The organism is Zobellia russellii (assembly GCF_018728565.1).
Classification (GTDB): domain Bacteria; phylum Bacteroidota; class Bacteroidia; order Flavobacteriales; family Flavobacteriaceae; genus Zobellia; species Zobellia russellii.
The window spans coordinates 57,672-173,014 of the sequence record NZ_JACSOI010000005.1; the positions used below are offsets into that span (position 1 = coordinate 57,672).

Here is a 115,343-nt window from a genome sequence, read left to right on the forward strand (position 1 = left end):
TTAGATATTGGAATGAACCGTTTGGAGGTAGATAAAAAAGGGCATAACGATTTCTGGTACAGCAGTAGGATACTGGACCAAGGAGACCTTTCTACCTATTACGGATATGAAACTTTAGACGCTACAGGGCACACCATAGTTCAAGGTAAAGTATACCCTAAATTATTGAGTTCTATAGAAGCTTTGGGAAGCTTGGATATACGCGCTCTTTTAAAATCCGGTTATGCCTATGTACGGGTCGAAAATATACCTACAACAAAATTGGCATCTCCTTTTCCTATCCATATGATTGGTAAGAGGTATGAGGTGCCTGATTTTTCAATAGAAGTAGGGCTAAACCCAACCTTTCTTCTTAAAAAGGATGGGATCTTTACGCATGCCGTTATAAATGGTTTTCTTATCGACTTGAATAGCGATAAAAAAACGGATTTTAAAAATGCAATGATTTACCGCTAAGGGTGTTTTGGCTAGCTTTTAATAGCCAAACCGCGTAGCCATTTCGGACATTTCCGAAGCGTGTATAGCAATTCTAAAGTACATTGTAATTGCCATTGTTGCAATTAATGCAAATAACGAAAGGGTCAAGGCCTGGTACCATTTAGGCATTCCGTTTAAAGCGGTGTTTTGAATAATAACTGTTAATACATCCATGTGTTCTAATTTTGCCATTTAGCATAGCACGTGTTCTTAGGATGTAGGTATTCATTTTCGAATATGGGGTACTCGTTGTTCTTTAGACAACGAAGTAGCCAAAAACCCTACTTAATATTATTTTAATTCGTCAAACGGCACAAAAAAAGGGAGAACGGTATGTTCTCCCTTTTTTAACCATCAAGTTTATTAACTTAGGTTTATTTTCTGTTAAAGCGATTCTGCATCTAAAAGAGCAAAGAACTTGTTTAAGTTAGGAATGATAACAATTTTAGTACGTCTGTTGATTGCTCTGTTTTCTCTTGTATCATTATCTACTAAAGGCAAGTAGCTACTTCTACCGGCAGCAATCATTTTAGTTGGATCTACCTTGTATTTGTTCTGAAGGATATCTACAACGCTAGTAGCACGCTTTACACTCAAATCCCAGTTGTTACGGAACATTTCAGTGCTAATGGTTTTAGAATCTGTGTGACCTTCTACCATAACTTCCATACTTGGTTCAGAATTGATTACTTGAGCCAATTTTTCAAGAATCTTGTTGGCCTTACTGCTTACACGATAGCTACCGCTATTAAAAAGAAGTTTATCCGAGATGTTTATCATAACAACAGTCTTGTCTATGTTCACATCTACATCATCTTCATCATCAGAGATAGATTTCTTTAGGTTGTAAGAAATAGCCAAGTTCATTGAATCTTGCAACGTTTTAGCTTCGGCCAATTTAGAAGGGTCAACTTTTGCAAGTGTGGCTCTCATTTTAGCTTTGGTGTTGTTGCTCATTACGGCAACATCATCAACAGAAGTCATTTGGCTATCGTTAATTTCCTTTAAGGAATTGATTTTAGAATTATATTCTACAACGCGAGCTTCTATCTTGGCCATTTTACCTTCAAGTTCTTCTTTCTCAACTTGAGTCTTCGTTAATGCGCTCTGCGTTTCTGATAAATTATTCTCAAGAGCTACATATTTCTTCTTAGAAACACAAGATGCCATTAACGTAACGGCAAGCGTACTTAGGATAATCGATTTTTTCATTTTAAATGTTTTGTTATAATATTGATTACTAGTAATACGAAGCAGGGCTATAATTAGATGTTAAAGCCTATTAACATTTTTCGATTATCTGTTATAGAAACAGGTTGAATAGCAGCGTAATTATTTGATATTGAGATGCCACAGTTTTAATATGGCCATAAAAAAAGACACCTAATTTAGGTGTCTTTTTTTTATATTTTGATAAGAACCAAAGTCTTATTCACAGCCTCCGGTAAAGCCGTCAGCATTAAATTTCGTCTGAACGGCACCTTGCAAGCTTCCTTTTTTAACTTGAATAGCCAAGTTATTGTCACCACCTCTTTTTGGGCTACAGTACTCAAAAAGGTAAAAACTACTTGCTCTTTCGGAAACCAAATCGGATATCTTATTAAAAGTATCTTCCAATTCTTCCTTATTTGCCGCAAACTCACTAGAGGTTTTTCCAATAGCGGTTAACGCTTCCGTATCTATTTCAGCTCCTAAACCAATAGTGAAAAAAGAAATATTTGGATCCGCCGTATCAACCTTTTTCTGAGCGGCTTCTTTAGAGTAGCGTGAAGCTTGGTCTCTACCATCCGTAAATATAACTACGGATGCAGCCCCAATTTTATCTCCCTTTGTACTTTCGCTCAGTAAATCTGAGGCTATATCGGTAGATTTAATAACAGCTCCGTAAAGGTCTGTAGAAACATCACCGCTTATATCTTTATTGAGTCCGGCAATAGCTTCGGTCAATTCAGATTTTTCAGAAGTTAGAGGGTTAAGTTCGTGCAGGACATCTTCACCATCAAACCAATAGATAGCCATTTTGTACGATTCCTGAGTAGTGGCCGGCATTACCGTGTTAACAAAGCTGGTACTAGCACTTTTCAATTCTTCCAAACTACCGCTTAAAACACTATTACTTAAATCTAGTATTAACAAGGTGTTGCTAGAAAATATTTGCTCGTTAGGTGAAATTCTGGCATTGGACTCCGAAGTTGAAATAGTATTAAAACACTCATCATTTCGGCCTTGCTCATAAATAGTAAACTGGTCTGCGGTCAATCCTGATACCGGTGTACCGTCACTATTGGAAACTTTAAAGAAAACAGAAACTTTTCCAGGGTCTTTAGTAAATTGATCTTGTATGGAAAGTATTAGGTCATTTTCCCCAAGGTCAAGACATTTGTCAACTGGCTGTCCTTTTCCGAGTCCATCGCCTGTATTCAAGGCATAATTTACGTCATCATCGGCATTTCCACAGGAAACGAACAATACAATTGAGAATAAAAATAAAATACGATTTAAGGAGGAATTCATTTTCAAGGTTTTTACGTTCAACCATCACAACGCAAATTTTCAATTAAAAGTATGATGACGGAAAAAAAAGATGTTAAAGAATGTTAATGACAAGCTTTGGTATGGATTTTCGGAACCGGTCAAAACTATTTTTGGATATCCTTTGTTGAATTGAATAGAAAATGAAATTCTGGCAAGAACGTAAAAAATCAACATAAAACTCTGTAAATGTTAGAGGTAAGATGATTTATATGTGTGTCTTAATTGTGTTAGTGAGAACTTTATACACTACCGGTAAGGGGATTTTGAAAAATTCGTGTTGAAATAGTGCTAGTTAAAGCTAAAGAAATTGTTAAAATACGATTGAAAGATTAAAATTTTAATACCTTGTAAAGGTTAAAGTCAGAAACTTAATTAAAAGAAAATATATGCCAACCTATCAACTCACGGTAAACGGAAAGTCCCAAACGGTAGAAGCAAGTGAAGATACCCCATTATTGTGGGTGTTACGCGACCATTTAAATATGGTAGGCACAAAATTTGGTTGTGGAATTGCTCAATGCGGTGCATGCACGGTTCATGTAGAGGGTAACGCTACTAGAAGCTGTTCTTTACCTGTAGCCTCGGCAGAAGGAATGTCAATCACCACAATAGAAGGTTTGTCCGAAGATGGTTCGCATCCCGTACAACAAGCATGGAAAGAAGTAGACGTGCCACAGTGTGGTTACTGCCAAGCCGGTCAAATGATGACGGCTTCTGCTTTTCTGGCAAAAAATTCAAATCCGACCGAAGAGGAAATAAAAGATGCAATGAACGGTAACATTTGTAGATGTGCCGCATATAACCGTATCAAGAAAGCGGTTGGTGTTGCTGCCGAAAAAATGGCCTAAAAATTCTATTATGCTTTTGAATTGAACAAAAGCCGCAATTCTATAACAAACTGCTCATGTCACAATCATCCATACAATTTAGTCGAAGAAATTTTTTACGAACGTCGTCGTTGGCGAGTGGTGGCCTTTTAATAGGCTTCAACCTTTTTACAGCCTGTAAGTCAGATGTAAAACCTCCAGTGGATCTGGCAGATTTAAATTACAATGATTTTAACGCCTTTATAAAAATAGCCAAAAACGGTGCGGTAACTATTTTTTCGCCCAACCCGGAAATTGGACAGGGTGTAAAAACTTCCATGCCTATGATCATAGCCGAGGAACTAGATGTTTCTTGGGATAAGGTATATGTGCAACAAGGGGCCTTGGACACAAAGAACTATACAAGACAAATTGCAGGCGGTAGCCAGTCTATTCGTTTTGGATGGGATGCCTTGCGCCAAACAGGGGCTACGGCCAAGCAAATGTTGGTGAATGCCGCTGCGGCACGTTGGAACGTAGATGCATCGGAACTTTCCGTAAGCGAAGGAATAATTACGAACAAAGCAGGCGAGACCTTAAGTTACGGTGATGTTGTAGATGAAGCCGCTGTTTTGGAAGTGCCTGAAAACGTTACTCTAAAAGAACCTAAGGATTATAAGATCATAGGTACGGATAGGCGTAATGTAGATATTGATAAAATTGTTACGGGTCAACCATTATTTGGTATTGATTATAAGGAAGAAGGAATGCTTTATGCTTCCGTTCTTAGACCTCCCGCTTTTGGGCAAGAATTAGTCTCTTTTGATGCTACAGAGGCTAAAGCGCTTCCGGGAGTAATAGATGTTATTCAGATTGGAGACAAAGCAAAAGCCTTATTAGGTGGAGAAAAAGTAAACTGGACGGCCCAACTTAGTGGGTCAGGTAAAGTTGTGGTTTTGGCAAAAACTACTTGGGACGCTTTTAAAGGTAAAAAAGCGATTAAAGCTACTTGGAAAGAAGCTACTCCTTTGGAGAGCAATGAATTTCATGATGAAAAATTAAATGCCCTTTTAGATGGTAAGGAATTTGTTACCATGCGTAAGGATGGAGATGTTGATAAGGCATTTGCGCAAGCGGATAAAGTTTTGGAACGCACTTATGAATCGCCTTTCTTGCCTCATAACTGTATGGAGCCAATGAACTTTTTTGCCAACGTAACCGATGAAAAAATTCATTTGGTAGGTCCTGTGCAAACTCCAGAAGATGCGGCCAATACCGTAGCAGAACTTTTAGGACGTGATGTAGAGGACATTCACTTGGAAATGACCCGAATGGGAGGTGGTTTCGGTAGAAGGCTCTATGGCGATTTTGTATATGAAGCTGCAGAAATTAGTAATGCTGTAAGAAAACCAATTAAAATGGTTTCTTCACGAGAAGATGATATGTCTACCGGTGTTTACAGACCGGCCATTAAATATAGGATTAAAGCCGCTATTAAAGATGGGCAATTAACCGGTTATCAATTGAAAGAAGCGGCCATTAATGTGAACATGTATGGTCTAATTCCTAATTTCTTTCCAGCAGGTGCCGTAGAGAACTATCAGGTAGATGTAGCCAATTATAAAAGTAATATTACCACTGGGGCATGGCGTGCACCATATACAAACTTCCTAGCATATGCGGAGCAAAGTTTCTTTGATGAACTTGCCGAAGAAATGGAAGTTGATAAAATTAAGATGCGTTTAGACCTTTTGGAAAAGGTAAAAGGTACGGAAGATGAACGAATTCAATATTCGCCGGAGCGCATGCAAAATATTATAAAAATGGCCGTTGATAAATCCGGTTGGGGAAAACAGCCTAAAGGAACTTACCAAGGGTTTGTGGCATACTATTGCCATAATACGCACGTTGCGGAAGTTGCCGATGTTCAGATTGAAAATGGTCTACCGGTAGTTAAAAAAGTAACCTGTGTTGTAGATTGCGGAATTGTAATCAACCCAATGGGAGCATTAAACCAAATTGAAGGTGGTATTGTTGACGGTATAGGACATAGTATGTACGGCAGTTTTGGATTTGAAAACGGACAGCCTACGGCCAACAACTACGATAAATACCGTTTGGGACGTATGAAAGAAGCTGCTGTGGTAGAAACACATTTGGTGCAAAATGAACTTTCTCCAACAGGGTTGGGAGAGCCAACGCTGCCGCCAGCAGGTGGGGCCGTGGCCAATGCGCTAAAAGTAGCAACGGGCAAAAGGGTATACAAGCAACCTTTTATCCAAGACGCAGAATTGTGGAAGGTAAAAGAAGAAGAGATATTGGGCTAGAAAATAGACCATGATAAAAAATCATTTTCTTTAATCCGATTACGGTTTATATGACGCATGAACTAAAAAACATAGTTAGGGCTTATAAAGCCGCTAAAAAAAAGAAGCAAAAGACCGTCCTCGCGACGGTCGTTGCTTTAGAGGGCTCTTCGTACCGTAGGCCTGGGGTGCGTATGCTCATTCGAGAAGACGGAAAAAGAGTTGGGGCCGTAAGTGGTGGTTGTGTAGAAAAAGAAATTGTTAGGCAGGCAGAAACAGTTTTTAAGGACGATACGCCAAAAATGATGATTTATGATGGGCGCTATCGCTTGGGTTGCGAAGGTATATTGTATATTTTAATAGAACCGTTTGTTCCAGAGGTTGATTTTCTCAATGCTTTTGATTTCATTTTAGAAAGTAGAAAACAGTTTAAAATAATTTCGTCCTATACAAAGGAAGAAGGAAGTTATGCGGACCTGAGTTCGTTTTTGGTGTTTAACGGAGAAAAAATTGGATTTAGGGCTACTGCGCTTTTGAATGCTGATAGAATGGTATTTGAACAAGACATTAAGCCTTGTTTCAAATTGGTTATTATTGGTGCTGAACACGATGCGGTTCAACTATGTTCCTATGCTTCGCTAACGGGTTGGGAAGTAACGGTTGTAGCTTCGGCGGCAGAGGAAAAAAGTATAACGGACTTTCCCGGAGCCAACATATTTATTACCGAAGAGCCTGAAACTTTATCCGTTCCTGATATAGATAAACAAACGGCAATTATCTTAATGACACATAGTTATGTTCGTGACTTAAAGTATTTGTTAGCTATCAAAGAATCGGCTCCTGTGTACTTGGGCTTATTGGGTCCCGCAAAGCGAAGGGAGAAGTTATTGAATGAATTCATGGATCATTGCCCTGAAGTTTCGGACACATTTTTTGATATGATCCATGGTCCAGCCGGTTTGGATATTGGAGCGGAAACCGCTCAGGAAATCGCATTGGCAATTTTATCGGAAATACTTTCGGTTACAAGAAATAAGGAGCCTATTATGCTCAAGAACAAATTGGGAAGTATACATACTTAATGAAGAAGACCCCTGACCACATTGCTATTCTAATTTTGGCCGCAGGAGCTTCTTCGCGAATGGGTAGGCCAAAACAATTGTTGCCTTGGGAAAACACGTCGTTATTGGAACATGCGATCCGGACAGCAAAAGCCTCAAATGGTACGGAAGTGATGACGGTTTTAGGAGCCAATGCCCGCATGATACAATCTCATCTAGAAGAAGGGGAGCGTTGTATAGAAAATCCCTTGTGGCAATCCGGTTTGGGTAGTTCCATTGCTTGTGGTGTAAGAGAGTTGCTGCAATCGAGAAACACTATTTCAGGAGTACTCATAATGTTGGCGGATCAGCCTTTAATTAATTTTGAGTATTTAAACTCGTTGATCGAAGCATCGTCCGATAACCAAAATAGAATAATTGCTACGGCTTATAAGAATAGGGCGGGAGTACCCGCTCTTTTCCCCAGAAGCTATTTTGACGAGCTTTTAAAGCTGGATAAGGATTTTGGGGCAAAACAGCTGCTGGAGCGGGAAGAAATTATAACAATTTCCGCAGGTGACTGTGTAGTGGATATTGACACGGCAGAAGATTATGAACAACTAAAACAGAGGAATGAACCTGAAACTTAATATTGCGTTTTTAGTATTGGTCAGTGGTGGCCTAGCGGCTCAAGAAATGAGTTTTGAGGAATACAACCCAAAGTCTACGTTGGTTGTTCCCGGTCATGAGATAAAGCGGGCCAAGTATCCCTTTATTGATATTCATAGTCACCAGAGAAATATGAGTGCGCAAAGTCTTAAAAACTTGGTTGCCGATATGGATGCCCTAAACGAAGGAGTCATGGTGAACCTAAGTGGCGGTTCCGGTAATGAACTTGCAAAAAGTGTAGACAATATTGCGGAGAATTACCCCAATAGGTTTGTTGTTTTTGCCAATGTAGATTTTGATGGCGCCGGAAAACCTGGTTGGACAGAAAGAACGGTGGCACAATTGGAAGCTGATATTGAAAAAGGTGCCAGAGGTTTAAAAGTTTTTAAAAGTTTGGGCCTTCGGAATCTAGATAGTGATGGAAAACGCCTAGCCGTAGACGATGCCCGTTTAGACCCTATTTGGGCAAAATGTGGGGAACTAGGTGTGCCGGTGTTGATTCATTCCGCAGATCCAAAATCATTTTGGGATGATATGAATTCTGATAATGAACGTTGGTTGGAGCTGAAAACACACTCACGCCGTAAGCGTTCCGATACAGACCCAGCGCCGTGGCAACAGATAATTGATGAACAGCACCGTATGTTCAAAAAACATCCCAAAACAAAATTCATAAACGCCCATATGGGTTGGTATGCCAACGATTTACAGCAATTAGGAAAGTTTTTAGACGAAATTCCCAATATGTACGTAGGTATAGCGGCCGTCATTGCAGAGTTAGGGCGTCAGCCGCAAAATGCGCGAGCGTTTTTCATCAAGTATCAAGACCGCATTTTATTCGGAAAGGATAGCTGGAAACCGGAAGAATTTCCAACCTATTTTAGGGTCTTGGAAACAAATGATGAATACTTTCCTTATTATAAAAAGTATCACGCGTTTTGGGCAATGTACGGTTTAAACTTACCGGATGAAGTTCTTAAGAAAGTCTATTATAAGAATGCGCTTAGTTTGGTCCCTGGATTAGATAAAAGCTTGTTTCCGGTTGACTAATCGGCTTTACAACATCCGTAGAAAATCTTAACGCTTATTTTTTGCGAATACGTTAAAATCGAACGAAATTAAAACCCTAAACCCTAAACCCTAAACCCTAAACCCTAAACCTATGTGCTCAAAGACCCACTGCTTTATAATTCCGCCTTATTTACTTGAAAAATTGGCAAAACACGGTAATACCAGTTGTAAAAGAGCTTTAAATGATTCGGCTAGAATTGTTGATCGCAGACGAAGCAGTCTAAACAATCTTTTGTTACGGAACGAAGCGGAAGGTAATGGAGAGCGTTTTATCTATGATTCTAAAAATCAGTTCGAGCAAAGGTTGGAGTTGGTGCGAAAAGAGGGGCAAGATGATGTAGAGGATGAAAGTGTGAATAAGGCATATGAGACCTCGGGTTTTGTTCGTGATTATTTTAGAGAGACTTTTGGTCTTAATTCCATTGATGGAAACGGTTTGGATATTATTTCTAATGTGCATTATGGCGAAGCATATAATAACGCCTACTGGGATGGAGATGAAATGACGTATGGTGACGGCGATGGTAAAGAATTCACTGATTTTGCCAGTGCCATAGATGTTGTAGCCCATGAGTTGGTACATGGCGTAACCCAGTTTTTCGCCAACTTGGAATATCAAAGTCAACCTGGGGCGCTCAACGAGCATTTTTCGGATGTTTTTGGTACGGTCATCAAGCAAAAGTTTCTAAAACAGGATATTTCCGAAGCGGATTGGCTTATTGGAGATAGTGTGGTAACGGAGGCATTTCCCGGGGTGGCCATTCGTTCTATGAAAGCTCCCGGTACGGCCAATGATTTTGATACACAGCCAGACCACATGGATAATTATTACAACGGAGCAGGGGATAACCAAGGGGTGCACATCAATTCAGGTATACCCAATAAAGCTTTTTATCTCTGTTGTTTGGAAATTGGCATTGATGATTGTGCATTAATTTGGTTCGAAACATTAAAATCACTCTGGCGTACGGCAGATTTTAATGATATGGTAGAAACATTGGTAAGTACCGCACAGAAGCTGGTGTCGGAAAATAGAGTTGCTGAAGCCGCTGTTGAGGCGGTAAGTACGAGTTTTTCGCAAGTAGGTCTAACCCCAATTGTTGTCTAATGAAATATCATATAAACATAGAAGGCGGATTTACGGGAATTCCCAGACAGTTTGAAGGTGAAATAGACTTGGATAAAGCCAAGGAAGAAGAAATGCTGAATGCCCTTGCGGAAAAGCAAGAAAAAAATAGTCAAATACGGGACGGTTTTACGTATACCGTAAAGCTTATGGATAATAACGGAGTTTATGAATCTCAGTTTAATGAGTCCAATCTTCCGAGTACCATCCGCACTTTTATTACGGATATTCAAAAAGGAAACAACTGAACTGCAAGTTCACTGAAATATAAAATGACGAAACCTAAACTGCTTATTTTTGACATAAACGAGACACTTTTAAACATGAAGCCCTTGGAGGAAGCTATAAACACGGCTTTGGCTTCTCAGCATGCTTTTTCAATATGGTTCAGGACCTTGTTGCATTATTCCTTGGTGGAGACCCTAACGGGTAATTATGAAGATTTTAGTGCTGTTGGAAAAGCAACGTTACAAATGACTATGAAAAAGTTCGGTAAAAACCTTTCATATGCTCAAATAGATAGCATTTTAGGGAATATAAAAAAATTGCCTGCGCATGATGATGTAAAAGAAGGTCTAAACCTCTTAAAGGAAGCAAATATAAAGTTGGTAGCGCTTTCTAATGGAAATGAAAAGGTTTTGAACGAGCAATTGGAGTTTGCTGGTTTGGCATCTTATTTTGATGCTATTATGTCGGTAGATGTCGTGGCGCGTTATAAACCTGAAGGCTCATCATATAATGCAGTTCTGGCAAAAATGAGTGAATCGGCAGAAAACACTATGATGGTGGCAGCCCACGGATGGGATATTTTGGGCGCTAAACGGGCCGGTTTACGAACAGCCTTTGTTGCACGCGAAAATCACGCCATTTATCCGTTAAAGGGGATGCCTGAGATAGAGGGCAAAACTATTCTAGAGATTGCCCGTGTAATTACAGAAAATTAAAGCTTTGCTAGACTTTCTTTTTCGTCTAGATTGCCATAATCTTGAAAAATACCACAAGAATATTCCTTCTTGATCAAAGATTTTTCTTCTTGTTTTTTCTTTCTGGCCAAAACTTCTATTTGAGGTGATAAGTAACCCATGTTTTCTATTTTTAAGGTATCGTTAAAACGTCTTCAGTTTAAAATTGTTGTCTTTCTTTTCGATTTTTAGTCGAATTACAAGTCAAATGTAAATCGGTATTTTAAAAGGGGATATCATTTTACAAAAACTTTGTGATTTGATAATTGAACCCTTGAAAATGAACAGTATAAAGGTATGCAACGATTTGTGTGATATCGCATAGAATACTGATTCAAAAACACAAGAATGGCTTAAAAAAAGAAGTGATTTAAGAATATTGTTGAAGAATCTATAAAACTACAAGTTGCTTTTCTATGTAACTTTTAACGAGCATTAAATTCATTTTTAAAACCAATGCTGCCGAAGGGATATTGTCATCTTCAATGGCGGAGATTATGGCATCATGTTGATCGTTGGAGTTGTAATGAAAAGAATCATTGGACATAAAAGCTCTCTCATAGAAAAACACACGGGTTTTGAGGTCTTTTAGAATCTGTTGAAAAACGGGATTTTTGTAATTGGAAGTTAGTAACCGGTGAAATTCCATATACGCATTAACACGTTCCAGTGCATCTACCGCATTGGCAATGGCGTCTCTTTGTTTTTTGAGTTTATTAATGGCACTTTCGTTAAACGTAGATTCCTCCAGGGCAAGAACTTCTAAATGGGCCACAAGCTCATATAGGTTTTTGGCCTCTTCCGGATTTACGGCGGCAATTACAAAACCACGGTTGGGAATGGCCCGCACAATATGGGACTGCTGTAACTGAGTTAGTGCTTCACGAATAGGGGTAACGCTCACGTTTAACTTACGGGATAAGGCGGCAAGGTTAATACCTTGTCCGGGTTGTAAATCTCCCTTTTGCATTTGTCGTAAAAGGTGTTCCCGTACTTTATCGCGTAATATGATACTCATTCCCATATCGTAAATATAGTTATCGTATACGATTTTACAATGTTTTTTTAAGTGAACTGATTTCAGGTTTGTTGTTCATTGAACTTGGAATAGTGTATTTGGTCTTAAAATGCCCCTGAACTATAATAAAATACAGGAATACCCGTTCTGAGAGCAAAACCTATAAATTTGATTATGAGCTATTTGTTTAAAAATGTTAGACCTTATGCACTAGTGGTAGCCACTAGTCTTTTGGCGTTCAGTTGTAGTGATGATGCCAACGAAATTCTAGATAACGAGCAAGATCAGAAAATTGATCAGACCGAAATTAAGACCGTTCTTGAAACGGATGAAATGTCCAGTTCGGCTGATATGATCGTTCAGGACTTATTCAGTAATAGAGAGTCCGGTAAATCTGCCAAGGATGCTTCATGCTATGAAGCGGAATATTCCGATACAGGTTTTACGGTAAGTTTTGACAATTGTTCCGTAGAGGGCAATGACGAAGTCTTAAACGGTTCATTAAGTGTGTTATATGGTTCGGATAACGATTCATACGCCTATTCCGTAACGTATAATGATTTGATGGTGGGCGGAATTGGTTTAGATGGAACCAGGGCCTTTGCCATAAGCCAAGGAGAAGATGATTCTCTTGTTTTTGATGTAACTGTTGATATGACGTTAACGCTTGAGGACGATAAAAAGATTTACGAAAAAGGAACCAAATCTTTTGCTTTTGTTTTTGGTGAAGAAAAGAACATGCTTACTATTGATGGTGATTGGATTCTAAAATCAGACAATGACACCTATACTATTGGTATTACCTCAGATTTAGAAGCTGAATTTACGTGCGATTATATAGGAAAGGGTACTATGGATTTAGATAAAAATGGTTTAGCTGTTTCTGTTGATTTTGGAGATGGCACTTGTGATGATACCGCTACACTTATATACCCAGATAGTACAGTTGAAACTATTTCTTTAAAATAGAATTAACACCGATAAAACAAAAAGCCCTTATCCAAACGGATAAGGGCTTTTTTGATTTTTAATCGCTAAATATTTATAAGGTTTTTAAATATTCAATTAAAGCGGTACGCTGTGTATCGCTAAGGTTATCTCCAAAAGTATGCCCGCCATTACCGTAACCTTTTATGGTGGTATCATAGGTTTCTTTGTCCACTTTAGATGTTTCTTCTGTGTAGTTCCATCCTAGGTTCTCTTTGTCATAATCGGTACTGCTGTAGCTTCGGCTCCAATATTTAGGACGTTTAGAGCTGTTCAACACTTCGGCAATAGTTGCTACAGAACCGTTGTGGAAGTAAGGGGCAGTTGCCCAAACGCCATCTAAGGGAGGAGCAATATATCCGCCTTCAGCGTTAAATTCCAATCCATTTGCGCCTGTACCGAACCATCCTGCATTGAACCAATCCAGGAAATAATCGTTTAGTTCCGATGGTTCCGTGTAAAGTTTTGATAATTCAGGGTCGGTTCCTATTGTGGAAAGGGCAACCAAAAGGTTGGGATACGTTTCGTTATCGCCATAAGAACCATGACATTTTACACAATTTTCTTCAAAAACCGGTTTCCCTTGTGCGGCTAGGTTAGCATCAATTTCAAAAGGATAGTCAGGAGCTTCAATGCTGTAAATGTAAGCTAGAACATCAGGCATTTTTGGGTCTAGTTCCTCCGCTTTGGCTTTGTCGTCCAATGTAAGCAGGCTAGAGCCAATAAATGATTTGCAAAAATCTTTACGTCCTATTGCGTGGTAGAACATAGCATTTTTCTTTTTCAACAACCACCAAGCCGGAACATCTGTAGGAATGACTTCGTCCGGCACACCAACATTGGGTTCGTCTGTCCACTCCAAAGTATTTTTATCTCTGTACGCTGCTAAAACACGGGTAATCTTATCGGCGGGATTGGCTCCTCTGGTTTCGGTGAGTGTCTTTGGACCAATAGCTTCTATACTTTTTCTGAATTGATCAAAAGCCTCCCATTCATCACTATCTTTTCCACCGTACAAAAATGAAATACCTGTACTTACTAAATCCATATTCACGGCCCTGTTGATAGTAAAATCCGCCGCATGGCTACCTAATCCTAGCACAAATTCATTGTTTATAAAACCGGCATGGCAAGACATACAGTTAGGAGATACTATTCTAACGCCGTTGGCCGCATCTACGGCCGTGTATTCATAGCCAATATTGGCGTTATCTCCACTACGGTTCAAAACATTGCTATTGTCAGCTCCAAAACCCTGTAAAAAAGCTTCGTAAGGTACGCCAGAGCTCATGTAGTTTCCTGAAATTAAAAACTCATAACCAATTGTGGCATCGCCGGTTCGCTGTGCAGATGCAGGAATAGCATCAACTTCTATTATGGGTTCGGGTTGTGGTTCCGAGTTTGGATCAGGAGTTGGATTAGGGTTTTCTTGATCGGGTACGGGTTCATATTCATTGCTGTCACTAGAACAGGCATACCCAGTTATCAATAGAACCATTAGAGCAAGGATGTTGATAGGTCTTTTCAAAATATAAAGTTTTATTCGCTTGAAACAGAAGGATATAATGCCGTTGAAAGATACTAATATATGCCGTTAATGTATGTTTTAACTCGTGAAGGACAAAAATAATAGATAAACCGAAAACTAGGAGGCTTAGAACCGACCTAGGTAATAATTTGCAATTTAATTTTCCGAATTCCCTCTTGCTATCGCTCCAAAGCCATGATTTGTTATCGGGTAAACGAAAAGAAATGCAAAAGCAGACTTTTTTCTTGTGTAAAAATTATACACAAGTATTTGTTAATGAACTGATTAAATCCACTTTTTTGAAGTAATTCGGATGGTTTGTCTTCTTTAATTTCTTAACATGGGAATCAGAATAAAATAAAAATAAATCCGTACCTTATCAACCTAATTTTAAAACAAGAAAAATACCGAATGGCTAAATCGCAGCAAACTTACAACAAGACTGAAAAAGAGAAAAAACGTCTAAAGAGACGAGAGGAAAAACAGAAGAAAAAAGACGCACGTAAAGCTGCTGCAAAAGAAGGTGGAGAAGGAATCCCTTTCGCCTATGTTGACCATAACGGTAACCTTGTAGATACCCCGCCAGATCCATCCCAGAAAGTTCAGGTAGATGCCGAAGACATTGTTTTAGGTATTCCTAAAAAAGAAGAAGGAGATGAAGAAGAATTTGACCCAGTACGTAACGGTAAGGTGTCGTATTTTGACTTCTCAAAAGGATTCGGTTTTATCATTGATTCCGAAAATCAAGAAAAGTATTTTGTTCACGTAAGTGGTCTTATTGATGAAATCAATGAGAACGATAAAGTATCTTATGAACTTGAAAAAGGGATGAAAGGCATGAACGCGGTACGAGTAAAGAAAATATAACTTTTTTCTCCTTCCTAGTTGTCGTAACGTATTCTAATTAAGCAAAACCTTAGGGGTTTGTTTTCTATAACTATGAAAAAGTTCCTAACTCTTTTTTTAGTAGTACTTACTACCTTTTGGTCTTGTGCCCCTACGGCAAAAAGCCTGTTTAATGGTAAAGACTTGAGCGGTTGGCATATAGATGTGCCTGCAATGGACAGTACGGATGCAAGAAACCCTTTTATTGTAAGAGATGGCATGTTGGTAAGCTTAGGCACGCCGGCAGGCCATATCATTACGGACAAAACTTACGAAGATTTTAGATTGGAAGTTGAATACCGTTTTGCCGGTGAACCCGGTAATTGTGGTGTTCTTGTATTTGCCTCTACGCCACGCTCACTTTACAAAATGTTTCCCAAATCTATAGAGGTGCAGATGATGCATGAAAATGCAGGTGATTTTTGGTGTATTGTTGAAGATATTACGGTAGACGATATGCTGGAACGCCGTGGGCCCAAAGCGGAATGGGGCATTACAGAAGGCAAAAAACGTAGGATTCTTAACCTTACTGATGGTTCTGAAAAACCGGTAGGTGAGTGGAACCGTATGACCATAGAGTGCCTGAAAAATGAAATTAAAGTTTGGGTGAACGGAGATTTGGTCAACCATGGTTACAACGCTACGGCCCAAACAGGACGGATTGCATTGCAGGCCGAGGGCTCCGAAGTAGAGTTCCGCAAAGTAGAACTACTACCTATTACCCAATTAACGGAGTAAATTTTAGGTTACTCAATCTTCCAAATTCAATACAACGGGCAAATCGGGAAAGTCTACCACATCAGAAGGATTCATTCCTTTAAGTGTGACGGCTCCTATACGCACCCGAACCAAGCGCAAGGTAGGAAACCCCACTAGGGCCGTCATTTTGCGTACTTGTCTAAACTTACCTTCCGTTAAGGTTACGGAAAGCCATGAATTAGGTCTATGGGTACCCACGCGGAGCAAATGGTGCGGTTCCGGAAAATCCGGTTCTTCGGTAATCAGTTTAGCTTGGCAGGGTTTGGTCAAATACTTTTTGCCTTCAATACCTATTTCTACCCCTTTTTGTAATTTTTCAATGGCTTCGGGGGTAATGAGGCCGTCCAATTGGGCGTAATATTCTTTTTCTATTCCGGAACGGTTAACGGTATCACTCAGTTTTCCATCGGTAGTCATTAAAAGGAGTCCCTCGGATTTTAAATCCAATCGGCCTATGGCCATAACCGCATCATCAAAAGGATATAGTTCGCTTATAAAACGTTTAGATCGTTTTTCCTTTTTATTGTTGGAATCCATTTGGCTAATAAAACCAAAGGGCTTGTACATTTTAAAATGTTGGTGGGTCATTCAAAACAAGATTATGGTATAAAGGTAATGAAGACTTAGGGTTAAAACCTAGGCCGGTTGTGCTTCTGGGTTAAAAATGAATTATTCTGCATCAAGCCGCAGCACCCTTGCTGCTTACCTTTGTATTAACTAAAAAAATGATGAAATGGAAAATGTATTAGTAGCGGGTGCCAATGGTACCACAGGAAAAAAAATAGTAACACTTTTAAATCAATCCCAATATTTCACTCCAATTGCCATGGTTCGTAAAGAATCCCAAAAGGAGCAATTTGAGAAAGAGAACATTACTACGGTTATGGGCGATTTGGAAGAAGATATATCGCATACGGTAAAGAATATAGACAAGGTAATCTTTGCTGCCGGTTCTGGCGGAAAGAAGGTCAAGGAAGTAGACCAAGAAGGTGCCAAGAGAATGGTAGACGCTGCAAAATCCGGTAATTTAAAGAAGTTTGTTATGTTAAGCTCTATGGGCGCGGACAATCCGGAACAGGCAAGTGACCTTCAGGAATATTTAAAAGCAAAGCATAATGCAGATGTCTATTTAAAAGATAGTAAGCTTACGTATGCCATTGTGCGCCCCGGTTCATTAACGAATGATAAGGGGACGGGAAAGATAAAAGCGGCCTCTAGTTTGGAGAAATCAGGTTCTATTAGTAGGGCCGATGTTGCGCAGACCTTGGTTCGCGCATTGCATGATGATGCCGTTAAAAATACCACTTTTGAGATTTTAGAAGGAGATACTTTAATAGGTGAGGCCATAGATTCGGTTTCATAAATTATAGATATTTTCGTTCGTACCAAAAGATTGTAATATCTTAGGGTTTGCTTTTAGGCAGACCCTTTTTTTTTGTCCAATTTAGAAATTACAGTTAGGAAGTATGCGCAGAAGAGATTTTATAAAACAGAGTAGTATGGCTTCGGCTGCAACCTTACTTCCGGTTACCGGTATTTCTTTAGGAAATCCATCAAAATATAAAATGGGATTGCAGTTGTTCACTATTCGCGATGCCATGAAAGCGGACCCACTGGGCAGTCTTAAAAAGGCCCGGGCCATGGGCTATGAAGATTTGGAAATCTATGGGTTTGACCCCGAGACCATTGGTTATTACGGCTATGAGGCAAAGGAATTCAAACTTATTTTAGACGATTTAAACCTTACCACCACTAGTGGGCATTATGATTTTTCGTCCTATTTCAATAAGCCAAAAGATGAACTTAGACGCTATTTGGATGCCTGTATCCAAGGGGCGCATATCTTGAACAAGCCCTATATTACTTGGCCTTGGCTGGCACCTGAATTTAGAACCATTGAAAATTTTAAGGTACTGAGCGAAAAACTAAATTGGATGGCCGAACAGGTAAATTCCGCGGGACTCGGCTTTGCCTATCACAACCATGATTTTGAGTTTACGGACCACAATGGGCAAACCGGTTATGATATCATCTTAAAAGAAACCAATCCGCAATTGGTAAAACTGCAGATGGATATGTATTGGGTAATGCATTCCTCTAAAAAGACCCCTCAAGAATGGATTGCAGAGCAGCCCGGACGTTACGTAATGTGGCATATAAAGGATATGGACAAGCTCACTAGAGATTATACGGAGCTGGGCAATGGCTCCATAGATTATGTGGACATGCTTTCTAAAATAGATACGGATGCCCTAGAATATTACTATATAGAACAAGGAAGTAATTTTGCAAAAGACTCCATGACCAGTATAGCGGACAGTGCAAAATTTTTCAAGAAAAACTTAAAACAATACCTCTAATAACACAAAAACAAACACATGAAAAACTATTCCCTTAAAGCTATTTTGCTTGCCGCTGCGCTTGTAGGTTTTACGGCCTGTAACGAGAAAAAACAAAAGGCCCAAGAAAAAGAGCCCATGGTAACTTATGATGAACCGGAATCCAAACTGCCCATAGATCGTCTGAAATTACCGGACGGGTTTAAGATTGAGGTGTATGCAGATAGTGTTGATGGCGCGCGCTCTATGGCCATGGGAGATGACGGTACTTTGTTCGTAGGTACCAGGAACGAAAAAAAAATATATGCCATTCAGGACCGTGATAGGGATTTTAAGGCAGATAGGGTAATTGAGTTGGATACCACTTTGGAATCCCCTAACGGAATTGCCTATAGGAACGGGTCGCTTTATGTGGCAGATGTAAGTACTTTGTACCGTTACGATAATATTGAAGCTAATCTGAACAGTGTTCCCGAACGAAAGGTTATTTATGATGATTATCCGGAAGCGTTTCACCATGGTTGGAAATACATTGCTTTTGGTCCGGACGATAAATTGTATGTACCAGTAGGAGCACCTTGTAATATTTGTGATTCTACCGTAGTGGACAAACGTTTTGCCTCTATTACCCGTATGGATCCTGACGGAAGCAACCGTGAGATTTATGCGCATGGTGTACGGAATACGGTTGGTTTTACGTGGCACCCGGAAACCAAGGAAATGTACTTTACGGATAACGGTAGGGATATGATGGGCGATGATATTCCCCCATGTGAGTTGAACCGTGTTACGGAAGCCGGTCAGCATTTTGGATATCCGTTTTGTCATGGCGGAACCATTAAAGATCCTGAATTTGGAGACCAACGCCCTTGCTCGGATTTTGTGGCGCCCGTACAGAATTTAGGTGCCCACGTGGCTCCGTTGGGGGTAAAGTTTTATACCGGAGATATGTTTCCTGAGAAGTACAAGCAGTACGCTTTTATAGCGGAACATGGCTCTTGGAACCGTTCCAAAAAGTCCGGGTACCGTATTTCTTTGGTAAAGCTTGAAAACAATGAGGCGGTAGCTTATGAAACCTTTTTAGAAGGTTGGCTGGATGAAGAAAGTCAAGAAGCATTTGGTAGACCAGTAGACGTACTGTTCCTAAAAGATGGCTCTTTATTGATTTCCGATGATTTTGGTGATGCTATTTATAGAGTGAGTTATGATGATGGAAGTAGCCAAGTGGCGAGTGTGGAGTAGGGAAATTACGAGATAGTGGCTGCACTAATTCGTTACTTTATAAAGCTTAAGAAAATACATCGTTTGTATTCCGAAAATTGGATATAACGATGTATTTTGCATTGTAGCCTTTAATAAAAATAAAATGGTAGAGTTAGTCTCGGTTATAATAATCTTAATAGTTACTATTTATTTCATTAGAAAAGTCAAGTCGGGTAAGGCTTCAAACTCTTCAAGAAATACTGTGAATAAAAAGAAAAATTCGACAGAAAAAGTTAACCATATTAGAACGGCAGGAGATAAGACCCTTTACAAGAAAAAAGGAATTAAAACATTTGATTTAAAAGGTATGTTTTATCAAAATTTAGATTTTAAAAGTCATACTGGAGAATTTGTGGGATTTGCCAAATGTGAAAATAATTCACACGATAAACATGCTGTTAGTATTTTTAATCAGGAAAATAAGTTGCTCGGTTACGCGCCTAAGGGAAATAGAAGATTGAATAACTCCCTTGTAGAATGGAATAATGGGAAAGTCCTCGTTTGGGGTGAAATTTCTTATGATGATTATGATAATAAGTGGTATGGAGTTGTATATATTCCAGTGGGGTTAACATCAAGTCAATTAGAAAAACTTGAAAAGGTTTTAAATCTTAAAATTGAAAATCAAGCTCAAATTAGAAAAAAAGAAAAGTCAACTATTAAGTATTTTGAAATTTTAGACAGACATAGAGAAATAGCAAAACTATTAGTTTCTTTAAATAATCCATCTGAGATCAATTATTTCTTTCCCAAGAATCTTATTCCTTCTATTTCAAGTCATTTAGAAAAAGAGAAGAATTGGGAAGAATTATTAGAATTGGAGCAACATCAAGATTTAATCGAAGCATTAAATGAAAAGTACAGAGAAAAGACTCTAAATCGAATTGAATTAGCAAAAAAAATGTTGAAGAAGATGTAGTCAATCGCCTTGTAAAACCCAACTATCATAAACATCACACTCGCACTAAGATTGATTAAATTCATTTAATCTCAAACCCATTTTTCAACCCATATAAACCCAACCAAAAATGAAACAAAACACCACTCATATTCTTATTCTAATTATGCTTTTTGTTTCGCTAACGGCTTTTGCAAAAGACTCGGTTTTTTCGGAATATGAGGTAAAAGAGTTTGTGTTTCAGGGGCGTGATGCCAAGGTGGTATTTCCCAAGAAAGCAAATGCTAATGGCTACTGGATTTGGCGTGCCCGTTTTTGGGGTGCTGAACCACAAGTAGATAAAGCCCTTCTGGAAAAAGGGTTTCATGTGGTTTACGTAGATGTGGCGCATTTATTCGGGAATGAACGGGCCGTACAGCTCTGGAACGATTTTTATGCCTATTGCATTTCAGAATATAACTTGAACAAAAAAGTGGTGTTGGAAGGTTTGAGCCGTGGCGGACTCATCATATACAATTGGGCGGCACAAAACACGGACAAGGTTTTTACCATCTATGCCGATGCCCCGGTGTGTGATATTAAAAGTTGGCCAGGAGGTCTGTACAGCGGAGAAGGAAGTCCCAAAGATTGGGAATGTTGCTTGGCGGCCCATGGGCTGGACTCGGTTTCCGTAAAAAGTTTTGAAGGCATTCCCATCCATACAGGTGTAAAGGTGGCAGAAGCCGGTATTCCTGTTCTACACGTATATGGAGCTGTAGATGTGGTGGTTCCTTTTGAGGAAAACACGGCATTGCTCAAAGAAAAATTTGAAGCTGCCGGAGGCACCATAAAGCTTATCCGAAAAGAGGGGGTAGGTCATCATCCGCACAGCTTGGAAAATCCCGGACCTATAGTAGATTTCATACTTGATAGTGTAGATTATAAGGAATAGTTAAAACACAAATTTCCATTAAACCATTACGTACGTCATTAGTCCAATTGGAATCAATCCGTTGATTCCAGCATAGGAGCATCATTTGGATTTTTCATTAGGTTGTGATATACAAAAGTCATGGCCGTTTATTAAAAAATAATTATAATTCGCATAAAATATACCCCATGGGAATAGTTGAGACCCTCATAAAAAAAGTACTGGAAAAAGGAACGATTACCTATAAAGAGCAATTATCGGAATCCGTTTATAAAGTCAGGATTAAAAGTGCCCATATTAGGAATGTAAATTTTAAACCAGGCTATTTTGTTCGTTTGGGGGTTGGTATAGGTCAAGAAGATTCGTCCATAAAGGACAAAGTAAGGAGCTATAGCGTTTGGGATATAAATCGCGAAAATGAGACCATAGACCTAGCCATCGCTACCCATAGTGGTGGAATAGGGGCGAATTGGGTCAAAAACTGCCAAACGGATACCAGGGTACATTTTAAATGGAAAAAAGGGAATTTTCTGTTGGATGACCAAGCGGATAGTTATCTCATGATCGGAGACTTATCGGCCTTGTCCCACCTTTATATGATCAAACGCAATTTATCCGCAGAGAAACAGATAGAAAGCATTATTTACAGTCAAGATATGACCGAACTCTTTGCGGACGTAGACGGTAAAACACCTTTTAATTTCTACGAAATGGAGCAAAACCCATATGAAGAAATACAACTAAAGCTGGAAGAATTACTGGCTAAGTTAAAAGGTACAAAGATGGTCTATATTGCTGGGGATAGTAGACTTTGTTTAGCCCTGAACCAGTATTTTAGAAAGCAACTTAATTGGAGCACCAAACAAATTAAGACCAAACCTTTTTGGAACCCGGAAAAAAAAGGGCTGGAATAGACTTCTTTTGATGCATAGAAGACAGAGCCGTTTTGCTTTGGGTATCACATTTACCACCCATTACCTTCTTTTACCTTTATTCGGGCAAGTGTAAATTACATCTTTGCTTGTCAAAAACAGCATATCCAGATGAGTGAAATTCCACCGAAAAAGAAAACTTCAAAAATTAGAATCTACGTAGATCTGTTCTTCTTCGCGCTAATGATTTTGGTACTCGTACCGCAGACCACGGGAATTCCAATTCACGAATGGGGTAGCTTTGTAATTATTTTACCGTTCTTTCTGCACCTTATCATCAATTGGAACTGGATAACAACAAACTCAAAAAAGTTTTTTAAGAAAGCGCCTAATAAGACTCGTTTTGACTATGTTCTAAATTGGACGTTGTACCTGTTTATGATTGTGCTAACGATTTCGGGAATCGCCATATCGGAGTCGGTTTTACCACTTTTTGGAATGCATCCTCAACCAGATAATTTTTGGACTAAAATCCATGACGTGAGTGCTGCGCTCTTCATGCTTATTTTTGGAATTCACATTGCCCTGCACTGGCGCTGGATAGTAGGGGCCTTTAGTAAACTCAAGTTTAAGGCAGATGTACATCACCTGACCTACGTGGGCACTATCCTTGCCAATAGGTCCCGCCAGCTGATGTTTCTGTTGGGTTTGAGTATAATACTGTCTATCTTGATTTATTTTGTAGAATATAGTTCTTGGGCCGAAGGCTTTAGGGAAGGTGTGCAAATCTCTACAGGCGAAGAACCCAAGAAACTAGGAAAAAGTTGGATGCGATACGTGTTGCCTTTTGTTAAGGTAGCCGTTCTTACTGCAGTCCCGGCTCTGATTACCGGAGGTATTGTTCGGATTAAAAAGAAACTAAAGTAAAACTAGGGGGAGTAGTGGCATTAACTACAGTCGTTACAAACCCCGGTAAGTACACAATTTACACTTTGCACATCATAGCCTTGGTCCAGTGCAAAGTTTACGGGAACGGGCAAACATTCTATAGTCTCGCATTGGGTGCACCTAAAATGAAAGTGGTGCAATGGTTTCTCCTTTTCATCGCACTTTATACAAAGGGCAAAATACTGCTTGCCATCATCTGCTACCACCTTATGCAGGACTCCATCATCACAAAAGCGGTTCAATACCCGGTAAATGGTAGCCCGGTCAATGTCCATGTCTATTTTTTGCTCAATGGCATTTTGGCTCATGGCTTTGGTGGTAGAGCTTAAAACAGAAAGTACCGCTTCCTTGGTAGGTGTATTTCGTCTTTTCATGAAAAAAGCATTTTTAAAATTAAATGCAACTGTGTTGCAATAATACAAAAATCTGCTATATTTGCAAAGTATACTAATGCGACAAATTCGCATTAAAAAATAATGTTATGACTACAGATACAAATTTTGATGTAATAATAGTAGGTGGAAGTTACGCAGGACTCTCGGCGGCAATGGCTTTGGGGCGCTCCTTACGAAACGTACTTATTATAGATGGCGGTAAGCCCTGTAACAGGCAAACGCCACATTCCCATAATTTTATAACCCTTGATGGGGAAAAACCAAGTGCTATAACTGAAAAGGCCAAGTCTCAGGTGTTAGCCTATGAGACGGTTACTTTTGTTAATGATATTGCCGTAACGGGAAATACATTGGGTGAAAATTTTCAGATTATAACGCAATCAGAAAAAATATATACAGGAAAGAAAGTGATTTTTGCTACTGGAATTCATGATGTAATGCCCAATATAAAAGGCTTTTCTAGCTGTTGGGGAATCTCGGTCGTTCATTGTCCGTATTGCCACGGATATGAAATAAGAAATAAAAAAACAGGTTTGATGGCCAATGGAGATAGGGCAATGCACTTGGCGTCCTTGGTTCATAATCTTACGAATGACCTCACGGTTTTAACCAATGGACCAGCCGATTTTAATGAGGAACAGCTGTTGAAGCTCCAAAAGAATAACATACGCATTATTGAAAAAGAGATATCCGAGATCGAACATGAAAATGGGTATATTAAAAATGTGATTTTTAAGGATGGAAGTAAAGAAGGTTTTGATGCTACTTATGCGAGTCTACCCTTTACACAACATTCGGATATACCGGCTCATTTAGGATGTGAGTTGAACGAACAAGGTTATATAGAGGTGGATGCCATGCAAAAAACCACAGTTCCCGGATTGTTTGCGTGTGGGGACAATACCACTCGCTTACGGTCTGTAGCATCGGCCGTTGCAGAAGGTAATAAGGCAGGTGCAATAGTGAATATGGAGCTGGCCCATGAAGAATTCTAAAACAAATACAACCCGTTAAAATGGCTGAATTTTGGGAAGATAATTTTGTGAACAAACAGGAAATGTGGGGCTTAAGGCCTGCAAAATCCGCTTTGTTGGCCAGAGACCTTTTTGTTGGGCAATCTGCCAAAAATATCCTTGCTCCAGGTGTTGGTTATGGCCGAAATGCACAACTTTTTGTAGAGCAAGGTATGCAGGTTACCGGCATTGAAATATCCAAAACCGCTATAGAACTAGCCAAAAAACATTACGGCAATACTATGAGTTTTCATTGCGGTTCAGTAGGAGATATGCCATTTGACGACGTGAAGTACGACGGAATTTTTTGTTACGCCCTCATCCATTTATTGGATGTTAAGGAACGCGCCAAGCTTATTCAGGATTGTTATAATCAATTGACGGAAAATGGGACTATGGTGTTTACGGCCATAACAAAAGACGCCACTAATTTTGGAAAGGGAAAATTAATTGGTCAGGACCGATACGAATTTCACCAAGGCGTACAATTATTTTATTATGATAAGGCATCTGTACAAACGGAGTTTGAAAAGTATGGACTCTTTAAAATTACAGAGGTAGAGGAGAGCCAACCTATGTATTTCATAGAATGTAAAAAAACGGCTGTTTAGTCCAACTTTATAAGTAAACTATAAGAGCTTACCGGTTTTTCCGGTAAGCTCTTTTGTTAGATTGGAATATATATGCCTACGGGGCTTCAAAACTTAACTGCTGCGTAATAAATTACAATTAGTAGCCTGAGATTTATGAGATGTTCAACAGTTTATACCTCTTGAAGTTGCGTGACTTCATTTAAAAAAGTGTTGTATTTCTCCAGTTCTAAGGGTACGTTGGCATTTTTCTCCATATCGTGAAAGTGATGCGTAGCTAAGCGTTCTAAACCCGCAAAAGCATTCATTTTATGAAAACCGAACATAACCCCATCGTCAACACTTTTTTGCTCAAAAAATTCATTTTCCAAAGTAAAAGCAGCTTTAGGGGCATTCCAACTTGTGGTTAAAATGTATTTTTTTCCATGCATTAAACCTCCGGTTCCGTAATTGATATCCGGATTTTTACTGCTTCGGCCATCACTGGTATAGATACCGTTTTGATGTCCTCCCGTAAATACCACATCAATATATTGCTTAAAACCAAATGGCAATTGAAACCACCAAATAGGCGTGTGGTAAATAATCAAATCTGCCCATTTAAACTTTTCAACTTCTTCCAATGGGTCATAGGAATCACCCACTTGTGTAGTCTGTACGGCGGTATCATCTAACGCCTTAAAATAGGCAACCGTAGTTTCAAACAGGGACTCGTTGAACTTTCCTCCGGAATGCGCAAAAGGATGGCTTCCATTTATAATAAAAATATTTTTCATCTGTCTTTTTTTAAATTCAAGACAAAATTAAAGTCATTACATCTATTGTAAAAATAATACAAATCATACCTTTGTATCAATAAATTTATAGATATGGTGAATTTGGAATGGTACCGGACGTTTAAAGAGATATATGAAAACGGAACTTTAACTAACGCTTCCGTAGCGTTATATGCCTCGCAGCCTGGGGTAAGCGTCCACCTAAACGCCTTAGAGGCCTATGTGGGTAAAAAGCTATTTGAACGCACCTCAAGAAAAATGATTCCAACGGAAGAGGGCAAGTTTTTGTACGAATACATCATAGAATCCATTAACAAGCTAGAGATAGCGGAACAACATTTTAAAAAAACTACCCAAGAAAAAAATCCATCGTTACATGTTGGGATGTGTTCCGAAATGTTCCAACACAGTATTGAGCACGTAATTCCCAAATTAGAGTTTGATTTGGTTGCCAAGTTTGGAGCACATACGGATTTGATAAAGGATTTAAACAATGGATTATTGGATTTGGTAATTACACCAAGAAAACAAAGTGATAAAAAATCTCTAGTAGAATATACGGCTTTTTCAAAGGAGCGGATTATTTTAATTGCTGGAATCAAGACGGATACATCTAGGGTAGAAGCCCATATAAAGTCCCACAATTATGAGGAACTGGAAGAAGAACTTCAGCGGAATACATGGTATAGTGCGTCTAATGAAATGGAGCACTTTAGACGTTTCTGGTATGAAAACTTTAAAAAGCGCCCTAGTTTTAAACCCAATTATATTCTGCCCAATATTGGCTCTATTATTAGGTGTTTGAGTAACGAAAATGGATTGGCCTTAGTTCCTGATTTTTTATGCCATGAGGCTATTTCAAATAATGAAATCAAGCGTATTTGGGACGGAATAGTAAACACGGAAAACACCTTGTATTTTGCATCCCGAACCGATTTAAAGTACAAGAAAGAGTTGAAAGTGCTCCAAGGTATATTCAGAACTAAAATGAAAACTGAGGTAGACAAAGGGGTTTAAACCAGAGCTGATTAATTTTTAGAATTAAAAAAAGCTTACCGGCAAGACCGGTAAGCTTTTTTGGAAAATCGGGGGAACTACAATTAGTTTAAACTAGCCAAAAGTTTTTCGGCTACGAGTTCAGATGAAGCAGGATTCTGACCTGTAATCAGGTTGCCGTCTTGCAATGCGTAAGCTGCCCAATCTTCACCTTTAGAGTAGATACCTCCATTTTCTTTTAATGCATCTTCAACCAAGAACGGAACAACATCCGTAAGCTGAACAGCATCTTCTTCTGTATTTGTGAATCCGGTAACTTTTTTACCTTTTACCAAGAATTCACCGTCATTTCCTTTTACGCTTTTTAGAGCGGCGGGAGCGTGACATACAAAAGCGATAGGTTTTTTCTGCTCATTGAATTTTTCGATTAAAGCGATAGAATTGGCGTCATTTGCCAAATCCCATAACGGACCATGGCCACCGGGATAGAAAACCGCATCAAAATCATCGGCATTCATATCTGCCAATACTTTTGTGTTCTTGATTTTTTCCTGTGCTACCGGGTCTTTCTCAAAACGCTCTGTATCTGCAGTACTTGCGTCTGGAGTATTACTGCTCGGGTCAATGGGAGCAGCGCCACCTTTTGGTGTTGCCAAGGTAATATCTGCACCTTTGTCCAATAATGTATAGTATGGATTTGCAAATTCTTCTACCCAAAATCCAGTTTTTTTACCTGTATCTCCCAATTTATCGTGAGAGGTTAAAACGAATAATATTTTCATCTTTTAAATTTTTAAAGTTCTATTTATTAATATGTCATTTTTACGATCTTCTCGGCATCCTGTGGGGTTAACGCCTGGCGCTCGCCAAGACCTTTCCAGCCACGATCGGTAAAGCGTTGCGCAATTTTTTCACCTGTACCCTCATACTCGGAAGTATAATCGGATAGTTTGGTGTCAATGCCCAACTCCTTAAAGAAGGCTTCCGTTTTTTCAATAGCGGCATACGCCTTGTCATCTATACTACCTTCGGTAATATTCCAGACACGTTTGCCATATTGAGCCAATTTCTCCTTTTTAGATTCAAAGTTGTATTTGTAATGACTTGGCGCAACTACCGCCAAAGTTCTGGCATGATCAATTCCGTACATTGCGGTAAGCTCATGGCCCATCATGTGAACGGCCCAGTCACCCGGAACACCTTGTTGGATAAGTCCGTTTAGTGCCATGGTACAGCTCCACATAAAGTTGGACGCCGCCTCATAATTACTAGGGTCTTTAATTACTCTAGGAGCAATCTCAATAAGAGTCTGTAAAATACTTTCTGCAAAACGGTCTTGTAAAAGTCCGCCCGCCGGATACGTCATATATTGCTCAAGAACATGAGTAAAGGCATCAGTGATACCGTTTACTAACTGTCTTTCTGGAATAGAAGTAATTACCTGGGGATCCAATACCGAAAACTGTGGGAATAGGGCAGGACCTCCAAAAGCTAATTTTTCCTGGGTCTCTTTTCTGGAAATTACCGTTCCCGAATTCATCTCTGAACCAGTAGCCGGCAACGTCAAGACCGTTCCAAAAGGCATTCCTTTTTTAATAGGCTCTCTTTTCTTTACAAAGTCCCATGGCTCATCACCTTCATAAACCGCAGCGGCCGATAAAAACTTGGTTCCGTCAATAACCGAACCACCACCAACAGCTAGCAAATAGGTAATATTCTCTTCTTTGATCACCTTTAGAGCATTCATAAGAACTGCATATTCCGGGTTGGCAGGTATACCACCAAATTCAACCAAATCAGCATTGGATAATGCTTTTTTAACTTGGTCATAAATACCGTTCTTTTTGATACTTCCACCACCGTAAAGCAATAATACTTTGGCATCAGAAGGAATTTCTTCCGTTATTTTCTTAATCGTATCTTTTCCAAAAATAATTTTGGTAGGATTCTTAAATTCAAAATTTGTCATAGTTTCTTTTCTTTTTTTTACTTCGGTCATTATATTTTAACGACCATTTTTCCCTTGTTTTTTCCATCGAACAAATCGATAAAGGCTTGAGGGATATTTTCAAAACCTTCTACTATAGTTTCGCTATAGGTCAATTTACCTTCGGCCAACCAAGTTGATAGTTGTTGAAGCGCCTCAGGGTATTTTTCCTGATAATTGAAAACAATAAACCCTTGCATAAGTGCACTGTTCCTCACTAAAAAGGGTTGCACGCTTACACTCTTAGGTAGTTCTGTATTGTTGTATACCGATATAGCACCACAAATAACCATCCTTGCAAAATGATTTATATTGAATAACACCGCATCCGAAATAGGACCGCCCACGTTATCAAAATAAACATCTACTCCGTTTGGTGCTGCTTTGGCAATGGCCGCAGTCATATCTTCAGTAGTATTGTAATTGATGCCCTCATCAAAACCGAATTTAGATTTTAGCATCTCTACCTTCTCATCACTACCTGCAATACCAACAACATGAAGCCCCAGTATTTTACCAATTTGGCCTACCACACTACCTACGGCACCGGCCGCACCGGAAACCACTAAGGTTTCCCCTTTTTTAGGTTTCCCAATTTCGTTGAGTCCTAAATAGGCCGTTAAACCGGTCATTCCCAGAATACCCAAATAGGCACTCAACGGCGCTTTGTCCGCATCAACTATAGTAAGGCCTTCTCCATTGGAAACCTGTTGGGTTTTCCAATCCAGGGTGCCCGCAAGGTAATCTCCCTCCTTAAACTCGTTGTGCTTAGATGCTATAACTTTTGCTACAATACCTGAATGCACGGGTTTGTTCAATTCAAAAGGAGCCACATACGATTTGGCATCGTTCATTCTTCCTCTTAAATAAGGGTCTACTGAAACGTATGCTGTCTCCAAAAGCAACTCTCCGTCTTTGATTTCTAAAGAAGAGTCATCCTCTATAAATTCAAAATCTGAAACCGAAGGTTTCCCTTTAGGTCTATTTTTTAATAAAATAGTTTTCATAGTATTCTCTTTTTGTAATTAGTCCATTACGGTAACTAAATCTTCTGTGCTCTTTCTTACCTTGACCAAATTGGCCAGCCAATCTTCTTCCGTTTTTCTATAACCAATCGGCAGTAAAACACAACTACGCAATCCTTTTGCCCTAAGACCAAGAATTTCATCTACGGCATCTGGGTCAAAACCTTCCATTGGCGTGGAGTCTACTCCTTCAAAAGCGGCAGCGGTAAGGGCTTCGGCAAATGCTATGTAGGCTTGTCTTGCGGCATGCTGGAAGTTCACTTCCGGGTCACGTTGTGGGTACATACCCAATAGTTGTTGTCTGTAATTTTCCCAACCCTCATTTTTAAAACCACGAATTTCATTGGTAAGGTCAAACATCTTATTGATGCGTTCCTCGGTATAATTATCCCAAGCAGCAAATATCAATAAGTGAGATGAATCTGTAATCACGGATTGGTTCCAAGCCACTGGCTTTATTTTTTCCTTTAACTCTTGATTGGTTACCACTATAATTTCAAAAGGTTGCAATCCACTAGAAGTAGGGGCAAGGCGGGCCGCTTCTAAAATACGGTCCACTTTTTCCTGTGGTACGGTTTCGCCGTTCATTGCTTTTGTAGCGTATCTCCAATTTAATTTATCAAGTAATTCCATTTGTATGCTGTGTTTAAAATGATTGTGTTTATATTTTTATACTGTTCCAGGCAGATTGATAGGCCTCTTCCAAGTGGTCTTCGTTCAGTTGAAAACGTCCTCTTTTTTGGGTAATCATCAAGAAGGATAAAGGATTGATGGAGTAGGCATACAAGATGTAATCCGATAACGGCTTAATCTTGCCTTCCTTCTTACCGCGCTCCCACAAATCCAACAGGGGTTGTAAGTGCCTAATCCCTTCTTCTCGACTTTGCTCGTCTATCATAGGCGTATTGTCGCACTGTGCCAAGAACATTGCTTCTTCGCATTCCTTTAGCTTAAAATCGGCAATACGTTTCCATATAACCTCAAAGCCTTCCTCAACCTCCATATTGGGGTCATAGGTAGCAAACGCGTAATCTGTAAAAGCTGCTTTTACCTCTATGTATACCTTGTTTACCAAATCCTGTTTGTTCTCAAAGTAGAGGTATATTGTAGCAGGCGATACATTGGCCATTTTAGCTATTTTGGACATTGGTGCGGCGTGAAAACCACTATTGTTCACCAATTCAATTGTAGCTTTGACCAGCGCATTTCTCTTAATTTGACTCTTTGTTAATTCTGCCATTGTTTCTAATTCTGGTACAAAGATAAGAATAAAAATGAACGTTCATTCTTTTTTAACAAAGGTTTAGTTTTTCAATGTCAATAGGGTGGGACTATCTAGGGATTACTTTAGTAGATTTGTATGCAGGCCGGTCTGGCCTAAGAAACTTTAAGGAGACAAACCATCCATTTAGTAAACATCAAGAATATGAGTGATAAGCAAGAATTGACCGTAGACCGTATTTTAACAGACCTAAAGCAGCCTACCATAGATTGGCAGCAAATATTGGAAAATGTAATTAGCGTTTTTGACTGTAGCACGGGAACCCTCCATTTCTTAGATCAAAAAACAGAACTATTACAATTACAAGCTCAGAAAGGCATTCCTCCATTTTTAATACCTAAACTATCTACAATCCCCATAGGCAAAGGAATGGCAGGTATTGCGGCAGAGCGTAAAGAAGCCGTAGAAATGTGTAATTTACAGACAGATGATTCCGGTGTTGCCCGTCCTGCTGCCAAAGAAACCAAAGTAGAGGGTTCCATTGCCGCGCCCATGTTACTTGACGGAAAATTATACGGTACCTTGGGCATAGCCAAACCGGTGCCCTATGATTTTACGGAAGACGAGCGCAATAGTTTGCTTAAAATTGGAGAAGCTATGAGCAAGGCCTTGGTAGGTTAGGTTTGTTCTTTTAGAGGGAAAATGTCAATCCCAACTTTAAGTTAGATGAACGGTCACTTTCGGTAGAGGTCGAAAAGCTGCTATACGAATAATTATATAAGGCAGAAATGCTTAAGTGTCCCGATAAGGGCATTTCTGCTTTAAGCTGACTTAATACGCGATGGTTGGCTATATAACGGTATAAGGGCTGAAAGTACAAGGTTCCCGTAAAGTCAAGTCCCGTTTTGGGAAAGGCGTAAGTGGCGGAAAGGTAGCTACTGTTCCGGTGATTGTTGAACTGTACCTCGGTATCTTTTTCAATTTCAATTTCGTACATGTAGGCATTACCAAAATAGACTTTGGCATTATCTTCCGAAACTAATTTTAAGCGTACACCAGCGCCCACCAAGCTCCTGTTGCGTATGGTGAGCAAAGTATTGTTCTGGTTTTGAATAAAAGCTTCCAACCTAAATAGGTCCGTTATTTTTTGATTGTACCTAACATGAAAGAAGTAAGAGTTTTGAAAATCTTCGTCCTTACTTCTAATAAGGTTATAGTTGCCTATGAAAAAGAATATTTTCTTAAGGTCTTTGGATTTTATCTGTGTGGTTAGATTGGAACCTACCTGAAGAATGTAAGCCCCATTATTGTCCGTATAGTTAAAAAGCAAATCGCTCTTTAAGGCAAAACGAACGGAATCTTTCTGCATTCGTTTAGATTCAATATTTACCAATTGGGCACTAGAACTATAAAAGAAAAGAAGGGCTATGCTTATGGGTAAAAGTTGTTTCATGCGGCAAGTGATTTTTTTTCAGCTGCAAAACTATCTAATTTCTATGTGATATAGGGAATTTAGGTGCTTTACAGATTAATTTCAAAGAAAAAAAATGGGTTTCCAGAGAAAAAAATTAAAGTAAAATCGTATTATTGGTATAAATCGGTTTGGAATTCCTTGTTTCTACGCTTGTCGTAATCCTTTGTGAAACCCAAGTTAGAGAAGCATAATGTTAAGTTTTGACTAGAGATACGTATGGAAATAGTAGGTGCATTACAGAAAGATATTGAAGATATCCAATCCATTAGCATTGTGCCCACTATTTTAGATGTGGTTTGCAGGGCTACAGGTATGGGCTTTGCGGCCATTGCCAGAGTAACCGATGAAACATGGGTAACTTGTGGGGTTTTAGATGCCATACCCTTTGGGCTTTCCGTAGGTGATGAACTTGAAATAGAAACTACTTTTTGTAAGCAGGTGCGTGAGAGCGATAAACTGGTAGTTATAGACCACGTGGAAAAGGATAAAGTATATCATAACCATCCTATACCTGCGCAGTATGGTTTTCAAAGCTATATTTCCGTACCTATTGTTAGAAAGAACGGCGAGTTTTTTGGGACACTTTGTGCACTGGATCCTAAACCGAACAAGGTGAACAACCCAGAAATTATAGCTATGTTCTCTATGTTTACGGAATTGATCGCTTTTCATCTAGATGCCCTAGAGACCATGCGTAGGCAAGATACTGCAATAAAGAAAAAGGATGTTGAACTTGCTACCTATGATTTTATTTCCAGTCATGATTTGCAAGAGCCGTTACGTAAAATCCAGATTCTAACGAGTACGTTAGAAAAGAAAGAAGAAAAGAATCTTTCGGAGAAAGGGAAAAAATATTTTAAGTCGATTAAAAAGGCGGCCACAAGAATGCGCAACATTCTTAATGACCTTTTAACGTATTCTGAGACGGAGTTTAAGCCTAAAAGTTTTAAGGAACTAGATTTAAATGTTCTTGTAAATCGGGCAAAAGCCAGGTTAAGTACACAGTTGGAAGAATCCAACGCTATTATTAATACCAATGATTTGTGCACGTTAAATATTGTTCCCATTCAAATGGAGCAACTCTTTTATAATCTCTTTGCCAACAGTTTGAGCTTTAGAAGTGATAAAAGACCGCTGCTGATCGAGGTGGATAGTAAGCAAGGTTTGGGCCAGTCTTTTGGTGTTCAAGGTCTAGAGGAAGCTAAAATGTATTGCGAAATCACAGTTAAGGATAATGGTATGGGTTTTGACCAGCAATACAGTGAGAAAATATTCGACATATTTCAACGTCTAAAAAGCAAGGAGAACGATAAATCTACAGGAATAGGACTCTCTATTGTAAGGCGTATTGTAGAAAACCACAATGGAAAAATTATAGCGATAGGCAAACCGGACCATTTTGCCATTTTTAAGATATACCTACCACTATAACTAATTGTTCGCTAAGCCATAGCGGGAGTGGCTACAGGTATTGAAAAAGCTAATTTTTCAATTTCATCCAACAATTCAATAAAATCTCTTTTAGAAGTTAACGGGTTCATAACGGAACATCGCAAAGTGCGTTCGCCATTAATTGTAGTCTGTACAATATAGAATTTTCCCGAAGCGATCAATTGCTTCCGTATTTCACCATTTAACCCGTTCAGTTCCGTGTTGTTTATTTTGTTACTTGGAATGTACCTGAAATTTACAATATTGGATTTCGGTTCGTGTACCAGTTCAAAATTGGGTTTTTCCGTAATAAGTTCCGATAAAACCTGTGCCGAATCATAGAGTCGATCTACATTTTTTTCAAAGATATCGTTACCGTACGTTTTCAGGAGTACATATACTTTTGCCGAAAGAAAAGGTTTGCTGCACTCAAAAGTACGTTTAGCGGAATTATACCATTCTTCGGTTTCGGGAGAATCCCACAAGTATTGTGCTCTTTGGGCAAAAGTCCTGTAAATTTTGTTTCCTTGTCTAAACAATAGGGCGGTGCTCAGTACCGGTGTCATCAACATTTTGTGAAAATCAATGACAACGGAGTCCGCTTTTTCTATTCCCTTGGTCAGTCCCTTATATTTTTCAGAAAACACGACCGCTCCACCGTGTGCGCCATCTACGTGTAACCAGATATTATTAGCTTCACTGAAAGTTGCCAGAGCTTCCAAATCGTCATAGGAACCGGTTGCGGTAGATCCGGCGCATCCTATTATACAGAAAACATGAAGTCCTTTTTTCTTTGCTTCTTCCAAGTATTGAGGGAGAAGGTCTGTCCGAATTTTAAAGTTCTCGTCTACAGGAATTTTTATGATTCCGCTATCGCCCAAACCTAAAATCCGTGCCGATCGATCAATACAATAATGCGCTTCATCGGAAACCATTACCGCTAATTTTTCATTATGGCCTTCTTCCCAAACGTTCTGTGGTGCTTTATCTTTTCTAGCGGCTAGTAAGGCGGTAAGGTTTCCCAAACTTCCCCCGGAAGTCATAAGGCCCGAAGCTAAATCTCCATAACCTATTTTCTTGGCCGTAAAATCTGTTACTACCCGCTCCATAGCATTTGAAACCGGTCCCATTTCATACACTCCCGTACTATTATTGATTAAATCCGTTACCAGTCCTGTTAAAGCGGTTATAGGTGCGGGCACAGCGGTCTGGTGCCCCATGTATTTAGGGTGCTGTGTTTGTTGAGACCTTTGGAGCAATGTGGTTAAAGTGGTTATGGGGTCGGAAGGTTGTTGAAGATCGTTCTCCCAGAACTGTAGCTCGTCTTCCGGAGCATTATTTGGATAGACCGTTTTGGTTTCCTGGCTTTGCAAATTTCCCAAGTGGTTGGCAAGGACATCGATCAGTTCTTTTCCTACCGCTCTAAATTTCTCCGCGTCATAAACATTTGTAAGACTTTGATCATTGGTCATTATGAATAGCTTTAAGGTTCAACATCATCCTTTATTCCACACAAAGCTAGATATCTTTACTTATAAATATAAATACTTAATTTTGATGAATTCATAACAAATATGTATTACTGAAATGGATTTACAACACATACGTAGCGCCGTACTGCTCTCCAAGAAGTTAAACTTTACTAAGACGGCAGAAGCGTTACATATTGTTCAGCCCGCCTTGAGCCGGAAAATAAAACAACTGGAAGAGGCTATTCAGGCGCCATTGTTCAAACGAAACAAACGGAACGTAGAGTTGACGAATGCGGGAAACTATTTTATTCCTGAAATGGAGAAGCTATTACTTCAGTATGAATTCATTTTAAAACGAACCCATCAAATTCACAATGGAGAGGTGGGGGAACTAAAGATAGGTTTTACCCATTCCGTAATGCAGTCCATTCTGCCGGAAATTCTCATTAGCATTCGGGAAAATCTACCGGGCATGAAGACTATATTGAAAGAGCTTAACAACCGTGACCAATATATACGTTTGCAATCCGGTGAATTGGATATTGGTTTTGCCACCAATCCCCTTGTCCCAACAGGGTTAAAGAGTAAAGTTTTGCATATAGATAATTATGCGGTATTGGTGCCCAAAGGTTTTGATATAGACCGGTTACAAAAGAAAGGGTTCTCGATGTTTGCCAAAGAACCTTTTATATTTCCTTCAAAAACAGATGGACCTAACTATGTGAACATTATTGAATCTATCTGCACCAATGCCGGCTTTATACCTAACGTGGTACATGAAACAGATTCTGTCAGTACTAGTATACGATTGATAGAGGCTGGTATGGGAGTTTCGTTGGAGCCAATTTCCTCGCTTCGCGGATTAAACCTGCCTATTGATTTTTATGAATTGGATGATACACCTCAGAAAGCACAATTAACTATGATTTGGAATCCGAAACTTGAAGTTGAACATCCAAAACTGTTCACACTTTTACATGATACCTCTAAAACTTCTTAAAAATTGTGGAGTTAAAAATCCTGGTTTACCATTCACTTTCCTTGCATTACTAGCATGTTTTTGGGAAAACTCTTCTCTGTGCTACCGTTCATTCGCCTAATATTAGAATCGTTATTGTTAAAATATTGACAAATTGTAATTTTTACAACACTTATTTGAATTTAAACTGCGGGATTAGGAATTAAAACTTTTTGTTACATTGATATCTTATCAGTTTTACTACAATTTTGTATAAAAAAAGGAAATAATGCCTAGTTTAATTAACGAATAGGCATTAAATACACAAATACCTCTCATTTTTATAGGTAACATAGCATAGCATACCGAAAAATATTGCATAAAACCTTTAAAAGTACAATTTTTCCTCATAAAAATTTCTACCTTAATAGGGTGGAACGAGGGGTGTAGTTTAGTGTCCTCTCTTCTCATCAAAAATTCGTTTAAAAGTTCTTTATCGGAATTGAGGTTACATATAGTATTTGAACCGACCCGATTAGAACTGTAATTCAGAATTTATCAGTGAGTAAAATTAATGGATATTAACCCCGCTAAAAATGAAACCATGGCATTTGTACTTTCAAGCATGATGGAATTGGGGAAAAGAGCCCCAGACTTTAAGTTGCGTGATACCGTATCAGGTAAGGTATTAACTTTGGACAAACTAAAATCTGATGTAGCTACAGTTATTTTTTTTATCTGTAACCACTGCAGCTATGTACATCACATAAACCCAAAACTTGTAGAGGTTGCCAATAAATATCAAGCCCAAGGGGTACAATTTATTGCAATAAGCAGTAATGATATAAAGCAATTTCCCCAAGATGCCCCTGTATTTATGGCACAAATGGCCAACTATCATAAATACCCGTTTCCTTACCTCTATGACGAATACCAAGATGCAGCAATAAGTTATGGAGCGGAATGCAATCTTGATTTATTTGTTTTTGATAGTGATTTGGCCTGTGTTTATACCGGCCGCTTTGATATGACCCGACCCAACATTCAACCAGCTACCGGAGCAGACCTTTCCGCTGCCTTGGATGCAATATTAGCTGGAGAGGAAGTAGACTCCAACCAATATCCGAGCATGGGTTCTAGTATTGCATGGAAACGAGGAGTGCCTAGAAAGAACTTAGAAATGTATTACTAAAACCACAAGTTTAAACTGTAGTGGTAGCGGAGCAATCGGTTCGTTTTAGCAACATATATTCTCCATTATTTTTAAACTGGCGTAAAGAAGTACCTGAGTAACGTTTGAAGGTTTTGGATAAATGGCTTACATCTGTAAAACCTAGGTCATCTGCTATCTGGGTAAGTGTGTAATCGGAATTCAACAAACGTATTTCTACAAGTTTCAATTTTCCTTTAATGATGTATTCCCGAAGCGACATATTTACTTGTTTCTTGAAAAATTCACTTACATAGGTAGGGGACATCATGAAAACCTCTGCCAAATTCCCAACTTTCAGTAATTCCGGTTGGTCTATATGTTCATTGATATAGGTTAGCATTTTATTTATGCGATCATCAGTATTGTTCTTTAGTATTTCATAAAAGTTGCCCGCCTTAATGTTTCTAACGAGGATTTCCATAATACATACCATTAGACCTTTAACCAAGGCGATGGATTCGTTTCTGTAGGTCATGGACTCCTGTAAAATCATGGTTGTCAAAATAGACAGGTGCTGCCTGTCCATCTCACTTTTAATAATATCGCCGGGTAATTGATTGTAATTACTAAGGATGTAAGAAGCTTCTTTAAACCATTCATTCCTTTCTTCCGAGTTTCGTTTTCCGCTTTTAAAAAAAGAGTCTGTAAACTTTAGAAATACAAATTTTGTAGGTTTTTCAATGGTAAAAGAATGACATCTTAATGGTGGAAGTAAAAAGATACTTCCCTTGCTGTAGCTGTGATGGTTATAGTTAATGCACTGTGTACCTTCACCATCTCTAATGAGAACTAGTTCAAAAAAATTATTCTTAACAGGCCGTTGTTTCCACTCTATTAATTCAATTTCTTGTATTTCAAAAGGTTTTTTTGCTTCTAGTATTTGCATAACATACGCTATCTACTTCAAAAATACAAAATTGTGCCCACACGGTCATTGACTTTAACTTAAATAACCTTTAAAAATACATATTGTTCAGGTTAAATCGAGTGAAAAACGGATTGTGGTATCACACTAGCTAACTTAGGTTTCATTTCCATGTATAATGAATACTTGTAAACTGAGCATTCAAAATGTATTTAGGCTAGGAAAAGTCCATGATTAAAGAGATGACCGTGACCTAAATAATTGAAGAAGTAATCTACTATTTTCTTCAGCTAATCTTGAATTTAGACAACGGAATTAAGGAAATTTTAAGGCTTTTGAGCTCCAAAACCTCGGTTTTTACCAACATCCCCTTTTATTATACTCTAAAATGAACGAGGTACACACTTAAATTTGCATCAACAAAACAACAGACATAAAATATATAAAATGAGCACACCTAACATTGCCAAAGAAGACATACTGAACGCTTTTAATTATAGACACGCTACTAAGGAATTTGATGCTAACAAAACCATTTCTGATGCGGATATGAAATTTATCTTAGAAACGGCACATTTATCGCCCAGTTCATTTGGTTTTGAACCTTGGCATTTTGTGGTGGTGCAAGATAAAGAGTTAAGAGAGCTTTTAAAACCTGTTGCTTGGGGCGCACCTTTAAAATTAGATACTGCCAGCCACTTTGTTTTAGGTTTGGCAATGAAAGCGCCTATGGTAAAGCATAATGCCCCTTATATAGAGCATATGATGAAAGAGGTAAAACAAATGCCTGCCGAAGTTATAGAAATGTATTCTAAATTTTACAGGGAATTTCAAGAGCGCGATTTTAATCTGGATACTGATAAAAAGTTATTCGATTGGTCTTCTAAGCAAACCTATATCGCATTGGGTAATATGATGACATCAGCGACATTAACAGGCATAGATTCTTGCCCAATTGAAGGATTTCATCAAGAAAAAGCAGAGGCTTTATTACAAGAGAAATTTGGAATTGATACCGATAAATACGGACTAGCTTTTATGGCCGCCTTTGGATATAGAAAAGCTGACCCAGAGTTTCCTAAATCTAGAAGAGATTTTGATGACATTGTAACTTGGAAGTAAGGACAAGTTCACTTAAAAATCACATTTATGAAAGCAATAGGATATAAAGAAAATCTTCCGGCAACAGATGTTAATTCGCTTCAAGACATAGAAGTAGTAACGCCTAGAGCAACTGGTAAAGATATTTTAGTTGAAGTAAAAGCCATTTCTGTAAACCCTGTAGATTATAAAATTAGAGCCAATAGACCAGCTTCAGATGGAGAATGGAGTGTTATTGGTTGGGATGCTACAGGTGTTGTTAAGGAAGTGGGAGAAGATGTATCTCTTTTTAAAGTAGGTGATGAAGTTTGGTATGCTGGTGATTTAAACCGGCAAGGTAGTAATGCCCAATATCAGTTGGTTGATGAACGTATTGTAGGTAAAAAACCTGCAAGTTTATCGTTTGCAGAAGCCGCTGCCTTACCATTAACCACCCTTACAGCTTACGAAATGCTGTTTCATAGACTAGAGGTTTCTAAAGATGAAGCCAACAAATCTATTTTGGTTATTGGTGCTGCTGGTGGCGTGGGTTCTATTTTGGTACAACTGGCTAAAAAGCTTACAAAATTGAATATTATTGGTACCGCTTCTAGAGAAGAAACAACTTCGTGGTTAAAAGAATTGGGTGCAGATACGGTAATTAATCACAGAAATAAGCTTAGTGATGAATTTGAAAAATACCACTTGCCAGCACCAGAGTATGTGGTGAGTTTAAATGCTACGGAACATCACGTAGATGAAATTGCTAAACTGATTAAACCACAAGGGAAATTCGGATTTATAGATGACCCAAAATCATTAAACGTGATGCCTTTTAAAGGTAAAGCGGTTTCTACACACATTGAGTTAATGTTTACGCGCTCTATGTTCCAGACCGATGATATGATAGAGCAACACAATATCTTAAACGAAGTTTCTGAGCTTATAGACAACGGAACAGTAAGAACCACATTGGGAGAAAACTTTGGAGCAATAAATGCTGAAAATCTTAGAAAAGCTCATGCTTTCTTAGAGACAGGAAAAGCAAAAGGTAAAATTGTTTTAGAAGGATTTTAGACTCTATGAGTCAAATAAATTAAGCAAAATGAAAAATATATTATCAATTTTAGCTGTAACGGCTGTATTTGCAAGTAACAAGATAACTGCACAAACACCAACAACAGACGACATTAAGTCTGTAAATGAAGTGGTAACCGCAGATAATGTAGAATGGGGCTGGTTAAACCCATTACGAGGCGATAAAAGTCCGGCTGCAGGAAAACTTTGGGGCAATAGAACTAAAAACGAACCAGCGGGATTTTTGGTGAAATTCAAAAAAGGATTTTCGTCACCACCACATATTCACAATATAACTTATAGAGGTGTAGTAATTAAGGGATTGTTACATAATGATGATGAAAATGCAGAAAAACAATGGCTACCAGCAGGTTCTTATTGGCAACAGCCAGCGGGAGAAGCGCATATTACCGCTGCTGACGGTGAAGAAAATTTAGCTTTTTTAGACATTCAAGAAGGTCCGTATTTGGTAAAACCAACATCAGAAGCTTTTGATAATGGCGAAAGACCTGTAAATGTTGATAAAACAAACTTGGTTTGGTTAAATGCTAACGACATCCAATGGGTTTCTGAAAAGAGCAATGTAGAAACCGCATTTTTATGGGGAAGTCACAAAGAAAATCAATTACGTGCCACGCTATTAAAATTGCCTGCAGGCTTCAACGGAAGCATAAAAAATTTGAGTCCAAACTTTAGAGCGGTTATAATTTCCGGAGGATTAACACATCAGTTTTCTAAAAAAAACGCTAAAGCTGATTTACAACCTGGCTCTTATTTTGGTGCAGAAGAGAATGCGATTTCTTTTATTTCAACAGAAAAGGAAACAGTGCTGTATATAAGAAGTAACGGTGATTTTGAAGTTAAATAATGATGAAAGGGATATACTTTTTACATCCCTAGGAGTATTGGGTTAAAATAGAATCAAAGCAAATTTATGAGTTACGTCCAATTCTAGGTCACACTCAAATTACTTTGAACGGGTTTTTATTATTTACGACGAATAAAGTGAATTGTTTATGGAAAGCCTGACGATATATTAGCAATAAGTTAATGAAGGTTTTACCTTTGCATGCTTTAGAAAAAGATATAATGAAAGAGCCCTTATTTGAAATACAGGAAAAGAAAACGGATAAAGAACTATATAGTTACCAGCAAGGTGCCATTAGTCGAATATTCGAAAAATTCGATAATGAAAGAGATGACTACCACTTATTGTATCAATTACCTACTGGAGGCGGAAAGACTGTTATTTTCTCGGAAATAGTCCGTCAATACCTTAAAAATCACTCAAAAAAGGTCTTGGTGATGACCCATCGTGTAGAACTTTGTAATCAGACCTCAAAAATGCTTACTAGTTTTGGGGTGATAAATAAAGTAGTCAACAGTAAGGCCAATCTAGACGACCAAGAACGTTATAACTGCTATGTGGCCATGGTGGAAACCTTAAATAATAGGCTTAATGATGGTATATTGGATATCTCTGATGTTGGTTTGGTCATTGTAGATGAGGCCCATTATAATTCCTTTACAAAACTGTTCAAGTTTTTTGAAAATTCTTTTGTTCTTGGGGTAACAGCAACACCTTTGAGTTCCAATAAGGACTTACCCATGAATAGCAATTACGATGAGTTAATTCCTGGGGAATCCATAGAAAACTTAATAGAAAACGACTTTTTGGCCAGGGCGGAAACTTTTCAGTATGATATGGGATTGACTTCTTTGGAAGTAGGTTCCAACGGGGATTACACGGTTAAATCTTCTGCGGACCTGTATACAAGTCCGTCTATGTTGAACAAACTGCTGGAAGCTTATACCAAGCATTCCAAAGGGAAAAAGACGTTGATATTCAACAATGGTATTGAAACTTCAATTCAGGTATATCATACTTTTAGAAATGCGGGATTGCCCATTATGCATTTGGATAATACTGCCACAAAAAAACAACGAAAACAAATTTTAAAATGGTTTCATGATACTCCGGATGCCATATTAACATCCGTAAGTATTCTAACCACTGGTTTTGATGAACCCACTATAGATACCATTATCCTTAACAGGGCCACAAAATCTTTAACATTGTATTACCAAATGATCGGTAGAGGTTCACGAGTATTGAACAACAAATCCAAATTTACCGTAATTGATCTTGGTAATAATATTTATCGTTTTGGCCCATGGGGTGCGGACTTAGATTGGGAGGCTATTTTTAAATCGCCTAATTTCTATATAGACCGTATTAAGGATGATGAGGAAATTGAAGGTAGTTTTAAACATGAGTTGGCAGATGACATTAAATCTGAATTTTCAAAATCCAAAGACACTTATTTAGATATTAAGGCTTTATATAAAGATGCCACCTTTTCGGGGCAATCTTCTAAAGTGGTACTGGAAAAATCCATCGAGCAACATGCTTACATCTGCATAGAAAACAGTGAGGATTTATACGACGCTCTTGCCCTAGCAAAATTACTTAAAGGAGATATAGATAATAGGATACAGGTATATAGCAAATGTATAAGTAAAAGCACCTATAATTTTATAAGCTGGCTAAAACTGGATTATCAGAAAAAGCTGAACACATATCTTCGGGAAAACTTTGATTCCGTTTTTGAACAAATTCATGGTCATCCGCCAGAAGATTAATTTAGTTTAAGATGAAATGTAAGTGGTAAGTATCAAGTTCTTTCGCTAAATTTATAGAACTCCATAAAAAGAAGTTAGTATGCGACAAAAATCTTGCGACCACATAAAAGCCATTTCCAAGATTAAAACTGCTACTGAGCGTGTTTGTGAGGAATGTATTAAGCTGGGCGATGGCTGGGTGCATTTGCGCACATGTCAAGAATGTGGTGTAACACTTTGTTGTGACGATTCTAAAAATAAACATGCTACGGCTCATTTTCAGGCAACCAAGCATCCGGTTATAAATTCGGCAGAACCTAATGAAAAATGGTTTTGGTGTTATCTTGATAATGCTTTTGCAACCTATTAAACCAAACCAATTATGATCGATCCAAAATTTCCTGAATTAACTAATTTTCAGGTAGAAAAACTTAAGAAGTACGGTGAAATAGAGTTCTATAAGGAGCCAACGGTCGTTTTGGATTTTGGAGACCGGCATTATGATTTTTTTGTGGTGCTTACTGGCGGAATCAGAATTATAGACCCTGATAAAAAAGATGAAAATATTGCCATTCATACCAGGCATCAATTCTCAGGTTCAAGTAGTATTCTCTCACATAGAGCCGTTGGGGTTTGCGGTGAAACCTTGGCAAATACCCAGCTTATAAGAATAAGTCCTGATAATCTAAAAAGTGCCATTGCCAAATTCAGTGATATTAGCGATGTACTTCTGAATGCATTTTTATTGCGTGAAGACGCGCTGAAAAACAACGTTCAGGGTATTAAACTCATTGGTTCTGAACACTCCAATGAAACCTACGCTATCCGTGATTTCATGGATAAGAATGATATTTGGTACAATTTTATTGATTCTGATAAGGAAGACGGATTGGTGCAGCTATTGGAAACTTTCAATTTAAAAGAATCTGACCTGCCTGTTTTAATCAATAGTCAGAATGAGATTTCCGTTCGCCCATCCATAGATGAAATTGGTACGTGTACCGGTGTTAGATTACAATTGGATGATGATATTTATGATGTTCTAGTGGTAGGTGCTGGTCCCGCTGGTTTGGCTGCTAGTGTTTATGGCGCTTCAGAGGGCTTAAAAGTGTTGACCATAGACAGTAATTCCCCTGGCGGACAAGCCGGTAAAAGTTCTAAAATTGAGAATTATCTAGGGTTTCCTACCGGAATTTCAGGACGTGACCTTGCCAATAATGGCTACATACAGGCACAAAAATTTGGTTGTACCATATCCGTGCCGCATAGGGTAGAGGGCATAGCGCGCAAAGATGGTTATTACGAAGTTAATTCTAACAACACATCTATATTAAAGGCTAAAACGGTCATTGCAGCAACAGGTGCGGCGTATAGAAGACTGCCTTTAGAAGGTATTGAAAAATTTGAAGGTTCCGGAGTGTACTACAGCGCCACTTCAATGCACGCCAATATGTGTAAAAACAGCGAAATAGGTATTGTGGGCGGCGGTAACTCCGCAGGTCAGGCGGCATTGTTTTTAGCAAACCATGCGCATAAAGTATATGTAATTATCAGAAACGAGGATATTGGCGCAAAAATGAGCGATTACCTTGTTCAGCGAATTTTCGCATGTGATAATATTGAAGTTTTAACAGGTAGTAATGTCGTTAAGGTTGACGGCGATACGTATTTGGAAAAGGTAGAAATCGAACAAAACGATGCTTTAGTAGAAAACAACATTAATTACCTATTTACTTTTGTTGGCGCAAAACCGTGTACGGAGTGGTTAGACAATATTATAGATACGGATGCTAAAGGCTTTGTACACACAGGGCTCACTATTTGCGATAATGCTTTAAATGGCGAATCGGTATTCAAACATAGAAAGCCTTACACTTTTGAAACCAGTTTACCCGGACTTTTTGCTGTTGGCGATGTACGTTCCGGGTCGGTTAAACGTGTAGCTTCGGCAGTAGGTGAAGGGTCTATTGTAGTTAGTGACATCCATAAATTTTTAGCGCTTGAAACCGAAGCAAAAATTATATAGTACTTTTAAGCCCTATGCCACGTACCATAATCGAAAATATTGTAATTCAAGAATACAAAGACCAAACCTTTTTTGAGTTTTGTAAGTATACTACCATCAGGTTTTTTGAGATTGTGTATTTTGAAAAGGGTAGCGGCACCATAAAGATTAATGGGAAAACGGTAAACTATTCGGCTAACAGCATCTTTGTTTTTGTACCAGATGATATTTATATCGTAAACCCAGAATCGGCAACTACCACCATTGCCATAAAATTCTTGAAAAGCTTTTTTAAGGGAGATGCACCACAAAATGCAAATCTTCCGGTGAACGATTGGTTTCGTAAAATTGAAGGGATTTTAAACAGTGAAAGTCATCAATTACGTGAAATGCGTTTTGAAACCGAATCGGATAAAATTCACTTGATTTCTTTAATTAAAATGGTGGCTGCAGAAAACGATAAAAAGAAATCATACGACCTGTTTATCATTCAAAATTCACTTTCTGTAATTCTTCACCTTATTGCCCGTAACATTCAGTTTTTAAATGCTGATATGAGTGCCAAAATAGTGGAGTCCTCCAAAATTCAGCAAATCATCAACTTTATTCACGCCAATATTTACAATCCGGAATTGCTGACCACCAAAAACTTGGCAGAAGAGTTTCATATGGCGGACAATTATATCAGTGAATATTTTAAAAAACATACTGATGTATCGCTAAAAAAGTACATTCTTAACTACAAATTAAAACTAGTAGAAACCCGATTAAAATATACGGATCTGCAGTTCTCAGAGATTGCAATGGAATTAGGCTTTACAGATTCTAGTCACCTTAACAAGACCTTCCAAAGTTATAAGGGGATGACTATTGGTGCTTATAAGGCAAGTATTTCCCAATAAATTACCATTTACCTCTTTTTTTACTAAAAGCCCTTTGTTTTTTACTTATCCAGAGCTTGAGTGCCTAGGTAACTTTGTACTGTATTAATAACAGAACAATAATTAACCAAAAACTCAATACTATGGAATACAAGAATTTTCAAACATTTACGGCAGAACAAAAAGGAGGAATTTTAACAGTGACTATCAATTTTGGTCCTGTAAACGTACAAGGGCAAGAAATGCTTGCAGATTTAAGCAGTCTTTGTTTATGATTAGAGTGCGATAAAAGCGTAAAAGTAGTTGTCTTTGAATCTTCAAATCCAGATTATTGGGTATGTCATTATGATACCAACTTACTTAGAGATATGTCTATGGAAGCGGTACCAAGAAACGAAGTACAGTTATTGGACTTACAAGCAATTTTAGAAAGATTAAGCAACGTACCACAAGCAACCATAGCTAAAATTGAAGGTTTTGCGCGTGGTGGCGGACACGAAATGGCGTTGGCACTGGATATGCGTTTTGCAGCAAGAGGTAAAGCCAAATTTATGCAAATGGAAGTAGGTATGGGCATTTTACCTTGTGGTGGTGGCGCTTCACGTATGGCAAGACAAACAGGTTTAGGTAAGGCATTGGAAATTATTTTAGGAGCCAGAGATTGGGATGCAGACGAAGCTGAAAAGTTCGGAACTATTAACAAAGCATTAGATGCAGATGAAATAGGACCTTATGTAGATGCTTTGGCAGAACGTATTTCTAAATTTCCGGCAGATTCTATTGCAGCTAGTAAACGTGCAGTATATGCGTCTATAGACTTACCAATTAAAGAGGCTTTAAAAGAAGAAGCCTACCAATTGTTTCAGGCTACAAGTAGAACACCTGCCATAAAAAGATTCACCTACGCAGATGAAAATGGCGCTCAGTTTGACCATAACAACCAAAAGAATTGGGAACAAATGGTGATGGATATTCAAGAAGTAAATTAAGGGCGCCGAGCGCCTTGCGCTACACACTTTACGCCAATCGCATATCGCAGTTTGCGTAGAGCGTGTTGCGCACAGCGAATAGCGAATAGCGAATAAAATAAAGTCTCTGTCTAAGGCTAGAGATATTTCCACAGATAAACAGATTAAAACAATAAAAAGAAGAAAGATTATGAAAGCAATGCTTATAAACAACTACGGAGAAAACGGAAATTTCGAAGTATCAGAAATTGAAAAACCAGCAGTAAAAGCAAATCACGTATTGGTAAAAATAGCGGCATCTAGTGTAAATACGATTGACACTATGATTAAGAATATGGGAACCGATTTACCATTATCACCAGCTACACCAGCCTTATTGGGAATGGATTTCTCAGGAATTGTAGAAGCTGTTGGAGATGGAGTAGAAGGTTTTAAAGTAGGCGATGAAGTATACGGTTGCGCTGGCGGATTAGCCGATTTACCAGGAACCTTAACGGAATATATTGTAGCGGATAGCAACCTTGTAGCGCACAAACCAAAAGGCTTAACAATGCGCGAAACTGCAGCTTTACCTTTGGTAGCTATTACAGCTTATGAAGGTTTAACAAGAGCAGGCGTAAAAGCAGGTCAGAAAGTATTGGTACACGGTGGTTCTGGTGGTGTTGGTCATTTAGCGGTGCAGTTGGCAAAGTATTTTGGAGCAGAAGTTTTTGCTACAGGTACTGGTGATAATCAAAAAGCTATTGTTGAAAAATTTGGTACAACCTTCATCGATTTTAAAACAGAAAAAGTAGCAGATTACACAGCAAAATATACCGATGGTGGTTTTGATGTGGTTTTTGATACGGTTGGTGGTGCAAACCTTACCAATTCTATTGAAGCTGTTGCCTTAAACGGACATATTTCTACTACGGTGTCGTTATGTGAGTTAGACTTAACGCCATTGCACTTTAAAGGAGCATCATTACACGTAGTATTTATGCTAATACCAATGTTGCACAATTTTAAAAGAGATGCACACGGAACTATTTTAGAGCGTTTAGCTGAAATTTCTAACGAAGGACATTTAACGCCAATAGTAGATCAAAACAAGTTCTCGTTAGAAGAAGTTGGTGATGCTTACGCACATTTACAAAGCGGAAAAGCTATTGGTAAAATAGTAGTTGAGAACTAAAAACAGTAGGGATTTGCAATGTATCCTTATGGTTGATTAATAGTGTTAAATGCCTCTTTTTAGAGGCATTTTTCATTTAAAACATAGCAAAACCTTGTTTTTTACTAAAACCACCATTTTTACTACCAAAGCAGAACAGCCGGTTGTGCGTAATTTTGTTATAGATAAAAAATACAATAGCAGTAGCTATACTAAAAACATATAATTATGAAAACAATAGAACATACAAATGCACTTGCGGAAGCTCGTGCTTTAGAAGTACCATCAAGAGAATTATCCTTAAGACGCGATCCATCTGTTTCACAATTTTGGAATGAAAACCGAAAATTGCTAGAAGCTGCTTGGACAGAATGGGAACTAGAAAACAAAGACGATTTACTAGTTCCTGACGAAACTTTGCTTGACCCACGTTTACGTAAAGCTATTAAGGACGCTTGGGAAAATCCAGAAAAAGAGTCTGCTGTTGCCGATTTATGGGATGAAGTTATACCAGGAGTTTATGTAGCACAGTTTTTTGATGTAGATCGCTTAGCGGATTTCCGCAACTATTTAGAAGCTGTGGCAAACTCAAGAGTACCAAAACGTGCGCCTTACGGTATACAGTTAAACCGATATGGAATGATGCTAGATCCTCGTTCTGAAGGGCATTTGGCAGCACCTAATTTTCAGGCTTTTTATAATGATATGATGGACCGTTTTATGCGTCCTATAGCGCGTTTGCTATTGGGAACCTATGGTTATGACAATCAGACTTTTGGATTTTCAATACAGTACAATCCAGATAAGGACAAGGATTTACACGCACATACCGATGCTTCTGCGGCTACCTTGAATATCAACATTAACTTACCGGATGAAAAGTTTACAGGATCTGAGGTCGATTTTTATGATAAGGCTTCAGGAAAAACGGTACAAGCTATTTTTGAGCCAGGAAAAGCCATCATCCATAGAGGTAATGTGCCACACGCAACACATCCAATTACAAGCGGACAACGTAGTAATTTAGTAGTTTGGTTGTATGGTGACCGTATGCAAATACCACGTGGTAGTACCAGTAGTTACGGGAATAGTAACAGTGACTCTATTAAAGATGTTGCCTTGGAAAGCGTTACCGCTCGCCAACGTTGGAGTTTACCTGATGGTCTTAAAGATACCGTTGCACCGTTTTAAAAGTCCATAAGAAACTGGCAGCATTTGTGCTGCCAGTTTTCATAAACTATATAATTATGTACACCAAACCTAAATATCCAATTGTAACTGTTCTAAAATGGACAAGAAGGTATATTTATATCTTTTTTATAACGGCATTAATTCCTGTTCTACTTTACGAAGTAGCCGGTTTTAAATGGCTTACATTGCCTTGGCAACCAATTGGACTAATTGGTATGGCATTAGCATTTATTACTGGTTTTAAAAACAATGCTTCCTACGATAGACAATGGGAAGCTAGAAAAATTTATGGCGGCATAGTAAATGCATCTCGTTGGTTTACAACAATGGTTAACGATTTTGTAACCAATAGTAATACCGATAAGCCTAAAACAGAAGCTGAACTATTTCAGATAAGAAAAACAATGGTTTTACGCCATGTTGCTTGGATGAGTTCCTTGAGACATGCCTTGCGCCAAAAAAAGAGTTGGGAAACGGCTAAAACAAATAAGTCTGATCAAGAGCATATGAAAAAAATAAAGGTTCTAGAATTTGAAAATTCGTTATCTGATGAGTTAGAAGGTTATTTGTCTTTGGATGAAAAAGCTAAGGTACTCACTAAAACAAACAAGCAAACTGCGGTTTTAAACCTTCAATCTAAACACATTAGACAATTGGTTTCATTAGGGTTAATTGATAATTTCAGACACGTAGAATTTCAAAATATAATTGGTGAGTTGTTCACCTTGCAAGGAAAAGCAGAACGAATTAAAAATTTCCCATATCCCAGACAGTTTGCTACTTTGAACTCCTATTTTGTTTGGATTTTCATTTTCATAATGCCTTTTGGTTTTATGCGCCAGTTTGATATAACTGCGCAATCTTTGGTAGCATCTGGTGTGCACAATGCGTTTTTTGGATTTATAGTCCAACATTTTGTGTGGTTATCTATTCCCTTTACCATTATTATTTCGTGGATATTTTTTTCTATGGAGCGTGTAGGAGATACTTCTGAAAATCCTTTTGAAGGAATGGGTAATGATGTGCCAATTTCCACTATTTCTAGAGCAATAGAAATTGATATTAGAGAAATGATTGATGATGACAAATATGAAATTCCTGATCCTTTACCTGAATATGCAAATACTCAAATGTAACAATTGAACTAGATTCTATACTTAAAATTAAAACTCAATAGATAAAGCTTATAAAATGAAACATATATTAATAACAGGAAGTACAGACGGCATAGGCAAATTACTAGCCTTGCGTTTGGCTAAAGAAGGGAACTTTGTTGCCATTCACGGTAGGAGTGATGCTAAATTAAGCGCTACTTTAAAAGAAATAAAACAGCAATCTAATAATGAAAATGTAATAGGCTTTTTAGCAGATTTTTCAGACTTAAATGCGGTTAAAAAAATGGCTGAAGAGGTTGCTAAAAAAATGCCAGTAATTGATGTTTTGGTTAACAATGCAGGTGTTTTAATGACGAATAGCAATAGTGGTACTACAGATATTCGGTTTGTGGTTAACTACTTTGCACCCTATGTATTAACAAATGGCATATTAGCAAACTTAAAAGCATCGGACGCACCAAAAGTTGTGAATTTAAGTTCTGCCGCGCAATCCACTATAAATGTACAAGCTTTAGAAGGCAAAACAGGTTTGGGTGCCAACGAAGCTTACGCACAAAGCAAACTGGCATTAACAATGTGGAGTTTTTATTTAGCGGAACAAGAACCATCAATCACGGTAGTGGCGGTAAATCCGGGTTCCTTATTAAATACCAAAATGGCTAAAGAAGCTTATGGGCAGCATTGGTCTCCTGCAGAAAAAGGAGTTGACATTCTGTACAATTTAAGTATGACAGATTTAGCAAAATCAGGTGAGTTTTTTGATAATGACCGTGGTGGATATAACAAAGCTCATGCGGAGGCTTATAACAACGTGAAAATTGAAGAGTTGATTAAACTTACGGATGCTATAGTTATGCATTAGAGTAGATTAAGCAGGGGTTATTTCTTTTAAAAAGAAAAATGGATGGATTTTTACATGTCATTTTCACCTAAATTCGCAAAATGAAAAAGATTTTGGTTTTGTTTTCGCATCCTAAGTTTGAAAAGTCTAGGGCAAACTCCATTTTGGTAGATAAGATTAAATACAAAGAAGGTGTAACATTTCATGACCTATACGAGAAATACCCTGATTTTAACGTAAATGTAGAGGCCGAAAAAGAGCTCATAAGTGAACATGATATTTTAATTTGGCACCATCCCTTTTATTGGTACAGTTGTCCTCCCTTAATGAAGCAATGGATAGATATGGTGCTGGAATTTGGTTGGGCTTATGGGCCTAGCGGTAAGGCATTGTACTCAAAAAAATGTTTAAACGTAATTACCACGGGAGGCTCCAGGGCATTGTACTGCGAACAAGGAACCAATAGTTTTTCGGTAAAAGAGTTTTTAAGGCCTTTTGAACAAACGGCAAATTTATGCGGTATGCAATACTTTCCGCCTTTTGCCGTAATGGGCACCCATAGAATTGAGGATAAGGAATTATACGATTATGCCCATAAGTATGATAAATTGATTGATTTGCTGCAAAGTGATATGTCCCTATCAGACGTAGGAAACTTTTCGTTTATCAATGATATTCCACAATTAAATCCGCAGATATGACAGGTAGTATACTTTTTGAAGCTATTGTATTCTTATTGGGAGCCATTATTTGCGTGTCTATTGCCAAACGTCTTGGACTAAGTTCAGTATTGGGGTACTTAATGGCAGGCGTATTAATAGGTCCCTACGTTTTAGGTTTTATAGGAAATGAAGGAGAAGACATTCTTCATTTTGCCGAGTTTGGTGTAGTTATGATGTTGTTTTTGATTGGTCTGGAAATAGAGCCTAAAAACTTCTGGAAAATGCGAAAGACCATTGTAGGCATGGGAAGTTTACAGGTTATGGGGACTATAATACTTTCTTATTCGCTATTTATTGTATTGGGCTTTGACTGGAAAGTCGCCTTAACTTTTTCAATGGCGGTGGCCTTGTCATCTACCGCAATTGCATTACAGACCATTAAAGAAAAAGGCCTGTTGAACACCACTTTTGGACAGTCTTCATTTTCCATTTTATTGTTTCAGGATATCATTGTCATTTTTATGTTGGGTGCTTTGCCCTTATTGGCAAACACGGAAAAAGCTCCTGTAGAGAATGGTGATACTCACGCTAATTTACTTCAGAATTTACCATTGGGATTGCAGACCTTGTCCATTTTGGTTTCGGTTTTTGCTATAGTTGTAGCAGGAAAATATCTAATAGTGCCTATGCTCCGTAAAGTGGCCAAAACCGGTGTTAGGGAATTATTGATTGCTGCAGCACTACTCATTGTTTTCGGAATTTCTTTTTTGATGGAGCTCGTTGGGTTAAGCCCTGCACTTGGAGCTTTTTTAGGTGGTGTAGTCTTGTCCAATAGTGAATTTAAGCATGAGCTGGAAAGTACTTTGGAGCCTTTTAAAAATTTACTCTTGGGTCTGTTCTTTATGGCCGTAGGAGCTTCAATAAATTTTATCGTAATAGCAAAGAGTCCGCTTACTATTGGCGGCATTTTACTGTCCGTAATCGTTATTAAAGCTTTGATTTTGTTTATCACCGGCGCGGCCTTTAAGTTGAAACTAAATCAGAAATTGCTGTTGACGTTTAGTTTGGCACAAATAGGGGAGTTTGCTTTTGTACTGTTGTCTTTTGCGTTTCAGTTAAATATTCTGGAGCAAAACCAAATGGATATTATGTTGGTGGTTACCGCCTTGACTATGACGGTTACACCCATTATTGGTATGGTGAACGAGCGAGTGCTTTTACCTCATTTTGGCACCAAAGAATCTATAAAAAGACCTATGGACCACATTGCAAAATCGCAAAAGATTATCTTGGTAGGTTTCGGTCATTTTGGAAGTACTATTGGGCGTTTTCTTAGGACACATGGTGTAGAGGCCACTATTTTGGACCATGATTCCAACCGGGTAGATTTTTTACGTAAAATGGGTTTTGATGTGCATTATGGTGATGCCACTCGTATGGATTTGCTCGAATCGGCAGGTATAGCCGAGGCTAATTTTCTTATTTGTGCTATGGATAACCCAGATGTGATAAAGACCTTGGCAAAAACGGTAAAAAGTAACTACCCAAAGGTTAAGGTTATGGTACGGGCCAAAAATAGGTATGCGGCCTATGAATTCCTGAACATGGAAATAGATCATATTTATAGGGAGTCTTTGGAAACTTCCTTAAAATTGGCCAGTGAAGTTCTTAGTCAAATGGGCTTTAGAAAATACACCTTACAGCGTCAAGCGCAGAATTTCATTAAGTATGATGAAGATAGTTTAAGACGATTGGCCAAAGAAACAAAGATAGGTGATGAGGACTATATCTTTAAGGCAAGGAAAGAGCTGGAACAACAAGAAAAACTACTGGAACAAGATTTAAAACGAGGCGTAGTAGAGTTTGATAATCATTGGGATAGTGAACAAATTAGAGCTATGCTCAGCGGTACGAATACTCTAAAATAGACTTGTTTTAGAATTGACACATCATATTTTTCAAGACTAAAGAAACTGATTTCGGCTACTCCAGGCAGACTCAATTAAAACAGTACTTATACTGTTAATCAGTGGTTTAGAATTTTTTGATTAGAAATTGTAGGGTTGCTTTATGAGCTTGTCAAGTTTTTATTGAGTGTTTTTTCATGGCGTGTAGGGTCTATACAATTACATTCGGTTTTGTATTAATGACTCAACATTCTCTTCTATGACCTTTCTCAAAAGCACAGTGATTTTATTCATCATTTTATGTATTTCTTGCAAAAGCGAAACAGCCTCAGAAGTAGATGAATTAAAAACAGAGGAGAAACTACCTAACGAGGAGGAATTAACACCTACAGAAGAAGAAGAAGAGGAGACTGAAGAACCCGTTTCTGAAAATATAGTATATGATTTTAGCGGACAGACACCACCGCACGCCCCAGAAGGAATGGAATGGAAGTTAGTATCTGAACTTTCGGATGAGTTTAACGATACCTTTGATGATACAAAATGGACGAAGTCTTTGTGGAACTATGGCGTACCGGTGAATATGGTTTCTGAAAACTCTGGTGTAAATGATGGAAATTTATGGATTAAGGCAACCTTGGCCGAAAATGAGAAACGTTGGTTTCAGTCTTCTCGTGTAATGTCCAAAACACGAATTAACTATCCCATGTACACGGTCAGCCGTATAAAAGGAGCACACATATCCGCATACAATACATTTTGGTTGAACAACGGTAATATCTCAAACCGAAACGAGATTGATGTGATTGAGAACAATTCCAACCCGTCATGCGATTGTCAACCTGATTTTCCGTGGCAAATGAACTCTCAATATTTTCACGTAATCGATGATGACACCAAGCGCAACAAAGGTAATTTTGATAATAGGGAACTCTCCAACGACAATCCGCTTAAAGGAATACAGTGGAATGAGGCCTACCACACTTTTGGTGTTTGGTGGAAGGACGAAACACACATTCAATTTTATTTGGACGGTGAACCAGCAGGGAATGTGGTTTCCGCACGCAATTTTACAAGGGAATTAAATATCATTTGGGACTTGTGGACCGTTGATGCAGATTGGCTAGGAGGACTGGCTAAAAAAGAGCATCTGCAGGATAGTACTATGAATACAATGAAAGTAGATTGGATACATACCTATCAACTGGTAGAAAAGGAATAAAACAATAATGTTGAGTTGTTAGTTTAGTAGGAGTAGGGCATGAACACTTGTTTTTGCCCTATTTTTTTATCTATAACCTAGTATTGCAGTTTGATGTGAGAAAGATTTTCTTGTATTGAGCAGTATAACTTGTCGTAGTTTCTATTTCAATTTTCAAACTAATGATGGTATTTATTAAATGCTATATAGAGCACTTATTAAGAGTGTGTTGCTAATTAGTGGCACATCACATTTTCAACCATCACATATAAGCTAAAATCAATTTTTATTGAATCATTGAGCCCTTTTCACCTTCCTTAACTTCACGAACAAGACTTTAAAGATGAACAGTCTTACTTAGAATTTTAAAGAAGGAAATATGAAAGAACAAAGTATTTTAAAACCTTATATTTTAGGCAATATAGAATTACCCAACCGTGTTGTAATGGCACCAATGACGCGTAGTAGGGCAAATAACAGTGAAAATGCACCTACAGAAGATTTGCATGTACCCTATTACACTCAAAGGGCTACTGCCGGACTCATAATAACAGAAGGCACCCAAGTGTCTAAGAAGGCAGTTGGTTATATTAATACACCCGGAATTTATTCAAAACCACAGGTAGAAGGGTGGAAGAAAGTGACACAATCTGTTCACGAGGCCGGTGGAATAATTTTTGCTCAACTTTGGCATGTAGGTAGAATTTCGCATCCTGATTTTCACAACGGTGAACTCCCTTGGGCACCGTCCGCAATCAATCCGGAAACAGAAGTGTTTACGCCCGAAGGCAGCAAAAAAACGGTTACTCCAAAGGCAATGACCCAGGAGGATATCAAAACCACTAAGAATGAATTCGTTCAAGCGGCCAAAAATGCTGTTGCCGCTGGTTTTGATGGTATTGAAATACATTCATCCAATGGTTATTTATTTCATCAATTTTTTAATGGAACCAGCAATATTAGAGAAGACGAGTATGGAGGTAGTATTGAAAATAGAGCCCGCTTTTTCTTTGAGGTTTTAGATGCTGTTAAAGAAGTAATTCCTGAGATAAAAATTGGGGTTCGGTTTAACCCATCGTTACATAACATTTTTGGAATGACAATGGATGAAGAAACCATTCCCACCTTTGATTATATTATTGAGAAGTTGGATAAGGAATATGACCTGGCCTATATCCATTTATCCGAACCTTTTAATGATGTGTCTGAAGTTGAGTTTGCCGAGCAACACATAGCTAAACGCTACAGGCCGAAATATGATGGAACCTTGATGATAAATAGTGGTTTTGACCAAGAGAAGGCCAATGCTGTTTTGGAAGAAGGAAATGCAGATTTGGTAGCGTTTGGGAAACTATTTATATCTAATCCCGATTTGGTAGGTCGCTTTCGGGAAAACGTAGAAATTTCAGAATGGGACAAAAATACTTTTTATACAACGGGAAAGAAGGGCTACACTGATTATGAAGCAAAAACGAGAGAACTAATCCCTAATCAATAGACCAGAAGATAGTTTAACCCTAAAATCTAAATTGAAAATGGAAACTTTAGTAAACGGATTTTCTACAATAAACCCAACAACGGGAGAGGAAATCAAGGAATATGAATATATGAGCAATGAAGAAGCTCAAAATGCAGTTGAAAAATGTCATAATGCATTTAAAGAATGGCGCTTAAAATCACTTGCTGAGCGTGCAGAAATAATAAAGGCCATTGGCGAAGAGCTGAAAAAAAATAAAGACAAGTTCGTCAAACTGATGACCCAGGAAATGGGTAAAGTCTTAAAACAAAGTGCTCAAGAAATAGATTTGTGCAGTGCTATTTGCGAATACACAGCAACCGAAGGTCAAGAACATCTAAAAGATGAAGAACGAGAATTGCCGAACGGGGGCAAGGGGATAATCTCCTATTCTCCAACCGGGGTAATTTACGGTATACAGCCATGGAATTTTCCGGCTTACCAAGCGGTACGTTATTCAATTGCCAATTTAATGGCGGGTAACGGGGTTCTTTTAAAACACTCCAGTGGTGTAACGGGATCAGCATTGCTACTGCAAGAAATTTACGAACGTGCGGGCTTGCCCAAGAATCTATTTACCGTTCTGCTTATAGAACATGACCAGTCCGATGCAATTATTGAAAATGAACTTGTTCGTGGCGTAACCCTAACCGGTAGCCCAGATGCAGGAAAAATAATTGCCAAAAAAGCAGGGGCCGCACTAAAAAAGACGGTACTTGAATTGGGTAGTAACGATGCGTATTTGGTTCTTGATGATGCAGATATTGAATTGGCTGCCAAAACCAGCGTAATGGGCAGGATTTATAATAACGGGGAAACTTGTGTAGCTGCTAAACGATTTGTTGTAGTTGAGAAGGTCTACGATGAGTTTCGTGATGCTTTTGTAAAAGCGATGAAAGAAGTTAAATTGGGAGACCCTACAAAAGAGGATTCGGATTTAGGGCCAATGGCGAGAGAAGATTTACGTGAAACTCTTCATGAGCAAGTTCAGAAGAGTGTAAAAAAAGGAGCAAAAGTTCTTATTGGCGGTGAGATGCCGGATACTGATGGATTCTTTTACCCTGCAACGATTCTAGAAAACTTGGAACCCGGACAGCCAGCTTATGATGACGAGCTTTTTGGGCCGGTCGCTTCACTGATTAAAGCAAAGGATAATGAAGATGCCATGCGTATAGCTAATGATAGTAGGTTTGGATTAGGAGGAGGAATTTTCTCCAAAAATGAAGACAAAGCGTTTGAATTAGCCAAGAAACATTTTGATACGGGAATGGTATTTATCAATTCATTTGGATTGGCCACGCCCAATATGCCTTTTGGTGGAGTGAAAAACTCTGGTTATGGTAGAGAGCACGGTGGGTTCGGAATTCGTGAATTTGTGAATGTCAAAGCTGTAATGAAAGTTAATATGTAAGTTGCTTAAAAACAGCGTTTTTTAAAACAAAAACAGGGTCAAGGGTATGTGGATTTTCCCATCTCTTAGCCCTGTTTTATGTACAATCATAGAGGGTTGCCCCTCAAACCTAAAGCAAACAAAAATAAAGCGAACGATGAATTCTCTTAAAACATTTAGTATATTGTTTTGGTTCTAAAGTCTTGGAATATAGTATTGTTCTGGATAATAGGAATAAAGAACAACCAAGACAGTACCCCCGTATGAGAAAAAATTGTATCCTCCTATTAGTATTTTTCACCTTAGGAAACCTATGTGCCCAAAAGGATAGCATCGTGCCACCACGCAAGAACAAATTACTGAAAAGGACAATTTTACCCCTCTCCTTACTTACAACAGGAATACTTTTATCCGATAGTGGTTTTGAAATATCATTGCATGAAACAGCTCAAGGTTGGGTGGGCAATGACTTTCGCACCCACTTGGATGATTATACACGGTATGCCCCAGTGGCCACGCTTGTCGTAGCCAATGTGGCTGGAGTAAAAGCACAACATCATTGGTTTGATCAAACAAAAAACTTAGCGGTCTCCATGATTCTAACGGATGTATTTACCAGGGCAATTAAAAATTCCGTTGTTAAGTATAGGCCCGATCGCTCTAATGATAACGCATTTCCCTCCGGTCATACATCCATTGCTTTTGCATCAGGTGCTGCAGTTTATGAAGAATATAAAGACACCAATGCCTATCTAGCTTACAGTGGCTTTGGTTTTGCGGCTGTAACGGGTGGCTTAAGGCTTTTCAACAACAAACACTATATTTCAGATATCCTTGCAGGCGCTGGTATAGGAATATTGGTAACAAGACTGGTTTATCATTTTGACTATTTGTTCAAGTGGAATCCGTTTATAAAATCTAAGAATATCTCCCTAATTCCCCGTTATTCGGATGGCTTCGTGGGGCTTTATTTTTCTAAGTCATTCTGATTTACTTTTTACATTAAAACCAATATCTCAGCTGCCTAAAGCTAAAGATTGGTTTTACAATTCTACTCGCTTAAATACTCCACTGTATAGTTTTAAGAATTCACTGAAAAGTATCTGTCATTCACAGATTCTTCAAAAAGGGTGCAATTCAAATAAGCACCTTTGTTTTATAGATTATAACTCAAAATACATTTACAATGAAAAAAATAAGCCTGTTGGTCCTGCTGGCAATGCATATTTCGTTTACAATTTCTTGCTCAGATGATGATGCCATAACTACTACGGAAGATGGTGTAGAGGTAACCGACGAATCTAACGAAGAAACGGAGGATGACGAAGTTTATGTGGAATCATATGCCGATAGTGATTTTGAAGCTTCGGATTGGACGGATGCCACACATAGCAAATCTGCCGATCCTAATTTTGATGTGGTTTTTGAAGATAACACCGTAAAGCGCTTAGACCTAATTATTACAGAAGATCGCTGGCAGAGTATGTTAGATGATATGACCACTCTATATGGAGAATTTGGTGGTACAGGTGGCAGACCGGGCCCTGGTGGACCAGGTGGTGGACTTGTAGAAACTGACGAAGACCCAATTTTTGTGCCTGGAGAAGTTCTTTTTGAAGATAAGGAATGGTACCGCGTAGGTCTACGTTTTAAAGGAAACTCTAGTTTGCAATCCAGTTGGTCCGCAGGAATATTAAAACTGTCCTTTAAGCTAGATTTTGATGAGTTTGAAGACGAGTACCCACAAATTGATAACCAGCGTTTTTACGGGTTTAAAAAATTGAGCCTGAAAAATAATTACAATGATAAATCTATGCTGCGCGAAAAAGTAGCTACGGATTTGTTTAGAGAAGCCGGTTTGGCCAGCTCACATGCCGCTATTTATGAAGTGTACGTAGACCATGGTAACGGCCCTGAATATTTTGGCGTGTATACATTGGTAGAAGAGGTAGACGATACGGTTATAGACACCCAATTTTCCGATAATGATGGTAATTTGTACAAACCTGATGGCGATGGTGCAAGCTTTGCGGATGGCTCTTTTTCTGAAGATGTATTCGTTAAGAAAACCAATGAGGACGAAGCTGACTTTTCTGATATAGAAAGCCTTTTTGCCGCTTTGCATGCAGATATCCGTACCACTGATCCTGATGCGTGGCGTACCCAACTAGAAACCGTTTTTGATACGGATACATTCTTGAATTACTTGGCGGTAAATACGGTCATCCAAAACTGGGACACCTATGGAAGAATGACACATAATTACTTTTTGTACAACAATCCCGATACAGAAAAACTGGCGTGGATTCCATGGGATAATAACGAAGCATTACAACGGGGCAATCAACAAGGTGCTTTGGCTTTAGATTTCTCGGATTTAAATGATACAGAGTGGCCGTTGATTGGATACATGTATGAAGATGCCACGTACAAGGCAAAATATGATAGCTATGTACAGGAGTTTGCCAATAACGTTTTTACAGTTAGCGCAATGCAAACCAAATACGCTGCCTATGCTTCATTAGTTGAGGCGTATGCTACGGCGGAAGTTGAGGGATATACGTTCTTGAATTCCAGTGCGGACTTCCAAGCGGCTATAAGTGAATTGAATAGCCATGTGTCCGAAAGGGCGGCGGCAGTAGATAATTATTTGAATTAGTGAGTTTTTATGACGTAAGATGATGTAGGGGTTAGTTTTGAGAGAAAATCCGGTTGCCGTTGGTAGCCGGATTTTTTGTATTTACGGCCATCAGAATCTAAACCGTATGGACAATAAAAACTGATTTGTTGGGGGAAGACTTGGTATGTTGGTTTTACCGGCTATTATGCCTACTTCCAGTACTTGTTTTTCCTTTATTCTGTAACCAATACCTAAATTCACATTTATTAAGGCACTCTCAATACCTCCGGTGCGTTGATCAATATCAAAGGTCTTCCCGGTACGTGCATAGAGATAGGTCTTCTCATTTACATCATATTTAAGAACTATAGCACCCGCAATTTGCTCGTGGGTGCCAAACTTGGCATAATTGCGTTCTAGGCCGGCACTGAATTTTTCGGATATCTGATAATCAAAATAACCAGTTTTAAAAACTTCTCCGTTTAAATTCAAGGGGGCCTCAAAACGGTAGTGAGATAAATTTTTTATGAGTAAAGAATCTAGCGAAATCTTTTCTTTGGGGACTATTTGACTATATGCGGTAAGCGGAAAATAGAAACAGAAAACCGAGAAAAGAAGATTCTTCATAAACAAAGGTTTTGGCTCATCTTATTTCAAATATAGGAATTGGACTACATTTAACTTAAGTAAGAACTGTTTTTTGGTAGAAGTTTAACAGTAGCTTGATTTCTAGAGTTACCCCAAAAATCCCGTCGATAAAAACAGCAGTTTCGTATAGTCAAATGGGTCAAACTTCTATTCCCTTTTCATGTGTGCGCCTATAGTTTCACATTTGAAGTGTAAATTAAAAACACGCATAAATGAAACTATATATAATCCTTGCAAGCTTTTTGTTCGCTCAAATTTCCTATGGACAAGTGGTACCCGAGCGTACAAGTGAAAAGATATGGTCCTTGGAAGACTGTATTACCTACGCCATTGAAAATAACATTACCGTAAAAGATGCCACGTTAAACAAGAATAGTTCTGAAGTAGATTATTACAAAGCAAAATCTGCCAGACTACCGGATTTGTACGGAAGTGCATCACAAGGTTTTTCAAGTGGTACTACTATTGACCCTATTACGAGTGATTATGTTTCCGATCAAATTCATAATACAAACTTGGGTATTAATAGTTCTATGACCTTATTTCAAGGCAATCAGTTGAGCAATCAAATTAAGCAGAATAAACTACTTCTAGAGCAAAGCACACTATTGGAGGAAGAAGCAAAGAACAGTATCGTTATCAGTATTTTGGAAACCTATTTGCAAACACTTTACAGTAAAGAGGGGATTGCCATAGCCCAGAATAACCTTGAAGCTTCTGAAAAGGAAGTGATTCGGGCAAAATCGCGATTAGATGCGGGATCCATCGCCTTAAGTGATTATACCGAAGCACAGAGTCAAGCTGCTACCAATAGGTATAATGTTATTTCGGCTAAAAATAATTATGCCCAGAACATTATCACCTTAAAACAGTTATTGGAATTATCACCTCTGGAACCCTTGGAAATTGAAACGTTGGATGAGAATATGGATTTGATTAACCTAGAGCTGAATAAGGAGGCAATTTATACCAATGCATTGGAATATTTACCGGAGGTTGAGGCCAGCAAAACCAACATTGCCATTACCGAGAAAGAGTTGGATATAGCCAAAGGAGGGTACTTGCCCACATTGTCCCTAATCGGTAGTCTTGGTTCTGGATATACAAGTATAAACGATAACACTTTTGGAGATCAATTAGATGTCAATTTCAATCAGAAATTAGGTCTCAGTTTAAGCATTCCTATTTTCAATAGGAACCAGACCAAAGCGGCCGTACAAACAGCCACTATAAATATTGAAAAAGCACAGTTGCAGAAACAAAGTATAGAAAAAGAGGTCATTAAAAAAGTGGAAACAGCTTATCAGAATGCGGTTTCTTCACAAGAGCAACTTGTTGCTGCACAAGCATCTCAAAACGCAGCGGAGCAATCCTATAATCTGGCACAAAAAAAATATGAATTGGGTGATTTAAGTACAACGGATTTGGTGATTAGCCAAAACACCTATACCAACGCTCAAGAGAATTACTTACAGGCTAAATACTTAAATATTCTTTACCATCAATTATTACAATTCTATCAAGGAAACGATATTAAACTTTAATCAAAATGAAAAATAAAAGAAACATCATTATTGGAGGTATAGCTATGGTTATACTGGCCATTGTTGCATTAGGTTTTATAAATGGCAATGATAAAGTTGCTATTGAAGCTAAGACCATTACCGCTAGAAAAGGAGATGTAACCACTATGGTTACGGCTACCGGAACTATAGAGCCTATTACCCAAGTGGAAGTGGGTACCCAGGTTTCCGGAGTTGTGGAAAAAATCTATGTGGATTATAACAGTGTGGTTACCGAAGGTCAGTTGATTGCGGAGCTTGACAAAACAAATCTTAAGGCAGCAACCGTTCAGGCACAAGCCGCCTATGATAATGCGGTAAGTCAAAGAGATTATATGAAAATCATCTACGAAAGACAGAAAACGCTATACGACAATCAGGTAATTAGCAAGTCGGATTTTGATGATGCGCTCTACAATTACCAAACGGCAAAGGGAACGGTAACACAGCGCATGTCAGATTTGCAGGAAGCAAAAACAAATTTGGGTTATGCTAATATTTACTCACCAATAGATGGGGTTGTACTTTCAAGGGATATTGATGAAGGGCAGACGGTTGCGGCCAGTTACAGCACACCAACCCTTTTTACTATAGCTCAAGATTTAAAAGAAATGCAAGTTGAAGCCGATGTAGATGAAGCAGATATAGGCGATGTAAAAGAAGGGCAACGGGTTAGTTTTACGGTAGATGCCTATCAAGGAAAAGTATTTGATGGAATCGTTACGCAAGTAAGGTTAGATCCAACCGTAACTTCCAACGTGGTAACCTACACGGTTGTTATAAAAGCAGATAACCCCGATTTAAAATTAAAGCCGGGTCTTACGGCCACGATCTCTATTTACACTTTGGAACTTAAGGATGTGTTATCTATTGAAGCTAAGGCAATTAATTTTAAGCCAACTCCACCTGAGATGATGGCCTATAACGAACAACAAGAATTGTCCGTTGATCCTTCCCAGCAAAAACCAATAGATTCGGAGGAAGATAAATCCATAGTTTGGGTTTATGAAGCCAATGGAGCTATCATACCCAAGGAGGTAACATTAGGTGCTAGTGATGGGGTAAACGTTCAAGTTGTAGACGGTATAGATGAGGGGAATAAAGTAGTGTATAGTTTAAAATCCGAATCTACTAAAACAGCGGTCGCTCAAGGAGGTACGGATGAGAGTCCATTTATGCCAAAACCACCAGGAGGTAGCAAGAAAAAATAAAAGCCATGAGTAAAGAAATTATAAAAATTGAGGATTTAAAACGAGAGTTTACCATGGGAACCGAAACGGTTCACGCGTTAAAGGGGATTTCGTTCGATATCAAAGAAGGCGAGTTCGTTACCATCATGGGGTCCAGCGGTTCGGGAAAAAGTACCCTATTGAATATTTTAGGGTGTTTGGATCAACCAACGGCAGGGAACTATGAAATAGATGGTGTAAAAGTTAAAAACCTTAGCAGAAATGAATTGGCCACTATACGAAATGAGAAAATAGGTTTTATTTTTCAATCGTATAATCTGTTGGCTAGAACATCGGCCATTGAGAATGTAGAATTACCATTATTATACAACAGTAAGGTATCTACGGAAGAACGTCGGGAACGCGCTATAAAGGCATTGGGAATGGTGGGTTTGGCAGAACGGTTGAACCATACGCCATCTCAACTTTCCGGTGGACAGCAACAGCGTGTGGCCATTGCTAGGTCTTTGGTTAATAATCCGGTGATGATATTAGCAGATGAGGCCACGGGAAACTTGGATACACGTACTTCTTATGAAATTATGTCTTTGTTTCAGGAATTGAATCAAAAAGGGATAACTATAACATTTGTGACGCACGAACCGGATATTGCCACATTTAGCAATAGAACTATTGTCTTAAAAGATGGTAACATCATACAAGACTATCAAAATCACAACATACTCTCCGCATCAGAAGAACTGGCAAAATTGCCCAAACAAGACGATTAATTATGAGACTATTAAATCTATTTAAAATCGCTTTTAAAGCTATTGTTCTTAATAAAACAAGAACCCTGCTTACCATGTTAGGAATTATCATTGGGGTAGCTTCGGTAATTGCTATGTTGGCAATTGGAGAAGGGTCCAAGGAAAGTATACGGGCTACCATATCAAATATGGGGTCCAATATGATTACCATAAGACCGGGTACTGATGACAGAGGTCCTGCAAGAGGTAGTGGAGGGGATGTGCAAACACTTACCCTAAAAAACTATGACGTAATAAAAGAGCAGGCATCTTTATTAAGTTACGTTACTCCGGTAGTGAACGGTGGAGGTCAGGTTATTAATGGGGCCAACAACTGGCCCAGTACAATTTACGGCGTAAACCCGGACTATTTGAATATAAAAGTGGTGGGCTTGCAAAGTGGGAGTATGTTTACGGATGCCGAGGTAAGATCAGCCTCTAAAGTTGTGGTTATAGGGCAAACGGTGGTTGACAATATATTTCCTGACGGACAAGAGCCCGTAGGGCAGATGATCAGGTTCAACAATATTCCTTTTAAAGTTATTGGTGTTTTAGAAGAAAAAGGCGAAAACACTTTTGGCCAAGATCAAGACGATGTGGTAATAGCTCCTTACACCACCGTACAAAAACGTATTTTGGCTATTGATTATTTAAATCAGATAGTGGCTTCTGCCATTAGTGAGGATGATGCCCCGGAAGCGGTAACACAAGTAACGGATATTTTACGTTCTGAGCACAAACTACTGGATTATGATGAAGATGATTTTACGGTTCGTTCTATGGAAGAATTAATTTCTACCTTTAGTTCTACGAGTGAAATGCTTACCATTCTTTTGGTGGCCGTAGCCGGAATTTCTTTGCTGATCGGGGGTATTGGAATAATGAATATTATGTATGTTTCCGTTAAAGAACGTACCAAGGAAATTGGTTTAAGAATGGCAGTTGGTGGCAAAGGTTCGGATATTTTAATGCAGTTTTTGATAGAGGCCATTTTAATTAGTATTACCGGTGGGGTACTAGGTGTAATCTTGGGACTGAGCGCAACCGTTTTTATTGAAAAGTTCTTACATTGGCCTACCAGTGTGGCACTATATTCCATAATTATATCATTTGTGGTATGTGCGGTTACCGGAATCTTTTTTGGATGGTACCCAGCTAGAAAAGCATCGGCATTGGACCCTATTACGGCATTACGCTATGAATAAAGCAGTTATGTATAAAAACAAAAAAATAATATTCTTTCAGCATATACTTATATGGCTTGTTCTGTTTAGCATGCCCTATATATTGTCATATGGCCAAGAATCGGATATCAATAGGCTCATAGCGCACTTTTTGATTCCAATGTTGTTCTATGCGGTTATTTTCTATCTCAATTTTTTCGTTCTTATAGATAGGTTTTTATTCCCAAAGAAAACCCTGAAGTTTATCCTTTTCAACATTGTGGCCATTGCCTTTTTTATGTTTTTGAAAGAACAGATAGAGGACACTTTCTTTCAAGGACTTGCGAGAAGAGCGCCGGGCGATAATCCTAAAGAGGGGCCTCCTATTAAGTTGTTTTTATATGTACAGATGATTTCCTATGCGGCACCGGTACTTTTCTCTATAGCCATAAAGACTACCAAACGCTGGGTTAGAACGGAAGCGGAACGCAAAGAGGCCGATAACTTTAAATTGCAAACGGAACTTCAGCATTTGCGATATCAGTTACAACCGCACTTCTTTTTTAATTCCCTGAACAATATCTATTCTTTGGTTGATATTTCTCCGGAAAGAGCAAAATCTACCATCCATAGTTTGGGAAAGCTTATGCGCTACCTTTTGTATGAAACCAATACAGAATTAGTGCCGTTATCCAAGGAAATTGAATTTATGCGTAAGTACATAGATTTAATGAAACTCAGGTTGACCGATAAAACAGAAATAGAATCTAGCTTCCCTATTAGTGAAAACCAGGTTCAGATTGCACCTTTATTATTTATATCGTTGATAGAAAATGCGTTTAAACATGGGGTGTCGGCAAATAAGAACAGTATCATTTCTATTGATATGACCATTAAGGGGAGAATAGTGGATTTTACTATTGAAAACCATAATTTCCCAAAACAGGATAATGACAAAAGTGGTTCCGGTATAGGGTTGTCCAATTTAGAAAAGCGGTTACAACTATTATATCCCAATAAACATATTTTTAAAAAGGAGCTTGCAGCAGGTGTGTATAGGGTTAATTTAAAAGTAGAGACTTAAATGGAAGGAATACAAATTACATGTGTGATTGTTGATGATGAGCCCATGGCACTTAACTTGGTTGAAAGTTATGTAGAGAAAACACCCTATTTGGTACTCAAAAAGAAATGTAGCAGTGCTATTGAGGCCATGCAGTTCCTTAACCAAGAAGTAGATTTACTTTTTTTGGATATTCAAATGCCCGATTTAACGGGATTGGAATTTTCAAAAATGCTGCCCAAGCAAACCAGGGTCATTTTTACCACTGCTTTTGACCAATATGCTCTGGAAGGCTTTAAAGTAGAGGCGTTGGACTATTTATTGAAACCTTTTGACTATGCGGAATTTTTGGCAGCGGCCAATAAAGCGTTTGAATGGTTTTCATTGGTGCGTGGTTCTAATAAACCTTCGATGGTTTCGGATAAAAAGGAATTTCTTTTCGTAAAATCAGAATACAAACAGTTGCGGATCAAACTAGATGATGTCCTGTATTTTGAAGGTTTAAAGGATTATATTAAGATTTGGTTAAAAGACAATCCCAAACCCATTTTAACTTTAATGAGCCTAAAGAGTTTGGAAGAGGAACTGCCGGAAGAAAATTTTATGCGGGTACATCGCTCGTTTATCGTATCGCTTAAAAACGTAGAAGTTATAGAGCGAAGTCAGATTATTATCAATAATCAGCGCATAACCGTTTCCGAACAGTACAAGCCCAAATTTCTGGATTTTATAAATAACAACTCCCTTTAATTTTTAAGGTATTATCTTCTTTTTACCTGCCAAAACACCTTAAAAACGGTTTAATTTCAACCCTTTAAAAAAAGGCAAAATTAACGGTAAGTGGTTCAAAATAAAGACGTAGCTTCGCCGCTTCAAAAATTGGGTCTATGAAACGCATTAGTCAGTATAAGAAGTTGTTCGGAATTGAAAAGGAGATTGATCTTAAGACACTTAAGACCACCTACCGTAATTTGGTAAAAGAATGGCATCCGGATAAATTTCAGGAAGGGGACGCTAAGCGCGAAGAGGCAGAAGTTAAAAGCCGAGCTATTATTGACGGCTATCACTTTTTGGTGAGCATTGCTCCTGAAACCATAGCGGCCAACCTTGATGCCTATACGGAAACCATTACCAATTCCGGTATAGCGGACTATGTTCACAAAGGTATGTTGTTGGAGATTACTTTTATGGATGGTACCACCTATGAATATTTTGGAGTAACCAAATCCGTTTATATTAAAATGGTAAATTCCAATAAATTGAACCGTTTTGCCAAGCGTAGCATTTACCCAAAATACATTTACAGAAAATCCAAACGTACGCTACAGGAAGCGTAAACGTTATTTTTATACAATTTCAAAAGGGGGCTTAATTCTAAAGCCCCTTTTTTCAATTAAATAGTACATCTTTTAATACCTTTCTGGGGCTAGCTGTACTTATCTTTGTTTAAATCCATTTTATGTCTACATCATTTTCCGATTTAGGAATCAACGAGCAAGTACTTCAAAGCTTAACCGATTTAAAGATTTCCGTTCCTACGGATATTCAGAAAAAGACCATTCCCATTCTTCTGAAACAGAAAGAAGATGTAGTGGCATTGGCCAAAACGGGAACCGGTAAAACAGTTGCTTTTGGTTTGCCTTTGCTTCAGTTGATTAATACCGAAAAAACAGAGGTGCAGGCCGTAATTCTATCACCCACCAGGGAATTGGGGCATCAAATTTATGAGAATTTGGTTTCTTTTGCAGCGCACAGTCCTGCTATTTTCACAACTTCGGTTTGTGGTGGCATACCCATTAAACCTCAAATAGAACGTCTTAAGGAACCTACCCATATAATCGTGGCCACCCCAGGACGGTTAATCGATTTGATTCAGCGCAAGGCCGTCAGTATAAAAAAGATAAAGTTTTTAGTATTGGACGAGGCCGATGAAATGGTAACCGCATTAAAGACCGATTTGGACAAGCTTGGCGAGGAAATGCCAAAATCCAGAAGAACCTTATTGTTTACCGCAACCATGCCCGGCACCGTAAAGCAATTGGTACAGAACTATATGTCTAAACATGTAGTGCACATAGAAGCGGATATGGCGCAGATGGGCAACCAAGGTATTGACCACAAATATATCGTGGTAGAGCCTATAGAAAAGTTAGAGGTGCTGCTTCATTTTTTAAACACCAAGGAAGGGGAGCGTGGCATTATTTTCTGCAAAACAAAAGCGGCCGTTAATAAATTGGCCAAAAAGCTGGCCATCAACAAATTTTCTTCAGGGTCCATACATGGTAGTCTAACCCAGGGGATTAGAGACCGCATCATGGGACAATTTAGGGAAGGTCATATAGACATCCTTGTTGCTACGGATTTAGCGGCGCGCGGTATTGACGTAAAAGAGATTTCATATGTGGTAAATTATCACCTGCCGGATACTTATGAGGCCTATGTGCATAGAAGCGGACGTACCGCTAGGGCAGGGGCAAAAGGACTTTCCCTAAGTATTATACAGGAGGAAGAGCGTAAGGACATACCGGAATTTGAGGAAGAATTGGGACTGGTTTTCAATGAAATGAAGAAACAGGATGCTCAAGATAGGGAAGAGACCAATTTGACGCTTTGGGCCAAACGCGTTTTCAAGACAAAACCCAATCGTAATGTATCCGTAGAAACAAAGGATAAGATAAAGACCATTTTCCATCATTTAACAAAGGAAGAACTGATAGAGAAGGTATTGGCGGATCATATTGTACAAATTACTCCGGCCACTCCAAAATTGGAATCCCTAAAAAAATAAGCAGCCATGTCCAATACAATTCGTACGCAAGGGGATATTTTAAAGAAACTGGGGATTCCAAGTCTTAATCCCATGCAGGAGGAAGCTTTATCGGTCATCGGTAAAAATAAAAACACCGTGCTGTTGTCACCCACGGGAACAGGCAAGACCTTGGCTTTTTTATTGCCGCTACTGGAAACCTTAGATGCGGAATGTTCGGAAATTCAAGCATTGGTACTAGTGCCGTCACGTGAACTGGCGATACAGATAGAACAGGTTGTACGTGATATGGGCTCTGGTTTTAAAGTAAATGCGGTATATGGCGGAAGACCCATTTCCAAGGATAAAATAGAATTGAAACATACCCCAGCTATATTGATCGGCACGCCCGGAAGGATTGCTGATCATTTTGGGGGAGACCGATTTTCAAAACGAGACATCAAAACTTTGGTTTTGGACGAATTCGATAAATCTCTGGAAACAGGTTTTGAAGGAGAAATGAGCGCCATCATCCAGCAACTTCCCAATTTGGAAAAGCGGATTCTTACTTCCGCCACACAAGGCGTTGAGATTCCTAAATTCGTTAATTTAAGTAATCCGATGGTTGTTGATTATCTGGATTCAAAAAAAGAATCTAAACTGGCTATCAAAACAGTTGTTTCCCCAGATAAGGACAAGCTGCAGACCTTGTTGGATTTGCTATTGCATATTGGAAATCAGCCCGGAATTATCTTTTGCAATTACAAGGACAGTATTGAGCGGGTAAGCACATTTTTGAATAAAAATAAAATCAACCATACTTGTTTTTCAGGAGGTATGGAGCAAAGAGATCGAGAGCGTTCCTTAATTAAGTTCAGAAACGGCACCTGTCAAGTTCTTGTTGCAACGGATTTAGCGGCTAGAGGAATAGATATTCCCGAAATGAAGTATATTATTCATTATGAACTTCCCAGGGCTATAGAAGAATTCACGCATCGTAACGGCAGAACCGCTCGTGTAAATGCCAAGGGTACAGCCTATGTTTTAAGGTCTAAAACCGAATTTATACCGGAATTCATTAAAGATGTGGCTACGGTAGATATTTCTAAAAAAGCAGCCTTTCAACCTCAATATTGGGAAACCCTCTTTATTTCAGGTGGGCGAAAGGACAAAATTTCCAAAGGGGATATTGCTGGTCTGTTTTTTAAACAAGGTGGACTCAACAAAGACCAGTTAGGGATTATTGAACTAAAACAGGACTGTGCATTTGTTTCCGTTCCCGTGTCCCTTGCCGATAAACTGACTAAAAAATTGAACAATTCCCGTTTAAAGAACAAGAAAGTTAGGGTAACGGTGCTGTAATTCCTTCTTTTTTGTAATGCTAAAACTGCTCTTAGTTCAACACAAACGCAACGTTTCTAGGGGGTTGGGGGCGAAGTGGGGAAAGGATAGAAAGGTGCCGTGATAATAAGTTGAAAATAAGTGAATTAAATTGCCATTACTAAAAAAATTGGCGTCATCTTTGTCCTTTAATAAGCAGTATAAATTTTTAATTACATTACAATGAGTAAAGGAACAGTAAAATTTTTCAACGATACCAAAGGTTTTGGTTTTATCACTGAAGAAGGCGTTGAAAAAGATCACTTTGTACACGTTTCAGGTTTAGTAGACGAAATTCGTGAAGGCGATGAAGTTGAATTTGATCTACAAGAAGGTAAAAAAGGCCTAAACGCAGTAAACGTAACAGTATTATAATTCTATATATACTTTAAGTTTTACAAAAAGCCCATCTTAACGGATGGGCTTTTTTTATGGCCAAAAATGCCATCAATATACACTCCTAGATCAAGAGAACTGTTTTAAGTTTTTCATCTATAAATACGGCATTTATGTAGTGTAAAATGTAGCGTACGTATATATCTTTTCCCTTTTGCCATAGGTGAATGTACTTTTGCGCTTATATAAATTTAAAACACAAAACCATGAAAAAAGTAGTAGCATCATTTGTACTTATAGCCGTATTGGCCAGTTGTAACAGTGTTAAGAACGTAAATACGTCCACTGCATCTCAGGCGGCTTCCTTATTAAGTTCATTAAGTTCTAACTCAACGGTGCAGCAAGTGGCTAGCTTGTTCAGTTTGTTGGATACCGATAATAATAGTGCTATAAGTTCTACAGAGGCTATGGGTTCGGTTTCAGAGAATTTTGACACTTTGGATACTGATAATGATTCAAGCCTAAATCTTACCGAATTGGAAGGTATCTTGGCTTTGCTGAAATAATATTTGAGTTGAGTTTAGTATAAAAGCGTGGTCCTCGGATTGCGCTTTTTTCTGTCTATAAAATTCTAATGTTCGTAGATAAAAATAGCCAACTCGTCTATTATGTCCCAAATATGGGCTTTTCAAGTTAAACCAGGCTCAATAATTGTTGTCTTAGTATCGAATGATTAAGTGAAAGTTTAACTTTTAAATGTATGACTCATGAAAACAAATACTAAAAAATATTATGCATTAGCGCTTTTAATAATCGGATTCTCTTTTGTGGCAAATGCCCAGACCCGCAAACGAACCACTACAAAAACTACGATTACAAAAACGGTAGCAAACAACACACCACGTAGGGTGTCCAGTAAAAAAGTGGTTTACAAAACCCCAAAGAAGAAAGTGGTAGCGGTAAGAACGGTACCTAATAAAAGGGTGGTAAAGTACCAAGGTCAGAATTACTATTATGCCAATAATAGGTTTTACACTTCTTCCAGAGGTCGTTATATTCCAATTGCACCTAAAATTGGTTTTAGAATAAGCTCTTTGCCAGTAGGGTATAATAGAGTCAGGTATAACAATCGAGTGTATTTTAATGTTGGGGGCACTTTTTATACAGAAGTGGGTAATGAATATGAAGTGGTAGAACCGGAAATTGGTACGGTAGTTTATGAATTACCGGACGATTATGAAAAGGTAACTATAGACGGTCTTAACTATTACGAGTATGCCAATGTACTGTATGAAAAAATACAGGTTAATGGTACCAGAGCTTATGAAGTTGTAGGTATTATCGATATGGAATAAATAGGGGAATAGTACCTTACGAAACAATACGCTTGTCCTTTAGACAGGCGTTTTTTGTTCGCGTGTGATCCTGTTTTTCTTAACGGACAGCGAATCTTTGTTTTTGTGGAATTTAAGTGCAACGGTACAAATAAAGGTGTAATTTCGCGCGGCGTAAAATAGTGTTCGGTTAGTGGGATGCTAAAGAAAAATAGGCGGAATGAAGAGTGAAGAATTGCAGGATAATCAGGAGGTTTCTTTAGACGAGGTAAAACAAGCCATAGCCGTTCTAGAGCGATTGGTAGCGAATACCGATCAGATATTTGAAATTCCCAAAGCGCAACGTACCGCCTTGATCAAAGCTTCTGGGCAGTTGTCCCGCCCCAGTAGGGAAGAGTTTTCGCGCAGAAAGAAAGATGCTAAAAAAGCGGCAAAGCGTAAACAGGCAGCAAAGGATAGAAGTGCACGTAACGAAACTGGAATTCGGTATGCGCGTGAGGCTTCGGTATTTGTAGCGCCAAAATTATTGGCTGCGGCCGACTTGGCCCAAAAGGACACGCCCGAATTGGAATCGCCCCGTGATTGTTATGTCTGCAAGGCCAAATTCACCAAACTCCACCACTTTTATGATACCATGTGTACAGATTGTGGAGACCTTAATTATGCCAAACGTTTTCAAACGGCCAATGTTAAAGGGCAAGTAGCGGTTATTACCGGTTCCCGACTTAAAATTGGGTATCATATTTCATTAATGTTGCTCCGTGGAGGTGCAACCGTTATTGCTACGACACGTTTCCCTGTAGATTCTGCATTACGTTTTTCAAAGGAAGAGGATTTCATGGAATGGGGACATCGCCTGAAAATACACGGCTTGGATTTAAGACACATTCCCAGTGTGGAAATATTCTGTAATTATATTGAGCAGAATTATGAAAAACTGGATATTCTCATTAACAATGCAGCCCAGACGGTACGCCGTCCTGCAGGGTTTTATGCCCACCTTATGCAGAATGAGGAACGCCCGTTTGAATCCCTACCAAAGTTTGCACAAGGAGTTCTAAAGGACCATATAAATTGTCTGGAAGAACTGAATACGTTAACTACTGCAGCTTCTTCCAACAAAAATATGCCGGTTTCTTGGCACGGTCCCGAGCCTGGCATCGGGTTACGGTCCTCTGCGAAATTATCTCAGATTCCGTATAGTTTTGATGCAAGCTTGGTGGCACAGGAAGTATTTCCGGAGAGTCAGTTAGATGCCGATTTACAACAAGTAGATTTACGGAAGACCAACAGCTGGCGTCTAAAATTGGGTGAAATTGAAACCACCGAAATGGTAGAGGTGCAACTGGTGAATTCCGTGGCACCTTTTGTTCTTTGTAACCGACTTTCGGAAGTCATGAAAAAGGAAAACACGGGACAAAAGCACATTATAAATGTAACTGCTATGGAAGGAAAGTTCCATCGGTTTTTTAAGGAATCGCGTCACCCGCACACCAATATGGCCAAAGCAGCCTTGAATATGCTTACCCATACAGCTTCCGGGGAATTGGCAAAATATGGCATTTATATGAACGCCGTAGATACCGGTTGGGTTACGGATGAGGACCCTGCGGAACTGGCCAAAAGAAAGCAGGAAGTACACGATTTTCAGCCGCCGTTGGATATTGTTGATGGTGCCGCTAGGGTAGTAGATCCGCTTTTTGATGGTATCAATACCGGAAAACACTGGTGTGGAAAGTTCTTAAAGGATTACTTTCCTATTTCTTGGTAATAGTTTTTGGTTTAAGCCTTTACGGTTCTGGAGTGCTCCATAAAGTGGTTCTCTAAACGCTGTAATTGTGGATGTGGTTTTTCGGCGTAAATGACAAACTGACTTTTCTTGATACTTGCCGCCATGGCGATCAGGCCTGTGGATTCTTTTTTGTTGGATAGGAATTCGGCATCGTCCACACTAACTATTTTCAGTTCGGAAATACTTACTCCGTTGGTCAAAAACAGGTTGTGCAATGTTTTTGGGGTGGTAATCAGAATATCTATACCCAAGTATATTTCAGATTTTTGCACGTCAATATGCAATTGTTCGTAACTGGCATATACACGTAAAGAGGTGTATTTGGTAAATTCAATAAAGGTTTGGTACAACTCCAATACTTTTTCTTTGCTTTCAACCATAACCACTGCTCGGGGTGCGTCTCCTACGGCTTCACATTTTAGTTTTTGCAAGGTGGTCAACACCAAAGTGGTGGTTTTTCCGCTGCCTTTTTTAGCAAAGGCAAAGACATTGATGCCACTTTTTATTACGGGAATGCTACTTTTTTGAAAAGGGGTTGGTGCTTCAATCTCCAATCGCTCTAAGTTCTCCAATAAGTGCTGGTGTAATTTTTTAAATGGCATACGCTATAGCTACTAAAATTATGGTTTTCAAAGAAACCGGTTACAAATGCAAAGATAGGCACAACACCTTAGGTTTGAATCTTATTTTTGGTCGCATTTATAATTTTAATTAATATATTTATCACCTGTTTTACTAGTACTACATATAAATTCGGGTCTTAAGCTAAAGACTATGCTCCACTTGAGGGCTGCATTGAAGTGTCTAAACTTTAATGTGCGGATATGTTCTTTCGAGATATAATCACAAAACTTTAAATTGTAAATCAACTGGATAAAAAACCAATTGACATAGCCTGTACCTTAACTACTTCGTTTGGGTAAGGCGTAAATACTAGTGTGTTAAAATGTATGACAAATCATTAATAAGCAGGGATATAGAGCTTTTCTATACCAATGCATCCGAAGAGACCCGACTGGATAAGGGAATGGGAGTCTTTGAATTTGAACGTATAAAATCGTTAATTGAAAAGTATATTGAAAACCCCAAATCTACGATAGTGGATGTGGGCGGTGGTACCGGAAAATATTCGGAATGGTTGGCCAAAAAAGGACATCAGGTACACATGATAGACCCGGTTCCCAAACATATATCCTTGGCGGAAAATAGGTCTCATAAACTGAAGAACAAATTTTCGGTCCGTTTGGGCGAGGCCAGAAAACTGGATTTCCCTGATAATTATGCAGATGTAATTATTCTGCACGGTCCGCTTTATCACCTACAGGAAAAGAAAGATAGGGTAGCGGCCATTTGTGAGGCTAAAAGAGTGTTAAAAACGGGCGGTGTATTATTGGGCTTCGCTATAAATTATTCGGCAACAACGCTGGTAGGGCTTTTAAACGGACTCATTCACAAACCAAGCTTTTTTGATATGTGCAAGGAAGAACTACAAACGGGTATCCATAACCCACCTGTGGATTTCCCTTGGTTGCTGACGGAAGCCTACTATCACAGACCGGAAGAACTAAAGGCCGAATTCATAGAACAAGGATTGAACTATATAAACATACATGCCGTGGAAGGCATGGTTTGGCTGGACAAGGATTTTTTTGGCAGTTTGGCCAATGAAAAAAAGAAAAATAATTTGTTGCAACTGATGGACCTAACGGAGAACGACAGTAATCTGTTAACGTTTAGTCCACATATGATGATAGCGGCTAAAAAATGATACAAGGGAAAACAGGGGTGTTCTAATTATATTCCCTAGGAATATAAAATTTAGAACCCTCACAACGAACTATTGAAAAAATCCAATGCCAATTGCAATGTTTTGTCATGAATGTTTTTTCTGTTGACGTTGGGGTGGTCAACGGCTATTTCGGGTACTATTTCCTTCCCTAGAGCTGTAGATTCATTTAAAAACACATAGTGCCCAACGTTTTCATCAAAAAGATACATTTTACTGGTGCTAATCAATTCATTGTACTTTTTGGCATTGGTACCTACAGGTGCTACTGAATCTCCCTTTCCGGCAACAATAAATATTGGAGCTGTAATTTTATGGGTCTGCTCTTTGGAATGAAAGCCGAATCCTATTGCCGGAGCCATTACAAAAAAGGCCTTTATCCTATCATCTTTTACTAGATTACGGTATTGGTTGTAGGACGAAACGATAAGGTTATCATTTTCATAATCTATAATTTCATCCGTATCCGGGAATTCCGCTGGCAATTCCCGCTCTTCGGGTTTTTCATCTTCGGTTACGGTTCTGTCAACATAGCCACCCGCCAAAGCGATATTGGTGTAACCACCCAAGGAAAAACCCACGCCACCAATTCTAGTCGTATCTATTTTTGTCCCCATTTCGGTGTCCTTGAGAACTTCGGTCAGCACATATTGAACATCAATGGCCCTTTCCCACCATTTTACGAATTCCCTTGGTATCTTGTTGAAAGTAGAATTCCCATAATGGTCTAGTGAAACCACTACGTAGCCTTCTTTTACCATTTCTGCTATGAACCAAGTGAGAGAAAACCTATTCCCTCCAGTTCCGTGAGAGATAACAAGTAACGGGAATTTCTCATCAGGAATAGTGGCATTTGCTACTGTTTCTATATTTTTAAAAAGTTCCTTTGGATTCTCTTTTGGCTCTTTATGAATTAAAGTATCTAGAGTGGGGTACCATATTTCAGCCGGTAACGGTCTGTCTCTGGATTGATCGACAAATGTTACGGATCTTTGACCGATGCTATATCTTTTTTCTTTTTGTTGACTACAAGAGGTTAGTAGGAGTACGATTAAGACAAGCAGTGGTGTATTTCTCATGGGTTGGTCATTTGTTTCGCCTTAAAGACGAAACTAACCAAGGTTTGTTACAGTATTTAAAATTTGAGCTTTCACTACTTTAAGAATTTGGGTCCTTTTGAAAATACCGTTCCATCTAATCCGCAAATGGGGAAATACTGTAGGCTAACGAGCTCAGGTAGCATACAAGATCAAGAACACCCCGATCATAATGCCGGCCAGGGGAACCAGTTTCTTGCGTTTGTTCTGTTCCTTAAAGATGAGTCCGCCTACCACTACAGCAATGATAATCTGGCTCCTTTTAATGGCGGAAAGCAACATAATTAATGCATCTGGGTCTTGAAGTGCCTTAAAATAGAAGTAATCCGCTATTTGCAAAAGTATACCCACCAAAGGAATGGACCACCGCCATTTGAACGCTTTGCGCTTTTCCACATTCGGGAACCAGGTAATGCTTAAGATAACCAACAAAATAAGAATGGTATAAAAGCAGAACCAGAATTGCAGCGTTTGTGGGTTCAGGGTCAGGCTCTGTATCAGGAATTTATCGTACAGTCCGCTGGAAGCCCCTAAAAAGGTAGCGCCTATAATGGCGAAAATCCATTTATTCCTTTTAAAGTGAATGCCCTCTTTTTTCCCGATTCTGGAATACAGCAATACCGAAAATATAATCAGAAAGAAACCGATCCATTGCCAGCCGTTGGGCTTTTCCTGGTAAATGGTAATAGCACCGATAAAGGTGAAAAACGGACCTGCAGACCGTATGGGCGTAACAATGGTAATGGGCAAATGCTTTAGTGCTTGGTAGGCCAATAGCCATGAGGCTGCCATGATAGCGGACTTTATAAAGATAAACCCATGGGTTTTTAGGGGCATATCCGTGACGTACAATTGCAAATCCAGCATTTTGGCGGGAAACCAAATAGAACCCAAATAGCAAGGAAGCAGCAATAGAAAGCTCGAAGAAATCGTACCCAAAAGCACCGGGAACACCTCGTTGCCCTGAACGGCATGTTTTTTAAGCAGGTTGTGAAACCCTAAGAATAAAGCGGCCAGAAGCCCAAGATACATCCACATAGCGGGCGCGAAGATATTGGTTTTTTAGGGTTTGTTCCGCATGGAATACGCCGTATTTCAAAAAAAGTGAACCCAAAATGTAACCCGTATTAAATTTGGCTGTGGTTGGGTACGTGTTCCTGTAAATTGGTATTGGGTATTACGTCTTTCTGTAATCGTTCACGTATTAAATTTATATATTTATTCACTTCAAATCAGCAATTCATAGAACCAACCAATTCATGTATAAAATCTTATCGTTAGACGGTGGTGGCAGTTGGGCCATAATTCAATTGCTCACCCTCAGGGACCGCTACGGAAATATGAACGGCCATGAGGTGCTCCGTAAGTTTGACCTGGTCATTGCCAATTCCGGGGGAAGTATTGTTTTGGCCGCATTGGCCGAAAATTATACCATAGACAAAGCCATTAGTTTATTTAAGGCGAAGGAAAACCGAGAGCGTATTTTTCATAAGAACGCCTTTTGGGACCGCTTTTTTCCGGTAGATTATCTGCGGTTTGTGGGTATTGGTTTTGGCCCCAAGTACAGCGCTACCAAAAAGAAGGAAGCTTTTGAATATTTGTTTCCAGAGATAGATAAAGTGCAGATGAACGAGCTGCCAAAAATAATAGGCAAGGAATCCCTAAAAATTGTGGTCTGCACCTATGATGCGCTAAACAATAGGGCCAAGTTTTTCAAGTCCTACGCGCTAACGCCTTCCCGTTATGATTCCGTGCGGCTTACACAGGCCATTAACGGTTCTTCCAATGCTCCGGTACAGTATTTTGATTTTCCTGCGCGCTTCAAGGCCAAGGAAAGCGGCGTTTTCTTTGAGCTTTGGGATGGTGCTTTGGGCGGTTTTAACAACCCTATTCTGGCCGGGATTATAGAAGCTTATAAATTGGGTATAGACCTAAAAGACATACAGATAGTCTCTTTGGGCACCAGCAACCCTTTAATGTCTTCGGATACCAAGGAAAACTTTTATAATTGGAGGTTGGACTCGCAAAAATATAGAAGAAAGAAGCTGTTCCTACACAAGTTTAAATCACAAGTGAGTTTCTTTATGGAAACCGTTTTTAACCAAGCCAAGACCATTTTATATCAACCGCCGGACACCGCCAATTATATGGCCATGATGTTCTTTAGAGCCGCAACGGGCAAGAATTTGAACGATAGCATCATACGGTTATCACCATTGATTCATTATGACGATAAACTTTCTACGGAAGCCGTACCGCTCATAAAACAACTGTATGCACTGGATATGGACCTGACCAAAGACGCGCAAGTAGACTTGCTCCTACAATGTTTTGACGCATGGAAAGCCGGAAAAATCTACAACCAGCCTATAGAATTTGAGGTAGAACGCAACAATGACCTGCTTTTTCTTTCCGGTGACCGATGGTATCAGGATGGAATGAATCGGTGGAGGGAGTGGGAGAAATAATTAGGATAATTAAATTCAAGATGAATGATGTTTTTATTTGATATTTATTACGTTATCTTGTAGTTTATTACATGTTAAAAAGTAGAGTTGTAAATAGAAGTTAATCATAAATCATTTATTCAAATTGCTAAAAACTTATATATATGCAGAGTGGTTTTTTTGCTTATGGATCACAAATAGCTTCTAGTGGTGAAAGCATAGAAGAAGCGATTAAAATAATTAATAATTCAGATAATGAAATAAAAATTACTTCTTGGGTTGACTTAAAAATATCTGGATCTTTAATAATTTCTAACATAATATCTGCAATTGATCATTGTGATTTTTTCTGCGCAGATTTGACGGGTTTAAATGATAATGTTTTATTTGAATTAGGTTATGCTTTAGCTAAAAAGAAACCTGTTTTTTTAGTAAATGATACTTCCCATCGGGATTCTTCCAGAAAATTTAAAGAATTAGGACTTTTGACAACGATTGGATTTTATAATTATTCCAATACAAATCAGATAGTTGAAGGCTTTTATAAAATGGCTCCATATGATCCAGTTGATAAATATTGGGATGAATTAACCTCTACATTGCCTAAAGCTTTTGATCAAAAAGCAGTTTTGGTCTTAAATAGTCAGATTGAAACAAATTACAATTTGGAAATTTCTAATCTTTTGGGCTTCTATAAACTACCTAGTATTATAGATGATGCTAGCGAAAGTATTGTACAACCAATAAGTTGGTATATAGAAAAATTACATTCAGTACCAGCTGTTTTGGTGCAATTTTCATCTCAAGCTAGGGCAGGTTACGAAATTCATAATTCAAAATGTGCTTTAATTTCAGGTATGGCATTGGGCTTAGGGCTTAAACTTCAGATGATTGCGGAAAAACCATACAGTATTCCTTTGGATTTTAAAGAGTTATTGAAAAAATTCAGTAACCGCAAAGAATGTTCTTTATATGTTGGTGATTTTCTTAATTCAATACATGATGAAATTGCTGAATTATTGATTAACAATGATATTAAAGTAAAAGAACGGAGGAATAGGAGTGAGTTACAAAATATAAATTTCGGTGAGGCTATCGCAGAACATGAAAGTAATCATATATATAATTATTATGTGGATACATATCATACTCAACAACTTATTAAAAATGAATACAATATCGTTATTGGACGAAAAGGTTCAGGTAAGACTGCAACTCTTTATTATCTAAGTGAAGATTTATCTAGGGATGTGAGAAATAACATAATTCTTATAAAACCAGTAAATTTTGAAGTAGATGGGCTTATATCTTTGATAGAAGAGTCTAATAGTGAATTTGAAAAAGGTTTTCTAATTGAAACTATTTGGAAATTTCTTATTTATACTGAGATTGCTAGATTCTTGTACTTAAAAATTAAAGACAAAGCACTTTATGCAATACAACCTTCTGAAGATGAATTTATGTCTTTCATTGAAGAAAACAAAGGTGTATTTCTTACAGATTTTTCTACTCGACTAGAAGAACAAATTAAAATTTTGAAAGAAAATAATATTAAAAGTATTGGAGCAGGAAATAATCAAGCATTTAGGTTGAAGGTTTCAGAATTATTACATGAAGGCTCAATCAGTATTATGCGAAATCATTTTACCGCAATAGTACCTAAAAACAATAGACTTATAGTTTTAATAGATAACTTAGATAAATCGTGGCGTAAAGATTCAAACATTGGAATTTTAAGTAAATATTTACTTGGGTTACTTGGTGTTTCTGGTAGAATTTTCAGAGAATTGTCTTATGTTAAATCTAAAGGAATTAAAATTGATTTTCATTTAACGATATTTTTAAGAAGTGATATTTTTAAACAGATTATAACGTTTGCGAGAGAACCTGATAAAATTGAAGTATCTAGGTTGAAATGGGAGGATCCCGAAATTCTTTTCAGAATTGTGGAAGATCGGTTTATCAATCTAAGTAAAGGAAATTATGTTAAATCAGATCTTTGGGCAAATTTTCTTCCAGCTAAAATTAATTCAATAGATACTAGGGAGTTTATAACATTAAATATATTACCTAGACCACGTGATATTATCTATTTTTTTAAAACATGTAAGGATACTGCCATATCAAGAGGGCATTTTAGGATTGAAGAAAAGGATTTGATTGATGCGCATAAGGACTATTCTAGTTGGGTGTTTAAATCTGTACTAGTTGAAAATGGCGTTACGTATAAGCAAATGGAAGATTTCATGTACGAACTTATGGCAAGTTCAAATATTATCTCTAGACAAGAAATTATTGGAAAAATGAAAAATTCGGGTATTCCAGACCCTGATTTGGAATCTGCTGTCGATAGCTTCATTGATCATTTAGTAAGTCTCACAATAATTGGAAGAGAAACAATGAGGAATATTTTTAGTTTTGAATACGATGTTAATAATGCAAAAAAAATTAAGGTACTTGCTAATAAGTTAGATTCAAATCGTTTTGAAATACATAAAGCTCTAACTCCATATTTAGAGTGTAACATAAAATCATAATATCAATCCAGAAATATAGCTGTATGAGCAGCTTATTTTATATAAATATTTCCGTTTAGGTTCAACGTATTTCATAATCAGCGTTTATTCATTTTAATCCCTACTCATAAAACTCCGCCACCTCATCCAAAGGTTTTCGTTCAATATCCGGCACGTATGTGGGCGATTTTGGATATCCCACAGGAAGCAACAAAAATGCCCTTTCATTACTGGGCCGGTTGAGCAACTTGGCTAGAAAATTCATAGGGCTAGGGGTGTGGGTCAAAGTGACCAGACCGGCGTTGTGTATGGCGGTAATGAGCATGCCACAGGCAATACCTACAGATTCGTTTACGTAGTAATTGTTTATTTTTTCGCCTTCATCGCCAAGGTCATGTACCTTTTTAAACACCACGATCAACCAAGGGGCAATTTCCAAAAAGGGTTTGTGCATGTCCGTGCCCAGAGGTTCTAATTCTTTTTTCCAACGGTCGCTCATTCTACTTTCGTAACTTTCTTTTTCTTCCGCTTCTGCAGCTTCTCTAATTTTAGTTTTAAGTGCAGGGTTGGAGACCGCACAGAACGTCCATGGTTGTTTATGGGCGCCAGAAGGGGCTGTGGAGGCGGTTTTAATCAAGTTTTCTATCACTTCTTTAGGAACCGGAGTAGCTGCATATTCCCTAACCGAACGGCGTTGGTCCAACAAGGAATAAAAAGCTTCACTTTGTTTGGTCAGTTCTTCTGGAGAAAGTGGGTTTTCTTGATAAATAACGTGCGGGTGACCGTTAACGGTAATATGGGATGGAGATGACATGGTTCTGAATGCTATTTTAATATCGCGTTTGACCCAAAGGTATCGATTTTTCAGAAGTTTGCGCGCGCCATTTTTTGGGGCAATTGAATCTTACCGTACGTTCGCCTTCCTCCGTACATCAAAAAAAAGTCCGACGTATAGTAGTCGGACTTCTCATAATGCTATTTATGCAATTCTAAAGATAAGCCTGAAGAATATCGGTCTTTCTGCGGTTTCTAAGGATTCTAATGGCTTTTTCCCTGATCTGTCTTACACGCTCTCTGGTAATATCAAAGAGTTCACCAATTTCGCTCAGGCTCTTTGGGTTTCGCTCACCAATACCGTAGTATAATTTGATAACCTCACTTTCCCTATTGGGCAGTGAACTTAGGATAAGGTCAAGGTCTGTCTTTAGTGAATCGTTCATCATATTGGCATCCGGACTGGTGGCATCGGTAGATTGAATTACTTGATACAGATTGGAAGATTCCCCCTCTTTAAAAGGCGCATCCATAGACAAATGTTTTCCGGAATTCTTTAAAGCCGTTTTTACCTGTGTGGCGCTCATGTCCAATTCACGGGCAATTTCCACGGCACTTGGCGGTCTCTGGTGCGATTGTTCCAAAGAGGAGTACACCTTGTTTATTTTACTTATTTGGCCAATTTTGTTCAAGGGTAACCGTATCATACGGGAGTGTTGCGAAATGGCCGATAATATAGCCTGTCTGATCCACCATACGGCATAGGAGATAAATTTAAAACCACGTGTCTCATCAAAACGTTTGGCGGCTTTTACCAGCCCTATATTTCCTTCGTTAATAAGATCTGAGAGCAGTAGTCCGCTTCCTTGGTATTGTTTGGCGGTAGAAACTACAAAACGTAAATTGGCGTTTACTAATCTATTTAGGGCAACCTGATCTCCGTTACGTATTCTTCTAGTGAGCTCTACTTCCTCATCTGCAGTAATCAATTCTATTTTTGATATTTCTTGAAAGTACTTTTCTAAGGATTTAGTGTCTCTATTCGTAATTTGTTTCGTGATCTTCAGTTGCCTCATATATTTTGATTTATTTTTAATTCGTTACTATATAATACAATTTTTATTGCATTAATCCTAATGATTTTACGGATAATATGAATATTTTTCAAACAAAATGAAGTCACGCATCAATTTTAAAGAATACTACATGAAGTTCGCGGTTCCTAACGAATTGTGCCGAGTATAAAACGTAAAAAAGGCTACCCGAGAAGAAACCGGACAGCCTTTTTATATATTTATGGATGGAATTTATTCTTCCTCTCCGCCAGAAAGTACATCTGCCAATTCCAACTCCTCGTCCATGTCAAGGTTTACGGGAACCGAATTTTTTAATGCGGTGAATTTCTCCAAACGCTCCATTTCATCTTCTTCACCTGAAAAATAAGGGAAGACATCCATTATAGGCGATTCCGATATGGCGGGAATGGTATATTCTCCCATGGTATCCTTCATAACGCCCACCGTATTGTCATACGCTTCCTTTACATCATTGGCCTGTACCAACAAATATTGGTTGGTTTTGCGTTCCTTGCCGCTTTCCTCGTCAAAAGCAATTAAAGATACCCTGGATTTGAACCAACGGTCCGAATTTTCAAAAGGGTGAATTTCCGCATAATTGGCCACTTTAATATTGGTGATCTTTATTTCATCCGTATCACTTAAATACACGGACATTTCTTCCGTAATTCTGCTCTCGGCCTCAGTATAGGAAATAGCATCTACCAAAAAAGGTTCTGTCTTTACCTTTTGTGTTCCCGATGTTTCGTCTAGCTTTCTATATTTTACTTTACACTCGTACCACGTTGCACTCATAACTTTTTCTTTTAGGGGAGCCAAATATAGGGGTAAGCATTAGCCGGTAAAATCAAAAAAGGGAATAGATATTCACAATTTCAAGTTCCGTTTTACACCCCTTTAAGCATGAGGGAGTTAGAGATTTAAGTCCGTACGATTTTCCCAATAGTTAGGTCTATTGAATATCCTTGTTTAGAAGAATGAGGTCTTTGTCCACAAATTCCTTGAACGAGTTTTCAGAGGAATGCCCCAGAAAGGGAACGTAAAAATGGGTCTTGACGGCATTACGCCAGACCATGGCATAGGTTATGCCGCTGCTTCTAATGGCCTTGTACAAGTTTTCCGTATACCAATCTGGTTGTGGTAAGTTCTCTAGACCGGTTTCGGTAAGTGCAAAAAGCATGTTCTTTTCCATGGCGATCCGCTCAACGATTTTTAGGTTATGAATCGCCTTCTGTAAAAAGCCACCGTTTTCAAAATCATAGACATCAATACCCAAAAGGTCTACATAGGCATCACCGGGATAGTTTTTTAAATACTCCTCCCTACGCGAAAATTGATTGGGCGCATAGATGTACAGTAAATTATGAACATTGTAATCTTCCGTAAGAATAGTAACCGTGTCCCGGAACAATTGTTTAAACTCCTCTGTAGTTCTTAGGCCTTCTCCCCAAAAGAAAAAATCGCCGTTCATCTCGTGCCACGGTCTAAATAGTACCGGAATTGGGTTTCCGCTGGAATCTTTTAAATCGTTGAAAAATAGGGCCAAACGCTCCATATGCTGAAGAAACACTTTACGATGCGAGCCATTTTCCAACATTTGGGTTACTGCGGGAACCTTACTAAACGAATTTTGCCTTGTAATAGGATTGCTTGCATGCCAGGAAATGGTTATGATGCTTCCGTTTTCATGGGCCTTTACAATAAATTCCTTTCTGAAATCCCTGAAGGAAAGATTGGGATTTAATGGATCATTAAACTCTAAGCTTTCTAAATCAAAGCCAATAACGGCGGGGAAATCTTGGGCAATAGCACTAAAATCGCTTTCCAGGCTATTGGGGTCAAACGCTTCAATACTGCCGCCAATAGCTTCTTGTTGACCAAAGGCGATACCCTGCTGTGTTATGGACCGTAACCGTGTGTGTAGGTCTTTTGCTTCTTGAACCAAGTTGGGGTCCGCAAAGGACACCTCACCAACTACTTCTGCCGGAACGCGTATGGCATTCGGGTCAAATAAATTATCATCGGTAGTACAGCTGGTAAAAAACAATACACTGAAAACTACGACCACCAAACCCTTATTCATCAACGCTTTTTTTGACTGTGTCGTGAAAAGAAAGCTAAACTAACGGGGAAAGGCTCTATTTTCGCTAGAAAGTACTGATTTTCTAGAGTAGGTTTTTGGTTTCCAAGGTTTCTTGGAGCCTATTGTGGTTCTCCCAAAACCGATCTTCTATTTTTTGCATTACGGATTTATATTCGGGATGCTTTTCTAAAGGCTCAATCACCGGATCCAATTTCATAAACAATAAGATCCAATATTGATAATGGTTTTTGTCGGCAAATTCCCTGAGCTGGTCAATAGCCAGATTCAGTTTTCCCTCATGGGCATATCTCACGGCCATACTGGCCGGCTTATAAATGGATTGATCTTGCTCACAGTAGTCTACATACAATTGAAAAAACCGGGAAGCTTCTTTGGTAAGTCCCATTTTTTCATACACTACGGCAAGTTTAATATCTTCTTGGGGGTAGATTGCCAATCCTTTTGTTGTTCTAATTTCATCAAACCGTTTGTAATAGTGATAAGCACTGTCGTATTCCCTTTTAAAATAATGCAACTTGGCGGTTTCCTGTAAAATATCCAAACGGGCAGGGTCTTTTTGCAATTCCCTTTTAATATGGGTAAGGGTTTGTTGCAAATCCCTGTCTCTAGCATACAAAATATAAGCCTTTACATAAGGTGCGTAGTAATTTTGCGGGTCAAACTGTAGAGATTTTTCTATATAGCTTAAAGCCTCTTCCGTAAAGCCCGATTGAACCAGGGCGTTGCCCAAATTTAGATAGATGTAACTCTTTCCTACGGAATCATTGGCAGCAATATCCAATTGAATTCCCTTCAAGGCATACTCCAGATATTTTCCGGTATCGGGAATTAAATTGGAATAGAGAAGCGCCAGCATCTGTACCACCGCCGACGAATTTGGATTGTATTCCAAGGCTTTTTGAAGGTGGGGCACAGCCAAACGATAATCGCCAGTATGTTGATAGTAAAGGGCTTTGGCAATAAGGCTTTCAGTGAGTTTAGAATCGTACAAAAGTGCCTTATCAGCGTAGTTGTTAATCTTTTCAGTGTGCTTCTTTTCCTTTTTATAAAGGTCCAAATAATAGTAGGTAATGGCCAGATCGGCATAGACCAAGGCAAATTCAGGATCCTCTTCCAGAGCTTTTTCAAACAAGGGAATAGCTTCTTGTAAGCCTGCTTCCGTTCTTTGTATAAAAGGTTCTTGAGCCTTTAGAAAATAATCATATGCGACAAGGTTATCGGTAGGTTTTTTATCGATTTGTTCCCATTCCGAAGGGGTAACATTGGCCTCAACGGCGTTGGCGATTTTTTTGGCCACTTCGTTCTGCAGGGCAAAGATGTCTACCACCTCGTGTGTATATTGTTGTCCCCAAATACGGGAATCGGTAGCGGCATCTATCAACTGTATGTTCAGCAGTACCTGATCGCCCACTTTCTGTCCGCTGCCCTCCACAATATAATTGACCCCTAAATCAGAGGCTATCTCTCCGATGTTCTTATTGGAATTACGGTATTTTTCTACCGACGTACGGCTAACCACCCTTAGGTCTTCAATCTTCTGCAAGTTCCCCAATGCCGCCTCCATCAGACCGTTTACGAAATAGAGATTGGTAGAATCGCTGCTCTCGTTTTTAAAGGGAAGTACCGCAATTGATTTTTCAATTTCTGGAAGCGCTCTCTTTTGGGCTTCAGAAGAACTTCTTTTTTGAATTACTAAATAGAGAAAGACCAGCAATAGGGGAATTCCTATCACCCCGACCCATTTGTATTTTTGCAAAAAGGAAGGTTGGTGGATTGTTTCTTCGGGTGGAGCGAGTGCCTCGATGGACTTTTTTCCCACTTCCCCAGGAGGGCAACCATAAGCCTCCCTAAAGCATTTGATAAAATAGGAAGTACTACCAAAACCCACACGATAGGAAACCTCGGAAACTGTAAGGTCGGAATCCTTCAACAACTCCATCGCCTGCTGTAGGCGTATCTGCCTGATAAACTGACTAGCAGATAGCTGAGTCTGTTTTTTACATTTCCGCAAAAGGTTGGACCGGCTCATGTGCATGGCTGCTGCCAGTTCCGACACTCCAAAATGCTCATCGCTCAAATTCGCTAAGACCAAGGCTTCGGCCTGCTTGGTAAAAGGACTTTTTTTAAACGGGTCTGGCATGGTATTTTTTTGGTGGCTGGCCATTGGTTCAAACAAATATAAATGAATACGCGCCAAGATAAAAATAAGGGAGTTGCGTCATAGTTTATAGGGTTGCATCATAATTTTTATCGCTTCCGCAAGGCTTATATACATTGCTCCATAGGTGATTAGTACTGCGTCAGCGTTCGATGGACCTTTGAAACATCAAATAAAATGTTGAATCACTAAAAAGTAAAATCATGAGAAAACAAGAAAACCGTCCCGCTAAACAAATGAGTTATCTACTGCTTATTATTGCCATGTGCTTAGCCGCTTGCGGACAACAAAAACAGAAAGGCAATGATCAAGCGATAGCCAAGACCGAAGTAAGCGCACCGGATATTCCCCTAACACAGGCCGTGATAACTGGTAACCTAGAAGCTGTTAAACAGCATATTGAGGCCGGTACCGGCCTTAACGAAAAAGATGCCCTAAGTGGGGCGACCCCTCTAATCTCGGCCATAACCTTTGATAAAACAGAGATTACCGCGGCCCTTATCGATGCCGGTGCCGATCTTGAAATAAAAAACAACGACGGTTCCACCGCCCTTCATGTAGCCGCATTTTTTGGTAGGGTAGAACTGGTACAGTTACTAATGGATGCCAAGGCCGACAAAACGGCCAAGAATAACTATGGGGCCACTGCCCGGGAAACGGTCTCCGGACCTTTTGAGGACATGAAGCCCATCTATGAAATGATGCAGCAGCAATTGGGGCCTATTGGATTGGACCTAAACTTGGCCGAACTGGAAAAGGCACGTCCTGTCATTGCAATAATGCTACAATAACCTAATAACCATTAACCATTCAAAAAACGACAGTCATGAAAACCGTTAGACGTTACGATATAGACTGGCTAAGGGTCATCGCCATAGCCTTATTATTGATCTACCATATAGCCATTGTTTTTCAGCCCTGGGCCATGATCGTTGGTTTTGTACGCAGCGAAAACGCCCTTGAAGGATTATGGGTACCCATGACCATGCTCAACGTTTGGCGCATTCCAATCCTGTTTTTTGTATCGGGAATGGGACTCTTTTTCGCCATGCGAAAGCGCAACTGGAAACAACTGATTGGCGAACGTACCCAACGTATACTTATACCCTTCCTGTTTGGTATTGTGGCTATTTCACCCTTGCACATGTATCTTTTTCAAGCGTTCTACAAACAACCTTTAAGTTACTACCCCCATACGGGCCACCTGTGGTTTTTGGGCAATATTTTTATTTATGTCCTTCTTTTTCTACCTGTTTTTCTTCTATTGAAACATCGTGGAGGAAGGCTTAAAAAGCTATTGGAGAAAATTATGGGTAACGCGGTGGGGCCACTGATCGTCTCTTTGTTCTTTGTACTGGAGGCCATTTTGGTAAAGCCACAGATTTATTCGCTCTATGCCGAAACCTGGCACGGCTTTTTTCTGGGAGCCCTAGCTTTCTTTTTCGGATACCTGTTCGTCTATATAGGCAGTGCGTTCTGGAACACCTTGAAAAAATGGAAATGGGCCTATTTGGCACTGGCTGTAGGCTTGTACACCCTGCGACTAATATCAGATCATATGGAAGCCCCTGGCTATTTGATGGCCATGGAATCTACCTGTTGGATATTCGGTATTTTCGGACTCGTGTTCCACTACCTTAACAGGCCCAGCCGACTATTGGAATATTTAAGCAAGGCGGCCTACCCAGTGTATATTATCCATATGTTCGTGCTGTATTTGGGGGCTTGGCTGATACTGCCCTTAAACATACATCCTGTCTTACAGTTCATTGCCATTACCGTTTTTACCTTTACGACCTGTTTTATCCTCTATGAGTCTTTGATTCGTAGAATTGAGGTTTTGCGCCCTTTGTTCGGACTACGAATGGAAAAATGGCCAAAGGAAAAATCATTGGAAGGTAATCCTACGTCAAAAGAAGCCAGAACTTATCCATAGCTGAGAACGGGCTCCGATAGAAAGAAGCCATTCTGGCGGCTTAAGGGATGGTGATATGCAATTGGAGTAAGAGAACAGTTTCTATTTCAATGAAATAAAATAGGGCCGAAAAATTCGGCCCTATCTTTTATAGTTTCTTTAGGTTCATCCTTCCTAAAACCCCTATGACAAGGGTTATTAAAAAGGTAGGGAGAATTAGTTTTAACCAACTAAAACTCCGATTGGCTTCATGAAATTTAATGTTATAGTTTTTCCAATCTACAGATTCAGCCGGTTGATTTTTAAAGATTTTGGGATAAAAATCCAAGCGTAGCTTTTCATGAAACTCGGTAAGTTGTTTTAAGAACCCCAAGTGACTGATCATATCCGTTCCGGCCAAATGATTAAAACTAAGTTGCGCATGCATGGTAGGAACAAAAAGCGCCACTGTTTCGCTTACCGTGTTGCGTAACATTACTTTTTCGGTCATTTCGGTACTGGTATCATGAGATTCTAAATCGCCCATATGCTGCATACCGTAATACCAAAGCCAAGAAAATTCGTCTTCGGGAACAGGATAACTTTTAAACTGTGGGTAAGCTTCCAAAAACCCGTCCATTGTAGCGCTTTTTTCCAAATCCCATTTTTCATGGTAGCCATCGCGTTGTTCAACCATGGCATCCAATGCTTCGGGAACTTGATATTTGTTCAGCACATAATTATTGATCATTGCGGGAAATAAAATGGTCAAGACCACCCAAATAGATATCAATGCCAGGGCATTAAAACTAGAACTCTTTAAAAACGAAACCATCCAAAAACAGAGCGTACTCCAAAATAATAGGTACAAAAGGCTTTGTAAAAATATTCCCCAGAAATTTTGGTCCATCGGTATTTGTAGGATAACGCTCGATAGGAGCAGAAGCACTACGAGCACCGCAAAAACAAAGAGTACCCTAACCAAGAGTTTTTTGAATAAAAAGGCCGCTTTTCCAGAAGTTTGCGCGGCCAAAATACGCCACGTACCCCATTCCTTTTCTTCAGAATACAAATTAAAGGTCATGGCTATCAACACTAAAGGAAACAAATAAATGATGACAAACCCCAAATCTAGGTTGCCCGACATGAGCAAAGACGGATTTTCAAAATCGGTATCATATTTTTGTCCTTCCAGACCACGAATGGTGACTGCTTGCAATAACGGATTTACATCACTCTGACCAATAGAAATAGCGTTTATATTGGCAGGTTTCTTAATTAAGGTAAAACGAAGGTAATACAACAACAATCCCAAATCATCATTATGGTAGGTGACATTTTTCCGTATGCTTTCTTCCTGAAACTTTTGGGCGGCAACAATAGTGTTTTCCTGTTTTATCAAATACTGCTTGCCAATTAGAATACTGATCAGACCAACACTCATGAGCAACACAAGACTTACCAAGAATATTTTCGTCCTAAAAAATGATTTAAACAATAAACTATACATTTATATGGCTTTTAGGTTAGTTGATAATCTTAAGAGTCCAAATAGCGCCAAAACACCCCACAAAAGCAGCGCTATGATGGAGATGAGTTCATTCTTAAAAAGTTCCGTAGTACTTAGAAATTCATAATGAAATGGCGGAAAATTTTTCCAGTAATCGCTGGAAATAACATCCGGTCCCGCTTTACCCTTGTTAGGAATCAAATCCATTTGTAACTGGTTCATTTCCTGCGCTAAATCATATCGATAATTTTCCGCCTGATCCTTAAAATGTAGAAAAGATTGAAAATCGGTTCCCGAGAAGGCCATGGATAGATTTTTAATGGCTGTATATGGGTTGATAAAAGCAGAATACCGTTCTAGATTGTTCTGTTTACCGTAGACTTCATACAGCTGACTTTGGTGTTTGTGATACACCGCAGCACTTAAGGCCTCGCCTTTTGCCATTACAAACCCTCCATAGTTAAAGGGAAGGTCTGCCACATCGGTAACGTTATTGGCCGCAAGGACGGAATCCTTTAAAGCCTTAAAATGCGGATCATCAGGATTATGGCTATCCCCAAGTTGAACCAAATCGTGTTCTACCGCTGTCTCCATTTCTATTTTTGAGGGTGTAGGGTAGAGGTAATACCCCATAGCCTGCAATGATTTTGGAACGATAATGATGAACAACAACCAAATACCCAAGAGCTTCACCAATGCCCCCTTAGCAGTTTTACTAAATGCCGATACAAAAACGGTAATAGCGCCTAGAATGCCAAAAAAGAGGAGGTAGGATACAAAAAGCACCAGATACCTGAACAAACCACCGGCATGTACTTCATGCCGTTCCAATACCATAAAAAATAGGAGCACGAGAAAGACGGAAAAAAGAAAGATCAAGGACAAACTCCATAGTCCCAACCATTTTCCAAAAACAATTTCTTTTCTGGTGATACCTTGGCCTATCAGTAATTTTAAGGTGCCGTTTTCCCGTTCCTGAGCTATGGTGTTGAACCCCAGATAGAAAATTAAAAGGGGTACGATTACCTTTAATAACATGGCTAGACTAACTTCTCCGAAACGCAATAAACCGGTGGACATGCTTGCTTCCGAAAAATTGACGGTATTCTGTTTGTGCGCCTCCAAAAACATGGCGTTGCCCACAAAATTTTCCATCCCGAGGTCAAAAATACTTAGTACATGCTTAATTCTAAAGGCAAACGAACCGTAATGGGCCATTCTATGTGGATGCTTGTCCGGATTGTTTTCCCAACTTTCTTGAACCTCATGTTGAATTTCATGGCGGGTATGGTTTTGGTCGTTATAATTCTGCCATCCGCTATAGGCCGAAAATAATAATAGTCCGCCCATTAGCACCGAAGCTATTAAGAGTACTTTAGACCTAAAGGCATCTTTCCATAATTGGCGTGCCAATAGATAGATTACATTTTTTCTCATACTTAGAATTTATAGGTTGCATTCAGCAATACATTTCTTGGAGCTCCAGGCCCCAATCTAGAAGGGTTTAGGCCACCTAACCAATACGTTTCATCAAATAAATTGTTGAACTTTAAGGTCAATTGCATTCCTGTGTTATTTGGTTTATAATAAACCGCTGCATCAAATACGGTATAGGAAGGGAGGAGTAGTCTATCCGTATCGTAAGTAGGGTTATACCATGTATACCGCTCATCCATATACTGGGCACCCAAACCAATTCCGATACCTTTTAAGGTTTGATTGGTAAAATCATAACGACCCCAAATATTTGCATTATGCTTAGGGGCACCACCAATAGGCTCGCCAATGAATTCCTCTATGGCATCCTCAACAATTTCGGCATCGGCATACCCATAAGATGCCGTTATTTGAAAGTTTGAAGCTATATAACCGGACACATCCATTTCAAAACCTCTACTTCTTTGTTCACCTCTGGTGGTTAGGTTGTCCAAATCATAGGTATCTCCAAGAAGGATGTTTTTTTGAGTAATATTGAAAACGGCAAGGTTGGCGAATATTTTTCCGTTCAAAAACTCTCCTTTTGCGCCAAATTCCGTCAAACTACTTTCCAACGGATCAAATCTACTAGGAGAAGTAGACCAAAAGAAACCTTCTGCCGTTGGTGATAAAGAAACTGTATTGGTGTGCGGTTGAAAGCCTTCTAGGTAAGTGGCATATGCACTAACGGTTTTTGTAACTTCATAGGTTAGACCGAATCTAGGTACAATGGCATCGTTTGTAAACTCTTGCTCATCTCCTTCATAATCAAAAATATCCGTAAAACGCTCATATCGTAAGTTTACCAAAGCTGAAAATTTTCCCACCTTAAACTGGTTTTGAATATAGAAACCATTTGAAGTATTTAGGTTTGCAGGAATACTTAGTTCCGCAAGATTGTACGCATTGGTATTCCTAGCGCCGTTAAAAGGGTCTTCTAAGTTAAAATGAGGAACCGCAGGCACGGGTATGGTAACACCATCTACCACCGTTTGCTGAAAGTTATCCTGATTACTGGGGTCATAATTTGCCTGACCACCATCTACCGTTAAGTATCTTCTGGCACGAAGGAATCCTGCTCCAATTTTCCGCTCCCAACGTGTAGCATCATAACCCACCAAGGTTTTATTGGTAATCTTATCGGTTTTTATGTCGTAAGTGAAATAGGTGCTAAAGTTGTCCGTTTCCCAAAATTGCTGTCTCTCATCATATCGCATTCGCGCCAGCGTAGGAATTACATTCCCATCAATATCCACGGCCGTACCATCCACTCTATGCTCGGCTAAATCTTCGTCCCAGGTTTGTTTCATGTATTGTGCATTGAAACCTAACCGATCGGTAAACCTTTTGCTAAAGTTCGCCATTAAAATGAGCTCTTTATTTTTGTAGTGATCGCTTGAAGCACCCACGTTCATTGTAATTGGAGTACTATCTATATCATAGTTCCCATTTATAGTGCCAAAAATAGGTTGGCCTCTATCTAAGTTACCTTCGGCATTGCTATAAATCATCTCTACGTTCAGCGAGGTGGTCTCGTTTGGAATATAACTTAGAGAAGGTGTAAATAGTATAGCATTATTGTTCACAACATCCCTAAATGAATCCGCCTCTTGAATTGCGGCGTTTAAACGATATAACAGGGTTTTAGATTCGTTTAAGGGCCCCGTAAAATCGGCTGTAGCCCTTATGGTTCCAAAACTACCCGTAGTTAAAGAAACCTCATTACGTTTTTCTGCCAATGGTTTTTTGGTAACCATGTTTACAGTACCACCGGGATCTGCACTCGAAAAAGTAACCGATGAGGGACCTTTTATCACTTCAACACGTTCTAAGTGTGAGGTAATGGGCTGAAGGAAGTAATATTGACGGGTACGCATTCCGTTTAATACTTGTCCGTCATCCGCTTGCGTAATACCACGAATATTATAGTGATTGTACAGCCCTGTAACGGAAACATTACTTACCGTCTTAACGGCATCGGGTACCTGAAAGGCAAGACGATCCGCAATTAATTCTTTGGTTACCGAAGTAATGGCTTGTGGTAACTCTTTGTTGGCAATGGCCACTTTTGTAGCCGAGAATGAATAATCACTATTATAATCCGTTCTTGCCCGACCAACCACTTCTACGGACTGTAGCTGTTCTACATTTTCCTGTAATACCAAGGTTCCTAAATCGTAATCTTTTAACTCATCAAAGGTTTTTTTAATGGAAATAGACTTCATTCCTATGTAACTCACCGTCAGTTGAAAGGTGCCGGTTTCCGAAATCTCAAAACTAAAATTTCCGTTCGCTTCGGTGGTGGTTCCCCTTTTATTTCCCCTAGCCGTATTGGAAAATGAAACAGTGGCCCCATAAACGGGTAATCCGTTCGTATCGTTAACCTTACCATTCACTTTTATTTGACCGTACGTTGCGTTGCACAGTAGTAAGGCCAGTATTATTTTTATATAGTGGTTCATCTTTTCTAAATTGTTTCTAGGTAGAGTTGGTTTAATTCATTTGCGTTAATTTCATTGGCCTTTAACTGTTGGGCCAAAACTCCTTCTTTCATAATACCAATGGTGGTGCCCAGTTCTACGGCATTAAAAATATCGTGGGTGGCCATAAAGATGACCTTACCCATACTGGCAAGTTCCTTACAGATTTGAGTAAATTCCGCTGTGGCTTTAGGATCAAGGCCAGAAGTGGGCTCATCCATGAAAATAACTTCGGCATTTTTGGCCAGTGCCACAGCAATACCCACTTTTTGCCGCATTCCCTTAGAGTAGGAGGAGAGCCTTTTATGTTGTGCATCCAACTGCAGGCCTGTTTTAGCTAGAAATGCTTCCAGCTCTGCCGTGGTGTATGTGAATCCTGCCAAACGGCTAAAGAAATCCAAGTTTTCTACGCCACTAAGGTTACCGTAAAGTTGTACCGTTTCGGGAATATATGCGGTAAGTGTATTGGTATCGTCCTTTCCTACTTCTTTATCGGCAATAAAGGCTTGGCCGCCATCTTTTGATATAAAGCCTAAAAAAATATTGATCGTAGTGGTTTTTCCTGCGCCGTTCTGACCCAAAAGACAAAATATTTCGCCTTTGGAAACTTCAAACGAAACGTCTTTTAAAGCTGCCTTTCCTTGATAAGACTTGCTTATGTTCGTTGCTTTCAACATAATAGTATAACTAAATTAAGAGTATAGGTAAATCGTGTAATCATCCTTATACACAGCAATTTGTGGTATAAGTATATAAATGATATAGAAGATGTCCTTACGAAAAAGACAGGTCCATATGTATATTCAACACTTAGCTTTCAGCATACCGTATTCGGGTGTGCGACAAATCAAAAGAAGTGTGACAAACAAAGAATATGACGAATGAAAAGGGCGTACCGGTCCTATAAAAATTTACGGTACTACATACAAAATGGACTGTTAAACTTGTGGAGGAGGCCGCGTAAAGCGATTATTGCCTAAAAATTGGTTCTCAAAAACAAGCTGTGGCGCATTGTTAGAGAACTTTTGTTCAAAAAAATAGAATTCTGTTTGCGGTAGAACGGGAGATTCCGTTTTTAAAAGCGGTGTAAAATTAACCGCTGTGGTAATGTGACAAACTTCGCAATGTTGCGCGTCGGAATCGTCAATATGATGCGTAAGCGCATGCAGTCCTGCCACTTTGAATACCAAAAACAAAGCGACAAAAAACATAGAAACGAAATTCTTGCTGCTTTTCATCATAAGCGACAAAAGTAAATAATACTTTAAATTATTAATGAGAATTTAAACAAAAATTACTTTGGCATGAATTTAACTGAAGTTGGAGTACAAGGGTATATAAATTATAAGAACATTACAAGGCCCTTTTTTATCTTCAAAAACAAGCTTAGTGGACACGAAATGGTTTAAAGTTTATGAATACGATGGTGTAAATGAACAACAAGAGTAAATACCAGGTATTGGAAACCAAATCTATATAATCGATTTTTCCGTTTGAAAAGCTTAAAATCATTAAAACCTGAGCTCCATAGGGCAGTAGACCTTGAAAAATACAGGCAAAAATATCTAAATTGGAAGCGGTTTTCTTGTTATCCAATCCGTATTCATCATTAATGGTTTTGGCAATGGGGCCGGCAATGATGATAGAAACCGTGTTATTGGCAATCGCCATATTAATAGTACTCACTAATGAGGCAATACCTAGCTGTGCCGTTTTTTTGTTCTTGATAAGCTTCTTTATGTTGACCAATATAAACTCTATGCCTCCGTTTCGTTCTACTAAAGCAGCCAATCCTCCTGTTAATAGAGACAACAAGAAAATCTCTGTCATGTTCGTAAATCCAGAATAGGCAATTTTAGTAGATTCTATAAGGGTAAAATCACCATAAACAATCCCCAAAAGTCCAGCGAATACTGAACCTAATACTAAGGTTACAAAAACGTTCACTCCTACAATAGATAGAACAATGACCAAAAGATAGGGCATAATTTTGATGATGGAATAACTATAAACTACAGTCTCCGTTTCGGCGGACTTTAATCCCAAACCTTGAAAGATTAAAATAGCTATAGTGAATAGGGCAGCGGGTACGGCAATTTTAATGTTCTGCTTGAATTTATCACTCATTTTACAACCTAAGGATTGTGTAGCGGCAATGGTAGTATCCGAGATTACCGATAAATTATCGCCAAACATGCTACCACCTAACAGTGCACCACATAAAATGGCCAAATCCGCACCGCTCTTATCGGCAAATCCCACTACAATAGGAGCCAAAGCAACAATGGCACCCACCGAAGTTCCTGTAGAAACCGATAAGAACCCTGCAATAATAAAAATGCCAACGTAGATGTATTGAATGGCTATAAAATCCAATCCCATATTAACAATGGCATCAACACTACCGGTTTCGTTGGTAATTGCAGCGAATGCACCTGCTAACAAGTAGATCAAACACATGGTTAATATTTTATCATCTCCACAGCCTTTTAAAACGGTTTTTATTTTAGAATTTATAGATTGCCCAAACATTAGGAAGGCAGCAATTATCCCCACAATTACTGCAATGGGAGCAGGTAACGCGTAGAAATCGTTTTGATATATACCCACACCCAAAAAAGTAAATACAAAAATGAATAGGGGTACGAGAGCAGAGAATTTTGGAGTTCTATCTTTGATGTTTGCCATTTCTTTCTTTATGCTAAAAAAGGAAGTAGAAGCAAATAGATAGACATATGGGTTAACATTTGTTCCAACTAATTGGCTTATCTCTTTAGCACCTTGCTCGTTATTGCAGGTTGCTATCTCCTCTTTTTGAGATTCTTGATAATTATTTAAGGCGGCAAAAATAAGGTATAAGAACTACCTGCAACTCATAAAAAGAGTTAATTTATATCATACTTTTTTTTGGTCAATTAGAAGAAATCCTAAACTTTTGAGTTAATAAGTAGTATAAATCCTATGTAAATGGTACGTCAAGTAACGTAATACATATTTTTTAACTTAGTTTGTAACTGCTAACCAAGGGATAAAAAAGTCTATTTATCTTATTATTTTGAAGAGTGGAATGAAAAAACAAGACTTACACGCTGAAAATCAACTTTCAACAACCAATGAAGGTGATAACCATACAACTATTAGTCAGCTAGAAAAAGACAAAATCATTGAAAGACAACTGCGTTTTCAGGATTTGTTAATCAGTATCTCTACAAAACATATTAATTCCGATTTATCGGATATTGATAAACTTATCAGAGCATCCCTAAAGCAAATTGGCGAATTCGTAGAATCGGACAGAAGCTATATCTTTTCTTATGATTTTGTAAATAACACCACTTCAAACACTTATGAATGGTGTTCTGAAGGTATAGAACCGGAAATAGAGAACTTGCAGAATGTACCTATAGACTTTATTCCGCAATGGATAGAAGCACATAAAAAGGGAGAGCCGTTCTTTGTGGAAGATGTAAGTGAATTACCAGAAGACGGAGAACATGGTTTACGAGCCGTTTTAGAGCCACAGGGCATTAAGAGTCTAATTACTATTCCAAAAATCAAGAATAATGAGTTGATCGGTTTTATTGGTTTTGATTCGGTCAAAAAAATCAATAAGTATGATGATAATGAAAAGGACATCCTTTTTGTCTATGCCAATATGCTGGTTAATGTCATACAGCGTAAAGAGAGTGAAGAACGGATAAAGGAGCAAGAGAAGAAGAAGGAAGAACTATTAAAAAATTTATCGCTTCAAAATGAAGAATTAAGTGAATATGCCCATGTGGTATCTCATGATTTAAAAGCCCCTCTCATTAATATTCACACTTTGGTGAGTTGGTTTATAGATGACAATAAGGAAGCTTTGGGAGAGGATACCATACAACCTTTGCATCAGGCCTTGTTTAATGTGGAAAAGATGAATTTCTTAATAAAGGGAATTCTGGATTATTCCACTATAGATAAAATAGAATCAGAAGACAAACAGGTTGATTTTAATATCCTCATTAAAGAAGTCTTGGAAACTATTTTAGTGCCCGGCCATATAAAGGTTACGGTTCAAGAGAACATGCCAAGTTTGTACGGGAATACCTGGAGATTTAAGCAGGTTTTTCAAAACCTGATTCAGAATGCCATAAACTATGGAGATAAGGAACAGGGCACCGTAGATGTGGGCTATATTGATAGAGGTGACCATTATGAGTTTTTTGTAAAAGATAATGGCATTGGGATCAAGTCCGATTATTTTGAAAGAATATTTAAAATCTTTACCAAATTAGAAAGCACGGGTTCCTCATCCGGAATAGGTCTATCCATCGTTAAAAGAATCATTAAATATTATAACGGTTCCATTTGGTTAGAAAGTGAAGAGGGCGTAGGCACCACCTTTTACTTTACACTTTTGAAGACCACGTAGGTGTTAGTTCCTGTGAATAATATATTTAAATAACTATATTATAAACGCACTTTGAAATTTTAAAATGCGTTTAAATCTCTGCTGCCGTTTTATTGGCTACAGCTACCGTATGAAATATCGTTTACTGTAGGATTATAAGCATTCTGTTCAATGAATACATCCGTATAACTGCCATTGATCATAAAATTGGTCAATGCGCAAAAATCGGTTAAGTTATAATTGCCTCCATAGACCATATTAAAATCTTCATCAAACGATGCCCCAATAGTAATCACGCCACCAACAGAGCTAAGATTTTCAAAGCCGTTCAATGAGGTAATCTTATTCTCATGTAGCGATAAATCAGAACCTACTGTAGTAAGGTTTTCTAAATCCATTATGGTGGCAAGCTTATTATTTCTATACACCTCTAATTTATATTGTACAGATGCAATGTTGTTTAGTCCTTTTAGAGAAATAAGTTCGCTGTTTCTTGAAATTTGTAAATGACCGTTAACCGCAGTAACGTTTTCCAAGCCTTCAAGTGTAGCTAGTTTTGCATTGTGTCTAATAACCAAATCACCTTTTAACGCTGTAACATTATTTAAGCCTGCAAATGAAGTAAGTTCGGAATTGGTCGTAATTTGTAATCCTACGGTATTATATTCGCTACCATAAAGCGCAATACCTTGTCCAATTGAATTTAAACTATTCAGTCCTTGCAGAGAAGTTAGTCCCATGTTCTGGGTAAGAATAAGCGCAAGATCAATAGATGTAATATTCCCCAAGCCAACTAATGAGGTAAGGCTTTAGTTATCAGCAATTCTTAATTCCCCATTTATCCTAGTCAAATTATCCAGACCCGACAAAGAAGTAAGCTCAGAATTATTACTGATGTTTATATATCTACCCTCTATAGCCGTAAGATTATTTAAGTCCGTAATATTGGTTAAATTGCTGTTATTGCTAATAGTCAAACGATTGCCAATAGATGTAAGATTTTGTAAACCTTGCAAATTGGTTACCGCTGTCTTAGAAATGTTCAATGAGCCACCAATTGTAGTTAAGTAATCCAGGTTTGCAAGAGAGGTAATAGTAGGTGTAGCACTATCCTCAATAATTACATCACCTGTAACTTCTGTATAGCCTATTGTTCCAAAGTTCTCTATGTCTTCCTGAGAGGTTAAAGTAATGGAGCCTTCGTATATACCACCGCTTTGGGGCAGTTCTTCACATTCTCCGTTATATATATCATTAAAAGATGGATTGTATTTATTATTTGAGATACTTACTGTACTAAAAGTACCGGTTGTGAATAGATTGGTCAGTGCACAAAAATTTTCAAGTTTAGGGTTGGGACGGAAACTATCACCTATTACGGTTTGGTTGCCAACTGAATTAAGATTTTCCAAACCTATAAGAGATACCAGATTTTCATTACCCCTAATATGTAAATTTCCTCCAACAGAAATTATATTATCCAATCCAGTTAGTGTGTTAAGCTTATTATTATTTCCGATGGTTAAGCCGTTCCCAACTGAGGTTACATTGTTCAAGCCTTGTAACGTAGTAAGATTATTGTTGTCCAATACAAACAAATATTCCTGAACTGAAGTTATGTTTTCTAATCCTGTTAGTGTAGTAAGGCTACCGTTACCATTTATTTCAATTCCATTAAGAGAAGTTAAGCTTTCTAAGCCTGTTAGCGACGTAAGTTTAGTATTTATTGTAAACCGTAGATTACCTCCTATAGAACTTAAATTTTCAAGTGCAGATAACGTAGTTAGATGTATATTAAAAATGAAAGCCAAATTACTGCCAACAGTTTCAAGTTTTTCTAAACCATTTAAGTTTTTAGCTCCTGTTTCTATATAAAATTCCCCTCCAACAACCATTAGGCTAGATAAACTTTCTAAGGAGGTAATGCTCTGTTGCCCATCTAACTTTATATCTCCAGTAATCTCCCTATATCCAAAAGCACCAAAAGCATCTACTTCTTCTTGGGTAGTTAAAGTTATTGACCCTTCATATATAGTACTTCCTTGATTAGGGCAGGTTTGTATTTGTCCTAAATTGGTAATACCATTCGCAATACTGGATAAGGTAATTTCATCTGAAGTTTCATCGGTATCAACATCTACTACAACAATGAGGTAGTCCGCTTCGTTACAATACACTAATTGTTGCTCAATTTCACCATTAGTTATGGGGAGTATTTTAAAGTCATTGATATCATTTGTGGAATGTATAAAAGCATAACCATTGGTCAAAGGCGCATTGTTGCAATTGGTTACGGTAGCGGATAAGGTTGTGATGGAAACATCTGCCAAGTCGTCTATATTAATGGTGATGTTCAAACCATCTTCTGTAAAAGGACCAAATTCTTTAGACCCTGCCGGGCTTTCCGGATCACAATCACTAAACAAGGTAATTTCAAGGGTTTCTTCTTTAGGGAAAAGACCACAATTTTGACCCAGTTCATTTGTATAACCGGAATATACAAGCTGATCATTGGAAGCCCTGGTAATTTCAAAATAAGAGTTAGGTAAGGCTGCGTTTTGTTTCAACTCAAAGCACGCCCTAATAGTGTTTAACGGTAAATCGCAATTCCACCAGGTAAAGTGAGATACCTCACCTACATATTCTCCGTCTATAATTGTTGCAGCACCTTGTTCTTTCCAATACCCAACAGCTTCATCAAAATACCAAAGTGGTATGGATGACGGAGCATTTGGTGTGCTAGAAGAAACAGGAAAATATAGTTTTGCAGGCGTATCTTCTGAAATATTCAAAATCTCTCCATTAGGGGAGGATAAGTTAACAGACAGCATACCGTAGGTTTCCATAGCAGTAGCCTCGTTGTTTTCCCTTTTTCCAAAGAGGGAACCTGGCATTTGGAAAAACGTTTGTGTTTGGTTAGGTTCCAAATAATGCATTGAAACCTCTACTTTTCCGTTATATGGAGCCCCGGAAGCATCTATAAAACTTCCTCCAAAATTTACCTTTGCACCATTATCTAAGCTTACCTCCGAGGTTTCACCAGAATTCACGGTCTCAATAGTATTCTTTTTAAGTAGCGTAATATTTACAACATTACTACCGCTGGCCGATGGTACTATACTTCTGGAACCTAAAATATAGCCTTCCGTTTCTGCTTTGATATAAGCAAATTTTTCATTTACAGTAACCTCATTTAAGACAAAGACACCTTTAGTATCTGTTACTACAGATTGACTCCCAATGGTTACCTTCACTTGCCCTAAAGGCTTAGCGTCAATATCCGTGATTTCTCCAATAAAATTAGTTGTTAGGGCAGCTCCAAAATTTTTAGCCTTAAATTCTATATCGCTAATGGCTTCAATAGCTACTGTTGTGGTATCTACCGCAATGGTATCATTTATAACCTCATTTACTAAAGTTTTTTCTAAAGAATCATCATCATTTGTGCAAGAAGTGATTAATACACATACTAGTATAAGAGCCTGTAAGTACTTCATGGGGGTGGGGTATAGGTTGGTTTTGGTCTAGTCTTTATATCAGCCGTTAAGCGCATGCAAAGAATTATATAAACTAAAAACACTAAAAAAAGATTGTATTTACTTAAGTTTCACTCTAGTATTTTCGATAATCGGCAATAAGTTGAAACCTAGCCACAAATGAGATTTTTATCTTGAATGTCGTTGTTATGCAGGTTATAAACATGGGTGAGGATATGATATTATTTTTGGAATAAATCCAATTTTCAGTATAAATTCCATATTTTAGGAGTTTTTACTAATATTGATGAAACCCTCATTACGCAATGCAAAATTTAGAGTTGGAAAAACGAACATGGTGTTTAACGCAAGGCCTTAGAGAGTATCTGATTATTATTAGTCCGCCAGCTCATATCAAAAATGACCTGTTCGGTTATAAAAAAGATTTTATGTACCGTTTTGGTACAGCCAGATATATTCATTCCATAGCCCACATTAGCCTAAGCAATTTCATGATTGAAAGTATTCCGGAGCTAACCATTTTAAATGAATTGCGTTATGCTTTGGGAGGTAAAAAGCGATTTGAAGTTCAGGCCAATGGATTTCAAAAATTTATAGGCTCGAACACTTTATGTATAGGTGTTATGGGAGCCGAAATTTTCAAGCTTCAAAACCTTATGGTAGCAGTGTTGAGAAAGAGAGCGAAAATTGGTAACAGGGGCACTCAGAAAATAGGAGTCCCTCATATGACTATTGCAAGTAAAATTCCGGATTTAGAATTTGACCGAAGCTGGGCGTACTTTCGAGAAAAATCATACTCCAAAATTTTTACCGTAAACAAGATAACCGTACTGAGGAAAAATCATTCATTGGGAGAAAAGGTATATAAGATGGCATTTGAAATTGAGTTGGAATAGTACTTTCAGCAAGTTAGATTAACGATACGTAGTGGCCATTTTTAAGTCTAGATTATTCACTTGTATGACATCTTTCGCCTAGTTCCGGATTCCAATTATATATAAAGATAGTAATGAATTTAATCCAAAAAACGCTAAAAAAATGGCTATGTTATTTTAATTTTGCGTTTCGTTCACCCAGTTTAAATTCAAGAGCTTGCTAGAGAAAAGACGTCAGTTGACCCAAGAACAACACACTATAGAAAGCCTAAAAGACCGCTTAAATGCACTGGTCTTAACAATTGCCTCAATCGTGAGTGGGAATGGCATAAAAATGGTATTGAGGGATGCCGACTACAAAAAAAATAGAAACAATTACCAAGAATAGAAATAGTCCATTTAGTTTGCAGCCGGAGCTTTTACCTGAGCCATATTTTTATATATGCAAAATAGCTGGTAGAGCAATGAAAAATACAATAAGAAGGGTTTAAGATTTTTTCCAAGGTATTGGCTTATCATCTTACTAATTAACGCAGGTTGTTATCTCTATTTGAGATTTATGATATGAATTTTAAGGGCGCGAAATTAATAAACGCAACGGTTACATGTCATCCGTTTTTTGGTTCTATGTAACATTGTTTTGTTCCCGCTTTAATCTTAAGCCTCATTAAAATTTACATTTAATGAACCATTCACCAATCTATTCTCATTGTCTATACCACTGAAGACACCTTCTTGGTTTCTACTGTTATTTTTTAAATAGTAGCTTTTAAAATAAATGTTGACACGCTCAAGAGCAATAATGCCAGAAAAATTAAATCTAAAATTAATTACCGAACCTTTGTTTAGGAGTTCTATACGGTCTTTTTCAATGTAAACATTATCGGTTAGCGTCACGATTTCAAAGTTGGACTTAAGAATTTTAAATTTTAGCTTTTCCTGAAATCCATCCGAATAATCAAAGGTTACATCATACGTTCCTGATAATTTACCATAAAGTGATGCGTAGGGACTGTTACTGGATAATTCTAGTGCGTGTCTCGGAACTACACTAGGATTAACAATCCGCTTGTTCCGAATTTCCATAGCAATATAAGGCGGTATGCTAGGGTCTTTGGATTTTAGCTCCATTTCTTGTTTGCTCTCACACTTCTCTAGAATTGAACGGCCAGCTACGGTATTCGTAAATAAATCGAAAGTGCAATAGGTTCCAATTAGATATTTTATGTTAGAGGGTGCTCTATGACCTAAATAATAGATTTCACTCGCACCATCAATATAACGGTCACCGGAGAGGGTATTGGTTTTAATCGTTAAGGTATCCCCTTGTCGTTTTATATTTCCATGGCTATAATATTCCCGCATCGTACCGTTCTCTAAAGGATACATGAATATATGTTGAATTTTTTTCCAATTTTTAGAGATGATACTCTGTCCTTTTAAAATGGTATTGTCTTCACCAAAATAGTAGTTAATGTAATAATAGGTAATCTCATCGTCATTACTTTTAAGTAAGGTCAGTTGTTTTTCGTGTTCGTCCTCTGAGGGTTTGTGTGCTGTTAGAAAAGCTTCGTAATCCTGATATCCTAAAAAAAGCAAGATTATAGTCTTATAATATTGGTTCAGTTTTATAAGTGGCTTGCCTTTTTCGAACTCCCTATATTTATCATACAAATACTTCCCGTTTATAAATTCGGAACCTAATTCTTCAAAATCACTTTTCAAGCTAGGTTTGTTTTCATTGTAAGCCCCATAGCCATACAGCTGAAAAGTTTTAGGTAAATGCTTAAGATTATGCTTTTGTATAAAGGTTTCGTGTAACTTATCTATAAGAATTTTAAAGTATTCCGATGTTAGAACTATTGAACCTGAGCCTGTTGTCATAAATTCCTATTTTACATTTAAAATTATTAAAAATATTTTTAGTATTCATAATTAATAATAATTAATCTATGTGTGAGTAGTTTTAGCCAACGAACTAATTCAATCAGGACATGAAAAAATCTATCTTCTTAATTTTTCTATTGGTTTCTTCCATAGGTTTTGCACAAACTTTAGTTACCGGTAAAATAACGGACGAAAGCGGTGAGCCATTACCAGGAGCAAGCATTGCCGAAAAAGGAACATCAGCCGGTGTAATATCGGATTTCAACGGTAATTATGATATTACGGTCTCATCGAACGAAGCGGTATTGACCATTTCTTACATTGGTTTTGAAACAAAAGAAATAACTGTAGGCGGCCAAACACAAATTAATGTTGAACTTGCCGAAACTGCGGTATCATTAACAGGAGTAACAGTACAAGGTTTTTCTGGCGTTATGGGAAAATCCCGTAAGCGAACGGAATCCATTCAAACTACTCCGGAATCCGTAACCGCTTTGAATGCCGAAGGTATTGAAAGTGCAGGTATTACAGATGTTAGCTCATTTTCCGCTTTGGTTCCCAATTTAAAGTTTAATTCCGCCCAAGCTGTCGGTCTTAACTTTATTACGGTACGTGGTATACCGCAGGTTAGGGGTGGCGATGCCCCTCTGGCATTCGTTATTGATGGGGTTACCATTCCAGACCCAAGTTTGTTAAGTCAGGATTTATATGATTTGGCTTTAGTTGAAGTCGTCAAAGGTCCACAAGGGGCTTTGTATGGTAAGAATGCAATTGGTGGTGCCGTAAATATTTACACCAAAGACCCTACTAACAGAATGACTAATCAGATGAAGCTAGGTGTTGGTAACGGTGGTTTTAAGCAAGCCCAATTTATTTCTTCCGGAGCAATTTCCAAAGACAAGTTGTTCTATCGGTTTTCTGCGCAATACAAAGATTTTGATGGTTTATTGACCAATGAATTTCTTGATGAAAAAGTTGATTTTAAAGAGGACATCAATGTAAGAGGACAATTGAAAGCTAAATTATCATCCAATTTTTCAATAACCGGTACCTATCAATATTTTAATATAGATGGAGGTGCTACATATTATTCTGTGAACCCAACAGGAACCGATGGTGAATTTACAGGAGGAACCTTAGACCCAAACCCCACAAATGGGAATAATGTTATTGTTGCTGACGTATTAGGTAAATCGGATATGGTGAACAACTACGGTAATATTAAACTGGACTATAACCTAGGTGGCGCAAAATTACAGAGTATTACTTCTTACAACAAAGTTGATCGTTCCACAATAGGAGATTTGGATTTCTTAGAGTTAGACGGTCTTACGCAAGGAGAAGAAATCACTACCAAAACCTTTAATCAGGAAATTAGAATTAACAATGCTAAAACAGATACTAAATTCGATTGGAGTTTGGGCGGGTTCTATCAAAAAATAGAAAAAGATTTTTATCAAAATGGAACTACGGGGGTAGATTTTGGAGGACCTGATGCCTATGATACCGCAGATTATATTAATGAAACCCAAACCATAGCTCTATTCGGATTTGGGGATTATAAGCTTACGGATAAATTAACAGTTTCCGCAGGCTTCCGTTTGGATATAGATAGTTTTACTCAAGAGGATTCCTTATTCGAGACGAATTCAGAAAGGGATAACAATGAATTTCAACCTAAAGTCTCTTTATCCTACCAAGCGAACGAGAATGTGTTATTATTTGCCAATTACGGACGTGGTTACCGAAACGGAGGGTTTAACGCGCAGGCTACGGACCTTTTTAACCGAGAATTTGATGATGAAACATCGGATAACTATGAACTGGGATTCAAAACAACTTCTTGGAACAATCGGTTTATTCTAAATGGTTCCGTTTTCTCTTCCAGACTTAATAATCAGCAACAATATATTTTAGACCTGAACACTTTTATTGCGGGTGTGTATAACTATAATGAAACCGAGGTTTATGGTTTTGAAGTAGATTCTCGTGTAAGATTGACGAATTTTTTAGATGCTTTTGCCAATTACGGTTTATCACGCGCTAACATTTTAGACGGAGGAACCACTGGAGGTGAAAATGGAGATACAACCGATAATACAAAGTACAATGATAAACGAACTCCTTTTGTGCCCTACAGTACTTTTGGTATTGGAATGGAGTCGGCTTTCAATATTACGGACGATTTAAAATTCAATGGTTTTTTAAACCTGGACACTACAGGAAAGACCTATTACCATGAAAGCAATACCGAAGCAACAACTACGGACGCTTATTCCTTATTAGATGCCCGTTTAAGTCTATCCTACAAAAATTGGAAGCTAGAATTCTGGGGCAAGAACTTGACAGATAAAGAGTACTATCAAGAATTCTCTCCAGGGGAATTCGTGGGGAGTCCTGATGATGTGGCCTGGAGAGGGCAACCGTTAACCGTAGGTACCGCAATCTCAGTAAAATTCTAAAAATACTACAACCATTACTAGATACTTATGGGCATCCATTTCAGATGCCCTTATCATCCTATTTTCAAAAAATTAGACATGGAAACTAAAAGAGCGCGATTTTCAAGAATATTAATGGAAGATATGTTTCAGGTACAACCTGGAGAAACCATTGCCATTACGGCAGATTTAGGTACCGATAGAACTACTATTGATGCTATGGCCCAAGCTGCACAAAATGCTGGTGGACTGCCATTGGTCATGTATATTCCCCAAGCTGAAAAAGACAGTCAAGCCGGAATGAAGGATTGGCCTTCTGAAGCATTAACCGCAGCCTTATTAAAAGCTGATGTATGGATTGAAGCCAATGAAGTAGTGCTTTTATACTCAGAAATCTGGGAAAAAGCTATGAGAGATAATAAAAAGCTACGCTACTTAATAATTGCAGAAAGCTCTATAGATTCGCTAGACCGAGTATTTACAGGTTTTGAAATTCCCGTTTTAAAGAAACTTCTGTCTAAAGTAACCAGCATGGTCAAAACTGCAAATACTGTACGTATCACCAGTGATAACGGAACAGATGTATCTTACGATATTGATACTAATTACACCTTCGATTATGATGATGGCGATTTTTCCATGCCTAAGTTTGGTACAGCACCCGGTTTTGTAAATGTGGTCCCCAAATTAGATAGCATGAACGGTCGTATTATATTCGATTATTTACAGCATGCAAAACTTACTGATAAAGTAGCATTTGTAATGAAAGATGGTAAAATTGTTGGAGTAGAAGGGGAGGGCGCTGCTAAGTTCAAAGAATACCTCACTTCTTTTGAAGACGAGAACATGTATAAGATTTCTCATAATATGATAGGGCTTAATCCGAAAGTACATACAATTACTGGTGAACTTGTTGAAGATGAACGCATTTGGGGCGGTGTAGATTTCGGATTTGGACACACAAGCGCGATGGATATGCCTCCATTCGGACAAATGGCTAAATCGCATTTTGACGGCGTAGTAGCCAAAACCAGTATTTATTTTGATAAAATACAAATTACCGATAATGGCGAAGTTTGTCATGAAGAATTAAGACCTTTAGCAGAGAGCTTATTAAGCGCCACAAATGTCTAACCAAGTAGATCAATACGCAACTACCAAAGTTCAATCCAAAGACTTCGTTTCTGGTTGGGTGGTGGCGCTGATAATTGCAAGTACAGGATTATCGGTTTCCACCTTATTTTTAGGCTCTGAAATTGCCCTTGGTCTTGGTTTTAAAGATGCACTTATTGCCTTTGGTATCTCTACATTGGTATTGACAATTATGTGTATGGCGACTACCTTAATAGGTAATCGTTCAAGATTATCTACTTACATGATTCTTCATTTTAGTTTTGGGGAATATGGTGCAAAGATTGTTAATTTCATTTTTGGCATAACCCTAATCGGATGGTTTGCCGTAGCGTTAGAATTGTTGGCCATTGCTATTTTTGACACCACTGCTAGTACGTTTAGCTTTACAATAGCAAAAGAGCTGATTGTTATTGTTACCAGTCTTTTTATTACGACTACTACGGTTTATGGAATTAGAAGCATTGAAAAAGTTGCTAATATTTCAATCCCACTTTTAACTGCTTTTCTAGGTTATGTTTTTTACCTATCTCTAGAAAAATTAGAAAGTTTTTCAGTATTGTTCGACTATGTGCCCCAAGAAAATTCAATGACGCTTTTTAAAGCAACTTCAATTCTGGTAGGTGCGGCAGTTTTGTTCCCTGTATTAATGGCGGATTTCTCTAGATTCGTAAAGACGGATAAGCAAAGTTTAGCATCAGTATTGGGCTTGACTATTGGTACTCCCTTGGCTTACATACTTAGTGCCGTACCCTCTATACAGACCGGTGAAGTTGATGTTATCAAAATAATGGAAGACTACAATATGGTGATTCCTGCTTTTTTATTGTTGTTTGTTTCCACGTGGAGTACCAATGCTACCAATCTGTATTCTGCGAGCTTAACTTTTACTACCATTAATAAAAAATGGACATTTAAAGAAGTGGTTATTGTTTCTAGTATTTTCGGAACCTTATTAGCTCTATTCGGTTTCGCTACCTACCTATTTGAATTTCTAGAGTTTTTAGGTATTCTGGCTCCATCTATTTCGTCTATCTATTTTATCCATTTTTTCTGGATTAAAAAGCAGCGTTATGAATTAGATGAGATAAATAAATGGGAACCTGCCGCTCTAATAAGTTGGGTGTTGAGTTCTCTTATCAGTGTGCTTACCTATTTTGAAGTTTTTCAGATTACAGGTGCTTATTTCTTAGACTCATTTTTATTGGGAGCGGTTATCTATGTAGCTCTCAAACTGAAGAATATTTTCAAATAAAAACAACTATCAAAAAGTATATTTTTAATAGGTTTTTCTAATTATATCCCAATAACCGGACCCTTTAAAAGCTGAGAAATTCAGGCAAATAAATGTTTGGTTTTGGTCAACTATACGCTTATGAAACAATTGAATTATTCGGAGTTGCAAATTGTTTGCTTTGACACGACATTTAATTTAATCTCAAAACGCTAAAAAGAATGGCTGGGTTATTTTAATTTTGCGTTTCGTTCACCCAGTTTAAATTCAAGAGCTTGCTAGAGAAAAGACGTCAGTTGCCCCAAGAACAACCATTAAATGAAGATCATTTTGTGTATTGTTTAGAGGGAGTAGAAGATATAGATTCCCCAAAAGTTACCGAAACGGAGCTAACACTGGAGCAACTGGCCATGAAATACGGTATTGCTAGCATCTATAAAACCTGCGACACTATAGAAGGCCTAGAAGACAGCTTAAATGCACTGGTCTTAGATGACCATAATTTTAAGGACTATGAGATTATCTATTTGGTTATGGCCGGAGAAGCCAATAGCATTTGCCTAAATGGGTATTACTACAGTTTACAGGAAATAGCAGAACTGTTCGAAGGCCGGTTAAAGGGAAAGATTTTACATTTTTCCAATGCAAAAATCCTTAATTTGGACGAAGAAGAAGCACAATATTTCTTGGACATCACCAATGCCAAAGCCATCTCTGGCTACGGTAACATATTTAACGGTATAAGCAGTGCCAATCTGGATAAAGTATTCTTTAACTTATTTAAAGAAGATGATGATATGTTTGAGGTAGTTGAAGAGCTTCACCAAAGACATTACAATGTCTGTAAATTGCTAGATTTCAGATTGTATTATTGAATTTGAGACGAATGTCAGGCATCCTAAGATTAGCTATAATCCGATAGTGACTTTGGAGAAACGAACACTTCTAGAAAGCCATTCTAAACTTGCAAACGGACACTTATCATGCGAACCAACTAGGGGAGCGGAGTGTACTAAGTACTGTTTTAAGCTGTTGTTAATCTATACATAAATCCTAGCAACTCATACATATTTAGCTCATAAGCAATTGATTACATTTACTTTTGTTGTGGTCATATAAAGAAAAAGTCATTCTATCTTTTAATGATTTATAATTCACGGTATTGAAAAAGCTTTCCTGATTTTTTACAGCTGTCAGTCCGTACTTTCCTCCGACAATATCTCCCCGAGCAGTACCATCCCCCAGCAGTATTCATTTTGAATTTTAAATACCAGCGGTTTAAGATAAAAGTAAATCGTACAAACAATCGTCATGCTAACCTAGCGCTGGGAGTGTATAGTATGGCATAAAAATAAATGTTATGGTTAATCAGACATTAGATGAAAAGTCGTTAAAAATTGCAGACGTTCAAAGCAAGCATCAAGATGAGTTGCTTAGTTTGTCAAACGTGGTAGGAGTTGCCATTGGGAACAAAGTAAAGAATGGGGTGGAAACTAACAAGCCTGTACTTTCAGTACTTGTAACCCATAAATTGGACCCCAGTTTATTAACACAGAAGGATTTGGTCAATCAAAAAATTGGCGGAATCGAAACAGATGTGGTGGAAGTAGGCACCTTGTTTGCGGGTAACGCATATTGCGAAGCTCAAAAAGAAGCACAAAAAGTAGAGCCCGAAACCCGTGATGTTGCTCAAGCCAATGGGTTTGTTCCTTCTTTAACAAGAAGAATTCGCCCTGCAATGGGTGGTTTTAGTGTGGGACATTATAAAATTACCGCAGGAACTTTAGGAACCTGCTGTTATGATTTGTCTCCGTTCCCGAGCAAGCCGGGCAGTTACTATATTTTAAGTAACAATCACGTCTTGGCCAATAGTAACGATGCACGTATTGGAGACCCTATTCTTCAGCCAGGGCCTTATGATGGCGGAAAATATCCGCAAGATGTTATCGCAAGGTTGAGCAGGTATATTCCTATCAAATTTATTGATGGAGACAATGCACCTTGTAATTATGTAGATGCCGCTATTGCAGAAGGCAATTTGCAAGACCTGAACAGGGAAATCTATTGGGGCGGACATGTTAAACGGCTATACACGGCCCCAAAAGTAGGAGACATTGTGCAAAAGGCAGGCAGAACTACAGGCTTTACCACAGGCAAGGTCACCAATATTAATGCAACCGTTAATGTAAATTATGGAGGTGGAAGAATAGCCAAGTTTTGCCGTCAGATAATAACCACGGATATGAGCGCCGGTGGCGACTCCGGAAGTTTGGTTTGTGACACCAATGAAGGTGCCGTAGGGCTTTTGTTTGCAGGCTCCGCAACAAGAACCATAGTAAACAACATTTTATATGTGCAATCCATGTTGCGCGTAAGAGTAACGGAAATATAATGTGAATGGTCGCTTAGAAGTAACATTGAATAAAAAGCTCAGGGTGACATCTAGTTTACCCTGAGCTTTACAATTGCGCTCTGTTTTAATTATCTTTAGATGAGGAGCTTGGCTGCACTTGTATAGAAACAACAAATACTAATTTTATAATAACATAACCATGAACATAGAAGACGCTTTAAAAGAGATACAATCTTGGTTACACCTTAACGGAATTGAAGGCGTGGCCCAAGGAGAATATGATGGTAAACCCTGTATAACGGTTTTTGTTTCCTTAACTGAGGTAAAAAATACGCTGCCGGAAACATACAAAGGCTTTAAGGTGGTAATAGAATCTACTACTGAATTTGGAATTCAAGGAGGGGCGCTTTAAGCCATAAAGTTTTTTACATTAAAAATTCCTCTTCAAAACTTGATATAAAATCATGAATATATTTTTTATTCCGCTGTTGTTTTTTAACAACCATGTAATGTTTTCGTTTTAAACCATTTTTACCAATACGCTTAAATATCAATTCTTTTGATAATTTAAAAGGTCTTAATTGCCATTTTGGAGCACACATAATACCCATATTGGCATTTATCATTGATAATGTAATTTCAGTAAACGGAATTGCAGAAATTTTGATTGGGTTTATTTTATTTGGTTTCAGAAATTGTTCATAAACAGCAACACCTTCCAAAGGAAAAGAATTAATCAACAAGTGCACATTTTCAAAATGGCTTGCATCTAGGTAATCCATTTTGTTCAAGTGGTTTTCTTGATGCATAATCGCAAAAACTTCATCTTCAAAAACTAGTATACTTGAAAGGTCTTCAGAATCAGGTTTTGAAGTTACAATTGCTATGTCTATATCCTCAGATAATACTTGTGATATGCTTTGATGTGTTGCTCCAAGTGTTACATCAATGTCTATCTCTGGATATAGCACACCCATTTTTTGAATAAACGAGGGAATAGTATGAAAAAAAGACTGACATTCAGCACTCAATTTAATCGTACCTTTGGAGCCTTCTTTGATATGTTTTATAGCGCTAAAACCCTCTTCTATGGAGTTGAACAGTTTGTTAGCCAATTTATAAAGCTCAGTGCCTTCTTGGGTCAATTCCCATTTATTTCTTGTTCTATGA

108 protein-coding genes, 1 pseudogene and 1 riboswitch (2 of these 110 cut by a window edge) are annotated in these 115,343 nt (G+C 38.4%); of the genes and pseudogenes, 73 read left to right on the forward strand and 36 right to left on the reverse strand.

Features of this window, described 5'->3' with window-relative positions:
• Nucleotides 1–456 carry the 3' portion of a M14 family metallopeptidase gene (locus H9565_RS12890; protein ID WP_215440299.1) on the forward strand. 1,011 nt of this gene lie to the left of the window's left edge, so only the last 456 of its 1,467 coding nucleotides appear in the window; its start codon lies off the left edge, out of view; its stop codon occupies nucleotides 454–456.
• 18 nt (nucleotides 457–474) lie between these two features.
• Here H9565_RS12890 and H9565_RS12895 read toward each other — a convergent pair whose 3' ends face one another.
• From H9565_RS12895 to H9565_RS12905, 3 genes are all read right to left on the reverse strand, one after another.
• Entirely contained in the window at nucleotides 475–651 is a 177-nt protein-coding gene (locus tag H9565_RS12895) for a hypothetical protein (protein WP_215440301.1), read from the reverse strand.
• Between the two features lie 210 nt (nucleotides 652–861).
• Complete coding sequence (locus tag H9565_RS12900; protein WP_215440303.1) at nucleotides 862–1,689, reverse strand: OmpA/MotB family protein; 828 nt, start codon at nucleotides 1,687–1,689, stop codon at nucleotides 862–864.
• Nucleotides 1,690–1,905: 216 nt separating this feature from the next.
• Nucleotides 1,906–2,991, reverse strand: a complete 1,086-nt coding sequence (locus H9565_RS12905) for a vWA domain-containing protein (RefSeq protein WP_215440305.1) — start codon at nucleotides 2,989–2,991, stop codon at nucleotides 1,906–1,908.
• A gap of 407 nt (nucleotides 2,992–3,398) precedes the next feature.
• Here H9565_RS12905 and H9565_RS12910 point away from each other — a divergent pair, with 407 nt between their 5' ends.
• The 8 genes from H9565_RS12910 (at nucleotide 3,399) to H9565_RS12945 (ending at nucleotide 10,974) form a co-directional block, all read left to right on the forward strand.
• Nucleotides 3,399–3,860, forward strand: a complete 462-nt coding sequence (locus H9565_RS12910) for a (2Fe-2S)-binding protein (RefSeq protein WP_215440306.1) — start codon at nucleotides 3,399–3,401, stop codon at nucleotides 3,858–3,860.
• Between the two features lie 56 nt (nucleotides 3,861–3,916).
• On the forward strand, nucleotides 3,917–6,145 hold the full coding sequence (locus H9565_RS12915) for a xanthine dehydrogenase family protein molybdopterin-binding subunit (protein ID WP_215440307.1): 2,229 nt from the start codon (nucleotides 3,917–3,919) through the stop codon (nucleotides 6,143–6,145).
• Between the two features lie 50 nt (nucleotides 6,146–6,195).
• Nucleotides 6,196–7,206, forward strand: a complete 1,011-nt coding sequence (locus H9565_RS12920; RefSeq protein WP_215440308.1) for an XdhC family protein — start codon at nucleotides 6,196–6,198, stop codon at nucleotides 7,204–7,206.
• Nucleotides 7,206–7,814 carry a nucleotidyltransferase family protein gene (locus H9565_RS12925; protein ID WP_215440309.1) on the forward strand — a complete coding sequence of 203 codons (609 nt, stop codon included), beginning with the start codon at nucleotides 7,206–7,208 and terminating at the stop codon, nucleotides 7,812–7,814. Before H9565_RS12920 ends, H9565_RS12925 begins: the two co-directional genes overlap by 1 nt.
• Nucleotides 7,798–8,883: an amidohydrolase family protein gene (locus tag H9565_RS12930; RefSeq protein ID WP_215440310.1), complete on the forward strand. Its 1,086-nt coding sequence runs from the start codon at nucleotides 7,798–7,800 to the stop codon at nucleotides 8,881–8,883. Before H9565_RS12925 ends, H9565_RS12930 begins: the two co-directional genes overlap by 17 nt.
• Before the next feature lie 112 nt (nucleotides 8,884–8,995).
• Complete coding sequence (locus tag H9565_RS12935) at nucleotides 8,996–10,012, forward strand: M4 family metallopeptidase (protein WP_215440311.1); 1,017 nt, start codon at nucleotides 8,996–8,998, stop codon at nucleotides 10,010–10,012.
• A complete protein-coding gene (locus H9565_RS12940) occupies nucleotides 10,012–10,278 on the forward strand; it encodes a protealysin inhibitor emfourin (RefSeq protein WP_215440312.1) in 267 nt (88 codons plus the stop codon). Before H9565_RS12935 ends, H9565_RS12940 begins: the two co-directional genes overlap by 1 nt.
• Nucleotides 10,279–10,302: 24 nt before the next feature.
• Complete coding sequence (locus tag H9565_RS12945; protein WP_215440313.1) at nucleotides 10,303–10,974, forward strand: haloacid dehalogenase type II; 672 nt, start codon at nucleotides 10,303–10,305, stop codon at nucleotides 10,972–10,974.
• Here H9565_RS12945 and H9565_RS12950 read toward each other — a convergent pair.
• Together H9565_RS12950 and H9565_RS12955 are read right to left on the reverse strand one after the other, a co-directional pair.
• Complete coding sequence (locus H9565_RS12950; RefSeq protein ID WP_215440314.1) at nucleotides 10,971–11,114, reverse strand: hypothetical protein; 144 nt, start codon at nucleotides 11,112–11,114, stop codon at nucleotides 10,971–10,973. The two genes, H9565_RS12945 and H9565_RS12950, sit on opposite strands and share 4 nt — an antisense overlap.
• A 269-nt stretch (nucleotides 11,115–11,383) precedes the next feature.
• Entirely contained in the window at nucleotides 11,384–12,010 is a 627-nt protein-coding gene (locus tag H9565_RS12955) for a GntR family transcriptional regulator (protein ID WP_246560609.1), read from the reverse strand.
• 174 nt (nucleotides 12,011–12,184) lie between these two features.
• Here H9565_RS12955 and H9565_RS12960 point away from each other — a divergent pair, with 174 nt between their 5' ends.
• Nucleotides 12,185–12,979: a hypothetical protein gene (locus tag H9565_RS12960; RefSeq protein ID WP_215440316.1), complete on the forward strand. Its 795-nt coding sequence runs from the start codon at nucleotides 12,185–12,187 to the stop codon at nucleotides 12,977–12,979.
• A gap of 73 nt (nucleotides 12,980–13,052) precedes the next feature.
• Here the strand turns inward: H9565_RS12960 and H9565_RS12965 are convergent, their stop codons facing one another.
• Nucleotides 13,053–14,525 (reverse strand): c-type cytochrome, encoded by a 1,473-nt coding sequence (locus tag H9565_RS12965; RefSeq protein ID WP_215440317.1) that lies wholly within the window; start codon nucleotides 14,523–14,525, stop codon nucleotides 13,053–13,055.
• Between the two features lie 411 nt (nucleotides 14,526–14,936).
• Here H9565_RS12965 and H9565_RS12970 point away from each other — a divergent pair, with 411 nt between their 5' ends.
• Entirely contained in the window at nucleotides 14,937–15,392 is a 456-nt protein-coding gene (locus tag H9565_RS12970) for a cold-shock protein (RefSeq protein WP_215440318.1), read from the forward strand.
• A gap of 72 nt (nucleotides 15,393–15,464) precedes the next feature.
• Entirely contained in the window at nucleotides 15,465–16,148 is a 684-nt protein-coding gene (locus H9565_RS12975) for a 3-keto-disaccharide hydrolase (RefSeq protein ID WP_215440319.1), read from the forward strand.
• A 12-nt stretch (nucleotides 16,149–16,160) separates the two neighbouring features.
• Here H9565_RS12975 and H9565_RS12980 read toward each other — a convergent pair whose 3' ends face one another.
• Entirely contained in the window at nucleotides 16,161–16,736 is a 576-nt protein-coding gene (locus H9565_RS12980; RefSeq protein WP_394370254.1) for a pseudouridine synthase, read from the reverse strand.
• A 166-nt stretch (nucleotides 16,737–16,902) separates the two neighbouring features.
• On the opposite strand from H9565_RS12980, the gene H9565_RS12985 reads away from it, so the two are divergent.
• The 7 genes from H9565_RS12985 (at nucleotide 16,903) to H9565_RS13015 (ending at nucleotide 23,378) form a co-directional block, all read left to right on the forward strand.
• Nucleotides 16,903–17,532: an SDR family oxidoreductase gene (locus tag H9565_RS12985; protein ID WP_215440321.1), complete on the forward strand. Its 630-nt coding sequence runs from the start codon at nucleotides 16,903–16,905 to the stop codon at nucleotides 17,530–17,532.
• Nucleotides 17,533–17,635: 103 nt separating this feature from the next.
• Nucleotides 17,636–18,529, forward strand: coding sequence for a sugar phosphate isomerase/epimerase family protein (locus H9565_RS12990; RefSeq protein ID WP_215440322.1), 894 nt, complete (start codon nucleotides 17,636–17,638; stop codon nucleotides 18,527–18,529).
• A gap of 18 nt (nucleotides 18,530–18,547) precedes the next feature.
• Entirely contained in the window at nucleotides 18,548–19,750 is a 1,203-nt protein-coding gene (locus H9565_RS12995; RefSeq protein WP_215440323.1) for a PQQ-dependent sugar dehydrogenase, read from the forward strand.
• A 124-nt stretch (nucleotides 19,751–19,874) separates the two neighbouring features.
• Entirely contained in the window at nucleotides 19,875–20,690 is an 816-nt protein-coding gene (locus H9565_RS13000; RefSeq protein WP_215440324.1) for an HIRAN domain-containing protein, read from the forward strand.
• Between the two features lie 109 nt (nucleotides 20,691–20,799).
• Complete coding sequence (locus H9565_RS13005) at nucleotides 20,800–21,600, forward strand: alpha/beta fold hydrolase (RefSeq protein ID WP_215440325.1); 801 nt, start codon at nucleotides 20,800–20,802, stop codon at nucleotides 21,598–21,600.
• Nucleotides 21,601–21,767: 167 nt separating this feature from the next.
• Nucleotides 21,768–22,493 (forward strand): SIP domain-containing protein, encoded by a 726-nt coding sequence (locus H9565_RS13010; protein ID WP_215440326.1) that lies wholly within the window; start codon nucleotides 21,768–21,770, stop codon nucleotides 22,491–22,493.
• 129 nt (nucleotides 22,494–22,622) lie between these two features.
• The gene (locus tag H9565_RS13015; RefSeq protein ID WP_215440327.1) at nucleotides 22,623–23,378 is read left to right on the forward strand and encodes a DUF4405 domain-containing protein; all 756 of its coding nucleotides are present in this window, start codon (nucleotides 22,623–22,625) and stop codon (nucleotides 23,376–23,378) included.
• Nucleotides 23,379–23,398: 20 nt separating this feature from the next.
• On the opposite strand, the gene H9565_RS13020 is transcribed toward H9565_RS13015, so the two are convergent.
• The gene (locus tag H9565_RS13020) at nucleotides 23,399–23,773 is read right to left on the reverse strand and encodes a Fur family transcriptional regulator (RefSeq protein ID WP_215440328.1); all 375 of its coding nucleotides are present in this window, start codon (nucleotides 23,771–23,773) and stop codon (nucleotides 23,399–23,401) included.
• A 107-nt stretch (nucleotides 23,774–23,880) separates the two neighbouring features.
• Between H9565_RS13020 and H9565_RS13025 the strand changes: the two genes are divergently transcribed.
• Together H9565_RS13025 and H9565_RS13030 are read left to right on the forward strand one after the other, a co-directional pair.
• Nucleotides 23,881–24,789 carry an NAD(P)/FAD-dependent oxidoreductase gene (locus H9565_RS13025; protein WP_215440329.1) on the forward strand — a complete coding sequence of 303 codons (909 nt, stop codon included), beginning with the start codon at nucleotides 23,881–23,883 and terminating at the stop codon, nucleotides 24,787–24,789.
• A 20-nt stretch (nucleotides 24,790–24,809) separates the two neighbouring features.
• Entirely contained in the window at nucleotides 24,810–25,418 is a 609-nt protein-coding gene (locus tag H9565_RS13030) for a class I SAM-dependent methyltransferase (RefSeq protein ID WP_215440330.1), read from the forward strand.
• A 152-nt stretch (nucleotides 25,419–25,570) separates the two neighbouring features.
• On the opposite strand, the gene H9565_RS13035 is transcribed toward H9565_RS13030, so the two are convergent.
• Nucleotides 25,571–26,173, reverse strand: a complete 603-nt coding sequence (locus tag H9565_RS13035) for an NAD(P)H-dependent oxidoreductase (protein ID WP_215440331.1) — start codon at nucleotides 26,171–26,173, stop codon at nucleotides 25,571–25,573.
• A gap of 93 nt (nucleotides 26,174–26,266) precedes the next feature.
• On the opposite strand from H9565_RS13035, the gene H9565_RS13040 reads away from it, so the two are divergent.
• Nucleotides 26,267–27,190 carry a LysR family transcriptional regulator gene (locus H9565_RS13040; RefSeq protein ID WP_215440332.1) on the forward strand — a complete coding sequence of 308 codons (924 nt, stop codon included), beginning with the start codon at nucleotides 26,267–26,269 and terminating at the stop codon, nucleotides 27,188–27,190.
• Nucleotides 27,191–27,273: 83 nt separating this feature from the next.
• Here H9565_RS13040 and H9565_RS13045 read toward each other — a convergent pair whose 3' ends face one another.
• From H9565_RS13045 to H9565_RS13065, 5 genes are read right to left on the reverse strand one after another with little or no spacing between them, the layout of a single operon-like run.
• A complete protein-coding gene (locus tag H9565_RS13045; protein WP_215440333.1) occupies nucleotides 27,274–27,951 on the reverse strand; it encodes a type 1 glutamine amidotransferase domain-containing protein in 678 nt (225 codons plus the stop codon).
• 26 nt (nucleotides 27,952–27,977) lie between these two features.
• Entirely contained in the window at nucleotides 27,978–29,138 is a 1,161-nt protein-coding gene (locus H9565_RS13050; protein ID WP_215440696.1) for an iron-containing alcohol dehydrogenase, read from the reverse strand.
• A 29-nt stretch (nucleotides 29,139–29,167) separates the two neighbouring features.
• Nucleotides 29,168–30,163: an NADP-dependent oxidoreductase gene (locus H9565_RS13055; protein ID WP_215440334.1), complete on the reverse strand. Its 996-nt coding sequence runs from the start codon at nucleotides 30,161–30,163 to the stop codon at nucleotides 29,168–29,170.
• 18 nt (nucleotides 30,164–30,181) lie between these two features.
• Nucleotides 30,182–30,814: a nitroreductase family protein gene (locus H9565_RS13060; protein ID WP_215440335.1), complete on the reverse strand. Its 633-nt coding sequence runs from the start codon at nucleotides 30,812–30,814 to the stop codon at nucleotides 30,182–30,184.
• A 28-nt stretch (nucleotides 30,815–30,842) separates the two neighbouring features.
• Complete coding sequence (locus tag H9565_RS13065; RefSeq protein ID WP_215440336.1) at nucleotides 30,843–31,421, reverse strand: TetR/AcrR family transcriptional regulator; 579 nt, start codon at nucleotides 31,419–31,421, stop codon at nucleotides 30,843–30,845.
• Between the two features lie 186 nt (nucleotides 31,422–31,607).
• Between H9565_RS13065 and H9565_RS13070 the strand changes: the two genes are divergently transcribed.
• A complete protein-coding gene (locus H9565_RS13070) occupies nucleotides 31,608–32,084 on the forward strand; it encodes a GAF domain-containing protein (protein ID WP_215440337.1) in 477 nt (158 codons plus the stop codon).
• A 10-nt stretch (nucleotides 32,085–32,094) separates the two neighbouring features.
• On the opposite strand, the gene H9565_RS13075 is transcribed toward H9565_RS13070, so the two are convergent.
• A complete protein-coding gene (locus H9565_RS13075; RefSeq protein WP_215440338.1) occupies nucleotides 32,095–32,856 on the reverse strand; it encodes a DUF481 domain-containing protein in 762 nt (253 codons plus the stop codon).
• 237 nt (nucleotides 32,857–33,093) lie between these two features.
• On the opposite strand from H9565_RS13075, the gene H9565_RS13080 reads away from it, so the two are divergent.
• Nucleotides 33,094–34,308: a GAF domain-containing sensor histidine kinase gene (locus tag H9565_RS13080; RefSeq protein WP_215440339.1), complete on the forward strand. Its 1,215-nt coding sequence runs from the start codon at nucleotides 33,094–33,096 to the stop codon at nucleotides 34,306–34,308.
• An 11-nt stretch (nucleotides 34,309–34,319) separates the two neighbouring features.
• On the opposite strand, the gene H9565_RS13085 is transcribed toward H9565_RS13080, so the two are convergent.
• A complete protein-coding gene (locus H9565_RS13085) occupies nucleotides 34,320–35,780 on the reverse strand; it encodes a pyridoxal phosphate-dependent decarboxylase family protein (RefSeq protein ID WP_215440340.1) in 1,461 nt (486 codons plus the stop codon).
• 115 nt (nucleotides 35,781–35,895) lie between these two features.
• On the opposite strand from H9565_RS13085, the gene H9565_RS13090 reads away from it, so the two are divergent.
• Both H9565_RS13090 and H9565_RS13095 read left to right on the forward strand, forming a co-directional pair.
• On the forward strand, nucleotides 35,896–36,780 hold the full coding sequence (locus H9565_RS13090) for a LysR substrate-binding domain-containing protein (protein ID WP_215440341.1): 885 nt from the start codon (nucleotides 35,896–35,898) through the stop codon (nucleotides 36,778–36,780).
• Nucleotides 36,781–37,342: 562 nt separating this feature from the next.
• The gene (locus H9565_RS13095; RefSeq protein ID WP_215440342.1) at nucleotides 37,343–37,930 is read left to right on the forward strand and encodes a thioredoxin family protein; all 588 of its coding nucleotides are present in this window, start codon (nucleotides 37,343–37,345) and stop codon (nucleotides 37,928–37,930) included.
• Nucleotides 37,931–37,940: 10 nt separating this feature from the next.
• Here H9565_RS13095 and H9565_RS13100 read toward each other — a convergent pair whose 3' ends face one another.
• Nucleotides 37,941–38,837 (reverse strand): AraC family transcriptional regulator, encoded by an 897-nt coding sequence (locus H9565_RS13100; protein ID WP_215440343.1) that lies wholly within the window; start codon nucleotides 38,835–38,837, stop codon nucleotides 37,941–37,943.
• 426 nt (nucleotides 38,838–39,263) lie between these two features.
• Here H9565_RS13100 and H9565_RS13105 point away from each other — a divergent pair, with 426 nt between their 5' ends.
• From H9565_RS13105 to H9565_RS13195, 20 genes and pseudogenes are all read left to right on the forward strand, one after another.
• Nucleotides 39,264–39,938 carry an NAD(P)H-dependent oxidoreductase gene (locus H9565_RS13105; RefSeq protein WP_215440344.1) on the forward strand — a complete coding sequence of 225 codons (675 nt, stop codon included), beginning with the start codon at nucleotides 39,264–39,266 and terminating at the stop codon, nucleotides 39,936–39,938.
• 27 nt (nucleotides 39,939–39,965) lie between these two features.
• Entirely contained in the window at nucleotides 39,966–40,973 is a 1,008-nt protein-coding gene (locus tag H9565_RS13110) for a zinc-binding alcohol dehydrogenase family protein (protein ID WP_215440345.1), read from the forward strand.
• A 28-nt stretch (nucleotides 40,974–41,001) separates the two neighbouring features.
• Nucleotides 41,002–41,841 carry a DUF4437 domain-containing protein gene (locus H9565_RS13115; RefSeq protein ID WP_215440346.1) on the forward strand — a complete coding sequence of 280 codons (840 nt, stop codon included), beginning with the start codon at nucleotides 41,002–41,004 and terminating at the stop codon, nucleotides 41,839–41,841.
• A gap of 221 nt (nucleotides 41,842–42,062) precedes the next feature.
• The gene (locus H9565_RS13120) at nucleotides 42,063–43,616 is read left to right on the forward strand and encodes a DEAD/DEAH box helicase (protein ID WP_215440347.1); all 1,554 of its coding nucleotides are present in this window, start codon (nucleotides 42,063–42,065) and stop codon (nucleotides 43,614–43,616) included.
• A 79-nt stretch (nucleotides 43,617–43,695) separates the two neighbouring features.
• Nucleotides 43,696–43,965, forward strand: a complete 270-nt coding sequence (locus H9565_RS13125; RefSeq protein WP_215440348.1) for a UBP-type zinc finger domain-containing protein — start codon at nucleotides 43,696–43,698, stop codon at nucleotides 43,963–43,965.
• Nucleotides 43,966–43,977: 12 nt separating this feature from the next.
• Entirely contained in the window at nucleotides 43,978–45,621 is a 1,644-nt protein-coding gene (locus tag H9565_RS13130; RefSeq protein ID WP_215440349.1) for an FAD-dependent oxidoreductase, read from the forward strand.
• Between the two features lie 14 nt (nucleotides 45,622–45,635).
• Nucleotides 45,636–46,502, forward strand: a complete 867-nt coding sequence (locus tag H9565_RS13135; RefSeq protein WP_077399401.1) for an AraC family transcriptional regulator — start codon at nucleotides 45,636–45,638, stop codon at nucleotides 46,500–46,502.
• 122 nt (nucleotides 46,503–46,624) lie between these two features.
• A complete protein-coding gene (locus H9565_RS20245) occupies nucleotides 46,625–46,756 on the forward strand; it encodes a hypothetical protein (protein WP_262897836.1) in 132 nt (43 codons plus the stop codon).
• 15 nt (nucleotides 46,757–46,771) lie between these two features.
• Nucleotides 46,772–47,470 (forward strand): annotated as a pseudogene (locus tag H9565_RS13140) (enoyl-CoA hydratase/isomerase family protein); the annotation flags it as partial.
• 169 nt (nucleotides 47,471–47,639) lie between these two features.
• Complete coding sequence (locus H9565_RS13145) at nucleotides 47,640–48,623, forward strand: zinc-dependent alcohol dehydrogenase family protein (RefSeq protein WP_215440350.1); 984 nt, start codon at nucleotides 47,640–47,642, stop codon at nucleotides 48,621–48,623.
• A 207-nt stretch (nucleotides 48,624–48,830) separates the two neighbouring features.
• Nucleotides 48,831–49,793 carry a 2OG-Fe(II) oxygenase gene (locus tag H9565_RS13150; RefSeq protein WP_215440351.1) on the forward strand — a complete coding sequence of 321 codons (963 nt, stop codon included), beginning with the start codon at nucleotides 48,831–48,833 and terminating at the stop codon, nucleotides 49,791–49,793.
• 56 nt (nucleotides 49,794–49,849) lie between these two features.
• Nucleotides 49,850–50,929 (forward strand): bestrophin family protein, encoded by a 1,080-nt coding sequence (locus H9565_RS13155; protein WP_215440352.1) that lies wholly within the window; start codon nucleotides 49,850–49,852, stop codon nucleotides 50,927–50,929.
• A gap of 55 nt (nucleotides 50,930–50,984) precedes the next feature.
• A complete protein-coding gene (locus H9565_RS13160; RefSeq protein ID WP_215440353.1) occupies nucleotides 50,985–51,770 on the forward strand; it encodes an SDR family NAD(P)-dependent oxidoreductase in 786 nt (261 codons plus the stop codon).
• Between the two features lie 80 nt (nucleotides 51,771–51,850).
• Complete coding sequence (locus H9565_RS13165; protein ID WP_215440354.1) at nucleotides 51,851–52,450, forward strand: NAD(P)H-dependent oxidoreductase; 600 nt, start codon at nucleotides 51,851–51,853, stop codon at nucleotides 52,448–52,450.
• A complete protein-coding gene (locus tag H9565_RS13170; protein ID WP_215440355.1) occupies nucleotides 52,447–54,339 on the forward strand; it encodes a monovalent cation:proton antiporter-2 (CPA2) family protein in 1,893 nt (630 codons plus the stop codon). Before H9565_RS13165 ends, H9565_RS13170 begins: the two co-directional genes overlap by 4 nt.
• Nucleotides 54,340–54,577: 238 nt before the next feature.
• The gene (locus H9565_RS13175) at nucleotides 54,578–55,540 is read left to right on the forward strand and encodes a LamG domain-containing protein (protein ID WP_215440356.1); all 963 of its coding nucleotides are present in this window, start codon (nucleotides 54,578–54,580) and stop codon (nucleotides 55,538–55,540) included.
• Between the two features lie 358 nt (nucleotides 55,541–55,898).
• Entirely contained in the window at nucleotides 55,899–57,017 is a 1,119-nt protein-coding gene (locus H9565_RS13180; RefSeq protein WP_215440357.1) for an alkene reductase, read from the forward strand.
• A gap of 37 nt (nucleotides 57,018–57,054) precedes the next feature.
• On the forward strand, nucleotides 57,055–58,446 hold the full coding sequence (locus tag H9565_RS13185) for an NAD-dependent succinate-semialdehyde dehydrogenase (protein WP_215440358.1): 1,392 nt from the start codon (nucleotides 57,055–57,057) through the stop codon (nucleotides 58,444–58,446).
• A gap of 242 nt (nucleotides 58,447–58,688) precedes the next feature.
• A complete protein-coding gene (locus tag H9565_RS13190; RefSeq protein WP_215440359.1) occupies nucleotides 58,689–59,414 on the forward strand; it encodes a phosphatase PAP2 family protein in 726 nt (241 codons plus the stop codon).
• 197 nt (nucleotides 59,415–59,611) lie between these two features.
• On the forward strand, nucleotides 59,612–61,084 hold the full coding sequence (locus H9565_RS13195) for a CotH kinase family protein (protein WP_215440360.1): 1,473 nt from the start codon (nucleotides 59,612–59,614) through the stop codon (nucleotides 61,082–61,084).
• Between the two features lie 90 nt (nucleotides 61,085–61,174).
• Here H9565_RS13195 and H9565_RS13200 read toward each other — a convergent pair whose 3' ends face one another.
• The gene (locus tag H9565_RS13200) at nucleotides 61,175–61,672 is read right to left on the reverse strand and encodes a hypothetical protein (protein WP_215440361.1); all 498 of its coding nucleotides are present in this window, start codon (nucleotides 61,670–61,672) and stop codon (nucleotides 61,175–61,177) included.
• A 233-nt stretch (nucleotides 61,673–61,905) separates the two neighbouring features.
• Between H9565_RS13200 and H9565_RS13205 the strand changes: the two genes are divergently transcribed.
• The 13 genes from H9565_RS13205 (at nucleotide 61,906) to H9565_RS13265 (ending at nucleotide 75,026) form a co-directional block, all read left to right on the forward strand.
• Nucleotides 61,906–63,237 (forward strand): TolC family protein, encoded by a 1,332-nt coding sequence (locus H9565_RS13205; protein ID WP_215440362.1) that lies wholly within the window; start codon nucleotides 61,906–61,908, stop codon nucleotides 63,235–63,237.
• Between the two features lie 5 nt (nucleotides 63,238–63,242).
• Nucleotides 63,243–64,466 (forward strand): efflux RND transporter periplasmic adaptor subunit, encoded by a 1,224-nt coding sequence (locus H9565_RS13210; protein WP_215440363.1) that lies wholly within the window; start codon nucleotides 63,243–63,245, stop codon nucleotides 64,464–64,466.
• A gap of 5 nt (nucleotides 64,467–64,471) precedes the next feature.
• Nucleotides 64,472–65,215 carry an ABC transporter ATP-binding protein gene (locus tag H9565_RS13215; protein ID WP_215440364.1) on the forward strand — a complete coding sequence of 248 codons (744 nt, stop codon included), beginning with the start codon at nucleotides 64,472–64,474 and terminating at the stop codon, nucleotides 65,213–65,215.
• 2 nt (nucleotides 65,216–65,217) lie between these two features.
• Nucleotides 65,218–66,438 carry an ABC transporter permease gene (locus H9565_RS13220; RefSeq protein WP_215440365.1) on the forward strand — a complete coding sequence of 407 codons (1,221 nt, stop codon included), beginning with the start codon at nucleotides 65,218–65,220 and terminating at the stop codon, nucleotides 66,436–66,438.
• Nucleotides 66,439–66,508: 70 nt separating this feature from the next.
• Nucleotides 66,509–67,480 carry a sensor histidine kinase gene (locus H9565_RS13225; RefSeq protein WP_246560613.1) on the forward strand — a complete coding sequence of 324 codons (972 nt, stop codon included), beginning with the start codon at nucleotides 66,509–66,511 and terminating at the stop codon, nucleotides 67,478–67,480.
• Nucleotides 67,481–68,209 carry a LytR/AlgR family response regulator transcription factor gene (locus H9565_RS13230; RefSeq protein WP_215440367.1) on the forward strand — a complete coding sequence of 243 codons (729 nt, stop codon included), beginning with the start codon at nucleotides 67,481–67,483 and terminating at the stop codon, nucleotides 68,207–68,209.
• 137 nt (nucleotides 68,210–68,346) lie between these two features.
• Nucleotides 68,347–68,796, forward strand: a complete 450-nt coding sequence (locus tag H9565_RS13235) for a KTSC domain-containing protein (RefSeq protein WP_215440368.1) — start codon at nucleotides 68,347–68,349, stop codon at nucleotides 68,794–68,796.
• Nucleotides 68,797–68,918: 122 nt separating this feature from the next.
• Nucleotides 68,919–70,247, forward strand: a complete 1,329-nt coding sequence (locus tag H9565_RS13240; RefSeq protein ID WP_215440369.1) for a DEAD/DEAH box helicase — start codon at nucleotides 68,919–68,921, stop codon at nucleotides 70,245–70,247.
• A gap of 6 nt (nucleotides 70,248–70,253) precedes the next feature.
• Entirely contained in the window at nucleotides 70,254–71,567 is a 1,314-nt protein-coding gene (locus H9565_RS13245; protein ID WP_215440370.1) for a DEAD/DEAH box helicase, read from the forward strand.
• Nucleotides 71,568–71,768: 201 nt separating this feature from the next.
• Nucleotides 71,769–71,960 (forward strand): cold-shock protein, encoded by a 192-nt coding sequence (locus H9565_RS13250; protein ID WP_194527301.1) that lies wholly within the window; start codon nucleotides 71,769–71,771, stop codon nucleotides 71,958–71,960.
• A 227-nt stretch (nucleotides 71,961–72,187) separates the two neighbouring features.
• Nucleotides 72,188–72,487, forward strand: coding sequence for an EF-hand domain-containing protein (locus H9565_RS13255; protein WP_215440371.1), 300 nt, complete (start codon nucleotides 72,188–72,190; stop codon nucleotides 72,485–72,487).
• 201 nt (nucleotides 72,488–72,688) lie between these two features.
• A complete protein-coding gene (locus tag H9565_RS13260) occupies nucleotides 72,689–73,276 on the forward strand; it encodes a DUF6515 family protein (protein WP_215440372.1) in 588 nt (195 codons plus the stop codon).
• 199 nt (nucleotides 73,277–73,475) lie between these two features.
• Nucleotides 73,476–75,026 (forward strand): SDR family oxidoreductase, encoded by a 1,551-nt coding sequence (locus H9565_RS13265; protein WP_215440373.1) that lies wholly within the window; start codon nucleotides 73,476–73,478, stop codon nucleotides 75,024–75,026.
• 11 nt (nucleotides 75,027–75,037) lie between these two features.
• Here the strand turns inward: H9565_RS13265 and H9565_RS13270 are convergent, their stop codons facing one another.
• Entirely contained in the window at nucleotides 75,038–75,649 is a 612-nt protein-coding gene (locus tag H9565_RS13270; protein ID WP_215440374.1) for a DEAD/DEAH box helicase, read from the reverse strand.
• A gap of 344 nt (nucleotides 75,650–75,993) precedes the next feature.
• On the opposite strand from H9565_RS13270, the gene H9565_RS13275 reads away from it, so the two are divergent.
• A complete protein-coding gene (locus H9565_RS13275) occupies nucleotides 75,994–76,815 on the forward strand; it encodes a class I SAM-dependent methyltransferase (protein WP_215440375.1) in 822 nt (273 codons plus the stop codon).
• 59 nt (nucleotides 76,816–76,874) lie between these two features.
• On the opposite strand, the gene H9565_RS13280 is transcribed toward H9565_RS13275, so the two are convergent.
• Complete coding sequence (locus H9565_RS13280; protein WP_215440376.1) at nucleotides 76,875–77,912, reverse strand: alpha/beta hydrolase family protein; 1,038 nt, start codon at nucleotides 77,910–77,912, stop codon at nucleotides 76,875–76,877.
• 153 nt (nucleotides 77,913–78,065) lie between these two features.
• Nucleotides 78,066–78,968, reverse strand: coding sequence for an EamA family transporter (locus tag H9565_RS13285; RefSeq protein ID WP_215440377.1), 903 nt, complete (start codon nucleotides 78,966–78,968; stop codon nucleotides 78,066–78,068).
• Between the two features lie 221 nt (nucleotides 78,969–79,189).
• Here H9565_RS13285 and H9565_RS13290 point away from each other — a divergent pair, with 221 nt between their 5' ends.
• Together H9565_RS13290 and H9565_RS13295 are read left to right on the forward strand one after the other, a co-directional pair.
• Nucleotides 79,190–80,398 (forward strand): patatin-like phospholipase family protein, encoded by a 1,209-nt coding sequence (locus H9565_RS13290; RefSeq protein ID WP_215440378.1) that lies wholly within the window; start codon nucleotides 79,190–79,192, stop codon nucleotides 80,396–80,398.
• Between the two features lie 143 nt (nucleotides 80,399–80,541).
• Nucleotides 80,542–82,914, forward strand: a complete 2,373-nt coding sequence (locus H9565_RS13295) for a nucleoside 2-deoxyribosyltransferase (protein WP_215440379.1) — start codon at nucleotides 80,542–80,544, stop codon at nucleotides 82,912–82,914.
• Nucleotides 82,915–83,014: 100 nt separating this feature from the next.
• Here H9565_RS13295 and H9565_RS13300 read toward each other — a convergent pair whose 3' ends face one another.
• The 5 genes from H9565_RS13300 to H9565_RS13320 form a co-directional block, all read right to left on the reverse strand.
• Complete coding sequence (locus H9565_RS13300; protein ID WP_215440380.1) at nucleotides 83,015–83,707, reverse strand: nitroreductase family protein; 693 nt, start codon at nucleotides 83,705–83,707, stop codon at nucleotides 83,015–83,017.
• 175 nt (nucleotides 83,708–83,882) lie between these two features.
• Nucleotides 83,883–84,743 carry a sigma-70 family RNA polymerase sigma factor gene (locus tag H9565_RS13305; protein WP_215440381.1) on the reverse strand — a complete coding sequence of 287 codons (861 nt, stop codon included), beginning with the start codon at nucleotides 84,741–84,743 and terminating at the stop codon, nucleotides 83,883–83,885.
• A gap of 231 nt (nucleotides 84,744–84,974) precedes the next feature.
• On the reverse strand, nucleotides 84,975–85,538 hold the full coding sequence (locus H9565_RS13310) for a DUF4494 domain-containing protein (protein ID WP_215440382.1): 564 nt from the start codon (nucleotides 85,536–85,538) through the stop codon (nucleotides 84,975–84,977).
• Between the two features lie 157 nt (nucleotides 85,539–85,695).
• Nucleotides 85,696–86,826, reverse strand: a complete 1,131-nt coding sequence (locus H9565_RS13315) for a glycoside hydrolase family 26 protein (RefSeq protein ID WP_215440383.1) — start codon at nucleotides 86,824–86,826, stop codon at nucleotides 85,696–85,698.
• An 82-nt stretch (nucleotides 86,827–86,908) separates the two neighbouring features.
• Complete coding sequence (locus H9565_RS13320) at nucleotides 86,909–88,987, reverse strand: helix-turn-helix domain-containing protein (RefSeq protein WP_215440384.1); 2,079 nt, start codon at nucleotides 88,985–88,987, stop codon at nucleotides 86,909–86,911.
• 221 nt (nucleotides 88,988–89,208) lie between these two features.
• Here H9565_RS13320 and H9565_RS13325 point away from each other — a divergent pair, with 221 nt between their 5' ends.
• The gene (locus tag H9565_RS13325) at nucleotides 89,209–89,796 is read left to right on the forward strand and encodes an ankyrin repeat domain-containing protein (RefSeq protein ID WP_246560616.1); all 588 of its coding nucleotides are present in this window, start codon (nucleotides 89,209–89,211) and stop codon (nucleotides 89,794–89,796) included.
• A gap of 35 nt (nucleotides 89,797–89,831) precedes the next feature.
• Nucleotides 89,832–90,941 (forward strand): acyltransferase family protein, encoded by a 1,110-nt coding sequence (locus tag H9565_RS13330; RefSeq protein WP_215440385.1) that lies wholly within the window; start codon nucleotides 89,832–89,834, stop codon nucleotides 90,939–90,941.
• A 127-nt stretch (nucleotides 90,942–91,068) separates the two neighbouring features.
• On the opposite strand, the gene H9565_RS13335 is transcribed toward H9565_RS13330, so the two are convergent.
• From H9565_RS13335 to H9565_RS13360, 6 genes are all read right to left on the reverse strand, one after another.
• Nucleotides 91,069–92,409, reverse strand: a complete 1,341-nt coding sequence (locus H9565_RS13335; RefSeq protein ID WP_215440386.1) for a DUF3526 domain-containing protein — start codon at nucleotides 92,407–92,409, stop codon at nucleotides 91,069–91,071.
• The gene (locus H9565_RS13340; protein WP_215440387.1) at nucleotides 92,410–93,846 is read right to left on the reverse strand and encodes an ABC transporter permease; all 1,437 of its coding nucleotides are present in this window, start codon (nucleotides 93,844–93,846) and stop codon (nucleotides 92,410–92,412) included. It abuts the gene before it with no gap.
• Nucleotides 93,847–93,848: 2 nt separating this feature from the next.
• Nucleotides 93,849–96,347: a TonB-dependent receptor gene (locus H9565_RS13345; RefSeq protein ID WP_215440388.1), complete on the reverse strand. Its 2,499-nt coding sequence runs from the start codon at nucleotides 96,345–96,347 to the stop codon at nucleotides 93,849–93,851.
• Between the two features lie 5 nt (nucleotides 96,348–96,352).
• The gene (locus H9565_RS13350; RefSeq protein ID WP_215440389.1) at nucleotides 96,353–97,042 is read right to left on the reverse strand and encodes an ABC transporter ATP-binding protein; all 690 of its coding nucleotides are present in this window, start codon (nucleotides 97,040–97,042) and stop codon (nucleotides 96,353–96,355) included.
• 261 nt (nucleotides 97,043–97,303) lie between these two features.
• Complete coding sequence (locus tag H9565_RS13355) at nucleotides 97,304–97,606, reverse strand: hypothetical protein (protein ID WP_215440390.1); 303 nt, start codon at nucleotides 97,604–97,606, stop codon at nucleotides 97,304–97,306.
• 145 nt (nucleotides 97,607–97,751) lie between these two features.
• Nucleotides 97,752–99,053 carry a Na+/H+ antiporter NhaC family protein gene (locus H9565_RS13360; protein ID WP_215440391.1) on the reverse strand — a complete coding sequence of 434 codons (1,302 nt, stop codon included), beginning with the start codon at nucleotides 99,051–99,053 and terminating at the stop codon, nucleotides 97,752–97,754.
• Nucleotides 99,054–99,101: 48 nt separating this feature from the next.
• Nucleotides 99,102–99,200, reverse strand: a riboswitch (SAM-I-IV-variant riboswitch).
• 232 nt (nucleotides 99,201–99,432) lie between these two features.
• Between H9565_RS13360 and H9565_RS13365 the strand changes: the two genes are divergently transcribed.
• On the forward strand, nucleotides 99,433–100,776 hold the full coding sequence (locus H9565_RS13365; RefSeq protein ID WP_215440392.1) for a GAF domain-containing sensor histidine kinase: 1,344 nt from the start codon (nucleotides 99,433–99,435) through the stop codon (nucleotides 100,774–100,776).
• A gap of 89 nt (nucleotides 100,777–100,865) precedes the next feature.
• Here the strand turns inward: H9565_RS13365 and H9565_RS13370 are convergent, their stop codons facing one another.
• Both H9565_RS13370 and H9565_RS13375 read right to left on the reverse strand, forming a co-directional pair.
• On the reverse strand, nucleotides 100,866–101,543 hold the full coding sequence (locus H9565_RS13370) for a hypothetical protein (RefSeq protein WP_215440393.1): 678 nt from the start codon (nucleotides 101,541–101,543) through the stop codon (nucleotides 100,866–100,868).
• A 21-nt stretch (nucleotides 101,544–101,564) separates the two neighbouring features.
• A complete protein-coding gene (locus H9565_RS13375; RefSeq protein ID WP_215440394.1) occupies nucleotides 101,565–104,252 on the reverse strand; it encodes a receptor L domain-containing protein in 2,688 nt (895 codons plus the stop codon).
• A 305-nt stretch (nucleotides 104,253–104,557) separates the two neighbouring features.
• Here H9565_RS13375 and H9565_RS13380 point away from each other — a divergent pair, with 305 nt between their 5' ends.
• Nucleotides 104,558–105,148: a 2'-5' RNA ligase family protein gene (locus H9565_RS13380; protein WP_215440395.1), complete on the forward strand. Its 591-nt coding sequence runs from the start codon at nucleotides 104,558–104,560 to the stop codon at nucleotides 105,146–105,148.
• 196 nt (nucleotides 105,149–105,344) lie between these two features.
• Complete coding sequence (locus H9565_RS13385) at nucleotides 105,345–105,515, forward strand: hypothetical protein (RefSeq protein ID WP_215440396.1); 171 nt, start codon at nucleotides 105,345–105,347, stop codon at nucleotides 105,513–105,515.
• 269 nt (nucleotides 105,516–105,784) lie between these two features.
• Here H9565_RS13385 and H9565_RS13390 read toward each other — a convergent pair whose 3' ends face one another.
• Nucleotides 105,785–107,011: a hypothetical protein gene (locus H9565_RS13390; protein WP_215440397.1), complete on the reverse strand. Its 1,227-nt coding sequence runs from the start codon at nucleotides 107,009–107,011 to the stop codon at nucleotides 105,785–105,787.
• A gap of 110 nt (nucleotides 107,012–107,121) precedes the next feature.
• Between H9565_RS13390 and H9565_RS13395 the strand changes: the two genes are divergently transcribed.
• From H9565_RS13395 to H9565_RS13420, 6 genes are all read left to right on the forward strand, one after another.
• The gene (locus tag H9565_RS13395) at nucleotides 107,122–109,476 is read left to right on the forward strand and encodes a TonB-dependent receptor (RefSeq protein WP_215440398.1); all 2,355 of its coding nucleotides are present in this window, start codon (nucleotides 107,122–107,124) and stop codon (nucleotides 109,474–109,476) included.
• A 78-nt stretch (nucleotides 109,477–109,554) separates the two neighbouring features.
• Complete coding sequence (locus tag H9565_RS13400) at nucleotides 109,555–110,589, forward strand: M29 family metallopeptidase (RefSeq protein WP_215440399.1); 1,035 nt, start codon at nucleotides 109,555–109,557, stop codon at nucleotides 110,587–110,589.
• Nucleotides 110,582–111,841, forward strand: a complete 1,260-nt coding sequence (locus H9565_RS13405) for a purine-cytosine permease family protein (protein WP_215440400.1) — start codon at nucleotides 110,582–110,584, stop codon at nucleotides 111,839–111,841. Before H9565_RS13400 ends, H9565_RS13405 begins: the two co-directional genes overlap by 8 nt.
• Before the next feature lie 254 nt (nucleotides 111,842–112,095).
• Nucleotides 112,096–112,695, forward strand: a complete 600-nt coding sequence (locus tag H9565_RS13410; protein ID WP_215440401.1) for a DUF6642 family protein — start codon at nucleotides 112,096–112,098, stop codon at nucleotides 112,693–112,695.
• Between the two features lie 485 nt (nucleotides 112,696–113,180).
• Complete coding sequence (locus H9565_RS13415; protein WP_215440402.1) at nucleotides 113,181–114,212, forward strand: S1 family peptidase; 1,032 nt, start codon at nucleotides 113,181–113,183, stop codon at nucleotides 114,210–114,212.
• A 160-nt stretch (nucleotides 114,213–114,372) separates the two neighbouring features.
• Nucleotides 114,373–114,585, forward strand: coding sequence for a hypothetical protein (locus tag H9565_RS13420; protein ID WP_215440403.1), 213 nt, complete (start codon nucleotides 114,373–114,375; stop codon nucleotides 114,583–114,585).
• A gap of 13 nt (nucleotides 114,586–114,598) precedes the next feature.
• Here H9565_RS13420 and H9565_RS13425 read toward each other — a convergent pair whose 3' ends face one another.
• A protein-coding gene (locus H9565_RS13425; RefSeq protein ID WP_215440404.1) for a LysR family transcriptional regulator crosses the window boundary here: on the reverse strand, nucleotides 114,599–115,343 show its 3' portion. The gene runs 143 nt beyond the window's last position; the window shows 745 of its 888 coding nt (coding positions 144–888); its start codon lies beyond the right edge, outside the window; it ends in the stop codon at nucleotides 114,599–114,601.

What these genes read in the sequence shown, in the direction of transcription:
- H9565_RS13015 (WP_215440327.1), top strand. Translation starts at nt 22,623, where the DNA reads ATGAGTGAAATTCCACCGAAAAAGAAAACTTCAAAAATTAGAATCTAC.
- H9565_RS13280 (WP_215440376.1), bottom strand. Translation starts at nt 77,912, where the DNA reads ATGAGAAATACACCACTGCTTGTCTTAATCGTACTCCTACTAACCTCT.
- H9565_RS12940 (WP_215440312.1), top strand. Translation starts at nt 10,012, where the DNA reads ATGAAATATCATATAAACATAGAAGGCGGATTTACGGGAATTCCCAGA.
- H9565_RS12915 (WP_215440307.1), top strand. Translation starts at nt 3,917, where the DNA reads ATGTCACAATCATCCATACAATTTAGTCGAAGAAATTTTTTACGAACG.
- H9565_RS12970 (WP_215440318.1), top strand. Translation starts at nt 14,937, where the DNA reads ATGGCTAAATCGCAGCAAACTTACAACAAGACTGAAAAAGAGAAAAAA.
- H9565_RS13255 (WP_215440371.1), top strand. Translation starts at nt 72,188, where the DNA reads ATGAAAAAAGTAGTAGCATCATTTGTACTTATAGCCGTATTGGCCAGT.
- H9565_RS13320 (WP_215440384.1), bottom strand. Translation starts at nt 88,987, where the DNA reads ATGCCAGACCCGTTTAAAAAAAGTCCTTTTACCAAGCAGGCCGAAGCC.
- H9565_RS13025 (WP_215440329.1), top strand. Translation starts at nt 23,881, where the DNA reads ATGACTACAGATACAAATTTTGATGTAATAATAGTAGGTGGAAGTTAC.
- H9565_RS13050 (WP_215440696.1), bottom strand. Translation starts at nt 29,138, where the DNA reads ATGACAAATTTTGAATTTAAGAATCCTACCAAAATTATTTTTGGAAAA.
- H9565_RS13105 (WP_215440344.1), top strand. Translation starts at nt 39,264, where the DNA reads ATGAGCACACCTAACATTGCCAAAGAAGACATACTGAACGCTTTTAAT.
- H9565_RS13400 (WP_215440399.1), top strand. Translation starts at nt 109,555, where the DNA reads ATGGAAACTAAAAGAGCGCGATTTTCAAGAATATTAATGGAAGATATG.
- H9565_RS12985 (WP_215440321.1), top strand. Translation starts at nt 16,903, where the DNA reads ATGGAAAATGTATTAGTAGCGGGTGCCAATGGTACCACAGGAAAAAAA.
- H9565_RS13355 (WP_215440390.1), bottom strand. Translation starts at nt 97,606, where the DNA reads ATGATGAAAAGCAGCAAGAATTTCGTTTCTATGTTTTTTGTCGCTTTG.
- H9565_RS13375 (WP_215440394.1), bottom strand. Translation starts at nt 104,252, where the DNA reads ATGAAGTACTTACAGGCTCTTATACTAGTATGTGTATTAATCACTTCT.
- H9565_RS13285 (WP_215440377.1), bottom strand. Translation starts at nt 78,968, where the DNA reads ATGTGGATGTATCTTGGGCTTCTGGCCGCTTTATTCTTAGGGTTTCAC.
- H9565_RS12925 (WP_215440309.1), top strand. Translation starts at nt 7,206, where the DNA reads ATGAAGAAGACCCCTGACCACATTGCTATTCTAATTTTGGCCGCAGGA.
- H9565_RS13310 (WP_215440382.1), bottom strand. Translation starts at nt 85,538, where the DNA reads ATGAGTGCAACGTGGTACGAGTGTAAAGTAAAATATAGAAAGCTAGAC.
- H9565_RS13415 (WP_215440402.1), top strand. Translation starts at nt 113,181, where the DNA reads ATGGTTAATCAGACATTAGATGAAAAGTCGTTAAAAATTGCAGACGTT.
- H9565_RS12960 (WP_215440316.1), top strand. Translation starts at nt 12,185, where the DNA reads ATGAGCTATTTGTTTAAAAATGTTAGACCTTATGCACTAGTGGTAGCC.
- H9565_RS13365 (WP_215440392.1), top strand. Translation starts at nt 99,433, where the DNA reads ATGAAAAAACAAGACTTACACGCTGAAAATCAACTTTCAACAACCAAT.
- H9565_RS13120 (WP_215440347.1), top strand. Translation starts at nt 42,063, where the DNA reads ATGAAAGAGCCCTTATTTGAAATACAGGAAAAGAAAACGGATAAAGAA.
- H9565_RS12895 (WP_215440301.1), bottom strand. Translation starts at nt 651, where the DNA reads ATGGATGTATTAACAGTTATTATTCAAAACACCGCTTTAAACGGAATG.
- H9565_RS13010 (WP_215440326.1), top strand. Translation starts at nt 21,768, where the DNA reads ATGGGAATAGTTGAGACCCTCATAAAAAAAGTACTGGAAAAAGGAACG.
- H9565_RS13035 (WP_215440331.1), bottom strand. Translation starts at nt 26,173, where the DNA reads ATGAAAAATATTTTTATTATAAATGGAAGCCATCCTTTTGCGCATTCC.
- H9565_RS13155 (WP_215440352.1), top strand. Translation starts at nt 49,850, where the DNA reads ATGTACACCAAACCTAAATATCCAATTGTAACTGTTCTAAAATGGACA.
- H9565_RS12990 (WP_215440322.1), top strand. Translation starts at nt 17,636, where the DNA reads ATGCGCAGAAGAGATTTTATAAAACAGAGTAGTATGGCTTCGGCTGCA.
- H9565_RS13065 (WP_215440336.1), bottom strand. Translation starts at nt 31,421, where the DNA reads ATGGCAGAATTAACAAAGAGTCAAATTAAGAGAAATGCGCTGGTCAAA.
- H9565_RS13225 (WP_246560613.1), top strand. Translation starts at nt 66,509, where the DNA reads ATGCCCTATATATTGTCATATGGCCAAGAATCGGATATCAATAGGCTC.
- H9565_RS13030 (WP_215440330.1), top strand. Translation starts at nt 24,810, where the DNA reads ATGGCTGAATTTTGGGAAGATAATTTTGTGAACAAACAGGAAATGTGG.
- H9565_RS13200 (WP_215440361.1), bottom strand. Translation starts at nt 61,672, where the DNA reads ATGAAGAATCTTCTTTTCTCGGTTTTCTGTTTCTATTTTCCGCTTACC.
- H9565_RS13115 (WP_215440346.1), top strand. Translation starts at nt 41,002, where the DNA reads ATGAAAAATATATTATCAATTTTAGCTGTAACGGCTGTATTTGCAAGT.
- H9565_RS13080 (WP_215440339.1), top strand. Translation starts at nt 33,094, where the DNA reads ATGGAAATAGTAGGTGCATTACAGAAAGATATTGAAGATATCCAATCC.
- H9565_RS12980 (WP_394370254.1), bottom strand. Translation starts at nt 16,736, where the DNA reads ATGTACAAGCCCTTTGGTTTTATTAGCCAAATGGATTCCAACAATAAA.
- H9565_RS13005 (WP_215440325.1), top strand. Translation starts at nt 20,800, where the DNA reads ATGAAACAAAACACCACTCATATTCTTATTCTAATTATGCTTTTTGTT.
- H9565_RS13170 (WP_215440355.1), top strand. Translation starts at nt 52,447, where the DNA reads ATGACAGGTAGTATACTTTTTGAAGCTATTGTATTCTTATTGGGAGCC.
- H9565_RS13125 (WP_215440348.1), top strand. Translation starts at nt 43,696, where the DNA reads ATGCGACAAAAATCTTGCGACCACATAAAAGCCATTTCCAAGATTAAA.
- H9565_RS13265 (WP_215440373.1), top strand. Translation starts at nt 73,476, where the DNA reads ATGAAGAGTGAAGAATTGCAGGATAATCAGGAGGTTTCTTTAGACGAG.
- H9565_RS13100 (WP_215440343.1), bottom strand. Translation starts at nt 38,837, where the DNA reads ATGCAAATACTAGAAGCAAAAAAACCTTTTGAAATACAAGAAATTGAA.
- H9565_RS13250 (WP_194527301.1), top strand. Translation starts at nt 71,769, where the DNA reads ATGAGTAAAGGAACAGTAAAATTTTTCAACGATACCAAAGGTTTTGGT.
- H9565_RS13245 (WP_215440370.1), top strand. Translation starts at nt 70,254, where the DNA reads ATGTCCAATACAATTCGTACGCAAGGGGATATTTTAAAGAAACTGGGG.
- H9565_RS13290 (WP_215440378.1), top strand. Translation starts at nt 79,190, where the DNA reads ATGTATAAAATCTTATCGTTAGACGGTGGTGGCAGTTGGGCCATAATT.
- H9565_RS13195 (WP_215440360.1), top strand. Translation starts at nt 59,612, where the DNA reads ATGAAAAAAATAAGCCTGTTGGTCCTGCTGGCAATGCATATTTCGTTT.
- H9565_RS13040 (WP_215440332.1), top strand. Translation starts at nt 26,267, where the DNA reads ATGGTGAATTTGGAATGGTACCGGACGTTTAAAGAGATATATGAAAAC.
- H9565_RS13240 (WP_215440369.1), top strand. Translation starts at nt 68,919, where the DNA reads ATGTCTACATCATTTTCCGATTTAGGAATCAACGAGCAAGTACTTCAA.
- H9565_RS13000 (WP_215440324.1), top strand. Translation starts at nt 19,875, where the DNA reads ATGGTAGAGTTAGTCTCGGTTATAATAATCTTAATAGTTACTATTTAT.
- H9565_RS13330 (WP_215440385.1), top strand. Translation starts at nt 89,832, where the DNA reads ATGAAAACCGTTAGACGTTACGATATAGACTGGCTAAGGGTCATCGCC.
- H9565_RS13360 (WP_215440391.1), bottom strand. Translation starts at nt 99,053, where the DNA reads ATGGCAAACATCAAAGATAGAACTCCAAAATTCTCTGCTCTCGTACCC.
- H9565_RS13150 (WP_215440351.1), top strand. Translation starts at nt 48,831, where the DNA reads ATGAAAACAATAGAACATACAAATGCACTTGCGGAAGCTCGTGCTTTA.
- H9565_RS12900 (WP_215440303.1), bottom strand. Translation starts at nt 1,689, where the DNA reads ATGAAAAAATCGATTATCCTAAGTACGCTTGCCGTTACGTTAATGGCA.
- H9565_RS12905 (WP_215440305.1), bottom strand. Translation starts at nt 2,991, where the DNA reads ATGAATTCCTCCTTAAATCGTATTTTATTTTTATTCTCAATTGTATTG.
- H9565_RS13175 (WP_215440356.1), top strand. Translation starts at nt 54,578, where the DNA reads ATGACCTTTCTCAAAAGCACAGTGATTTTATTCATCATTTTATGTATT.
- H9565_RS13075 (WP_215440338.1), bottom strand. Translation starts at nt 32,856, where the DNA reads ATGAAACAACTTTTACCCATAAGCATAGCCCTTCTTTTCTTTTATAGT.
- H9565_RS13060 (WP_215440335.1), bottom strand. Translation starts at nt 30,814, where the DNA reads ATGGAATTACTTGATAAATTAAATTGGAGATACGCTACAAAAGCAATG.
- H9565_RS13130 (WP_215440349.1), top strand. Translation starts at nt 43,978, where the DNA reads ATGATCGATCCAAAATTTCCTGAATTAACTAATTTTCAGGTAGAAAAA.
- H9565_RS13145 (WP_215440350.1), top strand. Translation starts at nt 47,640, where the DNA reads ATGAAAGCAATGCTTATAAACAACTACGGAGAAAACGGAAATTTCGAA.
- H9565_RS13215 (WP_215440364.1), top strand. Translation starts at nt 64,472, where the DNA reads ATGAGTAAAGAAATTATAAAAATTGAGGATTTAAAACGAGAGTTTACC.
- H9565_RS13390 (WP_215440397.1), bottom strand. Translation starts at nt 107,011, where the DNA reads ATGACAACAGGCTCAGGTTCAATAGTTCTAACATCGGAATACTTTAAA.
- H9565_RS12910 (WP_215440306.1), top strand. Translation starts at nt 3,399, where the DNA reads ATGCCAACCTATCAACTCACGGTAAACGGAAAGTCCCAAACGGTAGAA.
- H9565_RS12935 (WP_215440311.1), top strand. Translation starts at nt 8,996, where the DNA reads ATGTGCTCAAAGACCCACTGCTTTATAATTCCGCCTTATTTACTTGAA.
- H9565_RS13055 (WP_215440334.1), bottom strand. Translation starts at nt 30,163, where the DNA reads ATGAAAACTATTTTATTAAAAAATAGACCTAAAGGGAAACCTTCGGTT.
- H9565_RS13165 (WP_215440354.1), top strand. Translation starts at nt 51,851, where the DNA reads ATGAAAAAGATTTTGGTTTTGTTTTCGCATCCTAAGTTTGAAAAGTCT.
- H9565_RS13020 (WP_215440328.1), bottom strand. Translation starts at nt 23,773, where the DNA reads ATGAAAAGACGAAATACACCTACCAAGGAAGCGGTACTTTCTGTTTTA.
- H9565_RS12995 (WP_215440323.1), top strand. Translation starts at nt 18,548, where the DNA reads ATGAAAAACTATTCCCTTAAAGCTATTTTGCTTGCCGCTGCGCTTGTA.
- H9565_RS13325 (WP_246560616.1), top strand. Translation starts at nt 89,209, where the DNA reads ATGAGAAAACAAGAAAACCGTCCCGCTAAACAAATGAGTTATCTACTG.
- H9565_RS13045 (WP_215440333.1), bottom strand. Translation starts at nt 27,951, where the DNA reads ATGAAAATATTATTCGTTTTAACCTCTCACGATAAATTGGGAGATACA.
- H9565_RS20245 (WP_262897836.1), top strand. Translation starts at nt 46,625, where the DNA reads ATGGAATACAAGAATTTTCAAACATTTACGGCAGAACAAAAAGGAGGA.
- H9565_RS13305 (WP_215440381.1), bottom strand. Translation starts at nt 84,743, where the DNA reads ATGAGGCAACTGAAGATCACGAAACAAATTACGAATAGAGACACTAAA.
- H9565_RS13395 (WP_215440398.1), top strand. Translation starts at nt 107,122, where the DNA reads ATGAAAAAATCTATCTTCTTAATTTTTCTATTGGTTTCTTCCATAGGT.
- H9565_RS13205 (WP_215440362.1), top strand. Translation starts at nt 61,906, where the DNA reads ATGAAACTATATATAATCCTTGCAAGCTTTTTGTTCGCTCAAATTTCC.
- H9565_RS13275 (WP_215440375.1), top strand. Translation starts at nt 75,994, where the DNA reads ATGTATGACAAATCATTAATAAGCAGGGATATAGAGCTTTTCTATACC.
- H9565_RS13300 (WP_215440380.1), bottom strand. Translation starts at nt 83,707, where the DNA reads ATGTCATCTCCATCCCATATTACCGTTAACGGTCACCCGCACGTTATT.
- H9565_RS13340 (WP_215440387.1), bottom strand. Translation starts at nt 93,846, where the DNA reads ATGAGAAAAAATGTAATCTATCTATTGGCACGCCAATTATGGAAAGAT.
- H9565_RS13220 (WP_215440365.1), top strand. Translation starts at nt 65,218, where the DNA reads ATGAGACTATTAAATCTATTTAAAATCGCTTTTAAAGCTATTGTTCTT.
- H9565_RS13230 (WP_215440367.1), top strand. Translation starts at nt 67,481, where the DNA reads ATGGAAGGAATACAAATTACATGTGTGATTGTTGATGATGAGCCCATG.
- H9565_RS13350 (WP_215440389.1), bottom strand. Translation starts at nt 97,042, where the DNA reads ATGTTGAAAGCAACGAACATAAGCAAGTCTTATCAAGGAAAGGCAGCT.
- H9565_RS13090 (WP_215440341.1), top strand. Translation starts at nt 35,896, where the DNA reads ATGGATTTACAACACATACGTAGCGCCGTACTGCTCTCCAAGAAGTTA.
- H9565_RS13180 (WP_215440357.1), top strand. Translation starts at nt 55,899, where the DNA reads ATGAAAGAACAAAGTATTTTAAAACCTTATATTTTAGGCAATATAGAA.
- H9565_RS13335 (WP_215440386.1), bottom strand. Translation starts at nt 92,409, where the DNA reads ATGTATAGTTTATTGTTTAAATCATTTTTTAGGACGAAAATATTCTTG.
- H9565_RS13185 (WP_215440358.1), top strand. Translation starts at nt 57,055, where the DNA reads ATGGAAACTTTAGTAAACGGATTTTCTACAATAAACCCAACAACGGGA.
- H9565_RS13315 (WP_215440383.1), bottom strand. Translation starts at nt 86,826, where the DNA reads ATGAATAAGGGTTTGGTGGTCGTAGTTTTCAGTGTATTGTTTTTTACC.
- H9565_RS13085 (WP_215440340.1), bottom strand. Translation starts at nt 35,780, where the DNA reads ATGACCAATGATCAAAGTCTTACAAATGTTTATGACGCGGAGAAATTT.
- H9565_RS12930 (WP_215440310.1), top strand. Translation starts at nt 7,798, where the DNA reads ATGAACCTGAAACTTAATATTGCGTTTTTAGTATTGGTCAGTGGTGGC.
- H9565_RS13135 (WP_077399401.1), top strand. Translation starts at nt 45,636, where the DNA reads ATGCCACGTACCATAATCGAAAATATTGTAATTCAAGAATACAAAGAC.
- H9565_RS12955 (WP_246560609.1), bottom strand. Translation starts at nt 12,010, where the DNA reads ATGAGTATCATATTACGCGATAAAGTACGGGAACACCTTTTACGACAA.
- H9565_RS12945 (WP_215440313.1), top strand. Translation starts at nt 10,303, where the DNA reads ATGACGAAACCTAAACTGCTTATTTTTGACATAAACGAGACACTTTTA.
- H9565_RS13420 (WP_215440403.1), top strand. Translation starts at nt 114,373, where the DNA reads ATGAACATAGAAGACGCTTTAAAAGAGATACAATCTTGGTTACACCTT.
- H9565_RS13095 (WP_215440342.1), top strand. Translation starts at nt 37,343, where the DNA reads ATGGCATTTGTACTTTCAAGCATGATGGAATTGGGGAAAAGAGCCCCA.
- H9565_RS12920 (WP_215440308.1), top strand. Translation starts at nt 6,196, where the DNA reads ATGACGCATGAACTAAAAAACATAGTTAGGGCTTATAAAGCCGCTAAA.
- H9565_RS13190 (WP_215440359.1), top strand. Translation starts at nt 58,689, where the DNA reads ATGAGAAAAAATTGTATCCTCCTATTAGTATTTTTCACCTTAGGAAAC.
- H9565_RS12950 (WP_215440314.1), bottom strand. Translation starts at nt 11,114, where the DNA reads ATGGGTTACTTATCACCTCAAATAGAAGTTTTGGCCAGAAAGAAAAAA.
- H9565_RS13070 (WP_215440337.1), top strand. Translation starts at nt 31,608, where the DNA reads ATGAGTGATAAGCAAGAATTGACCGTAGACCGTATTTTAACAGACCTA.
- H9565_RS13405 (WP_215440400.1), top strand. Translation starts at nt 110,582, where the DNA reads ATGTCTAACCAAGTAGATCAATACGCAACTACCAAAGTTCAATCCAAA.
- H9565_RS12975 (WP_215440319.1), top strand. Translation starts at nt 15,465, where the DNA reads ATGAAAAAGTTCCTAACTCTTTTTTTAGTAGTACTTACTACCTTTTGG.
- H9565_RS13210 (WP_215440363.1), top strand. Translation starts at nt 63,243, where the DNA reads ATGAAAAATAAAAGAAACATCATTATTGGAGGTATAGCTATGGTTATA.
- H9565_RS13295 (WP_215440379.1), top strand. Translation starts at nt 80,542, where the DNA reads ATGCAGAGTGGTTTTTTTGCTTATGGATCACAAATAGCTTCTAGTGGT.
- H9565_RS13160 (WP_215440353.1), top strand. Translation starts at nt 50,985, where the DNA reads ATGAAACATATATTAATAACAGGAAGTACAGACGGCATAGGCAAATTA.
- H9565_RS13270 (WP_215440374.1), bottom strand. Translation starts at nt 75,649, where the DNA reads ATGCCATTTAAAAAATTACACCAGCACTTATTGGAGAACTTAGAGCGA.
- H9565_RS13260 (WP_215440372.1), top strand. Translation starts at nt 72,689, where the DNA reads ATGAAAACAAATACTAAAAAATATTATGCATTAGCGCTTTTAATAATC.
- H9565_RS13110 (WP_215440345.1), top strand. Translation starts at nt 39,966, where the DNA reads ATGAAAGCAATAGGATATAAAGAAAATCTTCCGGCAACAGATGTTAAT.
- H9565_RS13235 (WP_215440368.1), top strand. Translation starts at nt 68,347, where the DNA reads ATGAAACGCATTAGTCAGTATAAGAAGTTGTTCGGAATTGAAAAGGAG.
- H9565_RS13380 (WP_215440395.1), top strand. Translation starts at nt 104,558, where the DNA reads ATGCAAAATTTAGAGTTGGAAAAACGAACATGGTGTTTAACGCAAGGC.
- H9565_RS13345 (WP_215440388.1), bottom strand. Translation starts at nt 96,347, where the DNA reads ATGAACCACTATATAAAAATAATACTGGCCTTACTACTGTGCAACGCA.